The 115,343-nt window shown below is 60.1% G+C and carries 100 protein-coding genes, 2 tRNA genes, 1 other RNA gene and 1 pseudogene (1 of these 104 running past the window's edge); 59 read left to right on the top strand and 45 right to left on the bottom strand.

The window, feature by feature from the left end; all coding sequences use genetic code 11:
* The 8 genes from phnC to FHT82_RS06380 all read left to right on the top strand — a co-directional run.
* Positions 1 to 257, top strand: partial view of a phosphonate ABC transporter ATP-binding protein gene (gene phnC / locus FHT82_RS06415; RefSeq protein WP_183729146.1) — the 3' end only. It extends 589 nt beyond the left edge of the window; only the last 257 of its 846 coding nucleotides appear in the window; the start codon falls outside the window, past its left edge; it ends in the stop codon at positions 255 to 257.
* A gap of 87 nt (positions 258 to 344) precedes the next feature.
* A complete protein-coding gene (gene phnD / locus FHT82_RS06410) occupies positions 345 to 1,253 on the top strand; it encodes a phosphonate ABC transporter substrate-binding protein (protein WP_183727535.1) in 909 nt (302 codons plus the stop codon).
* 165 nt (positions 1,254 to 1,418) lie between these two features.
* Positions 1,419 to 2,384: a phosphonate ABC transporter, permease protein PhnE gene (phnE, locus tag FHT82_RS06405; protein WP_183727533.1), complete on the top strand. Its 966-nt coding sequence runs from the start codon at positions 1,419 to 1,421 to the stop codon at positions 2,382 to 2,384.
* 7 nt (positions 2,385 to 2,391) lie between these two features.
* Positions 2,392 to 3,738, top strand: a complete 1,347-nt coding sequence (gene phnE / locus FHT82_RS06400; protein WP_183727531.1) for a phosphonate ABC transporter, permease protein PhnE — start codon at positions 2,392 to 2,394, stop codon at positions 3,736 to 3,738.
* 137 nt (positions 3,739 to 3,875) lie between these two features.
* The gene (locus FHT82_RS06395; protein ID WP_183727529.1) at positions 3,876 to 4,571 is read left to right on the top strand and encodes a DUF1045 domain-containing protein; all 696 of its coding nucleotides are present in this window, start codon (positions 3,876 to 3,878) and stop codon (positions 4,569 to 4,571) included.
* Positions 4,572 to 4,584: 13 nt separating this feature from the next.
* On the top strand, positions 4,585 to 5,724 hold the full coding sequence (locus tag FHT82_RS06390) for an alpha-D-ribose 1-methylphosphonate 5-triphosphate diphosphatase (protein WP_183727527.1): 1,140 nt from the start codon (positions 4,585 to 4,587) through the stop codon (positions 5,722 to 5,724).
* Positions 5,724 to 6,320 carry a phosphonate metabolism protein/1,5-bisphosphokinase (PRPP-forming) PhnN gene (gene phnN / locus FHT82_RS06385; protein ID WP_183729143.1) on the top strand — a complete coding sequence of 199 codons (597 nt, stop codon included), beginning with the start codon at positions 5,724 to 5,726 and terminating at the stop codon, positions 6,318 to 6,320. The genes FHT82_RS06390 and phnN overlap by 1 nt, the downstream gene beginning before the upstream one ends.
* A gap of 11 nt (positions 6,321 to 6,331) precedes the next feature.
* Positions 6,332 to 6,844 (top strand): GrpB family protein, encoded by a 513-nt coding sequence (locus FHT82_RS06380; RefSeq protein WP_183727525.1) that lies wholly within the window; start codon positions 6,332 to 6,334, stop codon positions 6,842 to 6,844.
* 15 nt (positions 6,845 to 6,859) lie between these two features.
* Here the strand turns inward: FHT82_RS06380 and FHT82_RS06375 are convergent, their stop codons facing one another.
* A complete protein-coding gene (locus FHT82_RS06375; RefSeq protein WP_183727523.1) occupies positions 6,860 to 9,208 on the bottom strand; it encodes a DNA translocase FtsK in 2,349 nt (782 codons plus the stop codon).
* A 276-nt stretch (positions 9,209 to 9,484) separates the two neighbouring features.
* On the bottom strand, positions 9,485 to 12,484 hold the full coding sequence (gene polA, locus FHT82_RS06370) for a DNA polymerase I (protein ID WP_183727521.1): 3,000 nt from the start codon (positions 12,482 to 12,484) through the stop codon (positions 9,485 to 9,487).
* Between the two features lie 425 nt (positions 12,485 to 12,909).
* Here polA and FHT82_RS06365 point away from each other — a divergent pair, with 425 nt between their 5' ends.
* Positions 12,910 to 13,326 (top strand): MarR family transcriptional regulator, encoded by a 417-nt coding sequence (locus FHT82_RS06365; RefSeq protein WP_183727519.1) that lies wholly within the window; start codon positions 12,910 to 12,912, stop codon positions 13,324 to 13,326.
* Between the two features lie 2 nt (positions 13,327 to 13,328).
* On the opposite strand, the gene FHT82_RS06360 is transcribed toward FHT82_RS06365, so the two are convergent.
* Positions 13,329 to 15,713: an EAL domain-containing protein gene (locus FHT82_RS06360; protein WP_183727517.1), complete on the bottom strand. Its 2,385-nt coding sequence runs from the start codon at positions 15,711 to 15,713 to the stop codon at positions 13,329 to 13,331.
* Between the two features lie 185 nt (positions 15,714 to 15,898).
* Here FHT82_RS06360 and FHT82_RS06355 point away from each other — a divergent pair, with 185 nt between their 5' ends.
* From FHT82_RS06355 to FHT82_RS06330, 6 genes and pseudogenes are all read left to right on the top strand, one after another.
* The gene (locus FHT82_RS06355; protein ID WP_183727516.1) at positions 15,899 to 17,287 is read left to right on the top strand and encodes a M20/M25/M40 family metallo-hydrolase; all 1,389 of its coding nucleotides are present in this window, start codon (positions 15,899 to 15,901) and stop codon (positions 17,285 to 17,287) included.
* A 464-nt stretch (positions 17,288 to 17,751) separates the two neighbouring features.
* Positions 17,752 to 18,174, top strand: a pseudogene (locus tag FHT82_RS06350) (SH3 domain-containing protein); the annotation flags it as partial.
* Between the two features lie 501 nt (positions 18,175 to 18,675).
* Positions 18,676 to 20,985: a transglycosylase domain-containing protein gene (locus FHT82_RS06345; protein ID WP_183727514.1), complete on the top strand. Its 2,310-nt coding sequence runs from the start codon at positions 18,676 to 18,678 to the stop codon at positions 20,983 to 20,985.
* A 305-nt stretch (positions 20,986 to 21,290) separates the two neighbouring features.
* The gene (dnaK, locus tag FHT82_RS06340) at positions 21,291 to 23,201 is read left to right on the top strand and encodes a molecular chaperone DnaK (RefSeq protein ID WP_183727512.1); all 1,911 of its coding nucleotides are present in this window, start codon (positions 21,291 to 21,293) and stop codon (positions 23,199 to 23,201) included.
* An 81-nt stretch (positions 23,202 to 23,282) separates the two neighbouring features.
* Positions 23,283 to 24,413 (top strand): molecular chaperone DnaJ, encoded by a 1,131-nt coding sequence (dnaJ, locus tag FHT82_RS06335; protein WP_183727502.1) that lies wholly within the window; start codon positions 23,283 to 23,285, stop codon positions 24,411 to 24,413.
* 306 nt (positions 24,414 to 24,719) lie between these two features.
* The gene (locus tag FHT82_RS06330; protein ID WP_183727500.1) at positions 24,720 to 24,926 is read left to right on the top strand and encodes a hypothetical protein; all 207 of its coding nucleotides are present in this window, start codon (positions 24,720 to 24,722) and stop codon (positions 24,924 to 24,926) included.
* Positions 24,927 to 24,958: 32 nt separating this feature from the next.
* Here the strand turns inward: FHT82_RS06330 and FHT82_RS06325 are convergent, their stop codons facing one another.
* Positions 24,959 to 25,324: a helix-turn-helix transcriptional regulator gene (locus FHT82_RS06325; protein ID WP_183727498.1), complete on the bottom strand. Its 366-nt coding sequence runs from the start codon at positions 25,322 to 25,324 to the stop codon at positions 24,959 to 24,961.
* A 275-nt stretch (positions 25,325 to 25,599) separates the two neighbouring features.
* Between FHT82_RS06325 and FHT82_RS06320 the strand changes: the two genes are divergently transcribed.
* From FHT82_RS06320 to FHT82_RS06305, 4 genes are all read left to right on the top strand, one after another.
* Positions 25,600 to 25,800, top strand: a complete 201-nt coding sequence (locus FHT82_RS06320) for a hypothetical protein (RefSeq protein ID WP_183727496.1) — start codon at positions 25,600 to 25,602, stop codon at positions 25,798 to 25,800.
* A 76-nt stretch (positions 25,801 to 25,876) separates the two neighbouring features.
* Positions 25,877 to 27,001, top strand: coding sequence for a DNA replication/repair protein RecF (gene recF / locus FHT82_RS06315; RefSeq protein ID WP_183727494.1), 1,125 nt, complete (start codon positions 25,877 to 25,879; stop codon positions 26,999 to 27,001).
* Positions 26,998 to 27,822, top strand: a complete 825-nt coding sequence (locus FHT82_RS06310) for a molybdopterin-synthase adenylyltransferase MoeB (RefSeq protein WP_183727492.1) — start codon at positions 26,998 to 27,000, stop codon at positions 27,820 to 27,822. The genes recF and FHT82_RS06310 overlap by 4 nt, the downstream gene beginning before the upstream one ends.
* Positions 27,819 to 28,292: a GNAT family N-acetyltransferase gene (locus tag FHT82_RS06305; RefSeq protein WP_183727490.1), complete on the top strand. Its 474-nt coding sequence runs from the start codon at positions 27,819 to 27,821 to the stop codon at positions 28,290 to 28,292. The genes FHT82_RS06310 and FHT82_RS06305 overlap by 4 nt, the downstream gene beginning before the upstream one ends.
* A gap of 120 nt (positions 28,293 to 28,412) precedes the next feature.
* On the opposite strand, the gene FHT82_RS06300 is transcribed toward FHT82_RS06305, so the two are convergent.
* Complete coding sequence (locus FHT82_RS06300) at positions 28,413 to 29,414, bottom strand: D-glycerate dehydrogenase (protein WP_183727488.1); 1,002 nt, start codon at positions 29,412 to 29,414, stop codon at positions 28,413 to 28,415.
* A 177-nt stretch (positions 29,415 to 29,591) separates the two neighbouring features.
* On the opposite strand from FHT82_RS06300, the gene FHT82_RS06295 reads away from it, so the two are divergent.
* On the top strand, positions 29,592 to 30,134 hold the full coding sequence (locus tag FHT82_RS06295) for an SH3 domain-containing protein (RefSeq protein WP_183727486.1): 543 nt from the start codon (positions 29,592 to 29,594) through the stop codon (positions 30,132 to 30,134).
* On the opposite strand, the gene FHT82_RS06290 is transcribed toward FHT82_RS06295, so the two are convergent.
* Positions 30,127 to 31,119, bottom strand: a complete 993-nt coding sequence (locus tag FHT82_RS06290) for an adenosine kinase (protein ID WP_183727484.1) — start codon at positions 31,117 to 31,119, stop codon at positions 30,127 to 30,129. The two genes, FHT82_RS06295 and FHT82_RS06290, sit on opposite strands and share 8 nt — an antisense overlap.
* Before the next feature lie 404 nt (positions 31,120 to 31,523).
* On the opposite strand from FHT82_RS06290, the gene FHT82_RS06285 reads away from it, so the two are divergent.
* The gene (locus FHT82_RS06285; RefSeq protein WP_183727482.1) at positions 31,524 to 32,471 is read left to right on the top strand and encodes an AEC family transporter; all 948 of its coding nucleotides are present in this window, start codon (positions 31,524 to 31,526) and stop codon (positions 32,469 to 32,471) included.
* Positions 32,472 to 32,527: 56 nt separating this feature from the next.
* Here the strand turns inward: FHT82_RS06285 and FHT82_RS06280 are convergent, their stop codons facing one another.
* The gene (locus FHT82_RS06280; protein WP_183727480.1) at positions 32,528 to 33,100 is read right to left on the bottom strand and encodes a cytochrome c family protein; all 573 of its coding nucleotides are present in this window, start codon (positions 33,098 to 33,100) and stop codon (positions 32,528 to 32,530) included.
* Positions 33,101 to 33,254: 154 nt separating this feature from the next.
* Between FHT82_RS06280 and FHT82_RS06275 the strand changes: the two genes are divergently transcribed.
* Positions 33,255 to 34,010 (top strand): 3-deoxy-manno-octulosonate cytidylyltransferase, encoded by a 756-nt coding sequence (locus FHT82_RS06275; RefSeq protein ID WP_183727478.1) that lies wholly within the window; start codon positions 33,255 to 33,257, stop codon positions 34,008 to 34,010.
* A gap of 12 nt (positions 34,011 to 34,022) precedes the next feature.
* Positions 34,023 to 34,877 (top strand): prephenate dehydratase, encoded by an 855-nt coding sequence (locus FHT82_RS06270; protein WP_183727476.1) that lies wholly within the window; start codon positions 34,023 to 34,025, stop codon positions 34,875 to 34,877.
* Positions 34,878 to 35,052: 175 nt separating this feature from the next.
* On the opposite strand, the gene FHT82_RS06265 is transcribed toward FHT82_RS06270, so the two are convergent.
* The 5 genes from FHT82_RS06265 to FHT82_RS06245 form a co-directional block, all read right to left on the bottom strand.
* Complete coding sequence (locus FHT82_RS06265; RefSeq protein WP_183727474.1) at positions 35,053 to 35,421, bottom strand: VOC family protein; 369 nt, start codon at positions 35,419 to 35,421, stop codon at positions 35,053 to 35,055.
* A 139-nt stretch (positions 35,422 to 35,560) separates the two neighbouring features.
* Complete coding sequence (locus FHT82_RS06260) at positions 35,561 to 35,782, bottom strand: hypothetical protein (protein ID WP_183727472.1); 222 nt, start codon at positions 35,780 to 35,782, stop codon at positions 35,561 to 35,563.
* Between the two features lie 71 nt (positions 35,783 to 35,853).
* Positions 35,854 to 36,549, bottom strand: coding sequence for a YafY family protein (locus tag FHT82_RS06255; RefSeq protein ID WP_183729140.1), 696 nt, complete (start codon positions 36,547 to 36,549; stop codon positions 35,854 to 35,856).
* A 61-nt stretch (positions 36,550 to 36,610) separates the two neighbouring features.
* Complete coding sequence (gene nudC, locus FHT82_RS06250) at positions 36,611 to 37,570, bottom strand: NAD(+) diphosphatase (RefSeq protein ID WP_183727470.1); 960 nt, start codon at positions 37,568 to 37,570, stop codon at positions 36,611 to 36,613.
* Positions 37,567 to 37,977, bottom strand: coding sequence for an HIT family protein (locus FHT82_RS06245; protein ID WP_183727468.1), 411 nt, complete (start codon positions 37,975 to 37,977; stop codon positions 37,567 to 37,569). The genes nudC and FHT82_RS06245 overlap by 4 nt, the downstream gene beginning before the upstream one ends.
* An 89-nt stretch (positions 37,978 to 38,066) precedes the next feature.
* On the opposite strand from FHT82_RS06245, the gene ffs reads away from it, so the two are divergent.
* The 4 genes from ffs to FHT82_RS06225 all read left to right on the top strand — a co-directional run bounded on the left by ffs (position 38,067) and on the right by FHT82_RS06225 (position 41,085).
* Positions 38,067 to 38,164, top strand: an RNA gene (gene ffs / locus FHT82_RS06240) — signal recognition particle sRNA small type.
* Positions 38,165 to 38,208: 44 nt separating this feature from the next.
* On the top strand, positions 38,209 to 40,077 hold the full coding sequence (locus FHT82_RS06235; RefSeq protein WP_183727466.1) for a DNA polymerase III subunit gamma/tau: 1,869 nt from the start codon (positions 38,209 to 38,211) through the stop codon (positions 40,075 to 40,077).
* A gap of 19 nt (positions 40,078 to 40,096) precedes the next feature.
* Positions 40,097 to 40,420 (top strand): YbaB/EbfC family nucleoid-associated protein, encoded by a 324-nt coding sequence (locus FHT82_RS06230; protein ID WP_183727464.1) that lies wholly within the window; start codon positions 40,097 to 40,099, stop codon positions 40,418 to 40,420.
* Positions 40,421 to 40,473: 53 nt separating this feature from the next.
* The gene (locus FHT82_RS06225; RefSeq protein WP_183729137.1) at positions 40,474 to 41,085 is read left to right on the top strand and encodes a LysE family translocator; all 612 of its coding nucleotides are present in this window, start codon (positions 40,474 to 40,476) and stop codon (positions 41,083 to 41,085) included.
* Between the two features lies 1 nt (position 41,086).
* Here FHT82_RS06225 and FHT82_RS06220 read toward each other — a convergent pair whose 3' ends face one another.
* Complete coding sequence (locus FHT82_RS06220) at positions 41,087 to 41,704, bottom strand: MOSC domain-containing protein (RefSeq protein ID WP_183727462.1); 618 nt, start codon at positions 41,702 to 41,704, stop codon at positions 41,087 to 41,089.
* Positions 41,705 to 41,761: 57 nt separating this feature from the next.
* Here FHT82_RS06220 and recR point away from each other — a divergent pair, with 57 nt between their 5' ends.
* Together recR and FHT82_RS06210 are read left to right on the top strand one after the other, a co-directional pair.
* Entirely contained in the window at positions 41,762 to 42,367 is a 606-nt protein-coding gene (recR, locus tag FHT82_RS06215) for a recombination mediator RecR (protein ID WP_112542843.1), read from the top strand.
* Between the two features lie 173 nt (positions 42,368 to 42,540).
* Positions 42,541 to 43,812: a lytic murein transglycosylase gene (locus tag FHT82_RS06210; protein ID WP_183729134.1), complete on the top strand. Its 1,272-nt coding sequence runs from the start codon at positions 42,541 to 42,543 to the stop codon at positions 43,810 to 43,812.
* 22 nt (positions 43,813 to 43,834) lie between these two features.
* Here the strand turns inward: FHT82_RS06210 and FHT82_RS06205 are convergent, their stop codons facing one another.
* Positions 43,835 to 45,466 (bottom strand): MFS transporter, encoded by a 1,632-nt coding sequence (locus FHT82_RS06205; RefSeq protein WP_183727460.1) that lies wholly within the window; start codon positions 45,464 to 45,466, stop codon positions 43,835 to 43,837.
* Positions 45,467 to 45,710: 244 nt separating this feature from the next.
* On the opposite strand from FHT82_RS06205, the gene rimP reads away from it, so the two are divergent.
* From rimP to FHT82_RS06155, 10 genes are all read left to right on the top strand, one after another.
* Entirely contained in the window at positions 45,711 to 46,316 is a 606-nt protein-coding gene (gene rimP, locus FHT82_RS06200) for a ribosome maturation factor RimP (RefSeq protein WP_183727458.1), read from the top strand.
* A 60-nt stretch (positions 46,317 to 46,376) separates the two neighbouring features.
* Complete coding sequence (nusA, locus tag FHT82_RS06195; protein ID WP_183727456.1) at positions 46,377 to 47,984, top strand: transcription termination factor NusA; 1,608 nt, start codon at positions 46,377 to 46,379, stop codon at positions 47,982 to 47,984.
* Positions 47,984 to 48,670, top strand: coding sequence for an RNA-binding protein (locus FHT82_RS06190; RefSeq protein ID WP_183727454.1), 687 nt, complete (start codon positions 47,984 to 47,986; stop codon positions 48,668 to 48,670). Before nusA ends, FHT82_RS06190 begins: the two co-directional genes overlap by 1 nt.
* Positions 48,671 to 48,772: 102 nt before the next feature.
* On the top strand, positions 48,773 to 51,538 hold the full coding sequence (infB, locus tag FHT82_RS06185) for a translation initiation factor IF-2 (RefSeq protein ID WP_183727452.1): 2,766 nt from the start codon (positions 48,773 to 48,775) through the stop codon (positions 51,536 to 51,538).
* Between the two features lie 75 nt (positions 51,539 to 51,613).
* The gene (gene rbfA, locus FHT82_RS06180; RefSeq protein WP_183727450.1) at positions 51,614 to 52,015 is read left to right on the top strand and encodes a 30S ribosome-binding factor RbfA; all 402 of its coding nucleotides are present in this window, start codon (positions 51,614 to 51,616) and stop codon (positions 52,013 to 52,015) included.
* 12 nt (positions 52,016 to 52,027) lie between these two features.
* Positions 52,028 to 52,960 (top strand): tRNA pseudouridine(55) synthase TruB, encoded by a 933-nt coding sequence (gene truB, locus FHT82_RS06175; RefSeq protein WP_183727448.1) that lies wholly within the window; start codon positions 52,028 to 52,030, stop codon positions 52,958 to 52,960.
* Positions 52,961 to 53,046: 86 nt separating this feature from the next.
* A complete protein-coding gene (locus FHT82_RS06170) occupies positions 53,047 to 53,898 on the top strand; it encodes an alpha/beta hydrolase (RefSeq protein WP_183727446.1) in 852 nt (283 codons plus the stop codon).
* 150 nt (positions 53,899 to 54,048) lie between these two features.
* Positions 54,049 to 54,318 (top strand): 30S ribosomal protein S15, encoded by a 270-nt coding sequence (gene rpsO / locus FHT82_RS06165; protein WP_113428004.1) that lies wholly within the window; start codon positions 54,049 to 54,051, stop codon positions 54,316 to 54,318.
* 332 nt (positions 54,319 to 54,650) lie between these two features.
* Positions 54,651 to 56,801 (top strand): polyribonucleotide nucleotidyltransferase, encoded by a 2,151-nt coding sequence (pnp, locus tag FHT82_RS06160; RefSeq protein ID WP_183727443.1) that lies wholly within the window; start codon positions 54,651 to 54,653, stop codon positions 56,799 to 56,801.
* 133 nt (positions 56,802 to 56,934) lie between these two features.
* Positions 56,935 to 57,951, top strand: a complete 1,017-nt coding sequence (locus tag FHT82_RS06155; RefSeq protein ID WP_183727441.1) for a class I SAM-dependent methyltransferase — start codon at positions 56,935 to 56,937, stop codon at positions 57,949 to 57,951.
* 48 nt (positions 57,952 to 57,999) lie between these two features.
* Here the strand turns inward: FHT82_RS06155 and fabI are convergent, their stop codons facing one another.
* The 3 genes from fabI to fabA are packed head-to-tail and all read right to left on the bottom strand — an operon-like array spanning position 58,000 to position 60,606.
* Positions 58,000 to 58,806, bottom strand: a complete 807-nt coding sequence (fabI, locus tag FHT82_RS06150) for an enoyl-ACP reductase FabI (protein WP_183727439.1) — start codon at positions 58,804 to 58,806, stop codon at positions 58,000 to 58,002.
* A 5-nt stretch (positions 58,807 to 58,811) separates the two neighbouring features.
* Complete coding sequence (gene fabB / locus FHT82_RS06145; RefSeq protein WP_183727437.1) at positions 58,812 to 60,044, bottom strand: beta-ketoacyl-ACP synthase I; 1,233 nt, start codon at positions 60,042 to 60,044, stop codon at positions 58,812 to 58,814.
* A gap of 46 nt (positions 60,045 to 60,090) precedes the next feature.
* Positions 60,091 to 60,606, bottom strand: coding sequence for a 3-hydroxyacyl-[acyl-carrier-protein] dehydratase FabA (fabA, locus tag FHT82_RS06140; RefSeq protein ID WP_007814145.1), 516 nt, complete (start codon positions 60,604 to 60,606; stop codon positions 60,091 to 60,093).
* 303 nt (positions 60,607 to 60,909) lie between these two features.
* On the opposite strand from fabA, the gene irrA reads away from it, so the two are divergent.
* Positions 60,910 to 61,329 (top strand): iron response transcriptional regulator IrrA, encoded by a 420-nt coding sequence (gene irrA / locus FHT82_RS06135; protein ID WP_183727435.1) that lies wholly within the window; start codon positions 60,910 to 60,912, stop codon positions 61,327 to 61,329.
* A gap of 2 nt (positions 61,330 to 61,331) precedes the next feature.
* On the opposite strand, the gene FHT82_RS06130 is transcribed toward irrA, so the two are convergent.
* Positions 61,332 to 61,967 (bottom strand): trimeric intracellular cation channel family protein, encoded by a 636-nt coding sequence (locus FHT82_RS06130; protein WP_183727433.1) that lies wholly within the window; start codon positions 61,965 to 61,967, stop codon positions 61,332 to 61,334.
* Between the two features lie 73 nt (positions 61,968 to 62,040).
* Between FHT82_RS06130 and FHT82_RS06125 the strand changes: the two genes are divergently transcribed.
* Positions 62,041 to 62,550: a hypothetical protein gene (locus tag FHT82_RS06125; protein WP_183727431.1), complete on the top strand. Its 510-nt coding sequence runs from the start codon at positions 62,041 to 62,043 to the stop codon at positions 62,548 to 62,550.
* 147 nt (positions 62,551 to 62,697) lie between these two features.
* Here the strand turns inward: FHT82_RS06125 and FHT82_RS06120 are convergent, their stop codons facing one another.
* The 3 genes from FHT82_RS06120 to FHT82_RS06110 all read right to left on the bottom strand — a co-directional run bounded on the left by FHT82_RS06120 (position 62,698) and on the right by FHT82_RS06110 (position 64,177).
* Entirely contained in the window at positions 62,698 to 63,420 is a 723-nt protein-coding gene (locus tag FHT82_RS06120) for a YoaK family protein (protein WP_183727429.1), read from the bottom strand.
* A gap of 151 nt (positions 63,421 to 63,571) precedes the next feature.
* Positions 63,572 to 63,647, bottom strand: a tRNA-Ala gene (locus FHT82_RS06115).
* 149 nt (positions 63,648 to 63,796) lie between these two features.
* Positions 63,797 to 64,177 (bottom strand): TIGR02300 family protein, encoded by a 381-nt coding sequence (locus tag FHT82_RS06110; RefSeq protein ID WP_183727427.1) that lies wholly within the window; start codon positions 64,175 to 64,177, stop codon positions 63,797 to 63,799.
* 275 nt (positions 64,178 to 64,452) lie between these two features.
* Between FHT82_RS06110 and aroA the strand changes: the two genes are divergently transcribed.
* From aroA to rpsA, 4 genes are all read left to right on the top strand, one after another.
* Positions 64,453 to 65,805, top strand: a complete 1,353-nt coding sequence (aroA, locus tag FHT82_RS06105; RefSeq protein WP_183727425.1) for a 3-phosphoshikimate 1-carboxyvinyltransferase — start codon at positions 64,453 to 64,455, stop codon at positions 65,803 to 65,805.
* A 1-nt stretch (position 65,806) separates the two neighbouring features.
* Positions 65,807 to 66,448, top strand: a complete 642-nt coding sequence (locus FHT82_RS06100; RefSeq protein ID WP_183727423.1) for an FMN-binding negative transcriptional regulator — start codon at positions 65,807 to 65,809, stop codon at positions 66,446 to 66,448.
* A 4-nt stretch (positions 66,449 to 66,452) separates the two neighbouring features.
* Positions 66,453 to 67,097: a (d)CMP kinase gene (gene cmk / locus FHT82_RS06095; protein ID WP_183727421.1), complete on the top strand. Its 645-nt coding sequence runs from the start codon at positions 66,453 to 66,455 to the stop codon at positions 67,095 to 67,097.
* Positions 67,098 to 67,274: 177 nt separating this feature from the next.
* Positions 67,275 to 68,978 (top strand): 30S ribosomal protein S1, encoded by a 1,704-nt coding sequence (gene rpsA / locus FHT82_RS06090; RefSeq protein ID WP_183727419.1) that lies wholly within the window; start codon positions 67,275 to 67,277, stop codon positions 68,976 to 68,978.
* Between the two features lie 130 nt (positions 68,979 to 69,108).
* On the opposite strand, the gene FHT82_RS06085 is transcribed toward rpsA, so the two are convergent.
* From FHT82_RS06085 to FHT82_RS06075, 3 genes are all read right to left on the bottom strand, one after another.
* Positions 69,109 to 70,632, bottom strand: a complete 1,524-nt coding sequence (locus tag FHT82_RS06085; protein WP_183727417.1) for a hypothetical protein — start codon at positions 70,630 to 70,632, stop codon at positions 69,109 to 69,111.
* 226 nt (positions 70,633 to 70,858) lie between these two features.
* Entirely contained in the window at positions 70,859 to 71,485 is a 627-nt protein-coding gene (locus tag FHT82_RS06080) for a ribonuclease D (RefSeq protein ID WP_183727415.1), read from the bottom strand.
* A gap of 104 nt (positions 71,486 to 71,589) precedes the next feature.
* Positions 71,590 to 71,799, bottom strand: coding sequence for a SlyX family protein (locus tag FHT82_RS06075; RefSeq protein ID WP_112542868.1), 210 nt, complete (start codon positions 71,797 to 71,799; stop codon positions 71,590 to 71,592).
* A gap of 169 nt (positions 71,800 to 71,968) precedes the next feature.
* Between FHT82_RS06075 and uxaC the strand changes: the two genes are divergently transcribed.
* Both uxaC and FHT82_RS06065 read left to right on the top strand, forming a co-directional pair.
* Positions 71,969 to 73,384 carry a glucuronate isomerase gene (uxaC, locus tag FHT82_RS06070; protein WP_183727413.1) on the top strand — a complete coding sequence of 472 codons (1,416 nt, stop codon included), beginning with the start codon at positions 71,969 to 71,971 and terminating at the stop codon, positions 73,382 to 73,384.
* Positions 73,381 to 74,838: a mannitol dehydrogenase family protein gene (locus FHT82_RS06065; protein ID WP_183727411.1), complete on the top strand. Its 1,458-nt coding sequence runs from the start codon at positions 73,381 to 73,383 to the stop codon at positions 74,836 to 74,838. The genes uxaC and FHT82_RS06065 overlap by 4 nt, the downstream gene beginning before the upstream one ends.
* 127 nt (positions 74,839 to 74,965) lie before the next feature.
* Here the strand turns inward: FHT82_RS06065 and FHT82_RS06060 are convergent, their stop codons facing one another.
* The 7 genes from FHT82_RS06060 to FHT82_RS06030 all read right to left on the bottom strand — a co-directional run bounded on the left by FHT82_RS06060 (position 74,966) and on the right by FHT82_RS06030 (position 83,698).
* Entirely contained in the window at positions 74,966 to 77,416 is a 2,451-nt protein-coding gene (locus FHT82_RS06060; protein WP_183727409.1) for an FAD-dependent oxidoreductase, read from the bottom strand.
* The gene (locus tag FHT82_RS06055; RefSeq protein WP_183727407.1) at positions 77,417 to 78,292 is read right to left on the bottom strand and encodes a choline kinase family protein; all 876 of its coding nucleotides are present in this window, start codon (positions 78,290 to 78,292) and stop codon (positions 77,417 to 77,419) included. It abuts the gene before it with no gap.
* 70 nt (positions 78,293 to 78,362) lie between these two features.
* Positions 78,363 to 79,439 (bottom strand): sn-glycerol-3-phosphate ABC transporter ATP-binding protein UgpC, encoded by a 1,077-nt coding sequence (ugpC, locus tag FHT82_RS06050; RefSeq protein WP_183727405.1) that lies wholly within the window; start codon positions 79,437 to 79,439, stop codon positions 78,363 to 78,365.
* A 16-nt stretch (positions 79,440 to 79,455) separates the two neighbouring features.
* Entirely contained in the window at positions 79,456 to 80,529 is a 1,074-nt protein-coding gene (locus FHT82_RS06045) for a Gfo/Idh/MocA family oxidoreductase (protein WP_183727403.1), read from the bottom strand.
* A gap of 36 nt (positions 80,530 to 80,565) precedes the next feature.
* Positions 80,566 to 81,444: a carbohydrate ABC transporter permease gene (locus tag FHT82_RS06040; protein ID WP_183729131.1), complete on the bottom strand. Its 879-nt coding sequence runs from the start codon at positions 81,442 to 81,444 to the stop codon at positions 80,566 to 80,568.
* A 1-nt stretch (position 81,445) separates the two neighbouring features.
* The gene (locus FHT82_RS06035; RefSeq protein ID WP_183727402.1) at positions 81,446 to 82,405 is read right to left on the bottom strand and encodes a sugar ABC transporter permease; all 960 of its coding nucleotides are present in this window, start codon (positions 82,403 to 82,405) and stop codon (positions 81,446 to 81,448) included.
* Positions 82,406 to 82,411: 6 nt separating this feature from the next.
* Positions 82,412 to 83,698, bottom strand: a complete 1,287-nt coding sequence (locus tag FHT82_RS06030) for an ABC transporter substrate-binding protein (protein WP_183727400.1) — start codon at positions 83,696 to 83,698, stop codon at positions 82,412 to 82,414.
* 205 nt (positions 83,699 to 83,903) lie between these two features.
* Between FHT82_RS06030 and FHT82_RS06025 the strand changes: the two genes are divergently transcribed.
* The 5 genes from FHT82_RS06025 to FHT82_RS06005 all read left to right on the top strand — a co-directional run bounded on the left by FHT82_RS06025 (position 83,904) and on the right by FHT82_RS06005 (position 89,208).
* Entirely contained in the window at positions 83,904 to 84,578 is a 675-nt protein-coding gene (locus FHT82_RS06025) for a TetR/AcrR family transcriptional regulator (RefSeq protein WP_183727398.1), read from the top strand.
* Positions 84,579 to 84,711: 133 nt separating this feature from the next.
* Positions 84,712 to 85,860, top strand: coding sequence for a Gfo/Idh/MocA family oxidoreductase (locus FHT82_RS06020; RefSeq protein ID WP_183727396.1), 1,149 nt, complete (start codon positions 84,712 to 84,714; stop codon positions 85,858 to 85,860).
* Positions 85,861 to 85,863: 3 nt separating this feature from the next.
* Entirely contained in the window at positions 85,864 to 87,027 is a 1,164-nt protein-coding gene (locus FHT82_RS06015; protein ID WP_183727394.1) for a dihydrodipicolinate synthase family protein, read from the top strand.
* Positions 87,028 to 87,056: 29 nt separating this feature from the next.
* Positions 87,057 to 87,887, top strand: coding sequence for a sugar phosphate isomerase/epimerase family protein (locus tag FHT82_RS06010; RefSeq protein WP_183727392.1), 831 nt, complete (start codon positions 87,057 to 87,059; stop codon positions 87,885 to 87,887).
* Positions 87,888 to 87,933: 46 nt separating this feature from the next.
* Positions 87,934 to 89,208, top strand: coding sequence for a Gfo/Idh/MocA family oxidoreductase (locus FHT82_RS06005; RefSeq protein ID WP_183727391.1), 1,275 nt, complete (start codon positions 87,934 to 87,936; stop codon positions 89,206 to 89,208).
* Between the two features lie 6 nt (positions 89,209 to 89,214).
* On the opposite strand, the gene FHT82_RS06000 is transcribed toward FHT82_RS06005, so the two are convergent.
* Genes FHT82_RS06000 through FHT82_RS05990 form a run of 3 tightly spaced genes read right to left on the bottom strand, consistent with a single transcriptional unit; the run spans position 89,215 to position 93,131 of the window.
* Positions 89,215 to 90,225, bottom strand: a complete 1,011-nt coding sequence (locus tag FHT82_RS06000; protein ID WP_183727389.1) for a hydroxyacid dehydrogenase — start codon at positions 90,223 to 90,225, stop codon at positions 89,215 to 89,217.
* Positions 90,222 to 92,078 (bottom strand): DUF2264 domain-containing protein, encoded by a 1,857-nt coding sequence (locus tag FHT82_RS05995; RefSeq protein WP_183727387.1) that lies wholly within the window; start codon positions 92,076 to 92,078, stop codon positions 90,222 to 90,224. The genes FHT82_RS06000 and FHT82_RS05995 overlap by 4 nt, the downstream gene beginning before the upstream one ends.
* Positions 92,079 to 92,087: 9 nt before the next feature.
* The gene (locus FHT82_RS05990) at positions 92,088 to 93,131 is read right to left on the bottom strand and encodes a LacI family DNA-binding transcriptional regulator (protein WP_183727386.1); all 1,044 of its coding nucleotides are present in this window, start codon (positions 93,129 to 93,131) and stop codon (positions 92,088 to 92,090) included.
* Positions 93,132 to 93,276: 145 nt separating this feature from the next.
* On the opposite strand from FHT82_RS05990, the gene FHT82_RS05985 reads away from it, so the two are divergent.
* Positions 93,277 to 94,563: an ABC transporter substrate-binding protein gene (locus tag FHT82_RS05985; protein WP_183727384.1), complete on the top strand. Its 1,287-nt coding sequence runs from the start codon at positions 93,277 to 93,279 to the stop codon at positions 94,561 to 94,563.
* A 65-nt stretch (positions 94,564 to 94,628) separates the two neighbouring features.
* Here FHT82_RS05985 and FHT82_RS05980 read toward each other — a convergent pair whose 3' ends face one another.
* The 6 genes from FHT82_RS05980 to FHT82_RS05955 form a co-directional block, all read right to left on the bottom strand.
* Positions 94,629 to 95,588 carry a glycosyl hydrolase gene (locus FHT82_RS05980; RefSeq protein ID WP_183727382.1) on the bottom strand — a complete coding sequence of 320 codons (960 nt, stop codon included), beginning with the start codon at positions 95,586 to 95,588 and terminating at the stop codon, positions 94,629 to 94,631.
* 19 nt (positions 95,589 to 95,607) lie between these two features.
* Complete coding sequence (locus tag FHT82_RS05975; RefSeq protein ID WP_183727380.1) at positions 95,608 to 96,117, bottom strand: DUF995 domain-containing protein; 510 nt, start codon at positions 96,115 to 96,117, stop codon at positions 95,608 to 95,610.
* Positions 96,118 to 96,127: 10 nt separating this feature from the next.
* Positions 96,128 to 98,011 carry a glycosyltransferase family 2 protein gene (locus tag FHT82_RS05970; RefSeq protein ID WP_183727378.1) on the bottom strand — a complete coding sequence of 628 codons (1,884 nt, stop codon included), beginning with the start codon at positions 98,009 to 98,011 and terminating at the stop codon, positions 96,128 to 96,130.
* Entirely contained in the window at positions 98,008 to 98,991 is a 984-nt protein-coding gene (galE, locus tag FHT82_RS05965) for a UDP-glucose 4-epimerase GalE (protein WP_183727376.1), read from the bottom strand. The genes FHT82_RS05970 and galE overlap by 4 nt, the downstream gene beginning before the upstream one ends.
* A gap of 1 nt (position 98,992) precedes the next feature.
* Positions 98,993 to 100,003: a UDP-glucuronic acid decarboxylase family protein gene (locus FHT82_RS05960; protein ID WP_348647588.1), complete on the bottom strand. Its 1,011-nt coding sequence runs from the start codon at positions 100,001 to 100,003 to the stop codon at positions 98,993 to 98,995.
* Positions 100,004 to 100,811: 808 nt separating this feature from the next.
* On the bottom strand, positions 100,812 to 101,594 hold the full coding sequence (locus tag FHT82_RS05955; RefSeq protein ID WP_183727372.1) for a response regulator transcription factor: 783 nt from the start codon (positions 101,592 to 101,594) through the stop codon (positions 100,812 to 100,814).
* A gap of 870 nt (positions 101,595 to 102,464) precedes the next feature.
* Here FHT82_RS05955 and FHT82_RS05950 point away from each other — a divergent pair.
* From FHT82_RS05950 to FHT82_RS05925, 6 genes are all read left to right on the top strand, one after another.
* Positions 102,465 to 103,448: a fibrinogen-binding protein gene (locus FHT82_RS05950; protein ID WP_183727370.1), complete on the top strand. Its 984-nt coding sequence runs from the start codon at positions 102,465 to 102,467 to the stop codon at positions 103,446 to 103,448.
* Positions 103,449 to 103,584: 136 nt separating this feature from the next.
* Entirely contained in the window at positions 103,585 to 105,654 is a 2,070-nt protein-coding gene (locus tag FHT82_RS05945; protein WP_183727368.1) for a hypothetical protein, read from the top strand.
* Positions 105,655 to 105,679: 25 nt separating this feature from the next.
* Entirely contained in the window at positions 105,680 to 107,950 is a 2,271-nt protein-coding gene (locus FHT82_RS05940; protein WP_183727366.1) for a type I secretion system permease/ATPase, read from the top strand.
* Positions 107,951 to 107,955: 5 nt separating this feature from the next.
* On the top strand, positions 107,956 to 109,305 hold the full coding sequence (locus tag FHT82_RS05935) for an HlyD family type I secretion periplasmic adaptor subunit (protein WP_183727364.1): 1,350 nt from the start codon (positions 107,956 to 107,958) through the stop codon (positions 109,303 to 109,305).
* Between the two features lie 81 nt (positions 109,306 to 109,386).
* Positions 109,387 to 109,875, top strand: coding sequence for a hypothetical protein (locus FHT82_RS05930; protein ID WP_183727362.1), 489 nt, complete (start codon positions 109,387 to 109,389; stop codon positions 109,873 to 109,875).
* A 136-nt stretch (positions 109,876 to 110,011) separates the two neighbouring features.
* Positions 110,012 to 111,658: a GNAT family N-acetyltransferase gene (locus FHT82_RS05925; protein WP_183727360.1), complete on the top strand. Its 1,647-nt coding sequence runs from the start codon at positions 110,012 to 110,014 to the stop codon at positions 111,656 to 111,658.
* 74 nt (positions 111,659 to 111,732) lie between these two features.
* On the opposite strand, the gene FHT82_RS05920 is transcribed toward FHT82_RS05925, so the two are convergent.
* The 5 genes from FHT82_RS05920 to FHT82_RS05900 all read right to left on the bottom strand — a co-directional run bounded on the left by FHT82_RS05920 (position 111,733) and on the right by FHT82_RS05900 (position 115,326).
* Positions 111,733 to 112,509, bottom strand: coding sequence for an anti-sigma factor (locus tag FHT82_RS05920; protein WP_183727358.1), 777 nt, complete (start codon positions 112,507 to 112,509; stop codon positions 111,733 to 111,735).
* Positions 112,506 to 113,033, bottom strand: coding sequence for an RNA polymerase sigma factor (locus FHT82_RS05915; protein ID WP_183727356.1), 528 nt, complete (start codon positions 113,031 to 113,033; stop codon positions 112,506 to 112,508). The genes FHT82_RS05920 and FHT82_RS05915 overlap by 4 nt, the downstream gene beginning before the upstream one ends.
* Before the next feature lie 62 nt (positions 113,034 to 113,095).
* Positions 113,096 to 114,553 carry a YncE family protein gene (locus tag FHT82_RS05910; RefSeq protein ID WP_183727354.1) on the bottom strand — a complete coding sequence of 486 codons (1,458 nt, stop codon included), beginning with the start codon at positions 114,551 to 114,553 and terminating at the stop codon, positions 113,096 to 113,098.
* A gap of 11 nt (positions 114,554 to 114,564) precedes the next feature.
* Positions 114,565 to 115,050 carry a DUF305 domain-containing protein gene (locus tag FHT82_RS05905; protein WP_183727351.1) on the bottom strand — a complete coding sequence of 162 codons (486 nt, stop codon included), beginning with the start codon at positions 115,048 to 115,050 and terminating at the stop codon, positions 114,565 to 114,567.
* 199 nt (positions 115,051 to 115,249) lie between these two features.
* Positions 115,250 to 115,326: transfer RNA gene (locus tag FHT82_RS05900), tRNA-Met, on the bottom strand.
* Positions 115,327 to 115,343 lie beyond the last annotated feature (17 nt).

The raw sequence follows: 115,343 nt of genomic DNA, 5'->3' as shown, positions 1-115,343 counted from the left end.
CCGTCATCACCAACCTGCACACGCTCGATACGGCCCGCAACTACTGCGAACGCATCGTCGGCATGGCTGGCGGCCGCGTCGTTTTCGACGGAAAACCGTCCGAACTGACCGCCGAGGCCGTGAAGGAAATCTACGGCACGGACAAGGACGGCGCGGGCATCGACGAGACGATGACCTCGACCGCGATCAACATGGTTCCGAAAGGAGCCGAAAACCAATCCGCCGGCAACCAACCGCTGGCGCTGGCCGGTCTGTGAGAGGGACGGCCGTGATCGAATGCCCGCGTCAAGGGCAGATTTCTTCGTAACAGACGACCGGGCGCCCGGTCATTCAGGAGAGAACCCATGTTGAAGAAAGCACTTTTTGCGGCTACGGCGATCCTGTCGCTCGCAGCCGGCGCGGCCAATGCCGCTGACCTCAAGGAATTCCGCGTTGGCATCCTCGGCGGCGAAAACGAAACCGACCGCCTGCGCAACTATGCCTGCCTTGCAGACCACCTGAAGCAGGAATTCGGCTTCGAGAAGGTTTCGCTCTTCCCGGCTGCCGACTATGACGGCGTTATCCAGGGCCTCCTCGGCGGCACGCTCGACTTCGCCGAACTCGGCGCTTCCGGCTACGCATCCGTTTACATCAAGGACCCGAAGGCTGTTACGCCGATACTGACGACGCAGCAGAAGGACGGCTCCACGGGCTACTACTCGATCGGTCTCGCCCTGAAGTCTTCCGGCATCAAGACGATCAAGGACGCCAAGGGCAAGAAGCTCGGCTACGCTGATCCGGACTCCACCTCGGGCTACCTCGTTCCGCTGACGCAGATTCCGAAGGACACCGGCATGCCGAACGACAAGTTCTTCGCTTCCACGCAGTTCAACGGCGGTCATGAGAACAACCTTCTCGCCGCCTATGACGGCAAGGTTGACGTTGCTGTCGACGATAGCTCGGGTATCGGTGACTTCAAGGACGGCTACACCTCCGGCACCTTCCGCAAGGAAGTCGACAAGGGCGCCGTCGACCCGAACAAGCTGGTCGAAGTATGGCGTTCGCCGCTGATCCCGAACGGCCCGCTCGTCGTTCGCAACGCTCTCGGCGAAGAGTGGCAGAAGAAGCTCACCGCCTTCTTCACGGCCCTGCCGGAGAAGGACCACAAATGCTTCGCAGCCATCGAAGGCGGCGACTACAAGGGCTACTCCCCGGTCAAGCACGACTTCTACAACGCCGTTGTCGAGGTTCGTAAGGCTGCTATCGGCGGCTGATTGCGCCATGCATGGACAGGGCGGTCGGCAACGGCCGCCCTTTTTCTTGCGACTACAGCGCCGCGCGTCAGACGCGCAAAGGACGCTGTGGCACTTTAAATCGCTGCATAATTTCATCCTTAAATCGAGCCCGATTCAAGGAATCATGCAGTAGGCGAGGCGTTCATGACTATTGCCGATACACAGCCGCATGTGCCGATGCAGAGCACGAAGGAAATCGCCACCGCCTGGGACAGGATGATCGCCAGGCGGCGTTTCTACACTGCTCTCGGGCTGGTGATCCTCGTCGTCGCCTTCGTCAGCTCCGTGCGCTTTGCCGACGAGAGCAATGCCGGTCACTTCTTCGAGCGCCTGCCACATTTGTTCGACTTCCTGAGCTGGCTTATCCCGAAAGACTGGACCGATGTCTGGCGCGCGCTTTTCGATATAGCGAGCCCGAACGACAAGGGCGGCGAAGAATTCAACTTCGCCAATGGCCGCGTCTATGTCTGGGGCAGCTTCTACATACCCGAATATTTCGAGCTGATGATCATCACGATCAATATCGCGCTCGTTTCGACCATCATCGCCTTCATCTTCGCCGTTCCGCTCAGCTTCTTTGCGGCGCGCAATCTGACGAAGAACTGGCCGCTGCGCATCTTTACCAAGCGCATCATGGAATTCCTGCGCGCCTTCCCGGAGATCGTCATCGCCGGCCTGTTTTCGGCGATCCTCTCGATCGGACCGGTGGCGGCCATCATCGCCATCACGCTTCATACGATCGGCGCACTCGGCAAGCTCTTCTATGAAGTCGCCGAAAACATCGACATGAAACCAGACGAAGGCATGCGCGCCGTCGGCGCCAACTGGCTGGAGCGTGTCCGTTTCGCCGCTCTGCCGCAGGTCATGCCGAACTATGCGTCCTATGCGCTGCTGCGCCTTGAGATCAACGTGCGCGCATCGACCATCATCGGCGCCGTCGGCGGCGGCGGTATCGGTGAAGAGCTCAAGCTTTCCATTTCCCGCGGCTTCGGGGCGAAGACCATGGCACTCGTCCTGCTGCTCTTCGTGACGATCGTCGCGGTCGACCAGTTCTCCGCCTGGCTGCGCCGCCGCCTCGTCGGCGAACACGCCTTCCTCCTGCAACATTGAGGCTGCCATGACGGTCATCGACGCAAACCGCATGCATGAGATCGAAACGCGCTATCCGGAATATTTCCACCGGTCCTTCCGTCAGCGTTTCGGCGGTCTCCTCATTGTGCTCGCCACGATTCTCTACGGCATCTATGCCGTCTGGTTCTTCGATCTGCCGAAGCTCATCGCCGAAGCCCACTGGGAGCGTTTCGGCATCTATATGAGCCAGTGGATCAGCTATGACGTGCAGCCGGAATTCCGTATCCAAGACGATGGCACGATCCAGACGCGCTACCCGCGCTTCTCACCGCTTGGCGACGATCCGCATCCGGATTGGCTGAAAACCAATGCAGATGGCAGCATCACGGTCCTCGTCAGCGGCAGCGGTCGCACGGTGACGGTCAGCAAGAGCCAGACGACGATCGTTGCCCATGGCATCACGGTGCCGGTCGATGTCAGCAGCGGCGCGCCGAAGGTCGTCGGTCCGATTCCAGGCTGGATGACGGTCTATGACGACAACGTGCTCGCCAACCTTGGTTTTGCAGGAGATGTCAGCATTTCCGTCGACCGCGTGAAGGTACGCAAGCGATTTATCGGCTGGGCGAATTTCGTCTTCGATACGCAGTCGCCCTTCTTCGACAAGCCGGCAAGCGAGGTCATCAGCCTCATAGTCTCCGGCCCGCGCATCCATCCCGATCAGTCGAACCTGTCGCTCGCTTTCGACAATATCTGGAACAACAGCGAATGGCAGCATGGCGATGTCTGGACCAAGCTGTTCCAGACGATCGTGATGGCCTTCCTCGGCACGCTGCTCGGCTCGCTTGCGGCCTTCCCGCTCGCCTTCATGGCAGCGCGCAACATCACGCCGAACAGGTTCCTCAATCAGGCGCTGAAACGTTTCTTCGACTTCCTGCGGTCGGTCGACATGCTGATCTGGGCGCTTTTCCTGACGCGCGCTTTCGGTCCTGGCCCGCTTGCCGGTTCCGGCGCCATCTTCCTCACGGAGACCGGCACGCTCGGCAAGCTTTACTCGGAAGGCCTCGAAAACATCGACAACAAGCCGCGCGAAGGCGTGAAGTCGACGGGCGCCTCGACCGTGCTGGTGCATCGCTACGGCATCATGCCGCAGATCGTCCCTGTTATCGTCAGCCAGACGCTCTATCAGTGGGAATCGAACGTACGCGGCGCGACGATCATCGGCGCCGTCGGTGCCGGCGGGATCGGCCTCAAGCTCTGGGAAGCCATGCGCACCAATTCCAACTGGGAAAACGTCGCCTACATGGTCATCCTGATCCTGATCGTCGTCTTCCTGTTCGATACCGCATCGAATGCGCTGCGCCATCGCCTGATGGGCACCAAGGCCGGTCACTAAACCGAAGTAAAGATGATGACGGGCTGCCGTCATCATCATTCTGTCATGGAAATCTTTTAGCCGGAGCATGCTTGCGGTTCGCAGCCAAATCACTGCACATTGCGCTCCCCGTTCGGACGATCTCCAGGATAAAAGCCTTGCGCTACGCTCTCTATTTTTCGCCGTCCAAGGATGATCCCCTGACGGATGCCGCCTCCGTCTGGCTCGGCCGCAATGCCTTTACCGGCGAGACCTATCCTGCGCCCGGCCACGAGACGCTGTCAGCCAGCGAGCAATTCGAACTGACGGCCGATCCACGCCGGTACGGGTTTCATGCGACGATCAAGGCGCCCTTCGCGCTCGCCTCCTCCGTCACCGAAAAGGACCTGATGGCGGTCGCCGAAGATTTCGCCGCCAAGACGCCGGCCTTTGAAATTCCGGAACTTGTGCTCGGCCAGCTCGGTCGCTTTTTCGCGCTCGTGCCGGGCTCGCTGCATGAGCCGCTTCAGGATTTCGCGGCAAAGGTGGTAAAGTCTTTCGAGCCATTCCGGGCAGCACTCTCCGAGGCCGATATTATCAGGCGCAAACCGGAAAGGCTCTCTGAGAGCCAGCGCAATAATCTCATGCGCTGGGGCTATCCATATGTCATGGATGACTTCGGCTTCCATATGACGCTGACCGGCCAGGTGCCGGAAGAGCGGGCGGGAGTGATGAAGGCGATCCTGACGGAGCGTTTCGCAGGTTTCACTGGTAGGCCGCTTCATATTTCCGGCATTGCCATCTTTAGCGAGGAAGCGCGCGGCGCGCCTTTCAAAGTCCACACATGGCTGCCTCTCACTGGCGCCAGAAGCTGAAAGATTTTCTGACATGAGCAAAGAGACCGTTCTTTCAAATGCCCGCATCGTTCTCGAGGACGATATTCTTTCGGGCTCAATCCTGATCCGTGACGGCAAGATCGCCGACATTTCGGAAGGCAGGTCGGTAGCCGGCGAGGATTTCGAGGGCGACTACATCATTCCCGGCCTCGTCGAGCTGCACACGGACCATCTGGAAGGCCACTATTCGCCGCGTCCGGGCATCCGCTGGAACAAGACGGCGGCCATACAGGCCCATGACGCGCAGATTGTCACCTCGGGTATCACCACGGTCTTCGACTGCCTGCGCATGGGTGCTGACGAAGATGGCGGTTTCGAGCATGGCGAGATGCGCGAGATGGCCGACGCCATCCAGTCGGCCGAGAAGGAAGGGCGCCTGCGCGCCGAGCATCTCATCCATCTCCGTTGCGAGGTTTCGGCCGACAACGTGCTGCAGCACTTCGCCGATTTCGAGAACGATCCCTATGTCCGGCTCGTCTCGCTGATGGACCACGCGCCCGGCCAGCGCCAGTTCCAAACAATGGACCAGTACATCTTTTACTATCAGAAGAAGCGCGGTCTTTCCGACGAGGAATTTGCCCGTTTCTGCGCCAGACGCATCGCCGAGTCCGATCGCAATTCGACACCAAATCGCGACGCGATCTCCAAGGTCTGCGCCGAACGCGGCATCACCGTCGCAAGCCATGACGATGCCACATCTGCCCATGTCGATGAGGCGATCGAAAACGGCGTGCGCCTAGCCGAATTCCCGACCAGTATTGACGCAGCCCGGCTGTCGCATGAAAACGGCATGAGCGTTCTGATGGGCGCACCGAACATCGTGCGCGGCAAATCGCACTCCGGCAATATCGCCGCACGCGATCTGGCGCAGCTCGGCGTTCTCGACGTGCTTTCGTCCGATTATGTGCCGCTCAGCCTGCTGCATGCGCCCTTCATTCTTGCCGACGAGGTTGAGGGCATTACCTTGTCGAAGGCAATTGCAATGGTGACGGCAACGCCGGCGCGCACCGTCAGCCTCAACGATCGCGGCCGCATCGAAACCGGCCTGCGTGCCGATCTCGTCCGCGTTCACCGTTCGCATGGCGTGCCGGTGACGCGTTCCGTCTGGCGCGAAGGACGCCGTGTCGCATGATGATGTCACACGAGCCCCATCCGGGCGCCGGTGCCGAACGTGGCATCATGGTCGTCGTCGTCGGTCCGAGCGGTGCCGGCAAGGACACGCTGATGAACCTTGCCGCCCGGCATTTCGATCGCCGGGAGGACGTGCATTTTGCCCGCCGCGTCATCACTCGCGAAGGCGATGCCGGCGGGGAGGATCACCTCGCCGTTTCGGATGCGGGATTCGCATCGATGGAGCAGTCCGGTGCCTTTGCCGTGTGGTGGGAGGCGCATGGTCTCAAATACGCCATTCCGGCAGAAGTTTCCGTCTCGCTCGCCAGGGGCCACATTGTCGTTGCGAACGGTTCGCGTTCGGCGCTGCACCGTTTCCAGGCTGCCTTCCCGCGGCTGAAGGTCATCAATGTGACGGCCCGCCCGGAAGTGCTGGTCGGTCGCCTGGAAGCGCGCGGCCGCGAGACGCACGAGGACATCATGGCCCGCCTCGCCCGCGGCCCGCTGACGGTGCGCGGCGACTACGATGTCGTGGAACTCGACAACAGTGACTCGCTGGAAGAGGCCGAGCGCAAGATGATCGACATCCTGGATGGTTTCCTGAAGGAAATCGTCTGAACGAGACAGGGATGAGAATGGCCATTTGTGTCGTCGACTATGATCCGGAATGGCCGTCTCTCTTCCGCCAGATCGTCGGCGAGCTTAAGCCGATTCTCGCCGATCTCACCCCCGTGTTTCATCACGTCGGCAGCACGTCCGTCCCTGGACTGGCGGCCAAGCCGAAGATCGATCTGCACGCGGCCTTTGAGAATGCGGATGTCCTTCCCGAGGCGATCGAACGTGTGCAATCGCTCGACGCCTACACCTTCCATGGCGACAAGTACCAGCAGCAGACCTGGACCTTCACCAGCGGCAAGGGCTCGTACGGTGCGCGGCTCTATCTATCCACGACTGACAATGCCGTGCTGCGAGACCGGATCGCGTTTCGCGATTATCTGCGTTCGCATCCGGAAAGAGCAAAGGCTTATGCCGCTCTCAAGCTAAAGCTCATGGGCGAGGCCAATGACGACTGGGATTATTATACCGGCGGCAAGCGTGACTTCGTGCTGGAGACGCTGCGGCTGGCCTTCGAGGAAGGGTAACCAGCCGCGCTCCGATTATTCGTTATCGCCGCGGCCTGAGACGATCTCGCGCTTGCCGACATGGTTTGCCGGGCCGACCAGCCCTTCCTTTTCCATGCGCTCGACCAGCGAGGCCGCACGGTTGTAACCGATGCCAAGGCGGCGCTGGATGTAGGACGTCGAGCACTTCTTGTCGCGCATGACGACCTTGACCGCCTGCTGGTAAAGCTCGTCGCCATCCTCAGCGCCCATGGCACTCTTGTCGAAGACGGCGCCGTCCTCTTCATCCTCGGCTTCTTCGTCCTCGCCGGCCGTGACGGTATCAAGATATTCCGGCCGGCCCTGCGTCTTCAGATGTGCCACGACCTTCTCGACTTCGGCGTCGGAAACGAAGGGGCCGTGGACACGGGCGATGCGGCCGCCGCCCTGCATATGCAGCATGTCGCCCTGGCCGAGCAGCTGTTCGGCGCCCTGCTCGCCGAGGATCGTGCGGCTGTCGATCTTGGATGTGACCTGGAAGGAAATGCGGGTCGGGAAGTTCGCCTTGATCGTGCCGGTGATGACATCGACCGATGGACGCTGGGTTGCCATGATGAGATGGATGCCGGCGGCACGCGCCATCTGCGCCAGACGCTGGATCGCGCCTTCGATCTCCTTGCCGGCGACCATCATCAGGTCGGCCATTTCGTCGACGATGACGACGATATAGGGCATCGGCGCGAGATCCAGCTCCTGCTGCTCCTCGATCGGTGCACCCGTCTGCCGGTCGAAGCCGACCTGGACCATGATATGGATGGTCTCGCCCTTTTCGCGGGCCTGGGAGACGCGGCCGTTATAGCCGTCGATGTTGCGCACGCCGAGGCGCGACATCTTGCGATAGCGTTCTTCCATCTCGCGTACCGCCCATTTCAGCGCCATGACGGCCTTCTTGGGGTCGGTGACGACGGGTGTCAGCAGATGCGGGATGCCATCATAGACGGAGAGTTCCAGCATCTTGGGATCGACCATGATGAGGCGGCACTGCTCCGGCGTCATGCGGTAGAGCAGCGACAGGATCATCGTGTTGATGGCGACGGATTTGCCCGAGCCGGTCGTACCGGCGACCAGGAGATGCGGCATCTTGGCAAGCTCGGCGATCACGGGTTCGCCGCCGATCGTCTTGCCGAGGCCGAGCGCCAGCTTGTAGCCGCTCTTGTCGAAATCCTCGCTCTCGATCATTTCGCGGAAATAGACGGTCTCGCGCGTCGCATTCGGCAGTTCGATGCCGATGACATTGCGGCCGGGGACGACAGCTACTCGGGCGGACAGGGCCGACATGGAGCGGGCGATATCATCCGCAAGACCGATGACGCGGGACGACTTCACGCCCGGCGCCGGCTCGAATTCATAGAGTGTAACGACCGGACCTGGGCGGACATGGATGATCTCGCCCTTGATGCCGAAATCCTCCAGCACGCTTTCCAGGAGGCCGGCATTCTGCTCCAGCGTTTCTTGCGACATGATCTCGCCGAGCCGCTCCGGAGGCTCCTGCAACAGGGCACGTGGCGGGAATTCGTAGCCGGAAGCGTCGACCTTATCGACGACAATGCGTGACGGCCGAACCGGGGATAGGACCGGCGCTGCAATCGCGACACGCGGCGCGGGCGGCAGATCCGGCTGCGGCTGCACCACCGGGCTCTTGGCGACCAGCGTCTCGGTGATCGGGGTCTGGGCGACCGGAGGCTGGGCCACGGATGCTACGACAGCCGGCGGACGAGTGGTTCTGACCGGGGCAGCGGCAACGGGTGCGCGCGGCATTACCGGCGCCGGATTATGCCGGCCCGGACGCCATTCCATGATCCGGAAGCGCGAGGTGATCGATTCAGGTTCGGCCTGCGGCAATGCGATGACTGGGGCGATGACCTGAACACGCGACGGCTCGGCATCGGTCTCCTCGAACGCCATGACTTCCCAGAAAGCAAAATCCGAAATGGAGGAAAGCTCGGACGCTGCGCGCAGCGCAGTTTCGACAGGCGCTGCGGCAGCGGGCTGCAGCTGAGGTTCCGGCTGCGGTGCGACGATCGGTTCGGCCACTTCGGGCAGATAGATATCGAAGGGTACGTTCACCGTGATCGGCGCGCGCATCTGCGGTGCTGCTGAGGGTTGCGGGGGAGGTGCAACGACCTCCGCACGAACCGGCTCTTCCGGCGCGCGGCGCTTGCTGATCAACGTTTCCGGTGTGCGGGTGAAGCGGACGTTCGGGGCGAGCGAGAAATTGCTCTGCCAGAGCGGCGGCACCGGCTTTTCGCCTTCATATTCCACGGGGGCATTTTCCACGCGATGTTCAGCTTCCAGTCCGGAAGAGAAATCTCCGGCATCCGTCAAATTGGTTCTGGGAAAACGCATGCGACAGCTACTCACTCATGCCTAGTAAATTCGGACATCCTTCCGGATAGAAAATGAAGGTTAATAAGTTCCTTCCAGCCGTCCCGTTGCGGGACGGTCAAAAAGAGGAAACATCATCAATTTCAGAGGCTTGAGTCGAAGGGAAAAATCTTTGGGGCAATCTGACGAAGCGCGTTAAAGCGTGTCGCGATCTCCAAGACTCGCTTGCCACGCCTTAAGCACTTATTTTCGCATGTCATTGTCGCAAAATCGCTGCACAATTTTGCGCGACATGCCTTAATGCGCCTCGTCCCAATTGGTGGCGGCGCGTGCGTCGACCCGAAGCGGCACGCGCATTTCGAGCGCCGGCGAGGCGGCGTTTTCCATGACCGAAACGATTGTCGGCATCGCCTTTTCGACATCCTCGTCTTCGACCTCGAAGATCAATTCGTCATGCACCTGCAGGAGCATGCGCACCCGATCGGCAAGGCCTGCCTCGGCGAGCGCCGGCTCGATCTTGATCATGGCGCGGCGGATGACGTCGGCGGCCGAACCCTGGATCGGCGCGTTGATGGCAGCACGTTCGTTGAAGGCGCGGACGGAAGGATTGGACGAGCGAATTTCCGGATAATTGATTCGGCGGCCGAAGATCGTCTCGACATAGCCCTTGTCGCGGGCCATCTGCTTGCGGCTTTCCATGTAATCGCGGATGCCGGGAAAACGTTCGAAATACTTCTTGATATAGTCGCCGGCTTCCGAGCGCTCGATGGAAAGCTGGTTGGCGAGACCGAAGGCGGAAATACCGTAGATGATGCCGAAGTTGATCGCCTTGGCGCGGCGGCGCACCTCGGCCGGCATGCCCTCGACGGGAACGCCGAACATTTCGGAGGCGGTCATGGCGTGGATGTCGATGCCGTCTTCGAAAGCGCGCACGAGCTGCGGGATCTCAGCGACATGAGCGAGCACGCGCAGCTCGATCTGGCTGTAGTCGGCCGAGATCAGCTTGTGGCCGGGCGATGAAATGAAGGCCGTGCGAATCTTGCGGCCTTCGGCGGTGCGGACCGGAATGTTCTGAAGGTTCGGCTCCGAGGAGGAAAGGCGGCCTGTCGTCGTCGATGCCAACGAATAGGAGGTGTGCACCCGCTTCGTTTCCGGATGGATGTAACCCGGAAGCGCATCCGTATAGGTGGATTTCAGCTTGGTGAGCTGGCGCCAGTCAACGATCTTGCGGGGCAGCTCGAAGCCGGCCGCCGCCAGGTCTTCCAGCACGCTTGCCGAGGTCGACCATTGGCCGGTCTTGGTCTTGCTGCCGCCGGCAAGGCCCATCTTGCCGAACAGAATGTCGCCGAGCTGCTTGGGAGAGCCGATGTTGAACCTCTCGCCGGCAAGCTGATAGATTTCATCCTCGAACCTGGCTGCACCCTGAGCCAGTTCGCCCGACAGGCGCGACAGAATCTGGCGGTCGACCGTGATGCCGCGTTCTTCCATGCGCGCCAGAACAGATACGAGCGGACGTTCCAGACGCTCATAGACACGCGTCAGCTGAGTAGCTGCAAGGCGCGGCTTCAGCACCATCCAGAGGCGCAGCGTCACGTCGGCGTCTTCGGCGGCGTAGTGGGTCGCGCGCTCGATATCGACGAGGTCGAAGGTGACGTTCGACTTGCCGGAGCCGGCAACATCCTTGTAGGCGATCGGTGTGTGGCCGAGGAATTTTTCGGACAAGGGGTCCATGCCATGCGCGCCGGTGCCGGCGTCGAGCACGTAGGATATCAGCATCGTATCGTCGAAACTCTTCGTCTCGATGCCGTAGCGCTTCATCAGCAGGTAGTCGTATTTCAGGTTCTGCGCCACCTTGAGGATCGATTCATCCTCCAGCAGCGCCTTCAGTCGCGACAGCGCATCGCCCATCGGGATCTGGTTATCGGCAAGGCCGCCGCCGAGCAGGTCGCCAACGCCCGTCTTGTGGCCGATAGGTACATAGGCGGCGCGGATGCGTGTGCCTGTCGGATCGGCAGTGTTATCGGCAATCGCCAGGGAGAAGCCGACGAGTTCGGCCTGCATCGCATCGAGCGAGGTCGTTTCCGTATCGAAGGCGACGAGGCCGGTGTCCCGCGCGTCGGCGATCCACCGATCGAGGGTCGCAAGGTCGCGGATCGTCACATAGGAGGAATGGTCAAACGGCAGGGTCGCAAAGGCCTCCGCGCGCGCCTTGGCAAGATCGGCCGGCGCAAACGTGCCTTCGACCGCAGTTTTCGCCTTTGCACGCGGCGGAACCGCGACGGCTTCGCCACTTACGTCAGGGACAGCGCCCGCGACAGGCTCCGGCTCGGCTGCATCGAGATCCGGGCCATGCGCTTCCGCACCCCATTCGATCTTCACGAAGGCAGGCTCGATCTCGCTGGCATCGCAATTGCAGACTTCCGCGACACGGCGCGTCAGCGTCGTGAACTCCATGGTCTTCAGGAAGCCGATCAGCTTGGGGCCGTTCTGCGGCTCCAGGATGAGCGCGTCGAGGTCAAGCTCCAGCGGCACGTCGGTGCGCAGGCGCACCAGCTCGCGGGAGAGCTTTGCCTTGTCGATGTTTTCGAGAATCGTCTGGCGACGCTTTTCCTGCTTGATCTCGTGGGCACGCTCGAGAAGGGTATCGAGATCGCCATATTCGGCGAGAAGCTGGGCGGCCGTCTTGGGACCGATGCCTGGAATGCCCGGAACATTGTCGACGGAATCGCCGGTCATGGCCTGCAGGTCGATCATCTTTTCCGGCGGCACACCCCATTTCTCGATGACATCGGGGATGCTGATCTGCTTGTCCTTCATGCTGTCGTACATGTGGACATTGGTCGTGACGAGCTGCATCAAGTCCTTGTCGGAGGAGACGATCGTCACGTCGGCGCCGACGGCTTCGGCCTGGCGGGCATAGGTGGCGATGATATCGTCGGCTTCGAAACCTTCCGTCTCGATGCAGGGAAGATTGAAGGCGCGCGTCGCCTCGCGGATCAGGCCGAACTGCGGCACCAGCTCTTCGGGCGGCGCCGAACGGTTCGCCTTATACGCGTCATAGAGATCCTTGCGGAAGGTCTTCGACGAATAGTCGAAAATGACGGCAAGATGGGTCGGCGTGGCGGCCACATCGGTGCTGCGTGCATCTCTCAGCAGCTTCCAAAGCATGTTGCAGAAACCCGAGACGGCGCCGACCGGCAGGCCGTCGGATTTGCGCGTCAGCGGGGGCAATGCATGAAAGGCCCGGAAGATGAAGCCCGAACCGTCGACAAGGAAGAGATGATCGCCTTTTTTCATGGCAGCATGGATAGCGCGGCGGTTCTTCGAGGTCCATATAAACTTGGTTGTGCAAAAAGATTCCGCCTCACCAAACTGTTACCAATTTGTAATAGGCGGTTTTTTCCCTTTCCCTTGAAAAACCACAATCTCAATCACAAATCTGGCTTACCGGCGTTTGATCGCGCCGCGGGTCTGATAGCCGGCTTGTCCCCCGCCCGCGTCAGGCTTGGACAAAGGCCTCATCCCCCTCTCCGGGCCTTTGTCCTCATTTTCAAGCCGCCATGGCCTTCCTCCAGGCCGTGGCGGTTTTGTTTTTTCAGCCATTCGCTGCAGCACTCAAAAATTAAGAGCTTCGTTCCTATGTTTTGATGGATCGTATGCGATTTGTTACATTGTCTACTGCACGATTTTGAGCCTAACTTACAATCATGGGATTTAATCGAATGGAATCCGGCGCCTACCTTGCCAGCCAGCTGGCCAAGGGTTTTGCCCGTTCGCTGCATCAGCGCGCGGCAGGGCTCGGCTTTTCTCCCGGCCAGTTCCCGATACTTCTAGAGCTTTGGGCCGAAGACGGGCTGACCCAGAAGCAGCTTCTGGAGCGCGTCGATATCGAGCAAGCGACGATGGCCAACACGCTCTCGCGCATGGCACGTGACGGGCTGATCGAACGGTGCCCGCATCCCACCGACAAGCGCGCCCAGCTGATCTTTCTGACCGAGAAAGCCAAGGCGATGGAAGCGGAAGCCATCGATACGGCGCGCGAGGCCGATCTTGCCCTATTCAAAGGATTCCGGGCCTTCGAGCGGGAACTGATGCTCGAATATATCCGGCGCCTCATCAACAACGCAAAGGCGCTCTAAGCTCACTCCGCGGCGGCGGGGCGGCGCGTGGGTTTTTCCGTCTGCGCATCGACATGCTCCGAGAGAAAGTTTTCGCGGGTGGCGAGCTTGATGCTCGGCTCGATATCGGGCTTGCCGAGCAGCAGCCCCTGCACCTGGGTACAGCCTTCCTCAACGACGATCTGACGCTGCATTTCCGTTTCCACGCCCTCAGTGACGACGGGCATGCCAAGACTGTGCCCCAGACCGATGATGGCCCGCACGATCGAGCGGGCGCCTGCATCATGTTCCAGAACGCCGGTGAAACTGCGATCGACCTTGATCTTGTCGAAGGGGAAAGAGCGCAAGTTGGACAGCGATGAAAAGCCGGTGCCGAAATCATCCATGACGATGCGCACGCCGAGACCGCGCAAGCGCTGAAGTGTGTTCATGACCCGGTTGCGATCACGCACGAGTGCGGCTTCGGTGATCTCCAGCTCCAGCCGTTCCGGCGCGAGGCCCGCTTCCTTCAGAATCTCAGCCACTCGTTCGCAGAGATTGGGCAGCAAAAACTGTACCGGGGAGACATTGACCGCAATCGTCAGCGGCTGCGGCCAGCGGGCCGCCTCCATGCAAGCCTCACGCAGGATCCATTCGCCGAGCTGGACGATGGAGCCGCTTTCCTCGGCGATCGGAATGAAGATTTCCGGTTCGCTCATGCCGTGGCATGGCCTGTTCCAGCGCATGAGAGCTTCGTAACCGTTGATCTCGCCGCTGCGCGCGTCGAGAATTGGCTGATAATTGACGTGAAGCTGCTTGCGGTTGATGGCGTGGCGAAGCTCGTGCTCGATCTGGCGACGGGTACGCACCGACTCGTCCATTTCCGCATCGAAGAAGCAGGCTGCACCACGCCCTGCATGTTTGACGCGATAAAGGGCGGTATCGGCGTTGTTGCAAAGCTCTTCGGCAGATTTTCCATCTGCAGGATAAAGCGCAATGCCGATGCTGGCGCCGACGGCCGTCGGATCGCGGGCGGTATCCATCTCGGCCGCGAATTCATCGATGATGCGGCGTGCCAGACGGCGCGCCGCATCGGGCTGCCGCTTGCCCGGCTGGATGACGGCGAATTCATCACCGCCAAGCCGCGCGATCGTATCGTCATGATCGACGCAGCGTTTGAGGATCGCAGCAACCTTGCGCAGGATGCGGTCGCCTTCGGCGTGGCCGAAAATATCGTTGACGGCCTTGAAGCGATCGAGGTCGATGCAGAATACGGCAACCTGCGCCCGCTTGCGTTCCGCGACCTGCAGAGCCTGGCGAATGCGGGTGTCGAAAAGCGAACGGTTCGGCAGGTCCGTCAGAACATCGTAATGGGCGAGATGCTCGATCAGCTCTTCGGCGCGTTTACGCTCGGTAAGGTCACGAACGACGAGAACATCGCAATGGCGCCCGCGATAGACGATCCGCCGCGTGACGACCTCGACAGGGATTTCCCTCTCGTCTTTGACGATCAGCAGCATTTCCTTGTGAGCCCTCTCCTGCTCCGCATGGACGAGCGCCAATACGGCCGAAGGAGCGTTGTCCGTGAGCTCGGAGAGCTTCCAGCCGGACAGGGCAAGGAAGCGTTCATTGGTGTCGATGATCTTGCCGTCACGCAGGATAACGAGACCGTCCTGCGAGACGTTGGCAAGACCGCGAAGGTCGGTCAGATGACTTTCGAGGAAGACCGCGCCAAAGGCCATGAGGATGAGGCCGGTCGAAACGGCCATGACGATCGCGGCAAGCACCTCAGGCGCAAGCGCCATCGCTGCTACGTCACGCATGGGGTCCGGCACCAGGGTGATGCTGCTCATCGAGATGAAATGGAGCGCACAGATTGCCAGCACGAAGGCAGTCGACGATGCGGCGAAGCGTTTCATGCCCTTCAGCTTGAAGAAGGCGAGGAAGGCGACGGAAGAAAGCGCCGCGCAGGAGGAGAAAGCGACGACTATCGTTGGGGCATCATAGACGACGACGGCCTGCGCCTCGACCGCCTGCATGCCGGTAAAATGCATGGCCGTGATACCAAGTGCCATCAGCACGCCGCCGAAAGCAAAAGAATAAGCGGTTCGGCCCTCCGAGGCGATCAGGATCGCCACCCACGAGCCGAAGATCGACAGGATCACCGAGAGAGAAGTCGGGCCGAGATCGTAGCTGATCGGCATGCCGCCATCATAGGCGAGCATGGCGATGAAATGCGTTGCCCATACGCCGACGCCACTGGCAAAGGCTGACGTGCCGATCCAGAGCTTGCGCTGGCCGACGTCGCATTCCTGGGCACGGAAGAGAAGAAGCATCGTCGTCAGGCTGCCAACGAGGCAGACGACTGCGGCCGCGATGACCAGCCGCCAGTCATGGTTGTCCCTGATACAAGCAATAACGGAGAACATTCGCCACCTCGAAAATCGACCTCGATGCGAGATTATTTAGAGTTTGCTAAATAACTGTAAATTGCATTAGGCATCTCTACTTCATCCGTTGCAGCATTTGGCACCACATAACATCTTGAAAATTTGACGCTCGAAACCGCAGCCAATTGGGTCTATCGTCCGGCCGAATTTCAAAGGAGTCGGAAATGACCGAACTAAATCCTGTCCTTGCGCGTGCGGACCAGAATCTTGATTCAAGCCTTGAAAGGCTGTTCGAGCTGTTGCGCATCAAGTCGATCTCGACCGATCCGGCCTATAAGGCCGAATGCCGCAAGGCGGCCGAGTGGCTCACCGCCTATCTGAAGACACTGGGCTTTGACGCCTCGGTTCGCGACACGCCCGGCCATCCGATGGTGGTCGCCCATCATGAAGGCGACTCGGCTGATGCCCCCCATGTCCTCTTCTACGGTCACTATGACGTACAGCCGGTCGATCCGATTGAGCTCTGGGAAAACGATCCTTTCGATCCCGCCGTCAAGGATGCCGGCAATGGCCGCAAGATCCTGACCGGCCGTGGTACTGCCGACGACAAGGGTCAGCTCATGACTTTCGTCGAAGCCTGCCGCGCCTACAAGGAAATCAATGGCGCACTTCCATGCCGCGTCACCATACTTTTCGAGGGCGAGGAAGAATCCGGCTCGCCGTCGCTGAAGCCGTTCCTCGAAGCCAATGCTGCCGAACTCAAGGCCGACTATGCCCTCGTCTGCGACACCAGCATGTGGGATCGCGATACACCGGCAATTGCGGCTGCGCTTCGTGGTCTTGTCGGCGAGGAAGTCGTGGTGACGGCTGCCGACCGCGACCTGCATTCCGGCCTTTTCGGCGGGGCGGCCGCCAATCCGATCCATATTCTCGTAGAAGCGCTTGCCGGCCTGCATGACGAGACCGGGCGCATCACGCTCGACGGTTTCTACAACGGCGTCGAGGAAACGCCCTCCAATATCAAGGCTTCCTGGGAAACGCTCGGCAAGTCGGCCGAAAGCTTCCTCGGCGAAGTCGGCCTCTCCATCCCCTCAGGCGAAAAGGGCCGCTCGGTCCTGGAGCTCACGTGGGCACGGCCCACGGCCGAGGTCAACGGTATCTGGGGCGGCTATACCGGCGAAGGTTTCAAGACCGTGATTGCCGCCAAGGCATCGGCGAAAGTTTCCTTCCGCCTCGTCGGCACACAGGATCCGGCAGCGATCCGCGAAAGCTTCCGCAATTACGTTCGCTCGAAGATCCCGGCCGACTGCTCGGTCGAGTTCCATCCGCATGGTGCCTCGCCGGCCATCCATCTTTCCTATGACTCGCCTGTTCTGACCAAGGCGCGGACCGCGCTTTCGGATGAATGGCCGAAGCCTGCCGTCGTCATCGGCATGGGCGGCTCGATCCCGATCGTCGGCGATTTCCAGAAGATGCTCGGCATGGAATCCCTGCTCGTCGGCTTCGGTCTCTCAGACGACCGCATCCATTCGCCAAACGAGAAATACGAGCTTGCCTCCTACCACAAGGGCATCCGCTCCTGGGTGCGCATCCTGACTGCACTGAAGGCCTGAAACGAAAAAGGCGTGCCTGCGGTCTGCGCGGCACGCCATCCGAAATCTGCAAACAAAAAGGCCGGTTCGAACCGGCCTTCCGTTATCCGCCTCATCTCAGTGCCAGTACATCCGTGGTCAAAGGAGAAGCAGATAATGCACAGCCAGAGTGATCCTTAGGGATTAACGACCGGTAAACGATCCATCCAACCAGATCTCGGAAACGGTATCACCGACAGGGCGCACAACATTTCCGGGCTGCGATTTCTTGAACCTTATATCGGAAGCCGCCTTTTACATTTCAAGGCCTCGTACAAAGCTTGACCGCCGTTCAAGCTGCGTTCATCCGACTGTCCCTATAAGCCTTTGAAAGACAAAGTGAAAACTGCGCCGCATGACCTATGCCGCAGGCGCTCTATCTTTGCCCCGCCAGGGAATGTCGCTCCCGACGCCCGGCATCCGTCGTTCATTGCGAGGAGTAAAAGGTGAAACATATTCTTCTGAAAATTGTCGCGGGTGGTCTCTTGCTGCTGGCGCCCGCCATTGCCGAAGCCGCGCAGGGCATTTCGACTGCGAACGTGAACATGCGTGCCGGCCCGAGCACGCGCTATCCTGCCGTCGCCGTCATTCCAAACGGCACGCCGCTGCAAATCCGCGGCTGCCTTGCCGATACGCCCTGGTGCGATGTGGAATTCTATGGAGGCCGGGGCTGGGTTTCCGGCCAATATGTCCAGGCGACCTATGAGCGGCGTCGGATCTATGTCGGCCCGCAATATTACCGTCCGCTCGGTATTCCGACAGTGACATTCAGCGTCGGCCCATATTGGGATCGCTACTACCGCAACCGCGATTTCTATCGTGATCGCGACCGCTGGCGCCGCGGGCCGGACTATTATTATCGCGATCGTGGTCCCTATCGTCCCTAAAGAAAAGGACCCGACGTATCTGGTGATACGCCGGGCCTGATATTGATCGGCGCGTGTTGAGGGGAGACGGCCGATCTGAGCGGGACGTGAGGGGTATGTCCCGCTTTCGATAAAACTACCACGAAGCCTATTGGTTCCCTCACCAGCCAGAAGATGTGCGACGCTGGGTCGCCAGCAGGTCGCGCATCTCCGCATGGGAGCCAAGGAGCATCCTCAGCCGGCTCTCCTCTACCTGGATATTGCGCATCCGCTTCCTGGGCGAGCGGAAGTCGCGGCGATATATGTCGGTTTTGTGACGGCCTCAACGAATGGCAGCCATGCGGGAAACTCGCGGCTGGTTAACGGAGAAAAGGCAGGCAGGCGGGGTACTTGGTCGTATTGGTGTTGTTCTTAACAGCCCGTTAATTCGCCGCATTTACAGTTCAGTCGAATAAAACCGTTGCTCTGGGGCGCGGTCTTATAACAAGGGTCAACCGCTCCACGATGGTAGCCAGACGCAGATCAGACGACAGGATCGAACCGTCCTTCAACGGCCGTGGCGGCAGTGAGGAGGATGACGAATTCGCGCTCGATGACGACGACCGCATCGACGGGCGGCACGGCTCCAAACGTACATCGAAATCTCCCGCTCCCCGCCGCACGCCAGCGAAGCGCCGTCCCGAGCCTCGAGAACGCGAAGGCGGTGGCCTATTCGCATTCCTGCGCAGGGTCGTCTACTGGTGCATCTTGCTTGGCATCTGGGCCGGCATCGGTGTTGCCGGCCTCGTGTTCTATTATGGTTCGCGCATGCCGAGCGCCAGCACCTGGGCAATCCCCGAGCGGCCGCCGAACGTCAAGATCACCGCCGTGGACGGCAGCGCGATCGCCAACCGCGGTGCGACCGGCGGCGAAGAGCTCTCCCTGGAGAACATGTCTCCCTATATTCCCGAAGCGATCGTCGCCATCGAAGACCGACGCTTCTATTCGCATTTCGGCGTCGATCCATTCGGGCTGGCGCGCGCCTTCGTCAACAATGCGACCGGCCAGCCGATCCAGGGCGGCTCGACGCTGACGCAGCAGCTTGCCAAGAACCTGTTCCTCTCGCCCGAGCGCACGCTCGAGCGCAAGGTGCAGGAGGTGCTGCTCTCCTTCTGGCTGGAACAGAAATACACCAAGGACCAGATCCTTGCGATGTATCTGAACCGCGTCTATTTCGGCTCGAATGCCTATGGCGTGGAAGCCGCGGCGCGGCGCTATTTCAACAAGTCGGCGCGCGATGTGAACCTCGGCGAAGCAGCCCTGCTTGCGGGCCTTGTGAAAGCGCCGTCCCGCCTTTCGCCGGCCCGTGATCCGGAGGCAGCAAATGCCCGCGCGCAGATCGTGCTGCAGGCCATGCGCGACCAGGGCTATATCAGCGACGGCGAGATCAAGACGGCGATGTCGCAGACGCCGGCTTCAGCCCGCAGCTACTGGTCGGGCGCCGGACAATATGTTGCCGATATGGTGATGGACGAGCTGCAGGGGCTGGTCGGCGACGTGAAGGAAGACGTCATCGTCGATACGACCATCGACAAGAATCTCGAAAGGAAAGCCGAACAGTCGCTGGTCGACGTACTCAACAAGGAAGGCGGCAAGTTCGATGCATCGCAGGCCGCTCTTGTCTCGATCGACGGTACGGGCGCCATCCGCGCGCTCGTCGGCGGCAGGGACTATGCGACGAGCCAGTTCAACCGTGCCGTCAAGGCCAAGCGCCAGCCGGGCTCCTCCTTCAAGCCTTTCGTCTATGCCGCTGCGCTCGAAAAGGGCCTGACGCCGGATTCCGTCTTCAACGACGCGCCGATCCGCATCGGCGACTGGACGCCTGAAAATTACGAGAAGAAATACAACGGCGAAGTGACGCTCAGGACAGCGCTCGCCAAGTCGCTGAACACGGTGGCCGCCCAGCTCGTGATGTATGACGGGCCGGATCAGGTGATCAAGCTCGCCCATCGTCTCGGCATCGAATCAGACCTGCAACCCAATGCCTCGATCGCACTCGGCACCTCGGAAGTATCCCTCATGGAGCTGACGTCCTCCTATGCCGCCTTCATGAACGGTGGCTACAAAGCGACGCCGCATGTGATCCGCCGGGTGACCACCGCTGATGGCAAGGTGCTTTACGAGAACACCTACGACAATCCGCCGCGCGTGCTTTCCGAGCAGATCGTGGCCGAAATGAACATGATGATGATGGGCGTCATCAACGGCGGCACAGGCTCGAGCGCCAAGCTTCCCGGCTGGCAGGCGGCCGGCAAGACCGGCACGACGCAAAACTCGCGCGACGCATTGTTCGTCGGCTTCACCAGCAACCTGACGACGGGCGTGTGGTTCGGCAATGACGACGGCAAGCCAATGAAGAAGGTGACCGGCGGCGGGCTTCCGGCCAAAGCCTGGAAAGAATTCATGGTCGCCGCGCATAAAGGGCTTTCTCCGGCGCCGCTTTTCGGCATGGGCCAGACACTCCCCGACTCTGGCTCCAACCCCGGCGACGGCCAGCTCATGGTGCAGGCGCAGCCGGCTCCCGAGCAGCCTTCGACGGTCGGCAGCATCATTTCCGGTGTCTTCGGTGGGAATGCCGACCTAAACCGTTATCCGCCGGCGCCCGGACAGTCGCGGGCGGCGACGCCGGTGAATGGCGGACCTGTGCCGCCCGCCGATGTTGCCGACGGCGGTTACGACGACATGGTGCCGCCCGGTGATGTGGGCGGTCCGCAGGCAACGTCAGGGGCGCAGCCGCGACGCACGACCCTGCTCGATCTCATCATGGGGCAGTAGACAGTATTGGAACGGGATATGAAGACCTTTCGGGAGCACGTCCCGCGCAAGGCTCGGCATGCAAGATTTGCGTGGTTCGACGGTGCAAAGCAGACCCTTTTCCGGCTACTGTAAAAATTGAATGCAACACATTCGTTTTGCTGGATTCCGGGCCATTTCTCGCCTTGCAGTCCAGAAATCCGCTCCTTATATACGCCGCATCACCGCAATCACGATTGCGTAATCTTAGTAGACCCATCCCGTAAGGGGCTGTCAGGGAAATGCCTTACCGGGGTTCCGACAGCTTGCTTCAAGGAGAGAATGACATGGCAAAAGTAATTGGTATCGACCTTGGAACGACAAATTCCTGCGTCGCAGTCATGGACGGCAAAGACGCAAAGGTCATCGAGAATGCGGAAGGCGCGCGTACGACCCCTTCCATGGTGGCATTTTCCGATGACGGCGAACGCCTCGTCGGCCAGCCGGCCAAGCGCCAGGCGGTCACCAACCCGACGAACACGCTCTTCGCCGTAAAGCGCCTCATCGGCCGCCGTTACGAAGATCCGACCGTCGAGAAGGACAAGCACCTCGTTCCCTTCACCATCGTCAAGGGTGACAACGGCGACGCCTGGGTCGAAGCCAACGGTAAGGGCTACTCGCCCGCACAGATTTCCGCGATGATCCTTCAGAAGATGAAGGAAACCGCCGAGTCCTATCTCGGTGAAAAGGTCGAAAAGGCCGTCATCACCGTTCCCGCGTACTTCAACGACGCGCAGCGTCAGGCAACCAAGGATGCCGGCAAGATCGCCGGTCTTGAAGTGCTCCGCATCATCAACGAGCCGACCGCTGCTGCGCTCGCCTACGGCCTCGACAAGAAGGACGGCAAGACGATCGCCGTTTACGACCTTGGTGGCGGTACCTTCGATATCTCGATCCTTGAGATCGGTGACGGCGTCTTCGAAGTGAAGTCAACCAACGGCGATACTTTCCTCGGCGGTGAAGACTTCGACATGCGCCTCGTCGAATATCTCGTTGCCGAGTTCAAGAAGGACAACGGTATCGACCTGAAGAACGACAAGCTCGCTCTGCAGCGCCTCAAGGAAGCTGCCGAAAAGGCAAAGATCGAGCTGTCCTCTTCGCAGCAGACCGAAATCAACCTGCCGTTCATCACGGCCGACGCTTCCGGTCCGAAGCACCTGACGCTGAAGCTGACCCGCGCCAAGCTCGAAAGCCTGGTCGACGATCTCGTTCAGCGCACGATCGCTCCGTGCAAGGCAGCTCTCAAGGATGCCGGCGTCACCGCAGCTGAGATCGACGAAGTCGTTCTCGTCGGTGGTATGAGCCGCATGCCGAAGGTCCAGGAAGTCGTCAAGCAGCTGTTCGGCAAGGAACCGCACAAGGGCGTCAACCCGGACGAAGTCGTTGCTCTCGGCGCCGCCATCCAGGCCGGCGTTCTGCAGGGCGACGTCAAGGACGTTCTGCTTCTCGACGTGACCCCGCTGTCTCTCGGCATCGAAACGCTCGGTGGTGTCTTCACCCGTCTGATCGAACGCAACACGACGATCCCGACGAAGAAGAGCCAGACCTTCTCGACCGCCGACGACAACCAGCAGGCCGTCACCATCCGCGTCTCGCAGGGCGAGCGTGAAATGGCTGCCGACAACAAGCTGCTCGGCCAGTTCGACCTCGTCGGCCTGCCGCCGGCACCGCGCGGCGTTCCGCAGATCGAAGTCACCTTCGATATCGACGCGAACGGCATCGTGCAGGTTTCGGCCAAGGACAAGGGCACCGGCAAGGAACAGCAGATCCGCATCCAGGCTTCCGGTGGTCTCTCCGACGCCGACATCGAAAAGATGGTCAAGGATGCCGAATCGCATGCCGCCGAAGACAAGAAGCGCCGCGAAGGTGTGGAAGCCAAGAACCAGGCCGAAAGCCTGATCCACTCCACGGAAAAGTCGCTCAAGGATTACGGCGACAAGGTTTCCGAAGCCGATCGTACCGCAATCTCCGACGCGATTGCCGCTCTGAAGTCCGCAACCGAGGCAACCGAAGCCGACGCCGAAGACATCAAGGCCAAGACCCAGACGCTCATGGAAGTTTCCATGAAGCTCGGCCAGGCGATCTATGAAGCCCAGCAGGCCGAAGGCGGCACGACCGACGCTTCGGCCGAGGATGACAATGTCGTCGATGCCGACTACGAAGAAGTCAAGGACGACGACCGCAAGAAGTCCGCGTAATCGTGGGCTGGCGGCTTTCGCTAGACGATAGACATCCGGCTGCTCACCATGGCAGCCGGAAATCCATTTCCGGGGCTTAAATTGGCAAAAGCGGACTTCTACGAAACTCTGGGTGTAGCCAAGACGGCGGATGAAAAAGAGCTGAAGAGCGCCTTCCGCAAGCTGGCAATGAAATACCATCCGGACAAGAACCCGGATGACAAAGATGCCGAACGCAAGTTCAAGGAAATCAACGAAGCCTACGAAACGCTGAAGGACCCGCAGAAGCGCGCGGCCTACGACCGTTACGGCCATGCGGCCTTCGAGCATGGCGGCATGGGTGGTCCCGGCGGCGGCGGATTTGCCGGTGGCGGTTTCTCCGACATCTTCGAGGATATTTTCGGCGAGATGATGGGCGGCGGCCGTGGACGGCAACGCTCTTCGGGCGGCCGCGAACGCGGCGCCGACCTTCGCTACAACATGGAAATCTCGCTGGAAGAGGCTTACTCCGGCAAGACGGCGCAGATCCGCGTTCCGACGTCGATTACCTGCGACGTCTGTTCCGGCTCCGGCGCGAAGCCCGGCACGCAGCCGAAGACCTGCGGCACCTGCCAGGGCTCGGGCCGCGTGCGCGCAGCACAGGGGTTCTTTTCGATCGAACGTACCTGCCCGACTTGCCATGGTCGCGGTCAGATCATTCCCGATCCGTGCCCGAAGTGCCACGGCCAGGGCCGTGTGACCGAAGAGCGTTCGCTTTCGGTCAACATCCCTGCTGGCATTGAGGACGGCACCCGCATTCGCCTGCAGGGCGAAGGCGAAGCCGGCATGCGCGGCGGCCCGGCGGGCGATCTCTATATCTTCCTGTCGGTGAAGCCGCATGAGTTCTATCAGCGCGACGGAGCCGATCTCTATTGCGCCGTGCCGATCTCCATGACGACGGCAGCGCTCGGCGGCACCTTCGATGTGGCAACGCTCGACGGCACCAAGTCGCGCGTCACCGTTCCCGAGGGTACGCAGGCCGGCAAACAGTTCCGCCTGAAGAGCAAGGGCATGCCGGTGCTGCGTTCCAGCCAGACCGGTGATCTCTACATCCAGATCCAGATCGAGACGCCGCAGAAGCTTTCCAAGCGCCAGCGCGAGCTTCTGCAGGAATTCGAACAGCTCTCCTCCAAGGAGAACAATCCGGAATCGACGGGCTTCTTTGCCCGGATGAAGGAATTCTTCGAGGGCTGATCTCGATATCTCTACAGCATCGGCCCGAAAATCGGAATCGATTTTCGGGCCGATGCTGTAGATTCAAAGAGTTAGAGCGTCCTTTGTGCGTCCGAACGGACGCACGGCGCTCTAAGGTTACAAAAGCCGGAGGTTCCGCCTCCGGCTTTTTTCGTGCGCGCCCCAATCCGGGACACGTGTATCAGGCCGGGACGCAGGTCGACACGCAGACGTTTTGTGTTAACGTAGAGACCGGATGATGCTTGCAAGTTCCTGAAATCCATACTGTCTTTGGCCCGCAGTCCGGGACTAACAGAGGGTATATCCATGTCGGCAACGAACTTTTCCAACTGCCTGTCCGAAGATGTCGATGCGCTGGCAGGTGCGCTCTATACGTGGTGCGCCGAACGCAACATCAAGCTCCGCAGCCAGCAGGGCCTTTCGATCGCCAGCATCGCGATCGACCTCTATCATGCCGGCCATCAGACACAGGATGCCCTGCTCGTTGCGCTGCACGAGCGCGAGCTTCACTGAATCTCGATAGTTTCAAGGATGCTTGGAACGCTTCAGGCGGCGTTTTCGGTCGCCTGACCGCTCATGAGATTGAGGATCGTCTTGACCGCCTGCTTGCCCGCAGACGAACTCAACCTGTCATAGCTGACCGCCAGCTCATAAGCCTCGGGGCTCAGCTCAACACGATTGGTGAACTGGGAAATGCCGGTACCTTCGAAAAGCTCGGAAATATCCACTCCAAGGAAGACCGCTATCTGATGCAGTTTGCTGGCAGAGACGCGGTTCGTCCCCTTCTCGTATTTCTGAATCTGCTGGAATGTAAGACCTAACGCTTCACCGAGTTCCAGTTGAGAAACACGTCGGCGAGCGCGAAGTTGTCTCACGTTGCGACCGACAATGATATCAACCGGATCTGGCACTGCAGCATTCTCTCCCGATAAACCCTTTATTTACCATATAGCGTCAGCTGAATATCTCAACCCGGAAGTTGCAAATTTCAACCGACTTTTTTTGGGCATTATACCGCCTAAAGAGTTGTCTCCTTGAAAATTATACAACCTTAATTCCTCATTTGATCCCTTAATGGCGATATCGCAAAAAATTGAACACCCTTTAGTTGACTTCATTGCATGCGGCGATAGTTAGTCGCGCCGACCCCCTATAACGCGTCCGACAAGAGGCTTCGAATACTGCGATGACATCCGCTCCCACCGGGAAATCTGATGCCGACAGTATCGTCATCGATATGCGCCGCCAGAGGCTGACGATGATCCTCGACTCGTTGAAATCCTTGCGCGGCTCGATCGAAGACCGACCGGATCTTCTCCACTGGATCGAAAAGGCGATTGCGGAGGCCGAAGCGCAGCTTGAGGCTCCCGTCCCTCGTAGGCATTAGAGACATAAGCAGCTCTCAGCCTTGATATCCTGATGGCTTCGGCTTAGCTGTCAGCCCTAATGATTCCGGATATCCGATGCCGCACAAGGTTTCCCTTTCCCGCCTGAAGCTGACCGATTTTCGCAATTACGCATCGGCCTCGCTTTCGTTCGACGGGCGGCATGTGGTGCTGACCGGTGACAACGGCGCCGGCAAGACCAACCTCATGGAGGCTGTCTCCTTCCTCTCGCCCGGACGCGGGCTGCGCCGCGCTGCCTATGGCGACATCACCCGCGTGCATGCGACGGGTGGGTTTTCTATCTTTGCCGAACTCGATGGCATGGAAGGCGATGTCGAGATCGGCACCGGGATCGATGCCAGCGACGAGACGACCACGCGCCGGCTGCGCATCAATGGAACGACCGCGAAAACGGTCGACGAGCTGACGGACCATTTGCGCGTACTCTGGCTCACTCCGGCCATGGATGGGCTCTTTACCGGCGGCTCGTCCGAACGCCGGCGGTTCCTCGACCGGCTGGTGCTGTCCCTCGACCCTGAACATGGCAGGCGGGCCAGCGATTTCGAACGCGCCATGCGCAGCCGCAACAGGTTGCTCGACGAAGGCCGTTTCGATCCGTCCTGGCTTTCCGGTATCGAGGAGCAGATGGCAAGCCTCGGCATCGCCATGGCGCTCGCCCGGCAGGAGATGCTCGGCCTGCTGACGCGGCTGATCGAAGAAAGCCGCGAGACCTCCCCCTTCCCATCGGCATCGCTGCAGCTCTCGGGCTTCATGGACGGCCAGTTCTCCAGGCCTTCGGTCGATCTGGAAGACGAATATGCGGCGACACTCGCCGCCAACCGTTATAGCGATGCCGGCGCCGGACGCACCCTGGAGGGGCCGCATCGCGCCGATCTCATCGTGCATCATCGCGAGAAGCAGATGGAAGCAGCGCGCTGCTCGACCGGTGAGCAAAAGGCCCTGCTGGTTGGCCTCGTGCTTGCCCATGCGCGGCTCGTCGGCAATCTCACGGGCCATGCGCCGGTTCTGCTCCTGGACGAGATCGCCGCCCATCTCGACGAGGGGCGTCGTGCTGCACTGTTCGACCTCATAGACGGGCTTGGGGGCCAAGCCTTCATGACCGGAACGGACCATCAGATGTTTGCGGCACTTGGCGAGCGGGCGCAGTTTTTCACGGTTGCCGACGGAAGGGTTTTCGAATGAGCGATAGCGCTTCTCCTGCCGGTTCGGAGCGTGATAGCATCAGACCCATGGAACCTCTGAGCCCGGACGAAATTGCGCGTTATCATCGTCATATCCTGCTGCCGGAAATCGGTGGCGCGGGTCAGCAGAAGCTGAAGGCCGCGCGCGTGCTGGTGATCGGCGCCGGAGGGCTTGGTGCGCCGATCCTGCAATATCTGGCCGCCGCAGGCGTCGGCACGCTCGGCATTGCCGATGACGACCGCGTTTCGCTCTCCAATCTGCAGCGGCAGGTTATCCACGATTCCGGCACGATCGGCGAGCTGAAGACGGAGAGCGCAGCGCAAGCGATTACGCGACTGAACCCGCATATCAAGGTCATCCGGTTCACCGAGCGCTTTTCGGCAGACGCTGCGCGCCGACACCTTTCGGGCTTCGATCTCTTGATCGACGGCTCCGATAATTTCGACACGCGTTATGCGGCTGCCGATGCAGCCGAGGAAGCGCACATCCCGCTCGTCACCGGTGCCGTCGGCCGCTTCGACGGATCGCTGACCGTACTGAAACCCTATGAGACTACCGAAGACGGCACGGCCAATCCCGGCTATCGCGATCTCTTTCCGGAGGCGCCGCCGGCCGGACTGATCCCCGCCTGCGCGGAAGCCGGGATCATCGGCGCACTGACGGGCGTGATCGGCACGCTGATGGCCATGGAGGCGATCAAGCTCATTACCGGTGCCGGCGAACCGCTGATCGGCCGGCTGCTGCTCTATGATGCGCTATCGGCCCGTTTCGATACGATCCGCTACAAGCGTCGGCGCGCGAAGCAGAGCAAGACTGCATGACGCCTTTCCGCATCGATGAGAGCTTTGCCCGCTGGAGCGAGTTGCTCGATCTCGTTCTCGCATCTTTCGCCTATATGGAAGGCCGCATCGATCCGCCCTCGTCCGCAATCCGCCTGACGGTGGAATCGCTCGCGGAAAAAGCAAAGGCAGAAATCGCCTATGCCGTGGAGAATGACGGACGGCTCGCCGGATGCATTTTCCTGCGTCCGGAGACGGACTGTCTCTATGTCGGAAAGCTTGCGGTTCTGCCATCGGCACAAGGCAAAGGCATCGGCCGTCGCCTGCTTGATATCGCCGAGAAGACGGCGTGCGATCTCGGCCTTCCGGCATTAAGGCTCGAGACGCGGATAGAACTCGTCGGCAATCACTCGACTTTCGCCGCCTGGGGCTTTGCCAAGACCGCAGAGAAGTCCCATCCGGGCTTTGTGCGTGCGACATTTATCGAGATGCGGAAAGCGCTTGCCGGCTAAGGATGGGAGGCCTCTGCATAATTCCTTAAATCGGAATCGATTTAAGGGCAAAATTATGCAGAAACTCAAAGTGTTACAGCGTCCTTTGCGCGTCTTAAAAGACGCGCGGCGCTGTAGCCCTCACCGTCCGGGCAACACCCGGTTCGGCGGCCGGTGACCGTCCATGAAAGCGCGGATGTTGATGATGACCTTGTCGCCCATCTCCGCACGTCCCTCGATCGTCGCCGAACTCATATGCGGCAACAGCACGACCTTGCCCTCGTTGGCGAGCTTCACCAGCTTCGGATTGACCATCGGTTCGTTTTCGAAAACATCGAGGCCGGCGCCGGCGAGCTTTCCTTCTCGCAGGCATTTGATGAGAGCCGCCTCGTCGATCACGTCACCGCGGGCGGTGTTGACGAGATAGGCCGTCGGCTGCAGCAACGCCAGGCGTCGTGCCGAGAGCAGATGGAAGGTCGCCGGTGTCGAGGGGCAATTGACCGAGACGATATCGACGCGGGCGAGCATCTGATCGAGGCTTTCCCAGTAGGTCGCCTCCAATTCATCCTCGGTTGCCGGATTGACGCGCTTGCGGTTGTGATAATGGATCGACAGGCCGAAGGCCTTGGCGCGTCGCGCAACAGCCGTGCCGATACGGCCCATGCCGACGATACCGATGCGCTTTCCATGCATGCGACGGCCGAGCATCCAGGTTGGCGACCAGCCGGCCCATTCGCCGGGCCTGTCAGTCAGCACGCGTGCACCCTCGCCAATCCGGCGCGGTACGGCAAGGATCAGCGCCATGGCCATGTCGGCGGTGTCCTCGGTCAGCACATTCGGCGTGTTGGTGACGGTGATGCCTTTACGCGCCGCCGCCTCCACATCGATATGATCGGTGCCGTTCGAAAAGCTGGCGATCAGCTTCAACTGCGGTCCGGCATGTTCGATGAGTGCTGCGTCGATCCGGTCCGTTACGGTCGGCACGAGCACGTCGCAGCTCTTGACGGCTTCGGCAAGCTCAAGGGCGGATCGCGGCGTGTCGTCGATATTCAACTCGGCATCGAAAAGCTCGCGCATACGGGTTTCGACGACATCAGGCAGCTTTCGGGTTATGTAGACCTTCGGTTTTTTCTTCGTTGTCATAGCAGCTTGCGGTGCCTTGTTCAGAGGTCTTTAACCAAGTTGGACGATCATTTCCCCATTACGGGCATTTTCTACCAGACCCGCACGCGAAGACAAACAAAACTCGCGAGGCGACCGGGGAATCCCGGAAAGCGAGCAGGCAGGACCTGCTTCGAATTCGAGCCAACGGAAGCTTCCATGCGTCGCACTGTTTTAAAGTCCTGCCTCGCCCTGGCGGTTGCCTTTGCCGTATCGGCAGGCACAGTTGAATTTGCGCAAGCCCAGGCGGCGGCCAAGGGGCCGAGCGGCCTGCCGCTGCCGCGTTTCGTGACGCTGAAGTCCAAGCGCGTCAATCTGCGCATCGGACCGGGAACGGATTACGCCGTTTCCTGGCTCTATCTGAAGTCGGGATTGCCGGTCGAAATCATTCAGGAATATGACAACTGGCGCCGCATCCGCGATGCGGACGGAACCGAGGGCTGGGTCAATCAGTCGCTGCTGTCAGGCCAGCGCGCCGCTATCGCCGCGCCGTGGATGAAGGGCAAGGGCAAGAGCGTCTATGTCAACCTCCGCCGTGAAGCACAGCCTTCTTCCAGCATCGTCGCCAAGTTGGAACCCGGCGTGATGATCACGATCGGTGAATGCAGCGGAGAGTGGTGCTTCGCAAAGACCGACGGCGCCGAGGGCTGGGTGGCGCAGTCGGAAATCTGGGGTGCCTATCCGGGCGAGGCCTTTAAATAAGGCCTGCCTCCTTTGCGGCTTCGGACAGCGACTTCATCGGCCGCGGGCCGATTTGCTGGATTACGATGCCGGCGGCAAGGCAGCCGAGCTTGCCGCAATCTTCCAGCGTGCGGCCCTGGGTATAGCCGTAGAGGAAACCTGAGGCGAAGAGGTCGCCGGCGCCGGTCGTATCGACGACTTCGTTGATCTTGATTGCATCGACGTAATGGCGCTCGTTGCCCTTCAGGATCACGGCACCGTTCTCGCTCATAGTCACGGCGGCGATCCTGCAATCCTTGGCGATCTTGTTCAGCGCTTCTTCGAAATCGTCGGTCTCGTAAAGCGACAGCACTTCCTGGCGATTGGCGAAGACGATGTCGATTTTGCCGGACCGCATGAGATCCAGGAACTCACCGCGATAACGGTCGACGCAGAAGCTGTCGGAGAGCGTCATCGACATTTCGCGGCCGTTCTCATGGGCGATGCGGGCGCAATCAAGGATCGCCTCCTTGGCGCGCGGCGGATCCCAAAGATAACCTTCGAAATAGGTCACCTTGGCATCGGCCACGACATCTGCTTCGACATCTTCAGGCCCGAGTTCGACGCAGGCGCCGAGATAGGTGTTCATCGAGCGTTCGCCGTCATCGGTGACGAAGATCATCGAACGCGCAGTCGGGGGGAACGTGCCCTTGGCCCTAGTCCGGTAATGGACGCCCTGGGCACGGATATCATGCGCGAAGATCTCGCCGAGCTGGTCTTCCGCGACCTTGCCGAAATAGGCGGCCCTGCCGCCGAGGCTTGCAACGCCGGCGGCCGTATTGCCGGCGCTGCCGCCGGACGCTTCGAGCGCCGGACCCATGCGGGAATAGAGCAGTTCGGCACGATCGGCATCGATGAGGTTCATCGCCGCCTTGGTGATCTTGTTGTCAATGAGGAACTGGTCGTCGCAACGGGCGATGATATCAACGATTGCGTTGCCGACTGTCAGAACATCGAATTTGGTCATGAAATGGGAAGTCCCGGATTTGTGATAGCCGGTAGTCGGTCTTAGCGAAATTTGCCGGCATTGAAAGGATAAAGAGCAGATCACGCTCTAAGTCTTCGTAAAATTGCCGTTTATTCGTCATGCCGCTGTCACTTTGCCTGCCTAAAAACAGTGTTGGCAAAACCGGCATGCAGGTATCTCGTACGGCCGGATATGGGAGGGATGATCCCTTCAGTCATACCGGAACGACGCTGACCACGGATGAACTGGCAGTATCGTGATCGGGTATCCGGCCTTGCCGGATGCGGAAAAGCGGGCTGAGCCCGCTTTTTTTGTTGCGGCGCGAAAGAAATCGTATCCGCTGCATTTGTCATGGCCGGCAATTTGCTGTTAGACCTCGGCATTCCCGCGCAGAGCAGCAGTTCATGTCAGCCATCATCTTCGACGTTCTTCCGATCTTCCTTCTCATTCTCATCGGCTGGCTGATCGTCCGCGTCGGAGTGCTGACCGCAAATGTCGGCGATGCCTTGAGCGAGTTCGTCTTCAAGATCGCCGTGCCTCTGCTGCTTTTCCGCACCATCGCCGAAGCCGATTTCCATGGCGCGTCGCCTTTCCGGCTCTGGATCGTCTATTTCTCCGGCGTCGCGGTGACATGGACGGCCGGGCACATCGTCGCTACGCGCTTCTTCGGGCGCGATGAGCGGATTGGCGTGCTTGCGGGCGTATCCTCGGCTTTCGCCAACAACATCTTCATCGGTTTGCCGCTGGTCGAGCGCACCGTGGGCAGCGAAGGGCTTGTTGCCCTTTCCATCCTGCTTGCCGTGCATCTGCCGATCATGATGGTGGCGGGCACAATCATGATGGAACATGCCGAGCGCAAGATTTCCGGCAAGAGCGACCGCAGCATGACACTGGTGCTGAAGCAGATCGGCCTGAACCTGCTGCACAACCCGCTGGTCATCGGCATCGCGGCAGGCGCCCTCTTTCACGTCTCTGGCCTGACCATGCCGGCAACGATCAGCTCCGTCGTGGGGCAGATCGCCGGCACGGCCGGTCCGGCGGCGCTGATTTCGCTCGGCATGGCGCTGCGGAAATACGGAGTCTCCGGCAATGTCGGGATCGCCAGCGCAACCTCAGCCTTCAAGCTGCTGCTGCTGCCCGGCTGCGTGTGGGCAGCAAGCCATCTTTTCGGCCTCAGCAACGAATGGGCAGCGGCTCTGGTGCTGACCGCATCGGTGCCGACAGGGGTGAATGCCTGGCTGATCGCCAACCGCTTCGGCGTCGGCCACAGCCTTGCCGCGTCGACGATCACGGTGACCACAGCGCTCGGCGCCATCACTGTTTCCTTCTGGGCCTATATTCTCGGCGCCTGAGGCAGCAAAAAGCCCGGCTTTTGACCGGGCTTCTTCTCGGAAACAACTCGTCGTTCTTACTGCGTTGCAGTCGGAGCATTCGGATCCGGCAGCGGAGCCGGTGAATCTGCCAGCGTGTGCAGATAGAGGATGACGTTGGCGCGATCCTGATCTTTCGGCAGACCGGCAAAGCCCATGGCGGTGCCTGGAACGTCCTTCTTCGGCGCCAGCAGGAACTTGTTGAGGTTCTCGAAGGTCCAAAGTTCGCTGCTGCCCTTGGAGAAGTCCTTCATGGCAGAAGAATAGGCGAAGCCTTCATGCGAGGCGATCGGGCGATCTACGACACCAAAGAGATTCGGGCCGACCTTGTTCGGTCCGCCTTTGGTGCCGTCGTGACAGGCCTGACACTTCTTAAATACGGTTTCGCCGGCCTTGGCATCGGCGCTGGCAAGAAGCTTTGCGATCGGAACGGCAACAGCAGCAGGTGCGCCTTCACCGCCGGCGGCGGGTGCCTCCTCGGCGACGATGGCAAAACCTTCCTTCTCCGGCGCTTCCGAATGGAAGATCCCCTCGGAGGCAATGGAGACCGACATCAGAACGAAGATCGTTCCCAGCAGCGCCCCCACGGCCGTATTGACGTATGAATTCATCTGCAATGCTCCCCTTGCAGCCGGCAGACCAGAAACCGGACCATCTTGAAATTGCGCGGAACCTATGTCTTTTGGCTATTCGTTGCAACTGTCTAAATGGTCTTGTGCGTGAGACTTTTTGCCACTTTTCAGCCCGGATTAGAAGGCCCGAACAATGACTGATTCAAAATTAGATGAAGTGCTGGTGTTGATCCCCGCACGCATGGCCTCTACCCGCCTTCCGGGCAAGCCGCTGGCCGATATTTGCGGTTTGCCGATGATCGTCCAAGTGGCGAAACGAGCGCAGGAAGCGGAAATCGGGCGCGTCATCGTGGCGGTCGACGACCAGGACGTTTTCGACACCGTTGCGGCAGCGGGCTTTGAGGTGATCATGACGAGCAGGGATCATCAGGTCGGCTCGGACCGTATCTTCGAAGCGCTGACGATTGTCGACCCGGACAAAAGGGCGAAAATCATCGTGAACGTCCAGGGCGATCTTCCGACGATCGATCCGGAAACGGTGCGTGCAGCATTGCGTCCCCTCGATAACCCCGAGGTCGATATCGGCACGCTGACGACTGAGATCGACACAGAGGAGGACAAGACCGCACCGCACATCGTCAAGGTCGTCGGCACGCCTGTCTCAGAAAGCCGTCTGCGCGCGCTTTACTTCACGCGTACGACCGCGCCGTACGGCGAAGGGCCGCTCTATCACCATATCGGGCTCTACGCCTATCGGCGCGCCGCACTGGAGCGCTTCGTCTCCCTCGACCGTGGGACGCTGGAAAAACGCGAATCACTGGAGCAGTTGCGGGCGCTCGAAGCCGGCATGCGCATCGATGTCGAGATCGTTGACACCGTTCCGCTCGGTGTCGATACTCCAGCCGACCTCGAAAAGGCGCGGCGCATTCTCTCCGCGATGGCCAACTGACGGATTTTCTTCATGAACATCAAGACCAACAGGATCGCCTTCCAGGGCGACTTCGGCGCCAATTCCGACATGGCGAGCCGCGACATGTTTCCGACCATGGAGCCGCTGCCCTGCCAGACCTTCGAGGATGCCTTCACGGCGGTCGACAATGGTGACGCCGATATCGGCATGATCCCGATCGAAAACACAATCGCGGGCCGCGTTGCCGACATCCACCACCTGCTGCCGGAATCACGCCTGCACATCATCGGCGAATATTTCATGCCGATCCGCTTCCAGCTGATGGTACTGCCGGGTGTGACGAAGGACGAGATCCGCACCGTTCACAGCCATATCCATGCACTTGGCCAATGCCGCAAAATCGTTCGCGCCAATGGCTGGAAGCCTGTGATCGCCGGCGATACGGCAGGGGCTGCCAAGCTCGTCAAGGAAACCGGCGACCGCTCCATGGCGGCGCTTGCGCCACGCCTTGCCGCCGATCTCTACGGTCTCGATATCATCGCCGAGAATGTCGAGGACACGGAAAACAACGTGACGCGCTTCGTCGTGCTGTCGCGCGATGAGGAATGGGCAGAACGCTCGGCCAGTGACGAGAAGATCGTCACCACCTTCGTCTTCAACGTCCGCAACATTCCGGCCGCCCTCTACAAGGCGCTCGGCGGTTTTGCGACAAACAACATCAACATGACGAAGCTCGAGAGCTACCAGCTCGGCGGCAAATTTGTAGCGACGCAGTTTTATGCCGACATCGAGGGCCATCCGAACGACGCGAATGTACGCCGGGCCTTGGAAGAACTGCGCTTCTTCTCCGAGAAGGTCCGCATCCTCGGTGTCTACAAGGGCCATCCGATGCGGGGACTTCTTTAGAGCGCCGTGCGTCCATTCGGACGCACAAAGGACGCTCTAACTCTTTGAATCTACGCATCAGGCTTCCGAAAATCGATTCCGATTTTCGGGCCGATGCTGTAGGCGCTGCGGCCAGCAACGCAACAAACCTCTCCGGCGCAGAGGCCGGAGAGGTTTTTCAAGCATGATCCGCTATTTATTTATCCGGCTCACAAACACGCAACCGGTGTCCATCCGGATCCAGCACGACGAAGGTCGGACCGAAGTCGAGTTCGGTCAGTTCCTGGGCGACGGGCAAGCCGCGATTGCGCCAGTCTTCGTAATGCCTGGCGACGGCGTTTTCGCCATCAACCATGAAGGCAACCTCGCCACGATTGCCGATGGCAGACGGTTGAGGCTCGACCTTGCTGCGGCGCCAGAGGCCGAGGGTGAAGCCGCCATCGAGCGGGAAGGCGACGAAATTCGGCGCTTCCACGGCCGGCTCACGGCTCAGGATATTGCGGTAGAAGGCGGCGCTTTCGGCAGGATCCTTGACATAGAGGATAATGAGATTGGGGCTGGCCATTTCGGCTCTCCATTAGGGTTGAAAGATACCCGGCCGAAAGCTGCTGCTGTCAATTTGTGGCAGCAGCCCTCCTATGACGGCGCTGCTGGGAGCGCCGCTTCGTTACCGGGAAGAATATCGATAGTGCCGGCGTGCGGCCTCAGCGGAAGAGATCATCGCCAACACGCCAGTCCTGACCATCCATCAGGCCGAGATCGCGCTTGCGCCATGACGGCATCGTTTCGAGATCAAGCCGCGGACGGCGCAACGACGGCGTTACGAACCGATCCGCAAACAGGCGCACCAGACGAGAGCGAAGGGTTTTTCCGGCTTCGGCGGAAGTACGACGGCCGGCATATTGAACAACTTGAGACATTCCCATGATCAGTACTCCTTTCCTGCTGGACTGGTACTGATAATAGCGCTTCCTGCTGACAGTTTATGGCAGTAGCGTTAGTGCTCGATCGGGGTATCCTGCGTGTCCCGCCATTCCTTCAGGAGGACGGTGCGGCGGCGCGGATAACGCGTGTCGTGGATCGTCATATCGATGATGCGATCGGTGCGGAAATGACGGAAATCCTGACGCAGCTCGCACCAGGCCATGATGATGCGCACATGCTCGAAATAGCCAAGCGCGAAGGGCCAGACACGACGGCGGGAGATACGCCCCTGCTCGTCGCCATAATGCAATTCAAGGATACGCTCCAGGCGGATCGCCTTGCGAATGGCCGAAACATCCGCCCTGTCCTCATCCTGCCGCTTTCTGCCGACAAAAAGTGTGGCCGAATCGACCATGTCGCGCATGTCGGGCGGCAGCACGGCGGCAATCTTTGCCAGCGCATCGGCGCCGGCATTGGCAAGGCGCGGTTCGGCGGCGCGCGCTACCCAACGGGAGCCAAGCACCAGTGCTTCCAACTCTTCCTCGGAAAACATCATCGGCGGCAGCATGAAGCCGGGTTTCAGCACATAGCCTATGCCGGCCTCGCCCTCGATCATGGCGCCTTGCGCCTGCAGGCTCGCAATATCGCGGTAGAGGGTGCGCAGGCTGACGCCGGTTTCCTCGGCGAGCACAGTGCCGGTAACCGGCCGCCGGTAGCGCCGGAGCGTCTGAAGCAGGGTCAGCAGCCGTTCGGAGCGGGCGACCATAATTATATCCTCATGCAGACAGGCCGGACCAGGTAACGATCATCCGTCCGCTCCGGCTTCTTGCTCACCGTTTCCACTCGACCCAATCGCGCATCAGTCGGTGGGCAATCGCGCCCTTCGGCGGCGATGCCTTGCCGTTGGCGCCAGGACGCTCCAGCATTTCGATGGTTTCCTCGCGGGTGAACCAGCGGCAATCCTCGAGCTCGGCCTCATCGCGGTGGATATCGCGCGACTTTGCCTCGGCATAACAGCCGATCATCAGCGAATGCGGCATCGGCCAGGGCTGAGAGGCATGATAACGGATGCGCCCGGTCCTGATGCCGGATTCTTCCAGCGTTTCACGGCGAACCGCATTTTCAATGGTCTCGCCAGGCTCCAGGAAGCCTGCCAGGCAGGAATACATGCCCGGCGCGAAATGCGGGCTGCGACCGAGCAGGCAGAGATCGCGCTCTTCATCGATCGTCAGCATGATGACCACGGGGTCGGTGCGCGGGAAGATCATGTGCTCGCAAGCGGTACAGACGCGCTTGTAGCCGCCGATATGGATTTCCATCCCCGAACCGCAGCGGCCACAGAAACGGTTGTCGCTGTTCCAGCGGATGAGGCTCGCAGCCTGCGCAAACTCGCCAAGCAAGATCTCATCGACCAGTTCGTCTCGGAAGAGCGAACGGCCGTCGACCGGCTTGTACTGACTCGCCATGTCCTCGACATCGACATCCACCGGCACGGCAAGGCGCGGCTCACCGGTCTTGCGATAGCCGAGCAGCACGGTCTCGTCCCAGTTCGGCTTCAGCTCCTGCAGCTCGTAGCGGGCAAAGAGCGGATCGAGCACCTGGCCGTCATGCTTCAAAACCAACTTGTCCTTGGCGAAGGCGAAGATATGCGTCCCTTCACGGGCAAGCGCCTTCTCGACCGAGCCTTCGTCGCGATGTTCGCTGTCTCGGTTCAGGTCGTTGGCGGCAAAGGCGGTGAGATTGCTGGGTTCCGGATGCGGCACATCCGAATCGAAAAGCGAATGACTCATGGTGAAAGGGCTTCCCGCAGCTTTGCTATGAATTCGTTTCTTGTTCCGTCCTCGTAAGGCTCGGCCTTGCCAAAACCCCAGACAGGCCCCGGCCAGTTCGCATCGCCTTCGGAACGCGCAATGATATGAACATGAAGCTGGCGGACGATATTGCCAAGTGCCCCGACATTGATTTTTGTCGCACCGGTGACCTTCTTGAGCGCAGCAGAGACGAGCTCGATCTCAAAAGTGAGCAGCACCTGATCGAGCGGAGTCAGCTCGAAGATCTCCGTGATCTCTGCCCGACGCGGCACCAGGATCAGCCAGGGCCAGCGAGCATCCTTCGACAGCCTGATATCGCACAGGCCGATCACCATGATGCTGGTGCTGTCGTTTTCGAGCCTGGGGTCGAGCACGAAATCGCTCAAGGGCATTCTCCTCATGTTTTCCAATGGACTAGCAGTTTTTTTGGAGCTTGGCTTGCTTTTGATGACGTTTTTGCCGATATGTGCATCCGGGAGGTTGGTGGTGGACGAGCCACTCGCCAACCGGGTCAGGTCCGGAAGGAAGCAGCCCTAACGAGCCCCGGCACGGGTCATCGTGCCAGCCTCCCACCTTCTCTTCCAAGAAGCCCGGCATTTTCGGGCACAAGCAGGGCGATGAGCGACACCGAGCGACAATCACAAGATGCCGCCTCGACGGGCACCGGATACCGGGTGCTGGCACGCAAATACCGCCCCAAGGATTTTACGGACCTGATGGTCGGCCAGGAGCCGATGGTCCGCACGCTCACTAACGCCTTCGAGACGGGCCGCATTGCGCAGGCCTATATGCTGACCGGCGTTCGCGGTGTGGGCAAGACGACGACGGCGCGCATCCTTGCGCGGGCGCTGAACTACAAGACGGCCGATATCGACAAGCCGACGATCGACCTTCGCGTGCCCGGCGAACATTGCCAGGCGATCATGGAAGGCCGCCATGTCGACGTGATCGAGATGGATGCCGCCTCGCATACCGGCATCGACGACATCAGAGAGATCATCGAGCAGGTGCGCTATCGGCCGGTTTCGGCGCGCTTCAAAGTCTATATCATCGACGAAGTGCACATGCTTTCGACGGCAGCCTTCAACGGGCTCTTGAAGACGCTCGAAGAGCCGCCGGAGCATGTGAAGTTCATTTTCGCCACGACGGAAATCCGCAAGGTTCCGATTACCGTTCTCTCGCGCTGCCAGCGCTTCGACCTGCGCCGTATCAGCGCGTCCGATCTCGTCGGCCTGTTTTCGACCATCGCCGCCAAGGAAGGCATCGAGGCGGAGCCGGATGCGCTGGCGATGATCGCGCGCGCTGCGGAAGGTTCGGCCCGCGACGGCCTGTCGCTGATGGACCAGGCGATCGCCCATGGCGGCGGCGTGGTACAGGCGGAGGCTGTGCGCGGCATGCTCGGCCTTGCCGACCGCGCCCGCATCGTCGACCTATTCCAGCATATCGTGCGCGGCGATGTCGCAAGCGCGCTCAATGAGTTCCAGAGCCAGTACGAGGCCGGGGCCAACCCGGTCGTGGTGCTGACGGATCTCGCCGATTTCACGCATCTGGTGACCCGGCTGAAATATGTGCCTGATGCGGCAAACGACCCCTCGCTCAGCGAAGTGGAGCGCACCAAGGCAGTGGAATTCGCGCAAGGGGTTGCCGTCACCACGCTCTCGCGCATCTGGCAGATGCTGCTGAAGGGCATTCCGGAAACGGAAAACTCTTCCCGTACGGCAGGTGCCGCCGAGATGGTGTTGATCCGGCTGGCGCATGCGGCGCATCTGCCAGCGCCGGAAGACGCGGCGCGGCGGCTAGCGGAATTTTCCAATGAAGGCGGTGGGCCACGACCGTCCTCGCCCGTGCCTTCGGGCAATGGCGGCGGCACGCGCGTTCCCTACCAGACAAATGTGCAGGCGCGGGCTCCGGAACCTGCTCCGCGGCCGCAACCATCAGGACCGACCGCCATGTTACGTGCGGTGCCCAATCCGGAGCCGCAGAATATCGGCCGGGTCGAGACGAAGCCGGCGGAAGCGCCGAAACCCCTGGTACCGGTCAATTCGATCAGCGATATCGTCGACCTCGCTGCCGAAAAACGCGACGTCAAGCTGAAGGCATTGGTGCGCAACTTCGTGCGGCCGGTGCGCATCGAGCCCGGCCGACTGGACGTAAACCTCACCGAAGGCGCACCAGGCACATTGCTCAACGAGCTTGCCGTCAAGCTCAAGGAATGGACCGGAATCCACTGGATCGTCAGCACCAGCCGCGAAGAAGGCGGGCCGACGATGGTGGAGGCGGAAGCCAAGGCGCAGGAACAGCGCGTCAGCGATGCACGTCAGGATCCTGATGTCGCTGCAATCCTCGCCCAGTTTCCGGGCGCCAAGATCATCGACGTGCGCGTGCGAGCGCCGACACCGGACGAGGAAGCGGAGGAGGTCAAGCCGCCTGCCGTCGCCGAATCCGAAGAGGGCGATATCCTGCCCGGCGACGATATAGAATTCTGATTTCAAGAAGGAGAAGACGATGCGCGACATCATGGGCATGATGGGCAAAGTCAAGGAAATGCAGGCCAAGATGGAGCAGATGCAGGCGGAAATCGCCGAACTGACCGCCGAAGGCAAGGCTGGCGGCGGGCTCGTCACCGCCATCATCTCCGGCAAGGGCGAACTGAAGAGCCTGAAGATCGATCCTTCGCTCTTCAAGGAAGACGACGTCGAAATCCTCGAAGACCTGATCGTTGCCGCTCACAAGGACGCCAAGGACAAGGCGGAAGCCATCGCCGCCGAAAAGACCAAGGCGCTGACGGCCGGCCTGCCGATCCCGCCCGGTTTCAAGCTGCCGTTCTGATTTTGGCGACTGGTCCGGTAATCGCCTAGCCCCGGAAGAGGAGACGGGCAATGATGACGGTAACGACACTGCTGGTTTTCGCCGGCGCTCTTTTTATTGCCGCGGGGACGCCGGGGCCGAGCGTTGCGGCGCTGGTCGCCCGCGTTATCTCGAAAGGCGCGCGTGACGTGCTGCCTTTCTTATTCGGTATGTGGGCTGGAGATGCGATCTGGCTCACCTGTGCCATTGCCGGCCTGTCGGCGATCGCCGAAAGCTTCTACCACGTCTTCGTCGTCATCAAGTGGCTCGGCGTGCTCTATCTCCTCTATCTCGCCTGGCGCATGTGGTTTGCCAAAGCCGATGTCGAGGAAGAAGAGTTGCCGCAGGAACGCTCACGTGGGCGTATGTTCCTGACCGGCCTGGCTATTGCGCTCGGCAATCCAAAGATCATGATGTTCTACGTGGCACTTCTGCCGTCGATCATCGACATCCCCTCGGTGTCGCTCGCCGGTTGGACCGAACTCGTCGTCACGCTGTTCATCGTTCTCGCTATTGTCGATTTCAGCTGGATGTTCCTTGCCGCAAAGGCTCGCGGTTTCCTGAAGAGCCGGCGCGCAGTGCGGATCGCCAACCGGGTAAGCGCGGGAACGATGGCGGGGGCTGCCGTCACCATCGCCGTGCGCTGAACTATTGCTGTGCTTCCAGCTCAGCTCGCAGCTTGTAATGAACGGGCGCTGCCAGATAGCGCTCGCGGTCTGCGGCTGAAAGCCGCCGTCCGAAGGTCTCCATCATTTCCGGCATCGTGACTGGGTCGCCCGGAAATGGCTCATACTCGACCGGCATTCCGGCTTCCACGATCCCATCGGCGATCACACGGCAATAAATGCCGGGACGTGCCGCCTTGGTATAGCGCTTGACGAATTTCGGATCGTTCATCCTTGCTGCGAAGGTGGCGCAGGGAATGCGGCAGGACGTTACTTCAAGGATCAGTTCGCCGGCGATAAAGCGGTCGCCAACGGCGACATCTCGGTTATCCAACCCCTCAATGACAAGGTTTTCACCGAAGGTGCCGGGCTCGACGGGATGTCCGAATTCCTTCGCCCACCAGTCGAGGCTGATCGAACCCTCCAGATAGACGGCCTGATCGATGCCGCCGTGATGTTTCCTATTGCAGATGGCATCACCGACGAGACCTTCGGCATCGATCATGACGCCGCCGCTGACGGCATGCTTGAAAATACCAGTCTTGTAGTTTTTTCCAGGCAGCCTTTCGGCTGCGCCGCGACAGACGGCGAGGATTTTCATTGGCGCAGCGATCCTTCGGCGATTCCGTTTTCGTTCCATATCAGTTAAGAACGGCGCATGGCAAAGCGAGTCACCGGCCCCGAAATTGAAAAACTGATCCAGCTTCTGGCGAAAGTGCCGGGCCTTGGGCCACGCTCGGCGCGACGGGCGGCACTGCATCTGATCAAGAAGAAGGACCAGCTTCTCGGTCCGCTGTCGCATGCGATGGGCGAGGCCTATGACAAGGTCAAGATCTGCTCGCGCTGCGGCAATGTCGATACCGTCGATCCCTGTACCGTCTGCACCGATGCGCAGCGCGACCAGTCCGTCATCATCGTCGTCGAGGATGTCTCCGACCTCTGGGCGCTGGAGCGCGCCGGTGCACTGAACGCCGCCTATCACGTACTCGGCGGCACGCTCTCTCCGCTCGATGGCGTCGGGCCTGACGACCTCAATATCCGGGGGTTGATCAATCGCGTCGGCGAAGGGGGCATCAAGGAGATCATTATCGCTGTGAATGCGACTGTCGAGGGACAGACGACGGCGCACTACATCACCGACCAGCTTGCCGATCTCAATGTGAAGATCACGCGGCTGGCGCATGGCGTGCCCGTGGGGGGTGAGCTCGACTATCTCGACGAGGGTACGCTGTCGGCGGCACTTCGAGCGCGGACGGCAATATGAGGGACCTGAGGATGTGGCGACTTACCCCCCTCTGCCCTGCCGGGCATCTCCCCCACAAGGAGGGAGATCACGAGCGGCTCGGGTCTCCCTCCTCACGAACGGCTTACCCCGTCGAGACGTCGAAAGCTGGCGAAGAATGGCGCGCCCAGCCAATCTCCCCACCTGTGGGGGAGATGCCCGGCAGGGCAGGGGGGGGTATTTTGCGGCGGCTGCGGATATTGGCATTCGTTTTGGCAACCGCACTTCTCCCCCTCCCCTCTTACGCAGCGCCTTCGAAAGCCGATGTAGAAGCGCAATTCGAAAAATGGGTGCAGGCCGATCTCTGGCCGGACGCGAAGAAGAACGGCATATCGGAAAAAACCTTCCGCGCCGCTTTTGCCGGCGTCGAACTGAACTGGACCCTGGCCGATCTCGCTCCTCCCGGCTTTCCGCCGCCGAAAGAGCAGAAGCAGACCCAGGCCGAATTTTCCTCGCCCGGTCCCTATTTCAACGAGGATCGGTTGAAGCGGCTTGCCATGACCGGACGTGGCCTTGCCTCGCAATATGCCTCGACGCTCAGCCGCATTGAAAAGACCTATGGGGTGCCGGGCTCAATCGTGCTGGCAATCTGGGGACGCGAGACCGGCTTCGGCGCGGCGAAGATACCCAATTCGGCGGTCGAGATTTTAGCGACCAAGGCGTTCATGTCGACGCGCAAGGACATGTTCCGCATGGAGCTGATCGCTGCGCTGCATATTCTCGACGGCGGCGACGTGACCCCTGCAGACTTCAAGGGATCGTCGGCGGGCGCGCTTGGCCAGCCGCAATTCATGCCGACGAGCTATCTGAAATATGCCATCGATTTCGATGGTGACGGACATCGCAACATCTGGACCTCGGTTCCCGATACGCTCGCTTCGATTGCCAATTTCCTCGTGAAAAAGGGCTGGCAGCGTGACCGAGACTGGGGGTTCGAGGTGACGATCCCGCAAGCCGTCTCCTGCGCACAGGAAGGGCCTGATCTTGCCAAGCCGCTCTCCCACTGGGCGTCACTCGACATCAAACGTATTTCCGGCAAGGGCTTTCCATCCGGAGAGTTGAAGGCACAGGGCATGATGCTGGTGCCGGCCGGGCGCGACGGGCCGGAATTCATCGTCACGCCAAACTTTTACATCATCAAGGAATATAACAACTCCGACCTCTATGCCCTCTATATCGGCAACCTTGCCGACCGCATCGCCTTCGGTTCCGGAGCCTTCCAGGGACAATGGGGCGATGTCGGCAAGATGCTGCGCTCGGATGTCGCCACGATGCAGAAGGCGCTGGAACGGCAGGGTTACGATGTCGGCGGTTCGGACGGATTGCCGGGCTACAAGACGCGACGCTCAATCGGCCAATGGCAGGAAAAGAACGGCATGAAGCCCACATGCTTTCCCGAGGCATCGATGAAAGGCAAGCTGAGGTGACAGCTGACGTGCATGCCTGACCTCAATGATGCAGATCGATCGGCGCCTTGTGAAAGACGTCATCGACCGGCGGTATGGCCTGTCGCTCGATCATGCGATGAACATGCGGCAGACCGTCGCCGCGGTGCAAGGCGCGAAGCCGGTCGGTATTTTCGGCATCGGCCTGTGTGCGGCGCTGATTGTGCCTGATATATTCGACCCAGGTCGGCGTGTGATAGGTTTCCGTCCAGAGGCCGGGATTTTCAAGATCGCGCATCAGCGCCCAGTTGCGGGCGCCGTCGCGGATACGGATGCGGCGGCGCTCTTCCATCAGCGTCATGAATTCGGCCAAGTCCTCATCGGCAATCTGGTAATATACTTGGATGACGATCGGGCCGCTGCGTGGCGTGATATCGAGGCCGAGAGCCGGCTCGATAAAGCGGTTCAGCGGATCGAGATTGAGCGAGGCGAAAGCCGGCATGGAAAAGCGTAGGCCGATCAGGACTCCAAACAGCAGGACCGCAGCCGACATCAGCAGGGCGTTCGAAAGACCATACCGGTCGGCGGCAATACCCCAGAGCCAGCTTCCGCCGGCAATGCCGCCGAAGGTGACGGTCTGGTAAAGCGACAAAGCGCGGCCGACCACCCAGCGCGGCGTCGAAAGCTGGACGATGATGTTGAAGAGCGAAAGTGCCGAAACCCAGCAGGCACCGGCTACGAGCAGCCCGGCCGAGGTGAGCACGGCACTTGGGCTGAGAGCTGCGATCACAGCGCTGAATGCAAAGCCTGAAAAGGCCAAGCGGATGATCGTCTCGCTGGAGAACATCTCGCGCAGCCTGGTGCTCAGGATGGCACCGCCGATCGCGCCAATGCCGAAGGCGCCGAGCATGAAACCATAGGTCAGCGGCCCGCCAGAGACGAGATCGAGCGCGACGACAGGCAGCAGCGCTTGGATAGAACTCGCGCCGATACCGAATACCAGTCCTCTCAGGAGGATCTTTTCGAGGTTGGGCGACATGGAGACATAGCGCATGCCGGCAAAAATGGCGCTGCCGAGTGTTTCGCGCGGCAGTGTCGAAGCAGGCGTGCTCGGCCGCCAGCGGAACAGCACGTAGAGGAGCGCAACGTAGCTCAAAGCGTTCACTGCAAAGGCCGCGGCCGCACCGGCGGCCGCCACGATGGCGCCGCCGATCGCCGGACCGACGCTGCGGGTTATATTGAAACCCATACTGTTCAGCGTGACCGCGTCCGGCAAATCGGCACGCGGCACCATGTCGCCAACCGAGGCCTGCCAGGAGGGATTGTTGAGCGCCGTACCGCAGCCGATGAGAAACGTGAAGAAGAGAAGCAATCCGGGTGTAACCCAGCCGAGGATAGCGCAGGCGGTCAACAGGATCGAGACCACGAGCATCGCGGATTGCGCCGTCAGCATGATCCGGCGCCGATCATAATTGTCGGCGAGAGCACCCGAGATCAACGAGAAGAGCATGATCGGCAGCGCCGTCGAGGTCTGGACCAGCGCAACCATATCCTCCGACGAAGTGATGACCGTCATCATCCAGGCGGCACCGACGGCCTGGATCAGGCCGCCGAAATTCGAGGCGAGGCTTGCAAACCAGATGGTGCGGTAGGTCTCATGCCGCAAAGGCGCAAATGTCGATGATGTATAGGCCACGTTCCCCCGCTTTTATCGTTATGCCTCAACAGCAATATATGCAGAAGACAAATGCTCGCCATAGGTTAGCTCGCACTTGCGAGAGCGGAAGAGGCGGAATCGCCTCCGACCTTGCAATTTCTAAAAAACGGGACTATATGGCACTCAAATTCTTGATCGTACGATGAAGAGTGGGCCGCAAGGACCCGCTCTTTTTTATTAGCGCGATCACCCCGAATGCCAGAAATCGCAGGGAGCGCACCGCTTGTCGGATCTGACAAACGCAGACAATCAACATGAGCCACGGCTGATCACCGAGACCGGGCTTGACCAGCGTCTTGCCGACATTATCGAACCAGTCCTCGTCGACATCGGTTTCCGCCTCATTCGCGTCCGCATGCTCAACCAGAATGGCATGACGATGCAGGTCATGGCCGAAAAGAACGATGGCACGATGACCGTCGAGGACTGCGAACAGGTCTCCATGGCGATTTCTCCGGTCCTCGATGTGGAAGATCCGATCGATAAAGAGTATCATCTCGAAGTGTCTTCGCCGGGCATCGACCGCCCTCTGGTGCGGAAGTCTGATTTCGTCCGCTGGCAAGGTCACCTCGTAAAGTGCGAAACGTCGATCATGATCGGCAATCGCAAACGCTTCCGCGGCAAGATCGTCGAAGCGGACGCCGATGGGTTCACGATCGAACGCGATCAGGTTGCCTACGGCGAAGAGCAGAAGGTCACCATCCCCTTCACGGCGCTCAGCGATGCCAAACTCATTCTGACCGACGATCTGATCCGCGATGCACTGCGCGCCGACAAGCTGGCAAAGGCACAGGCTGCGAACCAGAACGAAGCGGGCGACGAAGAATAACCGATCAACGTAAGCTCCAGGGACGGGAACCCGGGTAGTCAAGGACGGAGAAACAGAACAATGGCAGTCAGTGCAAACCGGCTCGAACTTCTGCAGATCGCAGATGCAGTGGCGCGCGAAAAGGTCATCGACCGCGAGATCGTGCTTGCCGCGATGGCCGATGCCATCCAGAAGGCGGCACGTTCCCGTTACGGTACCGAATCCAATATCCGCGCCGACATCAACCCGAAGACCGGCGAAATCCGTCTGCAGCGTCTGCTCGAAGTCGTCGAGAAGGCCGAGGACTACTCTACGCAGATCCCGCTGGAGCTCGCCCGCGACCGCAACCCGGACGCCGCCATCGGCGACTTCATCGCCGATCCGCTGCCGCCGATGGATTTCGGCCGTATCGCCGCACAGTCGGCCAAGCAGGTGATCGTGCAGAAGGTGCGCGAAGCCGAGCGTGACCGCCAGTTCGACGAATTCAAGGACCGCGTCGGCGAAATCGTCAACGGCACGGTTAAGCGCGTCGAATACGGCAACGTCATCGTCGACCTCGGTCGCGGCGAAGGCATCATCCGCCGTGACGAAATGATCCCGCGCGAGAATGTCCGCTATGGCGATCGCGTTCGTGCATACGTATATGATGTCCGCCGCGAGCAGCGCGGTCCGCAGATTTTCCTGTCGCGTACGCATCCGCAGTTCATGGTGAAGCTCTTCACCATGGAAGTGCCGGAAATTTACGACGGCATCATCCAGGTGAAGTCGGTTGCCCGCGATCCGGGTTCTCGCGCCAAGATCGCAGTGATCTCGAACGACTCGTCCATCGATCCGGTCGGCGCCTGCGTCGGTATGCGCGGTTCGCGCGTCCAGGCCGTCGTTGGAGAACTCCAGGGCGAGAAGATCGACATCATTCCCTGGTCGCAGGATCCGGCGACCTTTGTCGTCAACGCCCTGCAGCCGGCTGAAGTCGCCAAGGTCGTTCTCGATGAGGATGCAGAGCGCATCGAAGTGGTCGTTCCGGACGAGCAGCTTTCGCTCGCCATCGGCCGCCGCGGTCAGAATGTTCGCCTCGCCTCGCAGCTGACCGGCTGGGACATCGACATCATGACGGAAGCCGAAGAGTCCGAGCGCCGTCAGAAGGAATTCAACGAGCGCACCAATCTTTTCATGGACGCGCTCGACGTCGACGAGATGGTCGGCCAGGTCCTTGCTTCGGAAGGCTTCGCCGCCGTCGAAGAACTGGCCTATGTCGATCTGGACGAAATTTCCTCGATCGACGGTTTCGACGAAGACACCGCGCAGGAAATCCAGACCCGTGCCCGCGAGTTCCTGGAGAAGCTCGAAGCCGAGATGGACGAAAAGCGCAAGGCCCTCGGCGTTTCCGACGAGCTGCGCCAGATCGACGGCATAACCGCCCAGATGATGGTCGCGCTCGGCGAGGACGGCATCAAGACGATCGAAGACTTCGCAGGCTGCGCAGCCGACGACCTCGTGGGCTGGACCGAACGCAAGAATGGCGAGACGAAGAAGTTCGAGGGTCTATTCTCGAAGTTCGACATTTCGCGTGTCGAAGCCGAACAGATGGTCGTGCAGGCCCGCCTGCTCGCCGGCTGGATCACCGAGGAAGACCTTGCAAAGGACGCGGAGGCTGTTGAAGCCGATGCTGCTGCCGAGCAGGACGCATAATGACACCGACGCCGGACACATCTCCTGAGGACGATGATCTCGAAGGTTACGACGTGAACGGCCGCATGTGCATCGCAACACGCGAAAGCGGATCGCCGGACGAGCTGATCCGCTTCGTGGCCGCCCCTGACGGGACGGTGGTGCCCGACCTGAAGCGCGAGCTGCCGGGACGCGGTTGCTGGGTGAAGATCGACCGGTCGCTGGTCGAGAGAGCGGTGGCGAAGAAGCTCTTCGCCCGCGCGCTCAAGGCCGATGTGAAGGCCGCCGAGGACCTCGGCGAGCGTGTTGAGCGGCTGTTTTTGCAGCAGCTCCTGCAGATGATGAACATGGCGCGCAAGGCGGGCCAGCTCGTCACCGGCTCAGCCAAGGTGGATGCCGCAATCCGCAGCGGGGCTGCGCTTGCGGTGTTCCATTCGACGGATGCGGCCGCCGATGGCGTGAGAAAAATCGACCAGGCCCGCAAGGCCTGGCACCTCGGAATGGAAACCGAGGAAGAAATACCTTCTTTCCGTCTCTTCTCGGAGAGCGAAATGGAAGGGGTGATGGGCCAGAATGCTTTTATCCATGCCGCAGTGCTTGCAGGGCAGGCAGGTGAGGGTGTAGTGAAGCGCGCAAAGATGCTCGAACAGTACCGTAACGGCGGTCAGTCCCGGGCACCGGGCGGCGCTGGCCAGCAAAAACAATGATGCGGTCACCGGCGGAAGCCGGCCCCAATATCATTGACCGATTGTATGTGATTGACAGGGTGTGATGGTCTCATCGTTCCCTGTCCGAAGGAACGGGAACGAATGACCGACAGCAACGACGACAAGACACTCAGCGTAACGGGGAAGAAAACCCTCACCTTGAAACCATCAGGGATGAGCCAGGGTACCGTTCGCCAGGATATGGGTCGCGGTCGCACCAAGGCGGTCGTCGTCGAGACCCGCAAACGGCGCCCGATGCGCCCTGAAGACGAAAAGCCGATGACGCCTGCTCCCGCAGCTCCGGTGCGCGCGCCCGAACCGGCGCCGGCGCCCTTGCAGGCTCGCCCGCCGCAGCCGGCTCCGGCCCCGCGTATTCAACAACCCGGCGGCCAGAACAACCAGCGCCCGCAGCAGACCAACCAGCGTCCGCAGCAAGCCTACCAGACGCCGCGCCAGCAGGATCGTCCGCGCCCCGTGGTGCTGAACCATCTTTCGCCTGAGGAAATGGACGCCCGCCGCCGCGCGCTTGCCGAAGCGCAGGTCCGTGACGCACAGGACGCCATCCGTCGCGCCGAGGAAGAAGAGCGCCGTGCCGTCGAAGAGGCAGCACGTCAGGCTGCCGAAGCGGAAGAGGCCAAGCTGCGCGCTGCCGAAGAGGCAGCACGCCAGGCCGAGGCCGCAGCAACAGCCGTGGCCGAAGCACCGGTACCTGCCGCTCCTGCAGCGGAAGCGCGAGTTGAAACTCCGCGTCCGCAGCAACCCGCATCCGCACCGGCCGCTCGCCGTCCGGAAACCGCTCCGTCGCCCTCAACCGCCCGGCCTGCGCCAGGTGCACCGGCAGGCGTTCGTGGTCGCCGGAGTGACGGCGAAGACGAGGAACGCGGTGCTTCGCGCGGCGGTCCGGTCCGCGGCCGCCCGGTTCGTCCGGAGCCCGCAAAGCCCGTGACAACCCGCCCGAAGAGTGAGGAAGACCGCCGCCGCGGCAAGCTGACCGTGACGACTGCAGACGTCGACGACGACGGCAACGCACGCGGGCGTTCGCTTTCGGCCATGCGCCGCCGGCAGGAAAAATTCCGCCGCAGCCAGATGCAGGAAACGCGCGAGAAGATCTCCCGCGAAGTCGTTCTGCCCGAAACCATCACCATCCAGGAACTGTCGCAGCGCATGTCGGAACGTGCCGTTGACGTCATCAAGTACCTGATGAAGGAAGGCCAGATGATGAAGCCGGGCGACGTCATCGACGCCGACCTCGCTGAACTCATCGCCGGTGAATTCGGCCATACGGTCAGGCGTGTATCCGAATCCGACGTCGAACTCGGCATCTTCAACGTGTCCGACGAACAGGACGAACTGGTTTCGCGTCCGCCTGTCGTCACCATCATGGGCCACGTCGACCACGGCAAGACCTCGCTGCTCGACGCTATCCGCCATGCCAACGTGGTCGCCGGCGAAGCCGGTGGCATCACGCAGCATATCGGCGCCTATCAGGTGGAGCAGAACGGCCAGAAGATCACGTTCATCGACACTCCCGGCCACGCCGCCTTTACGGCGATGCGTGCCCGCGGGGCGCAGGCCACCGACATCGCGATCCTGGTGGTCGCGGCTGACGACAGCGTGATGCCGCAGACGATCGAATCGATCAACCACGCCAAGGCGGCCGGTGTTCCGATCATCGTGGCGATCAACAAGGTCGACAAGCACGAGGCCGATCCGCAGAAGGTTCGTAACCAACTTCTGCAGCACGAAGTCTTCGTGGAATCCATGGGTGGTGAAGTGCTCGACGTCGAAGTTTCGGCCAAGACCGGCAAGAACCTCGACAAGCTGCTCGAGGCAATCCTGCTGCAGGCCGAAATTCTCGACCTCAAGGCCAATCCGAACCGGACGGCTGAAGGCACGGTTATCGAAGCCCAGCTCGACCGCGGTCGCGGTGCGGTTGCGACGGTGCTTGTCCAGAAGGGCACGCTGCGTCCGGGCCAGATCATCGTTGCCGGCGACGTCTGGGGCCGCGTACGCGCCCTGGTGACCGACAAGGGCGACCATGTGAAGGAAGCCGGTCCGGCGACCCCGGTCGAAGTTCTCGGTCTTTCCGGCACGCCACAGGCAGGCGACAAGTTTGCCGTCGTCGAGAACGAAAGCCGCGCCCGCGAAATCTCGGAATATCGTCAGCGTCTTGCCCGCGACAAGGCGGCTGCCCGCCTGTCGGGACAGCGCGGTTCGCTGGAACAGATGATGACGCAGCTCCAGGCCACGGGCGTCAAGGAGTTCCCGCTGGTGATCAAGGGCGACGTGCAGGGCTCAATCGAAGCCATTGCCGGCGCGCTGGAAAAGCTCGGCACCGACGAGGTTCGTGCCCGCATCGTTCATTCGGGCGCAGGCGGCATCACCGAGTCCGACATCTCGCTTGCAGAAGCATCGAACGCTGCCATCATCGGCTTCAACGTTCGTGCAAATACGCAGGCACGCCAGTTCGCCGAGCGCGAGGGTATCGAGATCCGCTACTACAACATCATCTACGACCTCGTGGATGACGTGAAGGCAGCGATGTCGGGTCTTCTTTCGCCGGAGCGCCGCGAGACCTTCATCGGCAATGCCGAGATCCTGGAAGTGTTCAACATTACCAAGGTCGGCAAGGTCGCAGGTTGCCGCGTCGTCGAAGGCAAGGTCGAGCGTGGCGCGGGCGTCCGCCTCATCCGCGACAACGTCGTCGTGCACGAAGGCAAGCTCAAGACACTCAAGCGCTTCAAGGACGAAGTCGCCGAAGTGCCGATGGGTCAGGAGTGCGGCATGGCCTTCGAGAACTACGAAGATATGCGTGTCGGCGACGTCATCGAGTGCTTCCGCGTCGAGCACATCACGCGCACGCTCTGATCGGGCCACGATTGAAATCTTGGGCGGGCGCCGGATGATCCAGTCCGGCGCCCGATCCTTTTGGGATAAAGAACAATGGCAACAAGACCCACAACCTCGGCACCATCGCAGCGCATGCTGCGCGTCGGCGAGCAGGTTCGCGCAGCGATCACTCAGGTGCTGCAGCGTGGCGAAGTCCGCAACGACATCATCGAAGCGACCGTAATTTCGATCTCCGAAGTGCGCATGTCGCCCGACCTCAAGATCGCGACAGCCTATGTGACGCCGCTCGGCGTTTCCGACCACACGATCGTCATCGACGCGCTGAACCGCAACGCGAAGTTCATCCGTGGCCGGCTCGGCCCGCAGCTCCGGCAGATGAAATACATGCCGGAAGTTCGCTTCCGCGACGATACCAGCTTCGACAACTACAAGAAGATCGATGACCTGCTGCGCTCGCCCGAGGTGAGCCGCGATCTCGACAATGACGACGAATAACAGAAGACGCCGATGTCCAAACCACGCAAACCCAAGGGCCGCCCGATTTCCGGCTGGCTGATCCTCGACAAGCCGATGGATTTCGGCTCGACGGAAGCCGTTTCCAAGATCAAGTGGCTCTTCAAGGCGCAGAAATGCGGCCATGCCGGCACGCTCGACCCGCTTGCTTCGGGCATGCTGCCGATCGCGCTCGGCGATGCCACAAAGACCGTTCCCTACGTGATGGACGGCCGCAAGATCTACGAATTCACTGTCAGTTGGGGCGAAGAGCGGGCGACCGACGACCTCGAGGGCGAGGTTACGCAGAGCTCCGACAAGCGCCCGAGCGAGCAGCAGATCCGCGATATCCTGCCTGCCTATATCGGCACGATCAGCCAGGTTCCGCCGCAGTTTTCCGCCATCAAGATCGCAGGGGAACGCGCCTACGATCTGGCACGCGACGGCGAGGCGGTCGAGATACCTTCGCGCGAAGTCGCGGTTCATCGTCTGACGCTTCTTGCCTGCCCGGATGCCGATACGGCGCATTTCGAGGTGGAATGCGGCAAGGGTACCTATGTGCGGGCGCTTGCCCGCGATTTCGGCCGCGAACTCGGCTGCTACGGTCATATTTCCGGCCTGCGCCGTACCTTCGTAGCACCTTTCGCCGAAGAGACGATGGTGCCGCTTGCAAAACTCACCGCGCTTGAAGAGATCGAGGACATGGATGAGCGCCTTGCCGCGCTCGACGCCCTGCTGATCGACACCTGCAAAGCGCTATCGGCCCTGCCGCACCTTGTTATCAGCGACGACCAGGCGCACCGGCTGAAGATGGGCAATCCGATCCTGGTGCGTGGCCGCGATGCACCGGTTGCCGAAAGCGAAGCCTATGCGACGGCACGCGGCAGGCTGATCGCGATCGGCGAGATCGGACAGGGCGAATTCCGGCCGAAGCGCGTTTTCGGCTGACCACCGAAAAACAGCGGCAATTGTCAGAAGGCAGAGATGCGATATGTTTCCCGACGGGCCACGACGGCCCGTCAAAGGGGAAGAATATGCGCAGAATTGCATTGGGAATACTGACGTTCTTTTCGCTGTTCCTCACGATTACGATCGCTCAATCCGCCGAGCGCTGGGCCGAACTTCCGGCCTTTCCTCCCATGCCGGCGCCGAAAGCGAGCGGCATGGCCGATGTCAACGACATCAAAATGTATTACGCCGAATATGGCGAGGGCGACCCGATCCTCTTCATCCATGGCGGGCTTGGAAATGCCGATGTCTGGGGCCACCAGGTCGCCGATTTCGCTAGAGATCACCTCGTCATCGTTGCCGACAGCCGCGGGCATGGACGCTCCACCCGCAGCCAGCAGCCCTTCGGCTATGACCTGATGACATCGGATTATGCAGCACTTCTCGACTATCTGAAGATCGGCAAGGTGACGCTGGTCGGCTGGTCGGACGGCGGCATCATCGGCATCGACATGGCGATGAAACATCCTGAAAAGCTGACGCGCGTCATCGCCCAGGCGGCAAACGTGACCACCGACGGCGTGAAGTCCGACGTCATGAGCAACAGGACCTTCAACGACTACATCAATGTCGCCGGCGAATATTACAGGAAGCTGTCGCCGACGCCGAACGAATACGACGCTTTCGTCACCCAGATCTCGGAGATGTGGGCGACACAGCCCGCCTGGACGACAGCCGACCTCAGAAAGATCACAGTGCCGGTCACGCTCGCGATCGGCGATCATGACGAGGCCGTAAAGCTCGACCACACGGAATTGATGGCGAAGGAAATTCCGGGCGCAAAGCTCATCATCCTGAAGGACGCCAGCCATTTCGCCATGCTGCAGGATCCCGAGGGATATGACACCATGATCCGGGATGCCATGGCGGGCCGCTGAAACCGCTGCGGGAGACCCCTCTTTCCATCGCTGCTTATTTGGTTTATAGGCAGCGCCAGCATTGGGCTATCCCAATTGCATTCGCGGCCAAGGCTGGACGACATCCCGGCTTTTGGCGACTTAAACTCCTCTCAACGAAAGGATTGTCCGATGTCGATCACTGCTGAGCGCAAGGCTGCGCTGATCAAGGAATATGCGACCGCCGAAGGCGATACCGGTTCTCCGGAAGTACAGGTTGCGATCCTCACCGAGCGCATCAACAACCTGACCGAACACTTCAAGGACCACAAGAAGGATAACCATTCCCGCCGTGGTCTGCTGACGCTCGTTTCCAGCCGCCGCTCGCTTCTTGACTACCTCAAGAAGAAGGACGAAGGCCGCTACACCAAGCTGATTACCGGCCTGGGTATCCGCCGCTAATGATTTTCCGGCGGGCGAAGCTCTTTGCCCGCCGGATGCTTTTTCGGGAGTGCGTCTCCCGGTGACATTTTCCAGGCGCGCGCTATCTGCGTGATGGAAATACGGCAGACCCGGATGGGCCGGTTCTGCCAGACCAACCGTTGACCTGTCATGGGGCAGGATTGCCGGATGCTTTCGGCCAGAGTTTCGCAAGAGCTTTGGCCCGGTTTCCCAAAGGAAATCGTCCGCCCGAAGCTTCCCGTTGTCTTGCCCGTGATACGTCACACTGATTGCGGACGACCCTGCGCTGCTCCTGATGGAGAAGGCGCACTGGCCGCATTGAAGGACAAGACATGTTCGATACACATAAAGTAGAAATCGAGTGGGCAGGCCGCCCGCTCAAGCTCGAGACCGGCAAGATCGCCCGTCAGGCTGACGGCGCCGTACTCGCCACTTATGGCGAAACCGTCGTTCTCGCGACCGTCGTTTCCGCCAAGGCTCCGAAGCCCGGCCAGGACTTCTTCCCGCTGACGGTCAATTATCAGGAAAAGACCTATGCGGCCGGCAAGATCCCCGGCGGCTACTTCAAGCGCGAAGGCCGTCCGAGCGAAAACGAAACCCTCGTTTCCCGCCTCATCGACCGTCCGATCCGCCCGCTCTTCCCGGAGGGTTACAAGAACGACACGCAGGTCGTCGTCACCGTCATCCAGCACGACCTCGAGAACAACCCGGACATCCTGTCCATGGTCGCGACCTCCGCTGCTCTGACGCTGTCAGGCGTTCCCTTCATGGGTCCGGTCGGCGGCGCACGCGTCGGCTACATCAATGGCGAATACGTTCTCAACCCGCATCTCGACGAGATGGATGAATCGAGCCTCGACCTCGTCGTTGCCGGTACCTACGATGCCGTCCTGATGGTCGAATCCGAAGCCAAGGAACTTCCGGAAGACGTCATGCTCGGCGCCGTCATGTTCGGCCACAAGGGCTTCCAGCCGGTTCTCGACGCAATCATCAAGCTCGCGGAAGTTGCCGCCAAGGAGCCGCGTGACTTCCAGCCGGAAGACTACTCCGCTCTCGAATCCGAAATGCTCGGCCTTGCCGAAGGTGAACTTCGCGAAGCCTACAAGATCACCCAGAAGGCCGACCGCTACGCAGCCGTCGACGCCGTGAAGGCCAAGGTGAAGGCGCACTTCCTCCCCGAAGAAGGCGAAGCCCGCTACACGGCCGAAGAAGTCGGCGCGATCTTCAAGCACCTGCAGGCCAAGATCGTCCGCTGGAACATTCTCGACACCAAGAGCCGCATCGACGGTCGCGACCTCGAAACCGTTCGTCCGATTGTTTCGGAAGTCGGTCTTCTGCCGCGCACGCATGGTTCGGCGCTCTTCACGCGCGGTGAAACGCAGGCGATCGTGGTTGCCACCCTCGGCACCGGCGAAGACGAGCAGTATGTCGATTCCCTGACGGGCATGTACAAAGAGCGCTTCCTGCTCCATTACAACTTCCCTCCCTACTCGGTTGGCGAAACCGGCCGTATGGGTTCCCCGGGTCGCCGTGAAATCGGCCATGGCAAGCTCGCATGGCGCGCCATCCGTCCGATGCTGCCGTCGGCCGAACAGTTCCCCTACACGCTGCGGGTCGTCTCCGAGATCACCGAGTCGAACGGCTCGTCCTCGATGGCTACTGTCTGCGGCACCTCGCTGGCGCTGATGGATGCAGGTGTACCGCTCGCCAAGCCGGTTGCGGGTATCGCCATGGGTCTTATCCTGGAAGGCGATCGTTTCGCCGTCCTCTCCGACATTCTCGGTGACGAAGATCACCTCGGCGACATGGACTTCAAGGTTGCAGGTACCGCCGATGGCATCACCTCGCTGCAGATGGACATCAAGATCGCCGGTATCACCGAAGAGATCATGAAGGTCGCCCTTGGCCAGGCCCAGGGTGGTCGCGCCCACATTCTCGGCGAAATGGCGAAGGCCATCACCGAAAGCCGCGGCCAGCTCGGCGAATTCGCTCCGCGCATCGAAGTCATGAACATTCCGGTCGACAAGATCCGCGAAGTCATCGGCTCCGGCGGCAAGGTCATCCGCGAAATCGTCGAAAAGACCGGCGCGAAGATCAACATCGAGGACGACGGCACCGTCAAGATCGCCTCCTCCTCGGGCAAGGAAATCGAAGCGGCCCGCAAGTGGATCCACTCGATCGTCGCCGAGCCGGAAATCGGCCAGATCTACGAAGGCACTGTTGTCAAGACCGCTGACTTCGGCGCCTTCGTCAACTTCTTCGGCGCTCGCGACGGTCTCGTGCACATCTCGCAGCTTGCTTCCGAGCGCGTCGCCAAGACCCAGGATGTCGTCAAGGAAGGCGACAAGGTCTGGGTCAAGCTGCTCGGCTTCGACGAGCGCGGCAAGGTTCGCCTGTCCATGAAGGTTGTCGACCAGGCCACCGGCCAGGAAATCCCGGCTGCCGAAAAGGGCGACAAGAAGAAGGAAGAAGCGGCCGAATAAGCCGCGTCTCCTCCTCTGATATCCGGGCGCGGGACTATTTCCGCGCCCTTTTTGTATTCGACCTTTGCGCAATTGCGGACGGAGAACCGCTGCGCATTTTTCCTGGAATTGCTCCAGATGACGGGACCAGACCATGAGCCGCGAAACGCTTAAAACCCTCTTCCATCCCTTTGTCAGCGAAACGGTAGCATCGCCCGGCGAAGGCGAGCGCGTGCTTTTCCTTGGCGCAGAGGCAGGCTTTGCGCTGCCCGAGGGCTTTGCCGCATCCCTGGATGCCGTACAGGGCTTCAAGCCGCTCTACAGGCAGCTTCTGGCGCAGCGCATCGAGGCCAAGCCGGAGATCGAAGGTGAGGATTATGATGCGGCGCTGGTGCTCTGCACCAAACACAAGGGCGAGAACGAGGCGAATATCGCCGCTGCTCTTTCCCGCGTGAAGGCCGGCGGCCTGATCCTTGTCGCCGGCGGCAAGGAAGATGGCATCCAGCCGCTGCGCAAGCGTGTGGAGAGCTTCGGCCTCGATACCGAACACATGCCGAAATATCATGGCGTCGCCTTCTGGTTCGGGCGGCCGGCCGATGTCAGCGAGATCGTCTCGAAGTTCGGAAAATCGCCGGTACGCGTCGAGGGCCGCTTCATCGCCTCGCCCGGCATGTTCTCGCACGATCGGCTCGATGCCGGTTCACAGCTTCTCGCCTCGCGCCTGCCGACCGATTTTACCGGCGATGCGGCCGATTTCGGCGCCGGCTGGGGCTATCTTTCCGTCGAGCTGGCACAGAAATCACCGAACCTTGCCCGCCTCGACCTCTACGAAGCCAACTACGAGGCCCTGGAGGCCGCCAAGGCCAATCTGGCGGAGAACTGCCCGGACGCGCCTGTGCGCTTCTTCTGGCACGATCTGGCGGGCGAGCAGGTGCGGGACAAATACGATCTCGTCATCATGAACCCGCCCTTCCATGAGGGTCACGCGGCTGAGCCTTCGCTTGGCCAGGCAATGATCAAGACGGCGGCCTCTTCGCTGCGCGGCGGCGGGCGCCTGATGCTGGTCGCCAATCGCGGCTTGCCCTATGAACCGGTGCTTGCGGACCATTTCAAGGATAGCGGCGAGACCTGCCGTAACGCCCGCTTCAAGGTCTTGTGGGCACGGAAATGAAAAAGGCGGCCACGTGGCCGCCTTCTTCATTTGAAGCCTATCCAAGCCTTACTCGACGTCTGCCTTGCGCAGCGTCTCCAGCGTCGGCATGGAGGTGATGTTGTAACCGGCATCGACGAAGTGAATTTCGCCGGTCACGCCCGTCGAGAGATCCGAAAGCAGATACAGCGCGGAGCTGCCGACCTGATCGATGGTGACGGTCTTGCGCAGCGGGGCATTGCGCTGGTTCCACGACAGGATGGCGCGCGCGTCCGAAATGCCGGCGCCGGCGAGCGTTCGGATCGGGCCTGCGGAAATGGCATTGACGCGGATGCCGCGCGGACCGTAATCAGCCGCCAGATAGCGCACGGAGGCTTCCAGAGCGGCCTTGGCGACGCCCATGACATTGTAGTTCGGGATGACGCGCGTGGAGCCGTTATAGGTCAGCGTCAGCATCGTGCCGCCATCTTCCATCAGCGGTGCACAGCGCTTGGCGATCTCCGTGAAGGAGAAACAGGAAATGACCATGGTGCGGCTGAAATTTTCGCGCGTGGTATCGGCGTAGAGACCCTTCAGCTCGTTCTTGTCGGAAAAGCCGATGGCGTGGACGATGAAATCGAGCTTGCCCCAGCGCTCCTTGATCGTGTCGATGACCGTATCGACCGAAGCGATATCTTCAACATCGCAGGGCAGCAGAAAATCAGAACCGAGTTCGGCTGCAAGCGGCTTGACGCGCTTTCCAAGGGCATCGCCCTGGAAGGTAAAAGCGAGTTCTGCGCCCTGTGCAGCGAGCGCCTTTGAAATCCCCCAGGCGATCGAATGGTTGTTTGCGACGCCCATGATGAGGCCGCGCTTACCCTGCATGATTCCGGTCATTGTTATTATCCGTTGTAGCGCTGGAATACGAGCGTGGCGTTGGTGCCGCCGAAGCCGAAAGAGTTGGAGAGAGCAATATCAATTTTGGCATTGTCGATGCGCTTGCGGACGATCGGCACGCCTTCAAATTCCGGGTCGAGTTCAGTGATGTGCGCGCTTTCGCCGATGAAACCTTCCTGCATCATCAGCAGCGAATAGATCGATTCCTGCACACCGGCAGCACCGAGCGAGTGGCCCGTCAGCGACTTGGTGGACTGGATATGCGGAATCTTGTCGCCAAAGACCTCGCGGATGGCGCCGATTTCCTTGCTGTCGCCGACCGGCGTCGAGGTGCCGTGCGTATTGATATAATCGACGTCGCCCTTCACGGTCGCCAGCGCCTGACGCATGCAGCGGATAGCACCTTCGCCCGAAGGAGCGACCATGTCATAGCCGTCCGAGGTCGCACCGTAGCCGATGATCTCGGCATAAATCTTGGCGCCACGTGCCTTGGCGTGTTCCAGCTCCTCGAGGACGAGGACGCCCGCACCGCCCGCGATAACGAAGCCGTCACGGCTGACGTCATAGGCGCGCGAGGCCGTGTCCGGCGTATCGTTGTACTTGGAAGACATGGCGCCCATCGCGTCGAAGAGGTTCGACATCGTCCAGTCGAGGTCTTCGTGGCCGCCTGCAAACATCATGTCCTGCTTGCCCCACTGGATCATTTCCACGGCATTGCCAATGCAGTGCGCGGAGGTCGAGCAGGCAGACGAGATCGAATAGTTGACACCATGGATCTTGAACCAGGTGGCAAGCGTTGCGGAAGCGGTGGATGACATGGCCTTCGGTACGGCGAAGGGACCGATGCGCTTCGGGCTGTTGTTCTTGACGGTGATCTCGGCCGCCTCGATGAGCGTGCGCGTAGACGGACCGCCGGAGCCCATGATGATGCCGACGCGCTCGTTTTCGCTGTATTCCTTGTCTTCCAGACCGGAATCGGCGATCGCCTGCTTCATGGCGACGTGGTTCCAGGCGCCGCCCTGAGACAGGAAGCGCATGGCACGGCGATCGACCAGTTCGGCGAGCTTGTCGGCGCCGAGCTTGGGACTGCCCCAAACCTGGCACTTGAAGCCGTGTTCGGCGAAATCGCTGGAGAAGGAAATACCCGACTTTGCCTGCCGCAAGGATTCGGTGACTTCGGCCGCGTCGTTTCCGATCGAAGACACGACACCCAGACCCGTGACAACTACCCGTCTCATCTGATCAAACCCTTGTTGTTTTCGTGAGCCGCTCGAAATGTGGTTTTCAGGCCGTCTTGTCTTTCGAGAGACCGACGCGAAGATCGGTCGCCTGATAAATGGTTTCGCCATCCGCCTTCAGCCAGCCATCGGCAGTGCCGAGCACCAGACGGCCACGCATGACGCGCTTGAAGTCGATACCGTATTCAATCAGCTTCGTGTGCGGGCGGACCATGCCCTTGAACTTTACTTCGCCGGTCGAGAGCGCCATGCCGCGGCCCTGTTCACCGAGCCAACCCAGGTAGAAGCCGGTCAACTGCCACATGCCGTCAAGGCCGAGGCAGCCCGGCATGATCGGATTGCCTTCGAAATGGCAGGGGAAATACCAGTCGTCAGGGCGAACATCGTATTCGGCCCGCAGATAGCCCTTGTCGAAGGCGCCGCCCGTTTCAGAGATATCCGTGATCCGATGAACCATCAGCATGGGCGGCAAAGGCAGCTGCGCATTGCCAGGCCCGAACAACTCACCATGTGCGCAGGCGATAAGTTCTTCGTACGAGTAGCTGGACTGTCTGGTCGTCATAAATCTCTGTTTCCCCCCGCGTTCTTGGCGATGGATGTGTGTCTTTAGTCCAAGTTCACCAGAAAATGAAGCGCAAGCATGGCGGCTTCATTTCTTGGTTCCGGACCGGGCCTGAGCCAGTATTTGGTGGTCGCATACAGGAAGGCCAAGGCCGCGACCAGACCTAATTGCGTGAAAAGCCTGTTTTTGCGGCCTTTCGAAGGCTCTTGTCCCCATTGAACTATTGAAAGGCTTTTGCGCAAAAGTTATATCGCTTTGAACAAACATGATTGCTTTTCGCCAGAATAACCGGAGTTGGTGTCAATGACGGGTGAAGCCCCGATCGCCATTGAGGTAAGGCTGCGCAGCGCAGGCCTGCGTCCCACCCGCCAGCGCGTTGCGCTTGGCGATCTCCTGTTCGCCAAGGGAGACCGGCATTTGACCGTCGAGGAACTGCACGAGGAGGCTGTTGCTGCCGGCGTACCGGTTTCGCTCGCGACGGTTTACAATACGCTGCACCAGTTCACCGAAGCCGGCATGATCCGTGTCCTCGCCGTCGAGAGCGCCAAGACCTATTTCGACACCAATGTCTCCGACCACCATCACTTTTTCGTCGAAGGCGAAAACGAGGTGCTCGATATTCCGATCAGCAATCTGACCATCGACAATCTGCCGCCGCCGCCCGAAGGCATGGAAATTGCTCATGTCGACGTGGTGATCCGCCTGCGGCAGAAGCAGATCTGATATCACATTACATCATCGGGATGCCGGCCGGGTCGGTGCTTGTAGGTCGGGAATGTCCAGCCGAACCACAGGGCTCCGCCACGCACTGCAAAGGCCGCCAAGACACCGCAAGCCGACGCGATATATATCTCAGCGCCTAGCGCATTGACGCTGGTAAAGACACCGGATCCCACGAGAGCCGCCGTCACGTAGATTTCCGGGCGCAGCAGCACGGATGGTTCGTTTGCCAGGAGATCGCGCAGGATGCCGCCGAAAGTCGCCGTCAGGGCGCCGGTGACAATGGCGATCGTCGGCGAGCCGGTGGCGGCCAGCCCTTTGGCGGCGCCGAGCACACAATAGGCGGCAAGGCCGACCGCATCGAGCCAGATCAGCAGGCGATAGCGCGATTCCAGGAGATGGGCGGTAAAGAAGACGACGACACCGGCAATGCAGCAGATGACGATATAGAACGGGTTCAACACCCAGAAGACCGGCACGCGGCCGAGAATGATATCGCGCACCGTGCCGCCGCCCGTCCCCGTTACGATCGCGAAAAACAGGAAGCCTATCAGGTCGAGCTGCTTGCGCGAGGCGGCCAGCGCGCCGGTTGCGGCAAAGAGGGCAATGCCGGCGTAATCGAGATAGACGAGCAATGACATCGAAGCCTCCAAACCGGCGAACGAGGCACACTGAATCATCGCGGCAAGGGCGGCGCAAGGCGGCGCATAGAGAATGGAAGGCCAGAGAGCCTTTATCCAAAAGAGGAAAGCCGTGAAGCTGCTGCTCGTACTCCTGAACGTCGTTTTGCTACTGGTCATGCCGGTTGCGGCCTTCGCCCAGCAATCGCTGATCTCCGATCCGGAGATCTACGAGAAGAAGCATTTCCAGGAACAATGCACGGAAGCATCCTTCGGTGACGGCTTCCTCATCCGCCAGGATATCAACAATGACGGGCTGATGGACGCGGTCGTCAACGAGGGCGAACTTACCTGCGACGGCCAGAAGGGTCCGCAGTGCAATGAAGACGGCTGCACCTATAATTTCTATCTGCAGGTGGCCGAAGGCGGCTACTTCATGATCGCGACCGCACAGATCTTCGGCTACGACTTCGTGCAGCGCTTCGGCAATATGGTACTCGCCATGAAAATGAGCCCGCGCTTCTGCGACCGCACCGGCGGCGACCCCTGTGTCGTCACCACCCGCGTGCGCGGCACGAAATTCGTCACCATCTCCAAGAAATAGTCCTCAGCTCGGAAAGAGTGCCGAGGTGCGGCCGGCAAGGTACGGCCAAAGATCCAGACGAGCTTCGAAAATACGAACAGATTCAACTCCTCACCAGATAGCGTCTGGCCTTCCTACCCGATTCGAAAACGACCGCAATGATGGCCGTTACCTAGTGTGCACAGGATGTGGTTGGGGAGCTGCAATCTTTTGATTGAACCGCCGCTGCAGCGGGCGGGGAATAAACAGGGCGACAATCGCCAGCGCCATCGCGAAGATGGAGACCAGCCACAGCGCCTGCGCGCCCACAAGACGGGTCATGAGGGCACCGCTGATGGCGCCGAGCACCATGCCGCCCCACGGCACGATCTGGATCGTCCAGTCGAGGCGTCGGTCGCCGATGATCCAGCGGCCTATGCCGCGGCCGAAGCGCGACAGTGCGCCGGTCACATAGGTCAGGCCGATCGGCAGTCCTTCTATATGCTCGACCGCCGCATTCACCATGCCCATTGTGAGAACGATCATATAGAAACGTGTCATCAACAGATCCTGCGGCGTCATCATCGAGGCCAGCGCCAGCATGAGGCTGACGCAGCAGAGCACGACGAAGATGCGCCGTTCGGCCCGGTGGGCGACGACGATGCCGGCGGCATTGCCAAGCACGAAGACGATGATGGCAGACAGCAGCACGGCGGCGTGCCTGACATCGCCACTGCTCAGCGCAAGAGCCGCCCGCGTCGTATTGCCGGTCATGAAGGATACGAAGTCGCCGGTCAGAAGCAGGCCGGTCGCATCCGTCATTCCTGCAAGGAAGGAAATCGAGCCAACCAGCGCAAGTCCGGTCGCGGTCCTACGGGTTCTGATGATGCGGCGGCGTCTTGCTCGTGTCATAGGTTCGGGTCCGGGAAATGTCGAATCGGTTGACTTCGACGGCCAATATAAAAACCCGCTTTCAGCCGCTGGCAAAGCGGCAACTGAGCAATCACCGAAAAATGTCAGTTATATTGACCTGACGTGTTTATTGAACCGCATTTGGAGGGTTTGGTGGAGCTAAGCGGGATCGAACCGCTGACCTCTTGCATGCCATGCAAGCGCTCTCCCAGCTGAGCTATAGCCCCATCAGGGTGGTCCGGCCTGCGCCGGTCCTGGGATGGTCCGGAGGGCGTTCCCTCTGGAGTGGCGGCTTATTACTTGCGGTTTTCGCAGATGGCAAGCCCAAAAGATCCGGCCCGGAAAATTTTTGTCATCCGGGCCGGTATTCGTTCGATCAGACGTCTTCTTCGTCGCCGGTGACGCCGATGATGTCGCTCATGTCGTCATCTTCGTCATCTTCGTCGGCTTCGAGGAAGGTATCGTCGTCATCGCCTTCGATTTCGACATCGTCGTCACCCATATCGGGGATATCGTCGCCGGAAGCGCCGTCTTCGGCATCTTCGAGCGAAACCAGTTCGACTTCGGTGTTTTCGGTATCGACTTCGGCAACCTCGTCCTCATCCTGAACTTCAGCGATTGCCGAGGTTTCTTCGAAGAAGGACAGGGGGTAGGATTTACCGGTGTAAGGGGAGACGATCGGGTCCCGGTTCAAGTCGTAGAACTTCTTGCCGGTTTCCGGATCGGTGCGCTTGGTTCCAAGTTCCGCTTTCGCCACTATAAGCCTCGTGAGAATGGCCGAATGCGAGATTCGGCAAATGCCGTCAAACCGGCGTTCTATTCGGAATTTATAAGCCGGTCCCCTTAATCGCTACGGCTTCCCGTGTCAAAGCTAAACTTCATGGGGCACTTCAGGCTTTTGCCCGGCATTCCGGATGACCGCTCGGCAAGTTTGTGCTAACCAGCCGCGATTGCCGCAAAGCCCGCCGGAAAAATATGCCGGTTCCGAGGTGTGAGCGGCCCGAAAATATTGCCTTTGCAAGGGATTAACCCATGTCGCAGGGTTCCGCATCGAAGCCGGCCATCGCCCGCAGATCCTCCGGGCTTTCCGGAACCGTTCGCATTCCCGGCGACAAATCGATCTCGCATCGCGCACTCATGCTCGGCGGGCTGGCATCGGGGGAAACGCGCATTGCCGGGCTCCTCGAAGGCGAGGATGTACTAAATACCGGGAAGGCGATGCAGGCCATGGGTGCCGTGATCCGCAAGGAAGGCGGCGTTTGGATCATCAACGGAACAGGCAACGGCGCATTGCTTGCGCCGGAGGTTCCGCTCGATTTCGGCAATTCCGGCACCGGCGCACGCCTGATCATGGGCCTTGCCGGCGTCTATGATTTCGACACCGTCCTTACCGGCGACGCCTCGCTCTCCCGGCGGCCGATGGGCCGCGTGCTCGATCCGTTGCGCCGCATGGGCGTGCAGGTGAAGACCGTGGAGGGCGACCGCCTGCCGGTCATGCTGCGCGGGCCGGAAACGCCAGCTCCGATCCGCTACACCCTGCCCGTCGCCTCGGCGCAGGTGAAATCGGCGGTGCTGCTGGCAGGCCTCAATATACCGGGTGTGACGACGGTTATCGAGCCGGCCATCACGCGTGACCATACGGAAAAGATGCTGGCAGGCTTCGGCGCGGAACTGTCGGTCGAGGCCGACAAGGGCGGCACGCGGACGGTCCGGCTGCAAGGCCGCGGCAGGCTGACCGGCCAGATCATCGACGTGCCCGGCGACCTCTCCTCCGCTGCTTTCCCGCTCGTGGCGGCTTTGCTGGTGCCGGGCTCGGACATCATCATTCCCAATGTGCTGATGAACCCGACGAGAACCGGGCTGGTCCTGACGCTGCGGGAGATGGGCGCCGATATCGAGATCCTCAACCCGCGCCTTGCAGGCGGCGAGGATGTGGCGGATCTGCGCGTGCGCCACTCCGAACTGACGGGCGTCAGCGTGCCGGCAGAACGTGTACCATCGATGATCGATGAATATCCGGTTCTTGCCGTCGCCGCCGCCTTCGCCAAGGGCCGGACTGTCATGAGCGGCCTGCAGGAGCTGCGGGTCAAGGAGTCAGACCGGCTCTCGACCGTCGCTGACGGGCTGAAGCTCAACGGCGTCGAATGCGAGGAAGGCAAGGACTGGCTTTCCGTTACCGGCCGGCCGGACGGAAAGGGGCTCGGCAATGCCGCAGTCAAGTGGGTCGCGACGCATCTCGACCATCGTATCGCCATGAGCTTCCTTGTCATGGGGCTGGCTTCGGAGCATCCTGTCGGCATCGATGACAGCAGCATGATTGCAACCAGCTTTCCGCAGTTCATGGATCTGATGAAAAGTCTCGGGGCAGGGATCGAGCAGGCCTGACATGTACCAGCCGCCACATTTCCGCGAAGACGATCTCAATGTGCAGCATGCGCTGATGCGCGCGCACCCGCTTGGCCTGCTGATTACGGCAGGCGCCTCCGGATTGATCGCTAACTCCGTGCCGTTCCATCTCGATGCCGGCGCATCGGAAAAAGGCACGCTCCGACTGCATCTGGCGCGGGCGAACGGGCAGTGGCGCGATATCGCCGCTGGTGCGCCGGTGCTTGCCGTCTTCCAAGGCGCTAATTCCTATGTCACGCCTTCCTGGTACAAGACCAAGGCCGAGACCGGCAAAGAGGTGCCGACCTGGAATTATGCGATCGTGCAGGCGCGCGGGCCGGCCCGGGTAATCGAGGATGCCGGCTGGCTGCTTTCGCAGATCAACGCAATCACTGGCGAACATGAGGGCCTGCGTGAGAAACCCTGGTCGATCGGTGACGCGCCAGAGGGCTTCATCCGTGCGCAGCTCAAGGGCATCATCGGCGTGGAAATCGAGATCGCCGAGATCGAGGGCAAATGGAAGGTGAGCCAGAACCGGCCGGTCGCCGACCGTGAGGGTGTTGCCAAGGGCCTCACCGAGATGGCAGAGCAGGCCGAAATGCAGGAACTGGTACGCCGCTACGGCGGCCTCGGCACGGAATGACTTCATGAGCGGCAGCTTCATCATCGCCATCGACGGCCCAGCCGCGGCAGGCAAAGGCACCCTTTCGCGAGGGATCGCCGAACAATACGGGTTCCACCACCTCGATACCGGCCTCACCTATCGGGCGGCCGCCAAGGCGCTCATCGATGCCGGCCTGCCGCTCGACGACGAGACGATCGCTGAAAAGATGGCGCGCGAGGTTGAACTGGCCGGGCTCGATCGCGATATATTGTCGAGACATGAGATCGGAGAAGCCGCCTCGAAGATTGCCGTGATGCCGGCAGTTCGCCGGGCGCTGGTCGAGGCGCAGCGGCGGTTTTCCGAGAAAGCGCCGGGGGCGGTTCTCGACGGGCGCGATATCGGTACCGTCGTTTGCCCCGACGCACCAGTGAAACTCTATGTGACGGCATCGCCGGAAGTCCGTGCGAAGCGCCGTTACGATGAGATCATCGGCAAGGGCGGATCAGCGGATTTCGACGCGATCTTCGAGGACGTGAAACGGCGCGACGATCGTGACATGAACAGGGCGGACAGCCCGATGAAACCGGCAGTCGATGCGCACTTGCTTGACACGTCGGAAATGAGTATAGAGGCCGCGTTTCAAGCTGCCAGGTCGATCATCGACGCTGCCTTGAGCCGAAATGCCTAAAAATAAGCGGCTTTCCGTGCTTCAAGCGCGGGACGCAATGCGAGAAAAGCCTGAAATTCCGTCCAAGCGCCGGATTGCCTTCGTGAAAGAAGGCGGACTGGGTTCAGGCCCGTTCAACACGAACCAACCGGCGCATACGTGAGCCTTGACGCTATCGAAGGCCACGCAGGAGATTTTATGTCAGTAGCTACTCCCTCTCGCGAGGATTTCGCGGCCCTTCTCGAAGAGTCCTTTGCCAAGAACGATCTGGCCGAAGGCTATGTTACCAAGGGTATCGTCACGGGCATCGAAAAGGATGTCGCCGTTGTTGACGTCGGCCTGAAGGTCGAAGGCCGCATCGCGCTCAAGGAATTCGGCGCACGTGCCAAGGACGGTTCGCTGAAGGTCGGCGACGAAGTCGAAGTTTACGTCGAGCGCATCGAAAACGCGCTGGGCGAAGCAGTTCTGTCGCGCGAGAAGGCTCGCCGCGAAGAAAGCTGGATCAAGCTCGAAGCCAAGTTCGAAGCCGGCGAGCGTGTCGAAGGCGTTATCTTCAACCAGGTCAAGGGCGGCTTCACGGTCGACCTCGACGGTGCGATCGCCTTCCTGCCGCGCTCTCAGGTCGATATCCGCCCGATCCGCGACGTCACCCCGCTGATGCACAACCCGCAGCCCTTCGAAATCCTCAAGATGGACAAGCGCCGCGGTAACATCGTGGTTTCGCGCCGTACGGTTCTGGAGGAATCCCGTGCCGAGCAGCGTTCTGAAATCGTTCAGAACCTCGAAGAAGGCCAGGTTGTTGACGGCGTCGTCAAGAACATCACCGATTACGGTGCGTTCGTTGACCTCGGCGGCATCGACGGCCTGCTGCACGTCACCGACATGGCATGGCGCCGTGTGAACCATCCGTCGGAAATCCTGAACATCGGCCAGCAGGTCAAGGTTCAGATCATCCGCATCAACCAGGAAACCCACCGTATCTCGCTCGGCATGAAGCAGCTCGAGTCCGATCCGTGGGATGGCATCCAGGCCAAGTATCCGGAAGGCAAGAAGATTTCCGGTACCGTCACGAACATCACCGACTACGGTGCGTTCGTCGAGCTGGAGCCGGGCATCGAAGGCCTGATCCACATCTCGGAAATGTCCTGGACCAAGAAGAACGTTCACCCCGGCAAGATCCTGTCCACGAGCCAGGAAGTCGAAGTCGTCGTTCTCGAAGTCGATCCGTCCAAGCGCCGTATCTCGCTCGGCCTCAAGCAGACGCTGGAAAACCCGTGGGCAGCATTCGCCCGCAGCCATCCGGCCGGCACTGAAGTCGAAGGCGAAGTCAAGAACAAGACCGAATTCGGCCTGTTCATCGGCCTAGATGGCGATGTCGACGGCATGGTCCACCTCTCCGACCTCGACTGGAACCGTCCGGGCGAACAGGTCATTGAAGAGTACAACAAGGGCGACGTCGTCAAGGCTGTCGTTCTCGACGTCGACGTCGAAAAGGAACGCATCTCGCTCGGCATCAAGCAGCTCGGCAAGGACGCAGTCGGCGAAGCCGCTGCTTCCGGCGACCTGCGCAAGAATGCAGTCGTTTCCTGCGAAGTCATCGCTGTTAACGACGGCGGCGTCGAAGTGAAGCTCGTCAACCACGAAGACATCACTTCCTTCATCCGTCGCGCCGACCTCGCCCGCGACCGCGACGAGCAGCGCCCTGAGCGCTTCTCGGTCGGCCAGGTCTTCGACGCCCGCGTCACCAACTTCTCCAAGAAGGACCGCAAGATCATGCTGTCCATCAAGGCTCTGGAGATCGCGGAAGAGAAGGAGGCCGTTGCTCAGTTCGGTTCGTCCGACTCGGGTGCCTCGCTCGGCGACATCCTCGGCGCGGCTCTCAAGAACCGCGGCGGCGAATAATCCTTCGCTGATCCCTTAGAAATGAAGAACCCGCCGGAGCGATCCGGCGGGTTCTTTCGTTTGGGGGATTGTCTGGAGTTCTTTGTACCCACGCAATTCCGCTATGCGCACCCGCAGAAAGTGCTTCGGATTATTCCCAGCCCACCATGCGCTGATAGAGAGCATAGACCGGATCGGCGACGGTTGCCGGCGTCGTAGAGGGATCGGGATCGAACATTTTCGGCTGCCGCCGCTCTTCACGCGGGGCATCCCCTTCGCCGGCCTGCTGCTCTTCGTCCTGACCGGATTGCGCCTGCTGCTGTTGCTGCTGATCCTGAGAGCCGCCATTTTCATGTTGGCGATGAGGCGGCTCATCGGCCTTGGTTGCCTTATATTCGTCGCGAGCGAACTGGTACGGCGTCTGGGCATAAGGCAGACCGTCCGGCATACGTGCCGCAAGCGGAACGTATGAGGGTGTCTCGACCACCGGGAGAGGAGCCGGCTGCGGCTGAGCGGCAATGTCCCTGGCAGGACGCGCCGTCTGGGCGGCTGTCGCGATCTCCGCCTGGGACGGGCGAGAAGCCTGGGTAGCCTGAGCAGATGCAGGCTCGACCACATCTTCCGGGGTAGTGCGAACCAGGCTCTCCGTCGCCTCGCTGATGACGGCCTCGTCCAGCATAGCATCGATTTCGACGGCGGCTTCGACAGGCGTATCCGTCAACAGGACAGTTGCCTCCTGCTCGCGGATGATCGTTGCGATCATTTGCGAAACCTGTTCGGTCATGGAGCTGGCGATGCCGGTCCAGCTGCGCGGGATAACCGGATCGGCCTTGGCGGAGATCGTCTGCTGCTCGAGAGCAGGGCCAGCCTGTTCCGGCTCGACCACTTCCCGCTCTGCCGATGCGACCTGGACTTCTTCTGTCTCTCTCGGCGTGGCTGCCTGCGATGAAGCTTCATGCGCCGCTGTGGCGGGCTGATTGCTGATCTGCTGGTCCTCGACGGTTTGATCGGCCGTCACGACAATAGCAGTTTCGGCCGGAACGATTTCTTCGGCAGCGGGCATCGCTGCACTTTCAACGGGTTTTGCTGCGAACTGACGTGCCGCAGACAGGTTTTCTCCCTGAAACTTGATTTCCGGCCGCAGCTCGGTGCGGGGCAGCGGCGCAGCATCGTTCTGGCGATAAGAGCGGACCACGGCGCGCGCTGCGAGATCCCTGTCTTTGTAATTGACAATCTCGAGATAGGCGATGACACGGGTGGCCTCCGGACCGGTTGGATCCTTGAGGGCAGCGGCGATTATTCTCAGCGGCAGGCTATGTCCGTCATCGGAAAGCTGGCGCTCGACCGCCTCAATCTCGGCGTCGGGCATGCGACGGATGGCATCAGCGACACGGATGGCAAAGGCCTGATCGGATTCGCCTTTGCCTCGCTGCAACGATATGGTGCGGCCCGTGGCATTGATGATGTCGAGAAGTGCTTCAATCATGCGCTGGCGCGCGGCGATGAGCAGGATATTGAGCTTGCCGGCAATCGCGGCGTTGAGGTGGGCAGCTTCAACTGCGTTCACCGGGGTGGGGGCGAGCACCGAACGGCCGAGGCCGCCGGCAACGATTGCCGCCGTCTGACCCTGAGAAGAAAGGCTTGCATTGGACGCTGAACGAATGGGAGACAACACAGGCACGCTCCTTTCGCAAAGTGGCTATGAAAGCAGGTTCTACAAAGAGACCGCGCTCATCCGGCCTCTTGCATCCCAGCAGATCCTCCTGTCCGCATCGGCGCTTTTTGCGCCGTCGAATGCATAAAAATTAATGATAATGTTACTGAAAATCTCTTAACGAATGACTAACGGCCGCAGACGTCCAGTCTACGGCCGTGCAGGCATATCCGATGAAAAGCCAATATCAGCTATGGGCGAAGATATCGGCCTCTTCCCAGCCGAGAAGATCGAGCTTGGCGCGCGTCGGCAGGAATTCGAAGCAGGCCGTCGCATGCTCCAGACGGCCGTCGCGGATCAGGCGTTCGTTGAGCTTGTCACGCAGCGCATGCAGATAGAGCACGTCGGAGGCAGCATATTCGAGCTGCGCCTGCGAGAGCGTTTCGGCGGCCCAGTCGGAGGATTGCTGCGTCTTGGAGATATCGATGTCGAGCATCTCCTTCAGATTATCCTTCAGGCCATGGCGATCCGTGTAGGTACGGATGAGGCGGGAGGCGATCTTCGTGCAGAAAACCGGTGTCGTGGTGACGCCGAATGTATGGAAGAGCACGGCGATATCGAAGCGGCCGTAGTGAAAGATCTTCTGGCGCGACGGATCGGCAAGCAGCGCGGTCAGGTTCGGCGCTTCCTTCTGACCGGCCGCGATGCGGATCACATCGGCAGAGCCGTCGCCCGGCGAAAGCTGTACGACACAGAGGCGGTCCCGGCGCGGCACGAGGCCCAGCGTTTCGGTATCGATCGCGATCGCGCCGGTGTAACGGGCGGCATCCGCCGCGGAAATATCGCCCTGATGATAACGGATGGTGGCCGCCATGGGATGTCTCTCGTTCAGCTTCGTCTTTTCGGGCTATATCGCAAAGGCCGAAAACGCGAAACCGCTTTCCTGCTGCAGACGGCCTTCAGGCGAGGCATAACCGCTCAATAGTGCGGCGGCTTGGTGATCGCCGGCGCTTCCAGCGATTGTTCCTCAAGGCTCAGGAACCGCTCGGTCAATCGATCGAGCTTGGCGCGCGTCTGCTCCATAACCTTCCATTGTTCGGCAAGCTGATCGGAAAGCTCATCGATCGTCTTTGCCTGATGGGCCAGCATTTCTTCCAGCTTCGTGATGCGGGCTGCCTCGTCGGACATCGGTTTTCTCCGGAGAAATCAGGTGGCATTCCAAAGCCCAAATAGGCCGAAGCGTCAATGGTTTCGAGGCCTCACGAAAACGATTCCGAAATGAACCGTTTGGTTACTAAAAACCCTTGCCGCATCCCGTCTTGTGGGGTAGGCCCTTATCCATCAGGGAGGATAACTGATGGATGTAGGCAACGGCTTTCTTCATCCGGACCGGCTCTTTCCCGCCGATCCGGCAACGCGGACAATAGCACGCGATCTCTACGAGACAGTACGTGCCCTTCCGATCGTCAGCCCTCACGGGCATACCGAACCGTCCTGGTTCGCAGACGACAAGGCCTTCGAAGACGCCGCTTCGCTGCTCGTCATTCCCGACCACTATCTTTTCCGCATGCTGCACAGCACCGGCACCAAACTCGACGAGCTCGGTGTGCCACGGCTTGACGGCAAGCCGGTGGCGAGCGGCCGGGATATCTGGCGGGCTTTCGCTGCCAAATACCATCTTTTCCGCGGAACGCCGTCGAGCCTTTGGGTCGATCATGCCATGTCGGCCGTGCTCGGCTGCACCGAGCCGCTGACAACTGAGAATGCCGATGCGCTCTACGATCATATCAATGCGCAGCTGAAACTTCCGGAGTTCAGGCCGCGGGCGCTGCACCAGCGCTTCGGCATCGAGACGATCGCCACGACCGAAGGCGCGCTCGATCCGCTGCCGCACCATCAGAAGATGGCGGCCGACGGCTGGATCGGCAAAGTGCGCACCACCTACCGGCCGGACAGCGTCACCGATCCCGACGCCATCGGCTTCCGCGACAATCTCATCAAGTTCGGCGAGATCACTGGCTGCGACATCACCACGTGGGACGGGCTGATCGAGGCGCACCGCAAGCGGCGTGCCTATTTCCGCCAGTTCGGCGCGACGGCGACCGACCATGGCGTGCCGACGGCCTTTACCGCCGATCTGCCGCTTGCCGAAAAGCAGGCTCTGCTCGACAAGGCGCTGAAGGGACCCCTTTCGGCTGTAGATGCAGAGCTTTTCCGCGGCCAGATGATGACGGAAATGGCCGGCCTCTCCGCCGAAGACGGCATGGTGATGCAGATCCATGCCGGCTCGCGCCGCAACACCGACCGCGGGCTTTTCGAAACCCGCGGACCGAATATGGGCGCCGATATTCCGACGCGCACCGACTGGGTCGGCGGCCTCAATGCCCTGCTGTCGAAATACGGCCATGCGCCTGGCCTGCGCATCCTGCTCTTCACGCTCGACGAGACGACCTATGCCCGCGAGCTTGCGCCGATGGCCGGCCATTGGGCCTGCCTGATGATCGGGCCGCCCTGGTGGTTTCACGACAGCCCGCTTGGCATCCGCCGCTATCTCGACCAGATGGTGGAGACAGCCGGTTTCGCCAATCTCGCCGGCTTCAACGACGATACGCGCGCGCTCCTGTCGATCCCCGCCCGCCACGATGTCTGGCGCCGCGAGATTTGCCGCTTCCTGGCCCAGCTTGCGGCCGAGCATCGGATTTCCAAAAAGGAAGCCGAGATCGTGGCGCGCGAACTCTCCTATGACAATGCGAAGAAGGCCTACAAGCTGTGAGCGACAGATTACAGACCATAACCGGCCTTGCGCCGACAGCGAAGCTTCCTGCCTATGACCGGAATGCACTGAAGGCCGGCATCCTGCATCTTGGCCCCGGCGCCTTCTTCCGTGCGCATTTCGCGCCCTTCACGGATGGCGCGCTCGCAGCTGCAGGTGGCGACTGGGGCATTGAGGTGGCAAGCCTGCGCACGCCTGATGTTGCGGACAATCTGAGCGCTCAGAACGGGCTCTATACGGTGCTCATCCGCGACACGTCGGGGACAACGGCACAGGTCATCGGCTCGATCCTTGGGGCGCATGTGGCGCCACGCGATCCGGCCGGCCTGCTGGCACGGCTTGAAGACCCTGATATCCGCATCGTCAGCATGACCGTGACCGAAAAAGCTTACGGTTTCGATCCGGCAACCGGCGGGCTCGACCTCAAGCATCCCGATATCGTCGCCGACCTTGCCAACCGGCATGCGCCGCGCGGTGTCATCGGCTATCTGGTCGAAGGCCTTGCGCGGCGGCGCCAGAAGGGTATTGCACCCTTTACGCCGCTCAGCTGCGATAACCTGCCGAGCAACGGCGCAGTACTGAAGCGTCTCGTACTGGAATTCACCTCTCGCATCGATACCGACCTGCATGACTGGATTGAAGCGAACGTGCCCTTCCCGTCCACGATGGTCGACCGTATCACGCCGGCAAGCACCGATGCGACCTATGCCGATGCCAAGCGGCTGACGGGCCGCACCGATATGGCGGCGATCGAGACGGAGCCTTTTACCCAATGGGTGATCGAAGATCATTTCGCCAATGGGCGGCCGGCCTGGGAAAAGGTGCATGGTGCGCTGATGGTCGAGGAAGTCTCGGCCTATGAAAAGATGAAGCTGCGGATGCTGAATGGTGCGCATTCTCTGCTCGCCTATCTTGGCTATATAGCAGGCTATGAATTTATCCGCGACGTGATGGACGATGCCGGACTTGCCGCGCTGGCCCGCCGGCATATGAATGCGGCGGCGGCAACGCTCGACCCGGTTCCCGGTATCGATCTCGACGCCTATGCGGACGAGTTGATAGCGCGCTTTGCAAACAAGGCGATCGCCCACCGAACCTATCAGATCGCCATGGACGGCACACAGAAACTGCCGCAGCGCCTGCTGGAGCCGGCAACCGAAGCGCTCGCAAAGGGTGGCAAGGCGGAGACCTACGCGATCGCTGTCGCCGCCTGGATGCGTTACGCAATGGGCGTCGACCGCAACGGCGAACGCTACGAATTGCGCGACCCACGGGCGGGAGAGATTGCAGCACTGATCGCGGATGTGCCGCGCAATGGCGGGGCGATTTCAGCAGCGCTGTTCAGGCTTCCGGGGCTGTTTCCAAAGGCGCTGAGCGGGAATATCGCCTGGACTGAGGACGTGGCCAACAAGCTGGAAATCCTTATCCAGGATGACAGGCTGCCGCTGTTTTGATGCCTTCCTCATGATCCCCGTGCTTGTCGCGGGGTTCAGCAGGCCCAAGTCCCTGGGCCTGCAATTCCGGACGTAAAACCGCCGCACAGTTTCGTTGGACTTGATCCGTCCTTCGCTGCCGCGAGGCTCAGGCTTTCACCCGCTTCATCTCGGGATCGTAAAGCGGCTTGAGACTGACCTTGCAGGGCACACGCTCACGGGCAACATCGAGCTCATAGGTGCCGGAGAGAACGAAATCCTCCGTCACGCCGTCTGGGTTACGAACATAGCCATAGCCAATCGGCTTGCCGATGGTGTAGCCGAAGCCGCCGCTGGAGAGCCAGCCGACGCGCTTGCAGTCACGATAGATGGTCTCGCGACCGAGCAGCACAATATCGGGATCGTCAGGTACGAAGCAGGCGAGCATCTTCTTCACACCGCTTTCGAGCTGACGCTCGATCGCCTCGCGGCCCTTGAAGGGCGTGTTCTTTCGCGTCTTCACCGCCCAGCCGAGGCCGGCTTCAACAGGCGTGTGATCAGGGCCGATATCGGAACCCCAGGCGCGATAGCCCTTTTCCAGGCGGCAGCTTTCGATGGCGCGGTAACCGGCATTGATGAGGCCGAACTGGCCGTCCGCCGCCATCAGTGCGTCATAGACGGTCGTTGCGTATTCGATCGGCACGTGCAGCTCATAACCGAGCTCACCGACATAGGTGATGCGTAGCGCCCGGACAGGGCAGCCGGCGATACCGATCGTCTTGACGCGACCAAAGGGGAAAGCGGCATTGGAAACATCGCTGGTCGTGACCTTTTCGAGAATGGCACGAGCATTCGGTCCCATCAGTGAGAGCACAGTGTAAGCCGAGGTGACGTCGACGAGTTCGGCGTGGAGGCCATCGGGAATGCTACGCGAGATCCAGTCGAAATCGTGCGTGGCAAAACCGGTCCCGGTGACGATGTAATATTCGTTTTCGGCGATGCGTGCGCAGGTGACGTCGCATTCGATGCCACCCTTTTCGTTCAGCATCTGCGTGTAGATCAGCGATCCCTCGGGCTTTGCGACGTCATTGGCGGCAATCCATGACAAGGCAGTCTCGGCATCCCTACCCTTCAGCACGAATTTGGCAAAGGAGGTCTGGTCGAAGATGACGGCTGCCTCGCGCACCGCCTTGTGCTCGCGGCCGACGGCATCGAACCAGTTCTGGCGGCCGTAGGTATAGATGTCCCTCGGCTCTTCATTGGAGAAGAGATCGGCAAACCAGTTCGGCCGCTCCCAGCCGAGCTTTTCGCCGAAGCAGGCGCCCTGCGCCTTCAGCCGTTCATAGAGCGGCGACTTGCGGCAAGGGCGGCCGCTCGAGTATTCCTCGAAGGGGAAAGCCAGCGTGTAGTGTTTGCCGTAGGCCTCCAGCGTTCTCGTGCGAACCCAGTCCGTATCGAAATGCGGGCGGCCGAAGCGGCGGATATCGACCGGCCAGAGATCGTAGGGCGGCTCGCCCTTCGTCACCCATTCGGCAAGCGCCATGCCGGCGCCACCGGCAGACGCAATGCCGAAGGCGTTGAAGCCGGCGCCGACGAAGAAATTCTTCAGCTCAGGCGCTTCACCGAGAATGAAGTTGCCATCAGGGGTAAAGCTCTCCGGTCCGTTCAGAAGCTGTTTGATGCCGGCATTCTGTAGCGCCGGGACACGGCCGAGCGCCTGTTCCATGATCTGCTCGAAATGATCGAAATTGCTGTCGAGCAGCGTATAGTGGAAGCCCTCGGGAATGCCGTCCAGAGCCCAGCCGATGGGGTTCGGCTCGTAGCCGCCCATGACCATGCCGCCGACCTCCTCCTTGTAATAAGTGAGGCGATCGGGATCGCGTAGGGTCGGAAGATTGGAGGGCACACCGAAGGATTCAGTGATGATGTACTGATGTTCGACGGAGACGAGCGGCACGTTGACACCAAAGCGGGCAGCGAAGCTGCGGGTCCACTGTCCCGCGCAGACCACCACGCGCTCGCATTCGATACGGCCCTGCGCCGTGACGACGGCGCGAATCCTGCCCTTGTCGATTTCGAGATCGAGAACTTCCGTATCCTCGAAGATCGAGACGCCGGCCATACGGGCGCCTTTTGCCAGCGCTTGAGTGATATCAGAGGGATTGGCTTGGCCATCCGTCGGAAGGAAAGCAGCACCGACGAGATCGTCTGTGGTCATCAGAGGCCAGAGATCGAAGGCTTCCTGCGGGTTGAGCAGATGCATTTCAAGGCCGAAGGATTGAGCGGTGGTCGCCTGACGCTTGACCTCGGTCCAGCGCTCCTCATTGCAGGCAAGGCGCAAACCGCCATTCATCTTCCAGCCGGTGCCGAGACCGGTTTCGGCTTCGAGCTTCTTGTAGAGATCGACGGAATATCCCAGAAGCTGGGTGATGTTGGCGCTGGTGCGCAATTGGCCGACGAGGCCAGCGGCATGGAATGTGGTGCCCGACGTCAATTTCTTGCGCTCCAGGAGCACCGTATCTGTCCAGCCGAATTTCGCCAGATGATAGGCGGTCGAGCAGCCGATGATGCCGCCGCCGATGACCACGACCTTTGCCGTCTTCGGTAATTCCTTCGTCATTCAATGATCCTGTTCAAATGCCCGATAGGCGCGCTCGAAGCGGGCCAGGTTTTCGGCCGTGTAGGCGGCGTAGTTGAAATCGATGGTCGAATGGATCTCGGAAATCATGCTCCATAGGGTCTCGCGCAGCAACGAGGCGCATTTCATGGCCCGGTAGCGGCCGCTGAGATCATCCGTCAGAGGCTGGTCGAAATAGGTCTCCAGCATGAGGCGCTCCGCCTCCTCTGAAAACTCGTTGTTGGAGGCGAGGCCGCCAAGATCGAAGAGCGGCGTATTGAAGCCCGCATAATCCCAGTCGATCAGCCAGAGCCGCTGGCCGTCGTCGAGGAAATTGGCAGCGAGCAGATCGTTGTGGCCGAAGGCGATTTCGAAGGGACCGGCCGCTGCTTCGAGACGCTCGGCTTTCTCCAGGAGATCGTCCAGCAACGGTGTGTGCGGGCTGTTTGCGGCCTTCAGGTTTGCGATGTAGTCGCGGATTACATGGAAAACCCAGAAGATCATCGCCTGACCGCGGAAATGACGGGCCATATCGTGATGGCAGCGGCGGATCAGCGGAATGAGACGGACAAGCGTTTCCGGCTTTCTGACATCGCCAGGCGAAAGCGGCGCGGCGTCGATAAAATCCAGAACCAGCACGCCCGGTACGTGATGGATCACGGCAGGCGAAATCCCGGCGGCGTGGGCAGCGCGGCTTGCCGCGAGCTCATTCTGCCTGTTGATGTGATGAACCGGAATATCATCACCGAGGCGAACGACCCGCCTAAGCGCGCCATCCTTCACGAGATAATTGCGGTTGGTAATGCCGCCGGTGATCGGGGCTATGTCGATCGGGCCTTGCCAGATGCCAAGCGCATGAATCCTCTCTTCAGGCGTCACGCGTATCCCCCTCGTAGCCCTCAGGGAAATGATGGGCTTGAGAGGGATCGGCTGTCAAGTTGCGGCCTATTTAGATTGTCTTGCCAGCGGCATCAAAAACATGACAGCGGGCCGGATCGAAGGAGGCTTTCACGTTGGTGCCGCGCTCGACCTTCTGCTGACCATCAAGTGCGATGGTCAGCGTCTGGTTATCCGGCGTCGTGGTGTAAAGCATCGTGGCGCCGCCGAGGTTCTCGACGAGATCGACATTGACGGTCGAAAGCCCAGTGCCGCCTTCCGCCAGAGAGAGATGTTCGGGACGAATACCGAAAGTAACGTCCTGGCCCGCCTGACCAGCAAGCCGGCGGCCGAGCTGAACGGAATTGCCGCAGACATTGAGCGTCGAGCCGGTGTCGGTGACGCTCTCGATCTTGGCATTGAGGAAGTTCATCTTCGGGCTGCCGATAAAGCCGGCGACGAAGCGGTTGGCGGGATTGTTGTAGAGATCGAGCGGAGCACCGACCTGCTCGATGCGGCCCGAATTCAGCACGACGATCTTGTCGGCCATAGTCATGGCCTCCACCTGGTCGTGGGTCACGTAGATCATCGTGTTGCCGAGGCTGCGATGCAGGCGGGAAATCTCGACACGCATCTGCACGCGCAGTTCGGCATCGAGGTTGGACAGCGGCTCGTCGAAGAGGAAGATGCGCGGCTCGCGCACGATGGCGCGGCCGATCGCGACGCGCTGGCGCTGACCACCCGATAGTGCCTTCGGCTTGCGCTCGAGCAGCTTCTCGATCTGCAGGATCTGCGCGGCGCGACGCACTTTCGGTTCGATTTCCGCCCGTTTATAACCTGCGGTTTCGAGACCGAAGGCGAGGTTCTTGTAGACCGACATATGTGGATAGAGCGCGTAGGACTGGAAGACCATGGCGATGCCGCGCTTGGCCGGCGTCACCTCGTTCATGCGCTCATTGTCGAGCAGCAGCGCGCCGCCGGAGATTTCCTCAAGGCCGGCAATCATGCGCAGCAGCGTGGATTTACCGCAGCCAGACGGGCCGACGAAGACGGCGAATTCACCGGGATCGATCGTTAGGTCGATGCCGTGGATGACGTCGAGTTGGCCATAGCGCTTCTCGACCTTCTGAAGAACGACACTCGTTGCCATGTTCCGAAATCCCCTCTTATTTGGTTTTTGCACGCCAGTCGGCGTATTTCGGGCTGTCAGGACCGATCGGCAGAGCGACATCGGCGCCGCTATCGGAGGATTGATAGATGGCGGTCACCAGTTCCAGCGCGCGCCGTGCATCTGCGCTCGTCACCGGAAGCGATCCTTTGCCCATCAGATGATCGTGGAAGCGCAGCATCTGGGTGTTGAAGCGCAGCGGCACGGGCTGCCAGTCGGCGATAACGGTATCGATCTTCGCCTGGACTTCATCATCGGCTGCGATGATCTGCCAGGGATCCTGGCCGGGCGCATAGGCCTCATGATTGCTTTCGAAGGTGATGTTTTCGAAATGAAGCCTCAGCCGGCTGATTTCGTTCTGCGAACCGAGCGTGCAGGACAGCGAGACGAAGGCGCCGTTCTGCATCTGCAGGCTGACGGAGGCGCAGTCTTCGACCTCGATCTCGTTGACGCGGGTCGCCACGCGGCCGAAAACGCGGACGGCAGGACCGGCGAGATAAAAGAGCATGTCATGCAGATGGAGCGCGTGAGTGACGAGCACGCCGCCGAGTTCGGTTGCCCATTTGCCGCGCCAGGGAACGGCATAATATTCCGGCTTGCGGCGCCAGAAGGTTTCGACCGAACCCATGTAGAACCTGCCGGCAAGACCGGCATCGATGATGCGCTTGGCCTTTTCGACGCCGTCGCCATACCGATACTGGAAGATCGGCATCAACGTGCCCTTGGCGGTTTTTTCGGCCGCGATGATTTCGTCCGCACCGGCAAGCGAGCCGGTCAGCGGCTTCTCGCAGACCACATGCTTGCCCGCAGCAAGTGCTGCGATCACCTGTTCCTTATGGATGCCGGGCGGCGTGCAGATATCGATGATGTCGATGCTGTCGTCTGCGAGCAGCTCATCGAAGGAGGTCGTGCGCCGTTCGATGCCGAATTCGTCGCCGATCGTCTTCAGGCGCTCCTCGTTCAGGTCGCAAATCGCTGTGACCTTGAATTTGTCCGGATGCGGCAGATAACCCTCGACGATGTGGGAGCGGCCGATACCGCAGCCGATGATCGCGACTGTCTTGATGCTCATGTCATTCTTTCCTGTCTGGCTTTCCTGCCCGATCCATCAACGCTTCATGCCGGTCGTGGCGATGCCCTCGATAAGCAGGCGCTGGAAGAACAGGAAGAAGAAGAACACGGGCACGAGCGTGAGCGTCGACATGGCGAACAATCCGCCCCAGTCCGATGCGCTGGTGGAGTCCACGAAAGTGCGCAGGCCGAGCTGGATCGTGTAGGTGTTCATGTCGTTGAGATAGATCAGCGGACCGAAGAAATCGTCCCAGGTCCAGATGAAGGAGAAGATCGCGGCTGTCGCCAGAACCGGCAGCGACAGCGGCAGCATGATCTTCCAATAGATGCGCCAGGCGCTGCAGCCATCCATCATTGCGGCTTCATCGAGTTCGCGCGGTATGCCGCGGAAGAACTGCACCATCAAGAAGATGAAGAAGGCGTCGCTTGCCAGGAACTTCGGCACAACCAGCGGCAGGATGGTGTTGACCCAGCCGAGATCGAGGAAGAGCACATATTGCGGGATCAGCGTCACGTGATAGGGGATCATCAGCGTGCCGAGCATGATCGCGAACCAGAAGTTCCGGCCGGCAAAACGCAGCCGCGCGAAGGCAAAGGCGGTCAGCGAACAGGCGATGACATTGCCGGCCACGACAAGCAGCGAGATGACGAGCGAATTCCAGAAGAAACGGCCGAAGGTGATGTCGAGACCGGTCCAGCCGCGCACATAGGAGGAGAAATCGACAGCCGACGGGATGAGCGAGGTCGACGAGAAGATCTCGTTTTCCGGCCTGACCGACGCCGACACCATCCACAGGAGCGGATAGAGCATCAGCAGCGAGGCAGCGATCAGCAGCGCGTGGATGATGATCGAAGCAGGCAGGCTGCGTTTGGTGATGTCCGATGGCGGCCGTGCCGCGGTGACGGAAGCGGTCATCTCAGTCATCGTAGTGCACCCAGTAGCGCGAGGTCAGGAAGGAGAAGGCCGTGAAGATCGCGATGATCACCACGAGGATCCAGGCGAGCGCCGAGGCATAGCCCATGCGGAAATTGCCGAAGGCTTCCTGATAGAGATAGAGCGTGTAGAAGAGCGTCGAGTTGATCGGGCCGCCCGTGCCGCCGGAGATAATGAAGGCCGGCGTGAAGGCCTTGAAGGCATCGATCGTCTGGACGACGGCGTTGAAGAAGATCACCGGTGTCAGAAGCGGCAGCGTGATCTTGTAGAACTGGCGGAATTTCGAGGCGCCGTCGAGGCTTGCGGCCTCATACATGTCCTGCGGGATCTGTCGCAGACCGGCCAGGAAAATGATCATCGGCGAGCCGAACTGCCAGACGGAGAGCGCGACCAGCGTATAGATCGAATAGCTCGGATGCGAAATCCAGCTCGGGCCGACAATGCCGAAATGCGAGAGTGCGGCGTTGACGAGGCCATCGCTGGCGAAAAGCTGGCGCCACAGCACGGCGATCGCCACGCTGCCGCCGAGAAGCGACGGAAGGTAGAAGATCGCGCGGTAGATCGGCAGGCCGCGCAGGCCGCGGTTCAAGGCAAGTGCGACGAGCAGCGCGAAGGTTAGCTTGAAGGGAACCGATAGCACGACATAGGTCAGCGTGACGGACATGGCTGAAGCAAATTTCGGATCGGCTGTGGCGATGCGCACGTAATTTGCCGCTCCTACCCAACCCGGCGCCCTCAGCATGTCGAAGTCGGTGAAGGACAGGTAGAGCGAAATCAGGGCCGGGCCGAGTGTCAGGCCGAAGAAGCCTACCAGCCAGGGAAGCAGAAAGAGATAGCCGGGAGCATTGGCATTCCACAGGCGCCGGAAGCGTCCGTCAGCCCGTACTCCCTGATATCTTTCTACGGTTACCGTCCCTGCGGACGTGCGCATCGCATTTGTCATATAAGATCAACCCCGCGCGAGAATTCGCGTGATTTCATCCACGAGCTGCTTGCCGGCATCAGCAGGCTTGAGCTGGCCGAAAGCGACCTGTTCAGAGATGGTGCGTAGCACGACCTGGCCTTCGCCGGCGCCAGTCGGCGGCGGGGGCGGAAGCGGGCCTGCAAGATCGCCGAGACCGGCGACATATTCGAGCGGGATCTTGCCGGTTTCATCGAGCTTGCCGGCGACGACTTCGCGCATCGCCTTCGATTCCGGAATGCCGCGCTCGACATCGAGTATCTTGGCAGCGTCGGGATTCTTGACGAAGAAGTTGACGTAATCGACGGCCTGATCAATCACCTTCGACTGTGCGGAAACCGAGAAGAACATCGAAGGCTTGCGGTAGTGGCCGCCCTTCGAGTCCGGCTTGATCCTCATGTAGTTGCTGAGCATCAGCTTGTCTTTGACCATCGCCTGATAGCCAACGAACTGATTGCTATGGGCATAATCGCAGGCAGCCTTGCCAACGGTCAGCGGGCTGGTGTCGATCGTATCCTTGTAGAGCGCCTGAATGTCAGGCGTCACGCAGGCGCCGGCCTCACGGAATTTGGCCCACATGTCGAACCATTCGGACGCGTCCTCGGCAGTGAAAGCGATCTTCGAATCCGCTGTGTAGAGCGCTTTGCCGCGCTGACGCAGGTAGTTTTCGAAGAGTGGCTCGCCGCCACTGCCATCGGCAAAGCCGAAATAGCCCTTGCGCTTGCCGGCCTTGGTGATTTCAGCGCCGATCTTGCCGAATTCTTCCCAGGTCGTCTTGTTGGTCGGCACATCAATGCCAGCCTCCTGGAAGGCGACGGTATTGATGACGGTCGCCGCCGAATTGGCGCCAAGGCTGACGCCGTACAAGTGGCCGTCGACCTTGCCGCCTTCGATCTGTGCCGGATCGAAATCATCGATCTGCAGCTTCGACGGCATGTAGGATTCCAGCGGAGCAAGAGCGCCGCGCCGGGCATATTCGACGATGTAACGATAATCCATCTGGATGACGTCAGGCGCGTTGCGGCCGGCCACCTGCGTGGCAAGGCGCGGCCAGTAATCGGCCCATCCGAGGAATTCGCCGGTGATCGCAACACCGCTGTTTTTCGCCTTGAAAAGGTCGGAGACCTTGTTGGTGCGGTCAGCGCGCGGCTGAGAGCCCCACCAGATGAGACGCAAGCGGGTTTCCTCTGCAAAAGCGCTGTTTCCGAGCGCCGAAAGCGAAAGGAGAGTTGCTCCACCCGCCATGAAATTACGTCTGCTTACACGAAAAGTCATATTGATTTCCTCCTCCCAACAGGAAGCGCCTCCACACGCTTCCGAATTAGCCATCTTGCAACAAATAACTAATTGGTTACAAGTTATGTTCAAAGCCTCCGGGCTGTCAAGCGGTGTTGCTGGCCCGGTTGCTCTGACCAAATCGGCTTTTTACATTCTTCCGCTTAAGCCTTATGAGCGCAACATGGGAAGTAGGGGAAATCGCATGAACGACATTGGGGAGAGCGCAAAAAAGAAGACCAAGCGCCCGTCCGCTGAGCGAACCGCCCAACGCGATCCGGAGCGCACCCGCGCGGCCATTCTTGAGGCGGCCACACGGGAATTTGCCGAAAACGGCATGGGTGGTGCGCGAGTCGATTCCATCGCAGAGCGCGCCGGTACCAACAAACGCATGCTCTACCACTATTTCGGCGACAAGGAGCAGCTCTATCTGCGCGTGCTGGAGGAGGCCTATGTCAGCATCCGCACCGCCGAGCGCGCACTCAACATCAGCACCCGCAGTCCTGAGGAGGGCATTGGAGAACTTGCCCTCTTCACCTGGCGCTACTTCCTGCAGCATCCGGAATTCTTGAGCCTGCTCGGTACGGAAAACCTTCACCGCGCGCGCTGGCTGCGCCAGTCCGTGCGACTCAAGGAATTGCATTCGCACCTGATCGGCGAGCTTTCGCAGGTGCTGCAAGAAGGCAAGAAGGCTGGCGTCTTCGTCGAGACCGCCGACCCGCTGCATGTCTATCTGACAATCGCGTCGCTCGGCTATTTCTACCTGTCCAACCAGTATACGCTTTCGACGATCTTCGGCCGCGATCTCATCACGCCTGCCAATCTCGAGGCCTGGGAACGACATATCGTTCACGTCACGCTCGCCTCGATAAAGCGCTGATTTTCAAAAAACCGAATTGGCTATTGACAGCAATATTCCTCTTCTGCCATCAAGTAACTGTTTAGTTACCAGCTCGGGAGGGCCGGGCCTGACTGCCCGCTCCCGACGCATAAAAGCTTCCAGGGAGGAAAAAGTGGCACGTTTGGGGATCATTTTGCACGGCGTTACCGGCCGTATGGGTTACAACCAGCACCTCGTTCGCTCGATCCTCGCCTTTCGCGATCAAGGCGGCATTACGCTGAAATCAGGCGAGAAACTGGAAATCGATCCGATCATCGTCGGCCGCAACGGCGGAAAGATGGAGGAGCTTGCCCGCAAGCATAACATCAAGCGCTGGTCGACCGATCTCGATGCTGCGCTCGCCAATCCCGATGACACCATCTTCTTCGATGCCGGAACGACGCTGATGCGCGCCGAGTTGCTTTCCAAGGCGCTCGACGCCGGCAAACACGTCTATTGCGAAAAGCCGATTTCCGACGATCTGCAGGTGGCGATCGACCTGGCCCGTAAGGCGCGTGCCTCCGGCCTCAAGCACGGCGTGGTGCAGGACAAGCTCTTCCTGCCCGGCCTGCGCAAGCTGGCGCTGCTGCGTGATTCCGGCTTCTTCGGCAAAATCCTCTCGGTGCGCGGCGAATTCGGCTACTGGGTCTTCGAAGGCGACTGGGGCGTTCCGGCCCAGCGTCCGTCCTGGAACTACCGCAAGGCCGATGGCGGCGGCATTATCCTCGATATGCTGTGCCACTGGCGCTATGTGCTCGATAATCTCTTCGGTGAGGTGAAGGCCGTTTCCTGCCTGGGTGCAACCCATATTCCGAGCCGCATCGACGAACAGGGCAAGCCATACAACTGCGACACCGATGATGCAGCCTATGCGACCTTCGAGTTGGAAGGCGGCGTGATCGCGCAGGTCAATTCCTCCTGGGCCGTGCGTGTTCGCCGCGACGACCTCGTGACCTTCCAAGTGGACGGCACGCATGGCTCGGCCGTTGCCGGGCTGACGAAATGCTGGAGCCAGCATCGCGTCAATACGCCGAAGCCGGTCTGGAACCCCGACCAGCCGCAGACCATCGACTTCTACAAGACCTGGGACGAAGTGCCGGATACGCAGGCCTTCGACAACGGCTTCAAGGCGCAGTGGGAAATGTTCATTCGCCACGTCGTCGAAGATGCTCCATGGCCCTACGGCCTGGAAGCTGGCGCCAAGGGCGTGCAGCTTGCAGAACTCGGCCTGAAATCGTGGGCAGAACGCCGCTGGCTCGATGTCCCGACGCTGGAGTTCTAAGCCGTGACGACGATCAATCTTCCCCTCGACGGCAAGATCGCTCCTTACACGCTGACCGGCACGCCGATCGAACTCAAGAAGCGGGAAGCCAGGAGCTTCCCGCGCATCGCCTTTGCCGCCGCCCATGTCGTCGCTGATCCGCTGGCCGACAACGATCCCTGGCTGACGCCGGCGATCGACTGGGAGCGTACGCTCGCTTTCCGCCATCGCCTCTGGGATCTCGGTCTCGGCGTTGCCGAAGCGATGGATACGGCGCAGCGCGGCATGGGTCTCGGCTGGCCGGAAGCACGCGAGCTGATCCGCCGCGCGCTTGCCGAAGCCGCAGGCCGCAAGGACGCGCTGATTGCCTGCGGCGCCGGCACCGACCATCTGACGCCTGGCCCCGATGTGACGATCGACACGATCATCAGCGCTTACGAGGAACAGATCGAGACGGTGGAAGCCGCCGGTGGTCGCATCATCCTCATGGCAAGCCGTGCCCTAGCCGCGGCAGCCAAGGGGCCGGACGATTATATCAAGGTCTATGACCGCATTCTTCGCCAGGTGAAGGAACCCGTCGTCATCCACTGGCTCGGCGAAATGTTCGACCCGGCGCTGGCAGGCTATTGGGGCAATGGCGACCACCTGAAGGCGATGGAAACCTGCCTGCAGGTGATTGAGGCCAATGCCGCCAAAGTCGATGGCATCAAAATATCGCTTCTTTCCAAGGAGAAGGAAGTGACGATGCGCCGGCAGCTGCCGAAGGGCGTGCGCATGTATACTGGCGATGACTTCAACTACGCCGAACTGATCGCCGGCGATGAGCAGGGCCATTCGGACGCACTGCTCGGCATTTTCGACGCCATCGCGCCCGCAGCGTCTGCAGCGCTCGATGCGCTCGGCCGCAAGAGCAACCACGAATTCTTCGACCTGCTCGAGCCGACTGTCCCGCTGTCCCGCCACATCTTCAAGGCGCCGACCCGCTTTTACAAGACCGGTGTCGTCTTCCTCGCCTATCTCAATGGCCTGCAGGACCATTTCACGATGATCGGCGGCCAGCAGAGCACGCGCTCGCTCACGCATCTGGCGGAGCTTTTCCGCCTTGCCGACAAGGCCCGGGTTCTCGCCGATCCGGAAGTCGCGACTGATCGGATGAAGCAGGTGCTTGCCGTCCACGGCGTTCACTGAGCGCCGGCATGGCAATGGAGGGGAATGACATGCAGGTCGAAGGACTTTCGATCAACCTTGCGACGATCCGCGAGCAATGCGGCTTTGCCGAAGCCGTCGATATCTGCCTGAAGCACAGCATCACCTCGATCGCGCCCTGGCGCGATCAGGTCGCCAAGGCCGGTCTCGATGAGGCAGTGCGCATCGTCAAGTCGAACGGTATCAAGCTGACCGGGCTCTGCCGCGGCGGCTTCTTTCCGGCGGCAAGCGAGGGCGAGTGGCAAAAGAACCTCGACGACAACAGGCGGGCCATTGACGAGGCGGCGGCGTTTTCGGCCGATTGCCTCGTGCTCGTCGTTGGTGGCCTGCCCGGCAGTTCGAAGGATATCGTTGCGGCCCGGAAGATGGTGTTCGACGGCATCGCCGCCGTGCTGCCGCACGCGCAGGCTGCAGGTGTGAAGCTGGCGATCGAGCCGCTGCATCCGATGTATGCCGCAGACCGTGCCTGCGTGAACACGCTTGGCCAGGCTCTCGATATGTGTGAGCAGCTCGGTGAAGATGTCGGCGTTGCCGTCGATGTCTATCACGTCTGGTGGGATCCCGATCTTGCCAACCAGATTGCCCGGGCTGGACGCATGAAACGCATCTTTGCCCACCACATCTGCGACTGGCTGGTGCCGACCAAGGACATGCTGCTCGACCGCGGCATGATGGGCGATGGCGTCATCGATCTCAAAGGCATAAGACGGATGGTGGAAGCCGCCGGCTTCTTCGGCGCGCAGGAGGTCGAAATCTTCTCGGCTGAGAACTGGTGGAAGCGTCCGGCCGACGAGGTCATCGCCACCTGCGTCGAGCGCTTCAGGAGCTGCTGCCAAGTCTAGTTTTAAAATCCAATCGTTTCATCACGTATGAAGGAGGAATCATTCGATGGAGAAACGCCGTTTTGCCCTAATCGGCACCGGTAACCGCGGCACCACGATGTGGGGCAAGGATCTGCTTTCCGGCTGGCGCGAGCATGTCGACCTGACTGCGATCGTCGAGAAGAATTCGCTGCGCGGCGAGCGCGCCCGCACCATGATCGGCAGCAACGCGCCGCTCTATGAAAACATCGATTCAATGCTGACAGAGCAGAAGCCGGATCTGGTGATCGTCTGCACGCCCGACCATACGCATGACGATATCATCGTCAGGGCGCTGGAATCCGGCATCGACGTGATCACCGAAAAACCGATGACCACGTCAGTGGAGAAGATTCGCCGGATTCTGGATGCCGAAAAGCGCACCGGCCGCCGGGTCGACGTTTCCTTCAACTATCGCTATGCGCCAACGGCAGCGAAGATCAAGGAACTCCTGAATTCCGGCGAGATTGGCCGTGTCACCTCGGTCGATTTCCATTGGTACCTCAACACCAAGCACGGCGCCGATTATTTCCGCCGGTGGCATGCCTATACGGAAAATTCCGGTAGTTTGTTCGTTCACAAGGCGACACATCATTTCGACCTTTTGAACTGGTACCTCGATAGCGATCCTGACGCCGTGACCTCCTTCGCCGACTTGCAGAATTACGGCCGCAAGGGACCCTTCCGCGGCCCGCGCTGCAAGCTCTGTCCGCACACACAGGACTGCGACTACTATCTCGATCTCGAAAGGGATCCCTTCCTCGATTCGCTCTATGAAGATCCCTCGAAGATCGATGGCTATTTCCGCGACGGCTGCGTTTTCCGCGAAGACATCGACATTCCCGATACGATGGCCGTTTCCATCCGCTATCGCAACAATGTCCATGTTTCCTATTCTCTGAACACGTTCCAGCCAATCGAGGGACATCACCTCGCGTTCAACGGCACCAAGGGTCGCATCGAGATCCGCCAGTATGAGGCGCAGCCCTGGGAAGAGCCGAGGGAAGACACGATCCTGTTGATCCGCAACTTCCCGCATGGCAAGGAAGCGGTCGAACGCATCACGGTGCCGCATTCCTCCGGCGGTCACTACGGCGGTGACGACCGGATGCGCAACATGATCTTCAAGCCCGATATGCAAGACAGGCTTGCACAGCGGGCCGGTACGCGCGCCGGCGCAATGTCCGTGCTCTGCGGTATCGCCGCGCTGACGAGTTCGCGCACCGGCAAGGTCGTCAGCATCTCCGACCTCATGCCGGAGCTCGCCGATGACGGTTCGCCGAACTCGCTGAAGGCGTCGTAAGGCGCCTCAGGCGGTGTTTTCCAGGCTTTCGAGGGTAAGACCGTACAACAGGGGTTCGCCCCTGATGAAACGTTCAGCCTCATCGACTGCCATTTCGCCGAGGCGGCCGCGCTCCAGGCCGACTGCGCCGGCAATATGCGGTGTCAGGAAAACATTGGGCAAATCGTAGAAAGCCGATTCCGGCCCCGGTATCTCGGGGTCGGTCACATCGATGATGGCATCGATGCGGCCGGTTTTCAGCGTAGCCAGCAAAGCATCCTCATCGATCAGAGCGCCGCGCGCCGTGTTGATCAACGTCGCGCCGTCCTTCATCAATGCCAGCCTTGCGGCATCGATCATGTGCCGAGTAGATGGCAGTGATGGCGCGTGAATGGAGACGATATCCGAGCCGCGCATCAGGTCGTCGAGTTCAACTTTCTGTACGCCCATCCTGCGCGCCTGATCCGCATCGACGGTCGGATCTGACAGCAGCACCTGATAGGCGAAGGGTCGTAGCAAGTCGATGACCCGGCGGCCGATACGTGAAGCACCGATGATGCCAACCGTGCGGTGATAATTGCCGATGGCCTCGCGCTGCATCGGATAGGTGCGGTCGCGATGCCGGTCAGCAACATAGAAGTCGCGGAACCGGAAGACATGTTTGCCGGCGAAGATGATCGCGGCCAGCGTGAATTCGGCGACCGGTACGGCATTGGCTTCGGCCGCATGGCTGACGGCGATACCGGCTTCAAAAATGCCGGTATCGATGATGCCTTTCACTGTCCCTGCCGCATGCACGACGAGCTTCAGTTTCGGAGCAAGCGCCAGAACCTCGCGGCCGACGTAAGGTGCCCCCCAACCGGTGATCAGGATTTCCGCTTCGGACAGCAGGCGTTTCGCCCGCTCATCATCAAAGCGCTCGAGCGGTTCGGCATCGAGCAGGCACCCGAAACCATCCAGCCGGTGAAGGACCGCCTCGGGCAGGATATGCTCGGTGCGGGAGGACTGCATGGCAAGGACGACAGCGGGACGGTTCATGGCATCTGTCCTGGCGCTTCGATGGCACTGACGGTGACGCCTTTTTCGCTGACCAGTTTTTCGAGCGCGGCAATATCAGGCGCCTTTGGGGGCGTCACCCATGCGCCAGAAACGGCCGCCAGATCGTTCAGCGCTAGCGCGGCGGTTATCAGGATCGTTTCCCCAGCAGGGATTTCACCACGCAGTTGCGGCACGAGCGTCTTGGAAACGATCATGTTGGTATTCGGCAGCGCCTTCTGGGCAAGGCCCTGTCGCTTGACCGACGAGCCGAGGTCAACGATGCCGGAAAAATCCGCCTCGCCGATCGCGTAGGCCGAGCCCTGCGCGGCAGAAAGCGTATCGGCATCGAGATCGCGCCTGGCAATTGCGAAGCCGCCTTCGGCCGTCTGCAGCGGGCGCGGCGTGGTGATACGGTGAACGCGGATATGCCAGGGCGCCGACGGCACCAGCCAGCTTTCAACCTTCACGTCCTTGAACGCAGACCATTTGGAATAAAGGACGTCGCCGGCGACCTTCGCCTGTTCGTTCGTTTCGCGGACGCGGTAGTGCAGGCCGTCGTCGCTGAAGGCGAGTGCGGAGTCGAAAGCGGCGAGTGCGAAGGCGCGTTCATCAGCCTCCACGCTGAAGCCGTAACGGGCCGAATAGGCGAACTTGGCGTATTTCTCCGTGCCGAACCGCATCTGCAGGTTTTCCTGGCCGGAAGACAGCGCCACGACATCATTGCCGGCACGCATCATCACCATACCCGGATGGCGCTGCGGAACCACTTCCGGCGCCTGATCGGGCACCTTTTCTTCCGCGGTCCAGAAGGGGTGATCTTCCGGAATAGCGAGCGGCAAGAAGGCCTTGAAGGCCCAATAGGGCGAGCCGGCGGAATTGTAGCTTTCCGACATCAACAGGTTCGGATAGCCGAAGCCGATGGTCAGCACGCCATCATGGCCGGCGATCGGCTTGTCCCGCCACCAGCGCAGATGTTCGAGGCAGAGATGCTTGACCTCGCCCCACGGCAGCGCCTCGAGATCGGCAAAGGCAAGCGCCGACCAGAAGCCGGCGCAGGCGAAACGATAGGTCAGGCTGCGACCGAAGGGAATGGTCGCACCGTCAGGTGCAAACCAGTGGCGGAAATCTTTCGCGAACAGCACGGCGCGCTCGCGGTAGCGCTTGGCATAGTCGTCATCGACCAGCTTGGAATAGATCAGGCCGTAGAAATGCATCGCGAAGGGAATGTAATGGTCGATGCGGCGGATATCGCCGTCGCGATACCACCCATCGCCGATGTAGAAACCTTCCAGTTCTTCAAGATACTGCTCCGTCAGGCTGCGGTCGAAATCGGCACCGAGGCGATCGAGGGCGATATCGACGAAGATGCGGAAGAACTTCCAGTTGTTGTCGGCATAGTCGAACTGCCGGACATGCTTGAAATAGGCGACGATATTGTCGCGCGCGCGCTTGTCGAGCGGTTCCCAGATCTTTTCAGGCACCAGGGCTAGAGCAAAGCCGAGGGCGGCCAATTCCACCATGCGCTGGTCACGGGCATTGACCGTGCCCCAATATTCGGGATGGGCGGGATCGCAGCCATTCGCCAAGCCTTCGGCAAAGCGGTGCCAATGGGCGAAATCATTCTTGCCGGCGCCGAGCGGCGCAAGCCCCCAGAGCGGACGGGCGAAGCCTTCGAGGTCGGCTGCAGCCCGGTCGAAATGGGCGCCGGCGCCATCGAGGCGGACGCGGGCATTGCCGTCGGAGAAGAAGGGCAGCAGCGGATCGAAGAGATCGTTGACGGCCCGGATCATGTCGGTACGTGTCTTCAGCGGGTTGCCTGCAAGCGGGTTGGCGCTGGCGGGATCATAGGTCATCGGCATCACTCACAGCTTGTCGGTATCGGGAACGGTGCCTCCGGCAACGGGAACGACCGCCTGGCAGATATGGCGGGCCGGCGCGGTCCTGTCGCGGTAGCGGGAAATCATCAGGGACACGGCCTCACGGCCGAGGGCGGCGCGATCTACGCGCATGGTCGAGAGCTGCGGATTGGTCATCGCAGCGCAGGGAAGATCATCGAAGCCGACGATTGCGAAATCCTCGGGAACACGAAGCCCTGCTTCGGTGACGGCTTCAAGGACGCCGACAGCGATGAAATCATTCATGCAGAAAGCGGCCGTATAACCTGGATCTTCCGCAAGTATCGCGACAGTGCGTTCATGCGCCTCGCGGCTGGCACTACCCTGGAAGGTCAGCGGCACGAGCCGACCTTCGGCACCGGGCACCGCGGCAATCGCCGCTTCAAAGCCACGCACGCGTTCGCGGATCGTGTGACGATGCGAGCCGGTCAGATGCAGAATGCGACGATGACCGGCTTTCGTGAGCCGGCTTGTCGCCTCGAAAGCACCGAAGAAATTGGAGGGCGACACACCGTCGAGGCGCAGGCGCGGATCGGTGCCGTTGACGAGAACGGTTGGTGTTCCGGTCGCTTCCAGCCAGGCCCGCAGTGTATCACTGGGATCGATGCCGACGAGGAAAAGCCCTTCGGCTTCTGCCGTCTGCATATATTCGCCGACCATGTCAGGAGTCGTGCGGTCCTCCCGCACGAGACGCACCTCGAAGGGCATGCCGGCATCGGCAGCACCTGCACGGAGACCCTCGACGATCGACTCGTAGAAAACGCTGAGGCCGCCGGTCGCCCCATCGCTTGCAATCAGAGCAAGTCCGCCGGGAATACTTTCCGAAGTGGCTTTCAGCGGATAACCGTGCTCGGCAGCGACCTTCAATATGTGCCGCCGCACGCTTTCGCTGATGCCGGGCTCATTGGCGAGCACCCGCGATACCGTGGAAACGGAAACCCCGGCCAGGCTGGCAATATCGGCCTGGCGCGGCCGCCTGGTCTTGCTCTCGGTCGTTCTGATCTCAATCATAGCGGCAAAGATTATGCAAATTATGCAAATTTGCAAGATAATCATAATTTCTTGCAAAGAGAAATTTTTTGCGTACTCTACCTGCCGGAACGCTCGGACAGACCATTGGAGGATGGCACCCGGGCACGGACATTAGGAGGAAATCATGCAGGTCAATCGCCGTTCATTCTTGATGGGAACCGCAGGTGCCGCGGCCGGCCTCGCCTTCGGCGCCGGCAGCTCGATTCCCGCATTCGCCGAGGACGCTTCGCTTCGTGCCATGTGGTGGGGCTCCAACGACCGTGCCAAACGTACGCTCGATGTCGCCAAGCTCTACCAGTCGAAAACACCCGGCGTCACCATTGTCGGTGAATCGCTTTCGGGCGACGGCTACTGGACGAAGCTGGCTACGCAGATGGCCGGCCGCGCGATCGCCGACGTCTTCCAGCTCGAGCCAGGTACGATCTCCGACTATTCCAAGCGCGGCGCCTGCCTGCCGCTCGATGAATTCGTTCCCTCGACGCTGAAGGTCGACAGCTTCGGCGCCGACATGCTGAAACTGACCACCGTCGACGGCAAGCTCTATGGTGTCGGCCTCGGGCTCAACTCCTTCGCGATGTTCTTCGATACCGTCGAATTTGAAAAGGCGGGCATCCCCCTGCCGACGCCCGATCTCACCTGGGATGAGTATGCCAAGCTCGCCGTGGAACTCGCCAAAGCCTCCGGCAAGGGCGGCGGCCCCTATGCGGCGCGCTACAACTATGTCTTCGACGCCTGGCTGCGCCAGCGCGGTAAGAGCGTTTTCGCCAAGGAAGGTGTCGGCCTCGGCTTTACGGTCGACGATGCCAAGGAATGGTTCGACTACTGGGAAAAGCTGCGCAAGGCGGGCGGCACCGTTGCTGCCGACGTTCAAACGCTTGACCAGAACACCATCGACACCAATTGCCTCGGCCTCGGCAAATCGGTCATCGGCATGGCCTATTCCAACCAGATGATCGGCTATCAGCTCATCATCAAGAACAAGCTCGGCATTACCATGCTGCCGCGCGAGAAGAAAGGCGGTCCGTCAGGCCATTATTATCGCCCGGCTCTGATCTGGAGCGTGGGCGCCACGACCAAGCAGGGCGAAGCCGCCGCAAAGTTCATCAGCTTCTTCGTCAACGATCCCGAAGCCGGCAAGATCCTCGGCGTGGAACGCGGGGTGCCGATGTCGCCGGCGGTTCGCGAAGCCATCCTGCCGCAGCTCAACCCCACGGAGCAGGAAACGGTCAAGTACGTGAACCTGCTCAAGGACCAGGTCGGCGAATATCCGCCGCCGGTGCCGATGGGCGCAACTCAATTCGACCAGCGTGTCCTTCGTCCGACCTGTGACGAGCTCGCCTTTGAGCGCATTTCGGTAGCCGACGCCGCCGCCAAGCTCGTCGAAGAGGGCAAGGCAACGATCAAGGGTTAATCCTAATCCATATGAACGAGCGAAGGCCCGCCATCGGCGGGCCTGGCTTTTTCGGTAACCCCAGCCTAGTTGCTTGCGTCTTCGATAACCCTCCAATCGGGCCGGCCGAGATCGAACGGCCAGGCATGTACATCGCGGTCATTGAAATAGACGACTTCCTGAAGCTCCGGAAAATCGCTTTGCTTCGTCGCCGCCGTATCCATCCACGGCTTGATGTAGTTGTCGCTGCCCTCATAGCCGAGTTCGGCGACCCAGACGGGCTTGCCATATTGAGCGACTAAGTCGTAGCCGGGCTTCAGTGCCTCGGTGAAGGTACGTGGGCCGTTATGTGCGATCTTGTCATAAGCCTCTAGGCCGAAGACAGAGAGGCCGACGAAATCGACATAGTTGTCGCCGGGGTAGTAGGCGTTGAGGCCAGGTTCTCCTTTCGGCGACCACATGAGCTTCGTGCCGGGCGCCTTCTGGCGAACAATGTCCATCATGCGCCTGTAGGCGGCTATATAATCCGGAGGATTCCAGCCCGACCATGAAAAGCGGCCGGTCTTGTCTTCCATTTCCTGCCCCCAGCGGACGATGACCGGGCTCTTCAACTGGGCGATCATCATGGCAATCGCGCGCATGTTCGCGTCGTAATCGCCGCGAAGCAGCTTCTGGCGAAGCTCCGTCGAGGTCAACCGCCAGTCCACATCCCACGACCAGGGTTCCACAGTGATCAGCAGGTTGCGGCCCCTCGCCAGCGCATAGGCATCCGCCACGCGCAGCGTTTCGAGATCGACATCCTCCCATGGAAGGAAGAGGTGCTCGGTCGTCACACTCTGCTGCGCGCCAAAATCGCCATGCGGATCGTAGGCGCCGAACTTGATGCCATCGGGATGAATGGCGGGACGCTTGTCGGTGATCGTCTGCGCGCCCGCGTTCAAGACGGCGGCGGCGTTCTGCGCCTCGCTTCGATGCGGGAGATCGGCAACACCAACCAGCAGTATTGCTATCGTTGCAGTCGAAATTTTCTTGGCCAGGGTTTTCATGGTCCTATCCTCCCTCCGGCTATTTCCCGGTCGCGAGAACCTGTTTCAGCTCCCTGGCTTTCAGGCTCACCGTGTCTGCCGGAACCAGCTTCCGGAACTCATCGTCGGCTTTTGCGGAAGCGTGCCGGAACACGTACCAGTCCCCGTTCGGCTGACGCCGCTGATAGATCGTATTGCCGATCTTGCGGTGGCCGAAGCAGGTACTGGCACGTGCCGCCCCCTCATTATTGGTCCAGGTTGCGCGCATGCACATCTGACCGAGATCATCGACAACCCAGCGGCCTTCGGCGAAAGACTGCTTGCCGCCATCATTGACCCAGGCGACGAAACGCCTGTCCTCGCCAATGAAACGACCGCCGCCGGTATCCCAGGTCCAGGTCTTGTCGGCGTAGATCGCGTAAAGCTCGCCGGCATTGAGCGGCGTCGGCGTTGCCGCTTTTTTCTGTTCCACTGCGTGTGCATTCATCGGGAGGATAAGGCTGAGGCATAGAGCCAGCGCTCCTCCCGTCAATCGTGCGGCCATGCTCATTTTATTCTCCTCACGCATTTCTGCTCTCCCAAATACCCCTTCCCATATGGCCGGCTTCGGCAAAGCCGTGCCACTTGAGACGGAATTTCACGATCCTGGTCTTGCCGCCGCCAAGCCCTGCACCGGCCACGGTAAATTGCGACTGGGTGAAGGTGACGAAGGGCTGGCCGTGCGAAAGCGCTTCCAAAGCGGTCAGCCCGTGATTGCCAAGCTGCGCGCCGCCGATCAGGCAGGCGACGAGACCGCTGGCGACGGCCAGCCTGAGGCCCTGCGACTGCGGCAGGAGCGGCTGGTCGTTCTCGCTTGCGTGGCGTACGACGACCAGAATTGCGAGCGACACATAGATCACCAGGTTGATCGCCGCGAATATCTGGAAGCCACGTGCCCCGCCGCCGTCGGCCGCGAGAGCCATGGCCGCGGCACATATGCCTGCCAACACGATGTAAGGTGCGATGACGCGCACCGGCAATTTGCGCTGCACCTGATCACCCTTCGGGGTGATGCGGAAATCCACGAAAGAGCCGGTCATATGATCGCGCAAGGCTGCGAGGCTGCCGGCTAGCGACCAGGGCCAGCGAAGCAGGATGAAGGCTACCCCTTCCCAGCCGAAAAGCTTTGCGTCGCAAGGCCGGAAGGTGCCTGACGCACGCCAGAAGATGGCGAATGCCGTCAGCACGATCGAAAGCGGCAGCGAATGCAGCAAGAATGCTGGATAAGTGACGTTGACGAAAACATGACCCGTGAGCAGAGCTGCGACCGGCAGCAGGAGCATCATGGCCATGAAGGCTGAAAACAGCGGATACCAGAGCTGGGAAAACAGGAACTGAAACTTCAGCTTCGGCGGCAGCCGGGAAACATACCTGCGGGAATATTGCAGGAGAATGGTGACCAGGCTGCGCGACCACTGGTACTCCTGAACCACCAGATCGACGAAGGTCGCCGGCCCGTCGCCATGGGCAATGGCATCGACCGCATGGACCCCGCGCCAGCCGCCGGCGTTCATCATCAGCGTGGTCGAATGATCTTCCGCAAGTTCGGGGCCGAGCCCACCGATCTCCCGCAGTGCGACCGTGCGCACGGCATAGTGGGAGCCGATGCAGAGCGGCGCCCAGCCATTATTATATCCTATTTGCAACGAGCCATGCAGGCTCGCTTCCGCATAGAGCCTACCGCGGGCAGCCCAGCTCTCGGACGCATTGGCATCGCAGATGCTGGGTGCCGAGACGTAGCCGACTTCGGGATCGCGGAAAGGCCGCAAAACTTCACGAAGATAGGTCGGCGTCGGTACATGATCGGCATCGAACTGAGCGACGAAGTCATAGCGCTCATAGCCGAAGTGATCATAGAAATAGGCGAGATTGCCTTCCTTGCAGCGCGTGCGGCGCGGCCAGACGGGGCGGTGATACTCGCTCACGCCCTTGCGTGTGGAGATCATGACGCCATGCTGCCCGCACCACCTCTTCGTCTCTTCGGATGGATCTTCGTCGGCGAGCCAGACATCGAACTCGACGTCCTTTTGATCGAGCATGGCAAGGAGCGTCTTGCGCACGACGGTGAAAGGTTCCGACGGCGCTTTGGTGACGACCATCGCGATGCGGCCCTTCGGCAGGCCTGCAGATGATCTGACCTGTCTTGCATCCAGGAAGATCAGGATGAAGTAGGCTGGCAGCAGCGTGACCCATGCAAGAATGAGAGTGACGAGCAGGAATGTAGGCCACGATACGATGTGGATGGGCTGAGCCCACCAAAGCCAGAAATAACCGAGCGCCGCCAGCCAGCAGAGGATGCCAAGCCCATAAGCAGCACGGTTCCAGCCGGAAAAGACAGGCTCGAACATCTCGGTCTTGGCGGCAGAAGACCGATATACGTGGTCTATTTCGGCTCTGGTGCTCACGCGATCACCTCCAGTCCGAAAGTCGGGCCGGCCGTGCGGATGATCGTATCGATATCCGAAAGCGCCGGTGTGAAATCCAGCTCCAAGCGGGCTTTTTTCGTATCAGCAAAAAGAACCGGCGGATCGCCTGCACGGCGCGGCTGATAGCGCACCGGCACCTTGTGGCCGGTCTTTCGTTTGACGGCATCGAGGATTTCGCCGATCGACGTGCCGCGGCCGGAGCCCAGATTGACGCTCAGCGAGTTGCCGCCGGCCAGGAGATGGCGAACGGCAGCGAGATGCGCCTCCGAGAGATCGCTGACATGGATGTAATCCCTGACGCAGGTGCCGTCTTCGGTCTCATAATCCGTGCCGAAAATGTCGAGACTGCCGATCCGGCCGCTGGCAGCGAGAAGAGCACGCGGGATCAGATGAGTTTCGGGATAGTGCCGTTCAGCAAGCTGGCCCTCCGGATCGGCGCCGGCGGCATTGAAGTAGCGAAGGGCGGCAAAGCGGATGCCGTAGGCTGCGGCATAATCCTCCAGCGCCATTTCGAAGATCAGCTTGGTCCGGCCATAGGGATTGACCGGGTGTTGCGGCGTTTTCTCGCCGACCGGCAGCATCTCCGGGATGCCGTAGGTCGCGCAACTACTGGAAAAAACGATCCTGTCGATATTGCGATCGAGGCAGGCGTCCAGCAGCGTCAGGCTGCCGATGACATTGTTGCGATAGTAGATGCTCGGCTTTTCGACGGATTCACCGACATAGGCGTTGGCACCGCAATGGATGACACAATCCGGCGAGTATTCCGCCATGACCTGTCGCAGCCTTGCACCATCGGCGATATCCGCCTGGATCAGCGGCCCCCACCGGACACTATCAATGTGTCCGGTCGAGAGATTGTCATAGGTGACCGGAACCATACCGGCGCGCGCAAGTGTCTTGCAGATGTGGCTGCCGATGAAGCCGGCGCCACCCGTAACCAGGATGTAGCGGGGCATCTCATACGGCCTCCACCACTTCCTTGCGGGTGAGCAGCGCATCGAAATAGGCTATCGTACGCTTCAGCCCGGTCTTCAGCTCCGTCGTCGGCCACCAGTTCAGATCTTCCCTGGCTCGGGAAATATCCGGCCGGCGCTGCTGCGGATCGTCCGCGACGGCCGGCAGGTAAACGAGGCGCGAGCGTGAATTGGTCAGATCGAGAACGATTTCGGCGAGATCCCGCACAGTGATCTCCGCCGGGTTGCCGAGATTGATCGGACCGACGCAGTTTTCGCCAGCATCGGCGAAACGCAGGAAACCGTCGACGAGATCATCGACATAGCAGAAGGAACGGGTCTGCCGGCCATCACCGTAGATCGTTATGTCGGTGTTGGAGAGCGCCTGGACGATGAAGTTGGACACGACCCGTCCGTCATCGAGGCGCATGCGCGGACCATAGGTATTGAAGATCCGGCCAACCTTGATATCGACGCCATACTTGCGGTGATAATCGAAAAACAGGGTTTCGGCGGACCGCTTGCCCTCGTCATAACAGGCGCGCGGACCGATCGGGTTGACGTTGCCGAAATAGGTTTCGCGCTGCGGATTCTGATGCGGATCCCCGTAAACTTCCGACGTCGAGGACTGGACGACCGTTGCACCGCTGCGGCGGGCCGCATCCAGCGTATTGACGGCTCCAAGCACGTTCGTCAGCAAGGTGCCGACGGGGTCGCGCTGATAATCCGGCGGCGAGGCTGGCGAAGCAAAGTTGAAGATGACGGACGCTTCCACATCATAGGGCTGCCGCACGTCATGTTCGAGAAGCCGGAAACGGGTGTTCTGCAGCAGATGCTCGATATTGACGCGGCGGCCAGTGTAGAAATTATCGAGACAGATGACCTGATGACCACGCTCGAGAAGCCGCTCGCAAAGATGGGACCCCAGGAAACCAGCGCCTCCATTGACCAGTACCGTCTTTGGCCGTGATGATGTCGATGCGGATGCAGGTTCCTGATAAGCTTCGGTGGGAATGAAACTACGCACTACAAACTCCTTCCCATGCGGTGTGGCCTTTCTAGACCCTTCTATATTTTTGGCTTCCTCTCTTCCGTCTCGATATCTTCTACATAAAGTAGTATCTATTGAATAACTATGCCGGTTATTCTTCAGAAGATTGCAGCCATGTTCAAAATGATAGGAGAATATCAATCAAGGTCAATTTAAAAACATGGGTACAATTCCAAATAGCTACTATAGAAAACCCTGGAGTTCCTTTGATTAATCCTTTTTAAAGGACTATTCTGCGAAGCTTTTCATTCGGCTGCCCTAGCCTCAGCCACGGAGCTGATATAAAGGAGCCGCCATCTACTGGTTTGTAAGGGCGCGTCACTATTGCCCAAATAATGGGGATGCCTAATGACAGCTCATGACCAAGTGCATGGCACATCGCCATGCAGACTTAATTCGTTGGCTTTGGCTGCAACGATTATTCTGGCGGCTATCGGGCCTATGTCCTGTGCGGTCGTCGATGCGACCACAGTCGGAAGTACGGAGAAGAATGTTATAGTAGCGCGCGTTCCGCACGCCACGAAGGCCTTCGCCTATAGCGCCGAACCGAAGATTACCGCTGCGACAAGGGCCAAAACCGCAGAATATCTCGGCTCTGCGCCCTACATCTGCTCACCGAGCGGCTTCGGCCAGAAATCGCGTTGCTTCGCCCGCTCATCCCTGATGGATTGATAGCCAGCATCGGCCCGAAAATCGGAATCGATTTTCGGGCCGATGCGTAGATTCAAAGAGTTAGAGCGTCCTTTTTGAGTCCGAATGGACGCATGGCGCTCTAGTGTGGCCACTTGCCAGAGATATCACCGCTGTCCGAAGTGTCGTTGAAGAAACGCGAGGCCGCTTCCGTACGATTTCTCACATTCATCTTCTTATAGATATTACGAACGTGGACCTTCACCGTGTTTTCGGACAGGTGAAGCTTATCGGCGATGATCTTGTTCTGCGTGCCCTTGCAGATCAGGTCGAGAATCTGCACCTCGCGCGTCGTCAGAGCCGCCATGCTGTTGCGGCGAAGTTTCAGCGCATTGGCACGCGCTGCGTCGACGGACTTCGTCTGGTACAACGAGGGCTCAAGCTGTGTCGTTGCCCGGTTGGACAGCCGGCCAAGAAGCGCGGACGGAAAATGCTCGCCACCCTTCATCAGCAGATCGATTGCCGCCATGAAAACGTCCAGGCGCAGATTGAGCGGCAGGACGCCATCGATGACGCGCGCCTCGACAAGGCGGCTGATATAGGGCTCCATCATGTCGATGGCTTCAACGACAAGGCCGATGGATGCGTCCGGACGGTTTTCTCGAACGGTCTGCATCGCATCGTGCAGCTCGGCGCCGGCGACATGATAGAACAGGACAAGCCGCATGTCGTGAATATCCTTCTCGGATATGGACTGCGCGCTCTGTATGCTTATGACATCGAAATTCGGGAATTTCTTCGCCAGTGCTTCAACCATGCATTCGGAGAACAAGTCCGCCTTGGCGATTACCAGAATTGTTTCTCCATTCGGACCCAGTCTTCTTGCCTGATCCGAATCTCCCACTTCCGACCCAACCATGAACATATACGCCTCCCCTAGCGCTACACTATACTCAAACTCGGAGCATCTACTCCCATTGGCGCGATGGCGGGTATTACATGCCGACGAACATTGCCCCTAGGCATGTGACCGCCTTATCTTTTAGGCATTTCTTAATTATGGTAATATGGATTTCAAAGGAAAGAAATGGCCCAAATGGGTTAGTTGCCACGAAGTTATATTTATTTTTGCCACTTTATGGTTGCATTTCGGACAAGAAACATACTAGCGGGCGGTATTTCAACTAGATCACGGTATAAAGCACCATGTATTAGTTCGAGACATACGAAAGCAAAGCGGTAATGGGCAGACGATATTTCAAAATAAGACGGAGAACCTTTCGAGCTTAACTTCGCATTATCCCAATCAGTCAAACCCGCCCGATTCCGAGGTAGGGGACGCTGTCCCGAATACGCACATGGCTTTTCGCCGGGCCAGCGATCCGGCACTGGCTTAGCTGGAGTAATGAACCGGCTTCAGATGCCTTAGCCCGAATTGATATCTATCGGGACCCATTTTTTTCCATCAATCTCTGATGGTCGCCAAAGCGGCGACGTGAAAATCAAGTATCGGCATGTGTTTTTGATACTTGGTCTTCTTTCGAGGGGACTCAAAAAGAAGTTCGACTGCATTGCTCGCGCTCACATCGAGTCCGGGGATGGATTTGTGCGTCTTTGTACTGAATAGGCACGATCCCAATACAGAATTTGGCCAACAAATCGCGATGAAACTGCAGGTGACAAGGTATCGAGTACATCTGCCGATGTTAACGCTCGGAGCAAGCGCGAGCAAAATCCCATTTGAGATGAGAGGGATTTCGAAAGCTGCTCCGGTTTTTTTCCTGGAGGAATTGAAATGCCCTATGATCCGAAGCCCGGTCAGGGCTCCGACGACGACACCGTGAAGGTGGGCGCCTTGGCCGACGGCCTTTCCAGCGCCATTAACTCGACAGAAATCGATGACGATTCAACGGGTTACGTCGGCGGAATCGCTAACGGCGACAATCGCGACAACACTGACAACAGCACAGATATCAACGTGAAGGCTGACGTCGACGTGAAGACCGACAACGGCGACAACCGCGACAACGAATACGACTGGTCCTACAAGTCCGACGACGACACGAACACCAAGACGACCACTATCAACGACAATGACACAACCACCACCACGAAGTCGGACTACGACTGGAGCTACGATTCCAAGTCTTACAGCGATAACGATACGACAACGATCAGCGACAACGACACGAAGACGGATATCGACACCGACATCAAGACGATCACGGATACCGACACCAAGACGACCACCGACAGCCTCAACACCAGTGACAGCTTCAACAAGACGGATACTGATTTTGCCGTCATCGATGATGTCAGGGACTTCGGAAACCTCGGCGTTGCCGGCCATGATCTCACCTTTGACATCGGGGATGACTTCTCCTTCACCCTCAATATCGACAATATCCTCAACGGTTCACTGTCCGGCGGAGGCGCCGACTCCGCGTTCAGCACTGTCCAGGCAAACCACCTCGCAGACCAGGATCAGGCCTGGAACATCGCGCAGAACAACAGCGATGCTCAGAACCACCTGAGTGCGGATGCCGGCACTGCCCATGGTGCTGACGGTGTCGACATGGACAGCAAGGGCTGGGACCTCACGGCGGGCGACGACGTCGCAGGCACTTCGACGGCAGATGCTTCCGCAATCCTCGCCAACTCGGGCTTCCATCTGGAACTCGTCCAGGGCGCGAACATGCTCAGCAATGCTGTGAACTCCAGCGTCATTGGCGGCAACTCGCATGTCTCCGACGTCGGCGAAGATACCAGCGGAAACTAACCTCCAAGACAAGAAAGGGCTGCACCGGCTTCGGCCGGTGCAGTTTGAATGCTTGCGTGCGAATTGACGAACAGCGCGGCTCCGACAGAAGGGTGCCGCACGGCAGGTCGTCTCTTCGATAGGGAGGGCCAAGGCAATGCAAATTGAGAAATTCTCAGAGATCATCGCCCATTTCATCGGCATATTCGAAACGACGACCGAGGAGATGAGGCTGCGCGCAGAACTGACGGAGGGTACAGGCCCTGCCGAAAATGATCCGGCGCTTGACGATCTGGTCGCCGCCACACCCACCTTCGCCTCCGATCTCGTGCTCAAAGACTACGATCCCGACGTCAACTACAGAAGCGTCAGCTATGAGATCGTCTATGGCGGGGCCCGCCGGTTCGGCCGCCCCTTCGAGGAAAGCATCGAGAAGCTCTCCGAAATCGCCCATCGCGACGTGCCCTTGCCCAGGTTCGGCAGCCCGCAGGACATTGATGTCGAGGCCGAGGAAAAGCTGGACGTTTTCAATGGTCCCGGATCGGCGATCGGATATGCCACGCAGATCAACGTTCTCTTTGACGACGATTATCTCGACATGACGGATGGCAACCATGCCCCACGCGATACGAGCTTCGTCACCGAACGACTGGCCGAGTTCAGCACTCGGACAGAAATCTTCACTCCCTTTGCCAGCCTGCAACGGACCGACAGCTTCGAGGGTGTCAAGCAAATCGCCGATGATATGGAGGCCTATATCCGGGCGGTGAAGGATTCCGGCCAGACGTCGGTCGGAACGGGCGAAACGCCGGCAGACAGTCCCGCAGACAACCCCAATGATCAGGCACATGATTTCGTGCTGGCGAGTGACGAGATCACTGGAACCTATATGAACAGCAGGCTCGTTTCCGAGGTTCCGGCGCTGGATGATCTGCTGCCGGACCGCGGCCTTGCCAAACTGCCGGAAGAACCCGACGAAACCCAGACATCCGTCGAGCAGCACGATCCTGCCTCAAGCAGCCTGGAGGTTACCGCGGGCGCTAATCTCGTCGCGAACATCGTTTCCGTCGTCAACACCGCGGTGATCTCTTCCGTGACGGCCGTCATGGGCGACTACCACCAGATCGATGCTATCACGCAAGTCTATGCCTACGGCAACAATGATGACATCGCATCGGTATTCCATTCCTCAGCCGATGCGGCCGAGAGTGCCGGTGTCGAAGCCTACAATATTGCAGGCTTCGAACGCAGCACTGTCCAACACGACCAGCCGCAGGGGGCGGTCGATGCAGATGGCGACCCCATCTTTCCAATGGCCTGGCGGGTCAGCGTCATCGAGGGCGACGTCTCCTTCGTAAACTGGATCGAACAGTATCATTTCGTCAGCGACAACGACACCATGACCGTCATGACGAGCGGCTCGCAAACGACGGTTCTGACGGGCGGCAATACGACGCTGAATTTTTCGTCCTTCTTCCAAATGGGGCTGCAGTACGATCTGGTGATCGTCGGCGGAAATGTCTACGATATCAACAGCATCACGCAGATTTCACTTCTCTACGACAACGACTGGGGGCGCGCCGAGGACGGCGTAGACGATGGTGCCACCATCCAGTCCGGCAACAATCTCATCTGGAATCTTGCGGCGATCCACAATGTCGGCGCCAATGACCGTTTCGAGACCATGCCCGACTATATGCAGGAGGCGGAGAAGGGGATCCAGGAGCGTGATCCGACAATGCCCGAGGGCTTGTCCTTCGATCCCAATTTCCAGGGCCATATCGGCCTGAATGTTCTCTACATTACCGGTAATCTCCTCGACATGACGATCATCAAGCAGGTCGCGGTGCTTGGAGATTCCGACGATGTGACCCGGGCTGCAGCCGAGCTTCTGAAGAACAACCAGGACGCCGTGGTCACGATCGATACAGGCAGCAATATCGTCGCCAATATCGCTGAAATCGTCGATTATGACAGCTTCGGCGGTACTACCTATGTTGCCGGTCAGCTCTATTCCGACGCCATTCTCATCCAGGGCGGGATCATAGAACACGATGCCACCCAGCCCGAGACGGCTGGCGAGAGACTTGCCAATGAGGTCATCGCCTTTCTCGATGACGATAGCCCCCAAGGCGCGGACAGCGGCGATGGCATCATCAACGGCGGGCATGACCTTTCATGGTCCTCCACCCAGCCCTCAGATGTAATGCAAGCCGTGGTCGCATGACCTGCGTATCCTGGGAGAGACCGCGATGAATCAAATCTCAAAACAGATTTTCGCCAATGGCAGCGCGCTCGACCTGCGTGGCGACAAGCCATCCTCGACAGCCGCGAATCCGCAGGATTTTCTGACCAAGGCCTGCGTTTCAGCGATCGACGATGCAGTGGACCATCTTCGCAAGCTGACTCGGGAGGCGCCACTTTCCTATCCCCATGAAGTCGAGGTTGGCGAGACTTTTGCTGAAGAGAAAGTGGATGAAGTGCAAGCCGTGATGCCGACCGAACGGTCTGAAAGGCGGCTTTCCGGCGACGTCGTCGACACTGCGGGGCCGGAAACAAAGCCTCGGCCGGCTGAAGAACTGCGGGAGACGCCCGGTATCGAAGCACGGCGGACGCCCGATGGAACCGGCGAGCTCAAGGCCAAGCCGGATATTCCCTTTGCAAAGACGATCGATGGCGATACCGGCCCGGTGAAAGAAAATGAGCGCCGCCTGCGCACAGGTGGCGGTGGCGGAGGCGGCAAGGAACCGGATTTCGGCGGTGGCGGCGGTGGCGGCGGTGGAAACAGCGGCTTCCACAAGCGCAGCGAGCCGGTGAATTTCGCTTTGAGCCTCGCCCGAGGCATCGCGGCCATCAGGCGCAACCTAGCAATCGTGATGGTCTTCACCGTCGCCATCAACGTGCTCCTGCTGGCGATACCGCTCTACCTCTTCCAGATTTCCGACCGCGTGCTGACCAGCCGTTCCATCGACACATTGGTGATGCTTTCGATCGTAGTGGTGGGAGCCGTCCTCATACAGGCCTTCCTGGATTCCGTCCGGCGCTTCATCCTGATGCGGACTGCCGTGGAACTGGAAGTCCAGTTGGGCGCGCCGATCCTCAGTGCGGCCGCTCGCGCCTCGCTGCATGGAAACGGCAAGGATTACCAGATCCTGCAAGACCTTCAGCTTCTGCGCAGCTTCCTGACTTCAGGAACGCTGATTGCCTTCCTCGATGCGCCGCTGATGCCGCTCTTCGTGATCGTCGTCTATCTGGTGCATCCGCATCTCGGCATCATCATCATGGTCTGCTGCGCCGTGCTGTTCCTGATCGCCTACCTGAACCAGAAATTCACGGCCAAACCATTCGCCGAATCCAACAACTATCTCAGCCGCGCGAATTTCCACCTCGATTCCATGTCGCGCAATTCGCAGATCATCAACGCGCTCGCGATGATCCCCGAGGCGGTGAAGATGTGGGGCCGTGAAACCGCCGGCTCGCTGAAATCCCATGTCGAAGCGCAGGACCGAAACATCATCTTCACCGGCATTTCCAAGGCCTGCCGTATGATCACGCAGGTCGGGCTTCTCGGCTGGGGCGCGCATCTGTCGCTGTCAGGAGAGTTGACCGGCGGCATGGTCATTGCAGCTTCGATCATTTCCGGCCGCGCGCTGGCGCCGATCGAAGGGGCAATCGAAGGCTGGCATCAGTTCAACCGATCGGCCGCCGCCTACGGCCGCATCAAGAACCTGCTGCTCACCTCGCCGCTCAACTTCCCGCGCCTGCGCCTTCCCAATCCGGAAGGCCGGCTCGATGTGGAGCGGATCCTCTTCGTTCCGCCGCCACAGAAGAAGGTGATCCTGAATGGCATTTCCTTCTCACTGAGGAAAGGCGAATCGCTGGCGATCATCGGCAATTCCGGCTCCGGCAAGACGACCCTCGGCAAGATGCTGGTAGGCTCAATCCTGCCGACCTCGGGCAATGTGCGTCTCGACCTCATGGATCTGCGCAACTGGGACCAGCGACAGTTCGGCGAAAGCATCGGTTATCTGCCGCAGGACGTTCAGCTCTTCCCCGGAACGATCAAGGCCAATATCTGCCGCATGCGCGACGACATCGAAGACCGGCAGATCTATGAGGCGGCCGTTCTTGCCGACGTGCACGAGCTGATCGCCGGCTTCCCACAGGGTTATGAGACCGTCGTCGCCGCCGATGGCGCGCCGCTTTCGGGTGGCCAGAAGCAGCGCATCGCGCTGGCACGCGCGTTCTTCGGCGATCCCAAATTCGTGGTGCTCGACGAACCCAACTCCAACCTTGACACACAGGGTGAAGCCGCTCTCGCAAGGGCGCTGATCCACGCCAAGAAACAGGGCATCACGACGGTTACGATCACGCAGCGCCCGGCACTTCTACAATGCGTGGACAAGATCATGGTCCTCAAGGACGGCACCGTCGCGATGTTCGGCGAACGCATGGAGGTCCTCCAGGCACTCTCCAAGGGCAATGGCCGCAACGGCCAGCAGACACCGCGTATCGAAGGGTAACGGCCATGGGAAAGAAGACGCAGGAATCCACCGGCCCGGTGCAGCTCGAATGGTACGGCGACGTGCCGCGCTCCATCCGTTTGCACAGCTTTGTCGGCCTGACGGTCCTTTTCTGCTCGTTCGGCGGTTTCGGATACTGGGGGGCAACCGCGCCACTTGCCTCCGCCATCATCGCCCAGGGCAGCTTCGTGGCGACCGGAAACAACAAAGTCGTCCAGCACCTTGAAGGCGGTATCATCAAGGAAATGCTCGTCAGCGAAGGCGAAAGCGTCAAGGAGGGCGACGTCCTGGTGACTCTCGACCAAACAGCCGCCTTGACCAACGAGCGAATGCTGACACTAAGGCGGCTGCGTCTGGAGGCAGTTGTTGGACGCCTCAGGGCCGAAGCACAGGGATCGCGTGAGTTCAAGCTTCCTGACATCGTCATGGCAGAGGCGAGCGACCCCGATATCAACGCCATCATCCAGAGCCAAAACGTCGTCTTCCACAGCAAGCAGGTCAAGCTCGAGGAGCAGCTCAACCTCATCGAGAAGAACATCAAGTCGCTGGAATACCGCTTCGAAGGCTACAAGGGCCAGCGCGAGTCCTTCGAACGGCAACTGGCGCTGCTCTCAGATGAGCGGGATTCCAAGGCAAGGCTCGTCAAGGTCGGCTATATGCGCAAGACCGACCTTCTGGCCATCGAGCGCGCCATTGCCGATGCGATGGGCGATATTTCGCGGCTGAACGGAGAGATCAACGAGAGCGAGGCGGAAATCGCCAAATTCCGTCAGGAAGCGATCATCGCCGTCAACTCCAACAAGCAGGCAGCTCTTGATGCGCTGGAGACCGCCGAATCCGACCTCGACAGCGTTCGTCAACAGTTGCACGAAGCTGCCGGCGTTCTGGAGCGTACGGTCATCCGTTCGCCAGTGACTGGTACCGTTGTGCGCTCCTACTACCACACCGCCGGCGGCGTCATCACCACCGGAAAACCGATCATGGAAATCCTGCCGGCCCATGTGCCGCTGATCCTGGAGGCGCAGGTATTGCGTACCTCCATCGATCAGCTTCACGAAGGGCAGACGGCGGCAATCCGCCTGACCGCCCTCAACAGGCGCACCACGCCGGTTCTGGAAGGCAAGGTTTTCTATGTTTCGGCCGACTCCATTGAGGAAAATGCCGGCATGTCCGTAAAGGACGTGTACATCGTGCGCGTACAGATCCCGGACTCGGAAATTGCCCGCGTTCACAACTTCCATCCGGTTCCCGGCATGCCGGCGGAGGTACTGCTCCAGACCTCGGAGCGCACCTTCTTCGAATATCTGAGCAAGCCGATCGCCGACAGCATGTCACGCGCGTTCAGGGAGCGTTAAATGCAGAAATTGCCGAAGCATTTAGCGAAATGATCTGATATAGTCTATGTATAACAAGCGCTCAGCCGAGGGATCTTTAGCATGCCGGCCATGTCCGATGTCTTATTGAGTGTTGGCCGGTTAAATTATGTCTGGACGAATACAGAAAGCCTTCTGATCTATATTATCGCCCACCTTCTCAACGTGGAGAAGGAGGCGGCGGTCGTGGTCTTCCTGACGCTCAACACGACACGCGCGCGCATAGATCTCGTCGAGCGCCTCGCAAAGCTCTCATCGACGCCTGCCGCGGACCGCAAGGCGGTTCTGTCTGCCATGTCCCGACTGAAGAAGGAATCGAAGATGCGCAACAAATACAATCACTGCATCTATTCTTTCGACGAGAAGGGCGAAATCTCCAGCACGCAGCTCATGCGCCTGGTCGAGGACGATAAGGAAATCCGCTACGGCAAGGTCGAACAGATGGATGACCGAGAGATGGAGCTTCTGGAGAAATCGATTGCCGAGATCGTCAATATCAGCAAGGCGCTCTGGGCCTTCATCCATGCGAGCCCGCGGATTGTGGCACTCTAGCCTTTCCGACCGGAAAACGTGGCAAGGGACTAATCCCATTTCGCATCGAGGAATCACCCGGACGGTTTATTTGAAGATCGATGTTTCACACTAAACTGGAATCTCCCGAATTAGGTATGGCGTATTGGGAGGGGGCATGCGCATCGATGTCATTGATACCGTCGCCGGTTTTGACGCCGTTCGCGACAACTGGGATCAGGTCTATCGAGACGATCCGGACGCCCAACATTTCCTTTCCTGGACATGGCTCAAAGATTTTCTTGGGCACCGCGGCCGGTGGTTCGTCCTGGCGCTGCGCCAGCGGGAGCCGGATGCTCCCTATGTCGCCTTTTTGCCACTGAGGTTGCTCACAAAACTCGATGAGCAGAGCGGGCTTTTCTACGACGAAATCGTCATGGGCGGGAGTTATTCGGCCGATTATACCGGCCTCATCGTCATGCCGGGCTACGAGCAAAAAGCCATCGCCGGCTTCGCCGCTTACCTCAAACAGCAGAACTGGACGCATCTTCGGCTGGAGCATTTCAGCGGGCCGCCGGAACGACGGGAAAAGATGATCCTGGCGCTGCAGGGGCCGCTCGTCATGTTTCGCGACAACGCGCCAACCAGCCATGACAATATCGACAATACGATCTGCCCGGTCGTCTCGCTGCCTGCAAGCTGGGACGACTATCTGGACGGCAAGATGAGCAGCCAGACACGCCAGAAGCTGCGCCGCTTCCTGCGCAAGCTCGACGGCGATGAGGGCTACCGGATGACCATGGCGACGCCCGAGACCATTGACCGGGACCTCACCATTCTCTTCGATTTCTGGCGCACGCGATGGACGGAGCGCAAAGGGCCGGAGCGGACGGAGCGGCTCATCAATTCCACGCGTGAAATGCTGATGGACTGCTTCAAGAGCGGCACGCTCGACGTCCCGGTCTTCTGGTTTCGCGAACAGCCGCTCGGCGCTCTCGCCAACATCGTGGACCGGCCCAAAAAGACGATCCTCTTCTATATCACCGGCCGCGACGAGAACTGGAAGATGCCGTCTCCAGGCCTCGTGCTGCATGGATATTGCATCCGGCGGGCGATCGAGGACGGCTTCAAATTCTATGATTTCCTGCGCGGGAACGAACCCTACAAATATGTCTTCGGCGCTGACGAGCGGCGGATCAGCTATACGCTTTTCCGGACACGCGACGGGCGCAATCTGGGCGGCGTCCTGCATCCACGCAGCGTCAAATATGTCTATGAGCGGGCGCTCGAAATGTATCGAAACGGCGAAAAGGCAAGAGCGGAAACGGTCTTCACGCAGGTCCTGCAATCCTCGCCGGGCCATGTCGGCGCCGAATTCGGCCTTGCCAACCTGCTCTTCGACCGGGGAAAGCTGACCGAAGCCCTTACCGCCTATCAGACATTGCTGGAACGCACCGCCGAGCCGCTGCCGATTGCACTTCGCCTTGGAGATACACAACTGGCGCTGAAACTCTATGAGAATGCAGTCGTGACCTTCCGTCGCATCGGCGCGCAGGCGCCCCATGTGGTGCAGGCCCGTTACAAGGAGGGTATCGCCCTCATCGCGGCACGCCGCCTCGCCGAAGCCGAGACAGTTCTTACCGCGATCCAGGATATCCACACGGACGATCCGGCCGCCATTCCCTATGCCCAGCTTGCTCGCATGGCGCTCGAGCGTCTACGCCTGCATAATGCAGCGCCGGCAGCCGATGAACAGATCCCCGAAGGCATGATGGGATTGCCTCTAAAGCGCGGCGGCGAGAAACGCCGCCCACGCATGCACTAAGTCTTTGTTTTCGCATGTCGTCATCGCAAAACCGCTTTGCACTTTCGCGCGACATGCTTCAGGCACGACAGAACTCAAGCACCGGTTTCGGTCTGATGCCTGATATCGTCGGCTAGCGGATGCAAGGTATCGGCCGGCAGGGCACCGACGAGGCTATAGCCCATGCCGCCGGACGCCCAGCTCCAACCCTCGACATTGCCCTGCGCATGCGGTGCCATGGGTTTGTTCTGATCGGCGACCATCGGGCGCGTCAGCATGACAAGACGTGTGCCGCGGTCATCGTCATACATCAGCATCAGTCCAGCGCCATGTGATGTCGAAATCATTCGGCCGCCCATCAGGCGATAGCCCGACTTAGAAAGATCCGGCAGCACCGGTTTGCGGCCCATGCGCTCGGTCGCCCAGTCGACGAGCTCGGCCGTACTGTCGGCGCGAAGCTCGACGGGTCTTGTCCTGTCGGGCGCATAGGTCGCGAAGCTGTCGGCTGCCTCATCGGCCAGCGCCATCATGCCCTCACTCGATTGCCTGTACATGCCGTGCAGCATCCAGCCGCCCGAACCGCCGGCAACGAGAAGAACAACGGCAGCGGCAGCCATGCGCCAGAAGGGCGGCCGGCTTTGCTTACGCATCTCCACCAGGTGGCGCAGGTTCAGGCGGCTTGGAACCGGCTCTTCCGCCACGGGGTTGAGCACGGCCCTTAGATCGAGCCGCTGCCTGCCGTAACTGTCGATCCGCGCGGCGATTTCGGGATGGGTTTCGAGATAGACCGAAACCTCGGCTTCTCGCGTCTCGTCGAGCGCACCATCCACAAAACCGTGAAGATCATCCTCGGTGATCGGTTTTACACTCATTTCACTCTCCGAAGATGGGCGGCTGGCCCCTGTACCGTCTGCCGCGGATTCTCCAATATCTGCCGCAGCCGCTCGCGCGCCCGCGACAGGCGCGACATGACGGTACCAATCGGGATAGCCAGGACTGCCGCTGTCTGCGAATAGGACAGATCCTCAACCGATACCAGTAGCAGGACGCTGCGCTGCTCTTCCGGAAGCTGCTCCAGCGCCTGAATTATATCGCGACGCATCAGATTATCTTCCTGTGTCGGCTGCCTGGCAAAGGCACTTTCGTCCAGCTTTTCAAAGGGCAGATGTTCGCCACGACGCGACATCTGTTTCAACCGGTTGACAGCCAGATTATGAAGGATCGCGAAGACCCAGGTGCGCGGATCGTCGTTTCGGCGATGGTGCCAATGAGCGATAACCCGCTCCAGACAATCCTGGACGAGATCGTCTGCCGCCGTTGCATCTTTCAGCAATCCGCGGGCATAGCGGCGGAGCGCCGGTATCATCGGTTCGACAAGCTGCAGGATATCACTCATGAGAGGCTTACCTTCAGGAGCTTCCGCCCGCCACCCTATCACAGGCGGCGGGCGGAAGGGATTTACTTCGCTTCGATCTGGACGACTTCACCGGGTCCACTTACGCCCGCAGCGGCGACAACGAGATAGCGGCGCTCGGTCTTCTCGTCGCTCTGGACGATCTGCCGGATGGGACCGACGGCGTTGACGATCGCCGAACCAGCCGGATTCGTCGTGAACGAAGCCAGCGGCTGAAGATCACCGGAACCATCAGCCCGGGTGGAGAGTGCAAGAATGTAAGGCTTCTTGGGCTGCAGCCCTGTCACCGATGCCTGCAGCACCTGCGACAGGCCCTGATCGAAAAGAGAGATACTGGTCGGTGCAACGCCATCCTGCTTTGCCTTGGGCGCGCGCAGGACAAGATGCGCCGCCTGGCCGGCAACGCCGAGCGGTTGGAGGTTCTGCATGCCGTCGCCCTCGGGGACTGCGTTGGGGACATAGTTGACGGCCTGCGGCGCCTGGCCGATTGGTATCGTGGTGATCACCTTGTTCGTCAATGTGTCGATCGCTGCGAGTGCATCGGCGTTTTCGAGACCCACATAAACGCGCGTGCCATCGCCGGACGGCCAGACGCCATGCGGAAGATTGCCGACTGATATCGTTGCGACCTGTTCGAAATTGTCCGTGCGGTACACCTTCACCTGGTTGAGGCCACCAACGGTGATGTAGGCAAAGTCGCCATTGGCGTTGTGCACGATGTTGACGTGATTGGTGATCGGTCCGGTATCGATCGTCTTGATGAGATCAAAGGGTGCCTCAGCGTCGAAGACCTGCGTCTTGCCGATATCCTTCAGGGTGAACCAGACCTGCTTGCCGTCAGGCGTCGCCGCAATGTTCGGGCAGAAGGGGCTTTCCTGCTTGATGTGACCGACGATCTGGTGATCGGCGACGGAAACGACAACGGTCTCGGGGTTGAACGAGGAGCAGATGTAGCCGTATCTGCCATCCGGCGAGAAGATCTGCATGCCCGGGCCGGCCGGCACCTTGATCTGCAGCTTCTCTTCATAGGTATGCGCATCGATGACGGAGATGTAATCCTCGCCGCGAACCGTGACCCAGACTTCGTTGCCATCGGGCGTAAAGAATGCTTCATGCGGCGAGCGGCCTACATAGGTGGTATGCTTTACGGCATTGGTTGCTGTGTCGATGAAAGTCACCGAATTCGAACCGATCGAAACGACAGCCAGTGTTTTGTGATCAGGCGAAAAGCCCATACCGTGGACCAGGACCTGCCCCCGATAGAGCGGGCTCAGATTGCCGGGCTGCGGATCCCCGAGACGGATGACGCCGAGCAGTTTGTTGGTTGAGGGATCGGTGACAGACACCGTGTTGGAGAATTGTTCGGCCGCATAGACGCGATCCTTGCTGCTGATGGGGATATCCGGATCAGAGGCGGCACCCGGCGCCTGGCCGGCAGAGCTTGTTAAAGGCGCCAGCATGGCGCCGGCAAACAGACTGAGGGCGAGAAGGCTTGACTTCATGACGGGTCCTTTCAGTTGCCCATTTTCATGTTCGGATCCATGGTCGGCGTCATCGACATGCCGGCGCCGGAAGAGACGGAGTTCTGCGGGGAAACTTGTGTTGGCGCCGGCTCCGAAGGTGGAAGCGGATCGCCGAGAGCCAGCCGCATCGCGGCGATTTCCTGCTGCTGATCGACAATGATTTCCTGGGCAATGCGCTTGAGCTGCTCATTGCTGCCATAACGCAGATAGGCCTGCGCCATATCGATCGCGCCCTGATGATGAGGGATCATCATCTCGACGAAATCCCTGTTGACGTCACCTGTCGGCCTGACCGCTATGTCGTTCATCATCTTCGTCATGGCGGCATCGTTTTCCGCCAGGAACGGCGTCTCGTCGGTCACCGCGGAGGTGATGTGTTGATGCGATGCCGGATCGTCGGCAAACGCGGAAACGGACAGGATCACGAAGATCGATCCTGCCAGCGGAAGGAATCTTTTTCGAGGAAAGACGTCCATGCGGGCTCCTTGTTGTGCAGAGCGGTTTCACGAACGTAGACAACAGAACTGCCGACTTATTCCGTCTGGCTGCGATTTTTCCGAGGGCCGGTGAGCTTTGACTGTGTGACTGGTGACCTGATGGGACAGGCAGCCAACGGTGAAGCCCAGAAACGCAAAAAGCCCCGCGGTGGGGGCTCTCTGGTATCACAGGGATCGTTGGTTGCGGGGGCAGGATTTGAACCTGCGGCCTTCAGGTTATGAGCCTGACGAGCTACCGGGCTGCTCCACCCCGCGATATTTCATTCCGGACG

The sequence above is a fragment of the Rhizobium sp. BK275 genome (assembly GCF_014193555.1).
In the GTDB taxonomy this organism is placed as follows: Bacteria; Pseudomonadota; Alphaproteobacteria; order Rhizobiales; family Rhizobiaceae; genus Rhizobium.
Note: the sequence above shows the minus strand (reverse complement) of the source record. Positions and strands in the feature narration are given on the sequence as shown.

Bases quoted from the DNA above. Each gene is read 5' to 3' on its own strand.
- FHT82_RS06345 (WP_183727514.1), top strand. From the start codon at position 18,676: ATGGTAGCCAGACGCAGATCAGACGACAGGATCGAACCGTCCTTCAAC.
- FHT82_RS06210 (WP_183729134.1), top strand. From the start codon at position 42,541: ATGCCCGGCAGGGCAGGGGGGGGTATTTTGCGGCGGCTGCGGATATTG.
- galE (WP_183727376.1), bottom strand. From the start codon at position 98,991: ATGCCCCGCTACATCCTGGTTACGGGTGGCGCCGGCTTCATCGGCAGC.
- uxaC (WP_183727413.1), top strand. From the start codon at position 71,969: ATGGATGTAGGCAACGGCTTTCTTCATCCGGACCGGCTCTTTCCCGCC.
- FHT82_RS05985 (WP_183727384.1), top strand. From the start codon at position 93,277: ATGCAGGTCAATCGCCGTTCATTCTTGATGGGAACCGCAGGTGCCGCG.
- FHT82_RS06125 (WP_183727431.1), top strand. From the start codon at position 62,041: ATGGAAGGCCAGAGAGCCTTTATCCAAAAGAGGAAAGCCGTGAAGCTG.
- FHT82_RS06290 (WP_183727484.1), bottom strand. From the start codon at position 31,119: ATGACCAAATTCGATGTTCTGACAGTCGGCAACGCAATCGTTGATATC.
- truB (WP_183727448.1), top strand. From the start codon at position 52,028: ATGTCCAAACCACGCAAACCCAAGGGCCGCCCGATTTCCGGCTGGCTG.
- FHT82_RS05980 (WP_183727382.1), bottom strand. From the start codon at position 95,588: ATGAAAACCCTGGCCAAGAAAATTTCGACTGCAACGATAGCAATACTG.
- nusA (WP_183727456.1), top strand. From the start codon at position 46,377: ATGGCAGTCAGTGCAAACCGGCTCGAACTTCTGCAGATCGCAGATGCA.
- FHT82_RS06320 (WP_183727496.1), top strand. From the start codon at position 25,600: ATGACATCCGCTCCCACCGGGAAATCTGATGCCGACAGTATCGTCATC.
- FHT82_RS06035 (WP_183727402.1), bottom strand. From the start codon at position 82,405: ATGACAAATGCGATGCGCACGTCCGCAGGGACGGTAACCGTAGAAAGA.
- fabB (WP_183727437.1), bottom strand. From the start codon at position 60,044: ATGAGACGGGTAGTTGTCACGGGTCTGGGTGTCGTGTCTTCGATCGGA.
- FHT82_RS06295 (WP_183727486.1), top strand. From the start codon at position 29,592: ATGCGTCGCACTGTTTTAAAGTCCTGCCTCGCCCTGGCGGTTGCCTTT.
- FHT82_RS06120 (WP_183727429.1), bottom strand. From the start codon at position 63,420: ATGACACGAGCAAGACGCCGCCGCATCATCAGAACCCGTAGGACCGCG.
- FHT82_RS06380 (WP_183727525.1), top strand. From the start codon at position 6,332: ATGAGAATGGCCATTTGTGTCGTCGACTATGATCCGGAATGGCCGTCT.
- FHT82_RS06005 (WP_183727391.1), top strand. From the start codon at position 87,934: ATGGAGAAACGCCGTTTTGCCCTAATCGGCACCGGTAACCGCGGCACC.
- phnD (WP_183727535.1), top strand. From the start codon at position 345: ATGTTGAAGAAAGCACTTTTTGCGGCTACGGCGATCCTGTCGCTCGCA.
- FHT82_RS06170 (WP_183727446.1), top strand. From the start codon at position 53,047: ATGCGCAGAATTGCATTGGGAATACTGACGTTCTTTTCGCTGTTCCTC.
- FHT82_RS06285 (WP_183727482.1), top strand. From the start codon at position 31,524: ATGTCAGCCATCATCTTCGACGTTCTTCCGATCTTCCTTCTCATTCTC.
- FHT82_RS06270 (WP_183727476.1), top strand. From the start codon at position 34,023: ATGAACATCAAGACCAACAGGATCGCCTTCCAGGGCGACTTCGGCGCC.
- FHT82_RS06060 (WP_183727409.1), bottom strand. From the start codon at position 77,416: ATGACGAAGGAATTACCGAAGACGGCAAAGGTCGTGGTCATCGGCGGC.
- FHT82_RS06025 (WP_183727398.1), top strand. From the start codon at position 83,904: ATGAACGACATTGGGGAGAGCGCAAAAAAGAAGACCAAGCGCCCGTCC.
- FHT82_RS06075 (WP_112542868.1), bottom strand. From the start codon at position 71,799: ATGTCCGACGAGGCAGCCCGCATCACGAAGCTGGAAGAAATGCTGGCC.
- phnE (WP_183727531.1), top strand. From the start codon at position 2,392: ATGACGGTCATCGACGCAAACCGCATGCATGAGATCGAAACGCGCTAT.
- FHT82_RS06310 (WP_183727492.1), top strand. From the start codon at position 26,998: ATGAGCGATAGCGCTTCTCCTGCCGGTTCGGAGCGTGATAGCATCAGA.
- rpsO (WP_113428004.1), top strand. From the start codon at position 54,049: ATGTCGATCACTGCTGAGCGCAAGGCTGCGCTGATCAAGGAATATGCG.
- FHT82_RS06045 (WP_183727403.1), bottom strand. From the start codon at position 80,529: ATGAGCATCAAGACAGTCGCGATCATCGGCTGCGGTATCGGCCGCTCC.
- FHT82_RS06265 (WP_183727474.1), bottom strand. From the start codon at position 35,421: ATGGCCAGCCCCAATCTCATTATCCTCTATGTCAAGGATCCTGCCGAA.
- FHT82_RS06080 (WP_183727415.1), bottom strand. From the start codon at position 71,485: ATGGCGGCCACCATCCGTTATCATCAGGGCGATATTTCCGCGGCGGAT.
- FHT82_RS06275 (WP_183727478.1), top strand. From the start codon at position 33,255: ATGACTGATTCAAAATTAGATGAAGTGCTGGTGTTGATCCCCGCACGC.
- ugpC (WP_183727405.1), bottom strand. From the start codon at position 79,439: ATGGCAACGAGTGTCGTTCTTCAGAAGGTCGAGAAGCGCTATGGCCAA.
- pnp (WP_183727443.1), top strand. From the start codon at position 54,651: ATGTTCGATACACATAAAGTAGAAATCGAGTGGGCAGGCCGCCCGCTC.
- fabI (WP_183727439.1), bottom strand. From the start codon at position 58,806: ATGACCGGAATCATGCAGGGTAAGCGCGGCCTCATCATGGGCGTCGCA.
- irrA (WP_183727435.1), top strand. From the start codon at position 60,910: ATGACGGGTGAAGCCCCGATCGCCATTGAGGTAAGGCTGCGCAGCGCA.
- FHT82_RS06360 (WP_183727517.1), bottom strand. From the start codon at position 15,713: ATGTTCTCCGTTATTGCTTGTATCAGGGACAACCATGACTGGCGGCTG.
- FHT82_RS05950 (WP_183727370.1), top strand. From the start codon at position 102,465: ATGCCCTATGATCCGAAGCCCGGTCAGGGCTCCGACGACGACACCGTG.
- FHT82_RS06100 (WP_183727423.1), top strand. From the start codon at position 65,807: ATGTACCAGCCGCCACATTTCCGCGAAGACGATCTCAATGTGCAGCAT.
- fabA (WP_007814145.1), bottom strand. From the start codon at position 60,606: ATGACGACCAGACAGTCCAGCTACTCGTACGAAGAACTTATCGCCTGC.
- FHT82_RS06010 (WP_183727392.1), top strand. From the start codon at position 87,057: ATGCAGGTCGAAGGACTTTCGATCAACCTTGCGACGATCCGCGAGCAA.
- FHT82_RS06260 (WP_183727472.1), bottom strand. From the start codon at position 35,782: ATGGGAATGTCTCAAGTTGTTCAATATGCCGGCCGTCGTACTTCCGCC.
- FHT82_RS06030 (WP_183727400.1), bottom strand. From the start codon at position 83,698: ATGACTTTTCGTGTAAGCAGACGTAATTTCATGGCGGGTGGAGCAACT.
- FHT82_RS06330 (WP_183727500.1), top strand. From the start codon at position 24,720: ATGTCGGCAACGAACTTTTCCAACTGCCTGTCCGAAGATGTCGATGCG.
- FHT82_RS05915 (WP_183727356.1), bottom strand. From the start codon at position 113,033: ATGAGTGATATCCTGCAGCTTGTCGAACCGATGATACCGGCGCTCCGC.
- aroA (WP_183727425.1), top strand. From the start codon at position 64,453: ATGTCGCAGGGTTCCGCATCGAAGCCGGCCATCGCCCGCAGATCCTCC.
- dnaK (WP_183727512.1), top strand. From the start codon at position 21,291: ATGGCAAAAGTAATTGGTATCGACCTTGGAACGACAAATTCCTGCGTC.
- FHT82_RS05920 (WP_183727358.1), bottom strand. From the start codon at position 112,509: ATGAGTGTAAAACCGATCACCGAGGATGATCTTCACGGTTTTGTGGAT.
- FHT82_RS06280 (WP_183727480.1), bottom strand. From the start codon at position 33,100: ATGAATTCATACGTCAATACGGCCGTGGGGGCGCTGCTGGGAACGATC.
- FHT82_RS06040 (WP_183729131.1), bottom strand. From the start codon at position 81,444: ATGACCGCTTCCGTCACCGCGGCACGGCCGCCATCGGACATCACCAAA.
- FHT82_RS06375 (WP_183727523.1), bottom strand. From the start codon at position 9,208: ATGCGTTTTCCCAGAACCAATTTGACGGATGCCGGAGATTTCTCTTCC.
- FHT82_RS06220 (WP_183727462.1), bottom strand. From the start codon at position 41,704: ATGAAAATCCTCGCCGTCTGTCGCGGCGCAGCCGAAAGGCTGCCTGGA.
- phnE (WP_183727533.1), top strand. From the start codon at position 1,419: ATGACTATTGCCGATACACAGCCGCATGTGCCGATGCAGAGCACGAAG.
- FHT82_RS06355 (WP_183727516.1), top strand. From the start codon at position 15,899: ATGACCGAACTAAATCCTGTCCTTGCGCGTGCGGACCAGAATCTTGAT.
- FHT82_RS06235 (WP_183727466.1), top strand. From the start codon at position 38,209: ATGAGCGACACCGAGCGACAATCACAAGATGCCGCCTCGACGGGCACC.
- FHT82_RS05925 (WP_183727360.1), top strand. From the start codon at position 110,012: ATGCGCATCGATGTCATTGATACCGTCGCCGGTTTTGACGCCGTTCGC.
- FHT82_RS05955 (WP_183727372.1), bottom strand. From the start codon at position 101,594: ATGTTCATGGTTGGGTCGGAAGTGGGAGATTCGGATCAGGCAAGAAGA.
- FHT82_RS06300 (WP_183727488.1), bottom strand. From the start codon at position 29,414: ATGACAACGAAGAAAAAACCGAAGGTCTACATAACCCGAAAGCTGCCT.
- polA (WP_183727521.1), bottom strand. From the start codon at position 12,484: ATGAAAAAAGGCGATCATCTCTTCCTTGTCGACGGTTCGGGCTTCATC.
- FHT82_RS05910 (WP_183727354.1), bottom strand. From the start codon at position 114,553: ATGAAGTCAAGCCTTCTCGCCCTCAGTCTGTTTGCCGGCGCCATGCTG.
- FHT82_RS05975 (WP_183727380.1), bottom strand. From the start codon at position 96,117: ATGAGCATGGCCGCACGATTGACGGGAGGAGCGCTGGCTCTATGCCTC.
- FHT82_RS05905 (WP_183727351.1), bottom strand. From the start codon at position 115,050: ATGGACGTCTTTCCTCGAAAAAGATTCCTTCCGCTGGCAGGATCGATC.
- phnN (WP_183729143.1), top strand. From the start codon at position 5,724: ATGATGTCACACGAGCCCCATCCGGGCGCCGGTGCCGAACGTGGCATC.
- infB (WP_183727452.1), top strand. From the start codon at position 48,773: ATGACCGACAGCAACGACGACAAGACACTCAGCGTAACGGGGAAGAAA.
- FHT82_RS05945 (WP_183727368.1), top strand. From the start codon at position 103,585: ATGCAAATTGAGAAATTCTCAGAGATCATCGCCCATTTCATCGGCATA.
- FHT82_RS05935 (WP_183727364.1), top strand. From the start codon at position 107,956: ATGGGAAAGAAGACGCAGGAATCCACCGGCCCGGTGCAGCTCGAATGG.
- FHT82_RS06225 (WP_183729137.1), top strand. From the start codon at position 40,474: ATGACGGTAACGACACTGCTGGTTTTCGCCGGCGCTCTTTTTATTGCC.
- FHT82_RS06155 (WP_183727441.1), top strand. From the start codon at position 56,935: ATGAGCCGCGAAACGCTTAAAACCCTCTTCCATCCCTTTGTCAGCGAA.
- nudC (WP_183727470.1), bottom strand. From the start codon at position 37,570: ATGAGTCATTCGCTTTTCGATTCGGATGTGCCGCATCCGGAACCCAGC.
- recR (WP_112542843.1), top strand. From the start codon at position 41,762: ATGGCAAAGCGAGTCACCGGCCCCGAAATTGAAAAACTGATCCAGCTT.
- FHT82_RS06190 (WP_183727454.1), top strand. From the start codon at position 47,984: ATGACACCGACGCCGGACACATCTCCTGAGGACGATGATCTCGAAGGT.
- FHT82_RS05995 (WP_183727387.1), bottom strand. From the start codon at position 92,078: ATGACCTATGATCCCGCCAGCGCCAACCCGCTTGCAGGCAACCCGCTG.
- FHT82_RS06365 (WP_183727519.1), top strand. From the start codon at position 12,910: ATGGAATCCGGCGCCTACCTTGCCAGCCAGCTGGCCAAGGGTTTTGCC.
- FHT82_RS05940 (WP_183727366.1), top strand. From the start codon at position 105,680: ATGAATCAAATCTCAAAACAGATTTTCGCCAATGGCAGCGCGCTCGAC.
- FHT82_RS05990 (WP_183727386.1), bottom strand. From the start codon at position 93,131: ATGATTGAGATCAGAACGACCGAGAGCAAGACCAGGCGGCCGCGCCAG.
- FHT82_RS05930 (WP_183727362.1), top strand. From the start codon at position 109,387: ATGCCGGCCATGTCCGATGTCTTATTGAGTGTTGGCCGGTTAAATTAT.
- FHT82_RS06230 (WP_183727464.1), top strand. From the start codon at position 40,097: ATGCGCGACATCATGGGCATGATGGGCAAAGTCAAGGAAATGCAGGCC.
- FHT82_RS06390 (WP_183727527.1), top strand. From the start codon at position 4,585: ATGAGCAAAGAGACCGTTCTTTCAAATGCCCGCATCGTTCTCGAGGAC.
- cmk (WP_183727421.1), top strand. From the start codon at position 66,453: ATGAGCGGCAGCTTCATCATCGCCATCGACGGCCCAGCCGCGGCAGGC.
- recF (WP_183727494.1), top strand. From the start codon at position 25,877: ATGCCGCACAAGGTTTCCCTTTCCCGCCTGAAGCTGACCGATTTTCGC.
- rbfA (WP_183727450.1), top strand. From the start codon at position 51,614: ATGGCAACAAGACCCACAACCTCGGCACCATCGCAGCGCATGCTGCGC.
- FHT82_RS06305 (WP_183727490.1), top strand. From the start codon at position 27,819: ATGACGCCTTTCCGCATCGATGAGAGCTTTGCCCGCTGGAGCGAGTTG.
- FHT82_RS06000 (WP_183727389.1), bottom strand. From the start codon at position 90,225: ATGAACCGTCCCGCTGTCGTCCTTGCCATGCAGTCCTCCCGCACCGAG.
- rpsA (WP_183727419.1), top strand. From the start codon at position 67,275: ATGTCAGTAGCTACTCCCTCTCGCGAGGATTTCGCGGCCCTTCTCGAA.
- FHT82_RS06130 (WP_183727433.1), bottom strand. From the start codon at position 61,967: ATGTCATTGCTCGTCTATCTCGATTACGCCGGCATTGCCCTCTTTGCC.